This is a genomic window from Rhodococcus sp. JVH1 (assembly GCF_000280725.2).
GTDB classification, from domain to species: domain Bacteria; phylum Actinomycetota; class Actinomycetes; order Mycobacteriales; family Mycobacteriaceae; genus Rhodococcus_F; species Rhodococcus_F jostii_A.
In genome coordinates this window covers 2,693,711-2,808,332 of the sequence record NZ_CP166289.1, presented here as the reverse complement: position 1 = coordinate 2,808,332, position 114,622 = coordinate 2,693,711, and the positions used below count along the sequence as shown (strand labels likewise).

Sequence of the window (114,622 nt, the reverse complement as noted above, 5' to 3'; positions counted from 1 at the left end):
CGAGACACTGGTCCCGATCTCGATCGGCGTGATCGTCGACCGGGCCGTCGCGACCGGAGACGTGTTCGCTCTCGCGGTGTGGCTGTGCGCCCTGGCGCTGCTGTTCCTGGTGCTCACCGCGGCGTGGCGTTTCGGTGCGCGGTTCATCGTCGTGGCGATGCAGAACGAGGCGCACCAGCTGCGGATGGAGGTCGCGCACCGCATCCTCGACCCGCGGGGAGTGCGCACCGACCTGCGTGCCGGTGAACTGCTGTCCGTGTCGACGTCGGACGCCGACCGCGCGGCGTGGATCGCGGACATCACACCCCGGGCCGCGGCGGCCCTCACCGCGGCAATCGGATCCGCCGTCGCCCTGCTGCTGATCGACGTTCCCCTCGGACTCGCCGTTCTGATCGGCACCCCCGTCATCCTCGGTCTCCTCCAGCTCGCGGCGCCGCTGATCACCCGCCGGGCCACCGATCAGCAGGCCGCCGTCGCGCGGGCGTCCGCCATGGCCACCGACCTCGTGAGCGGGCTCCGGCCCCTGCGCGGGATCGGCGCCGAGGTGTCGGCGTCGCGGCGCTACCGGACGTCCAGCCGCGAGGCGCTCGGCGCCACCCTGCACACGGCGAAGAGTTCCGCCGTGTTCGCCGGGGTGTCGATGACCGTCAGCGCCCTCCTCGCCGTCGGTGTCGCGGGTGTCGCCGGCTGGTTCGCCCTCGAGGGACGCATCACCATCGGCGAACTGATCACCGTCGTCGGACTGTCCCAGTTCTTCATCGAGCCGCTCGGCGTCCTGGCCGGTCTGCCCGGGTTCCTCGCCCTCGCCCGCGCGTCGGCGGACCGTCTCGCGCTGGTCCTGGACGCGGAACCCCTGCTGCCCGCCGGGTCCGGCCGAACACTCGACGGCAGCGAGCTCAGCCTGACCGGCGTGTCCTACCGGTCCCTGAGCGCGCTGGATCTCCGGGTCACCCCCGGCGAACTGCTCGGCGTCGTCGCGTACCGCCCGCAGGACGCGGAGGCGCTGGCCGCGCTGCTGTCCGGGCAGGTTCCGCCCGACCGGTACGACGGCGAACTGACGGTGGGCGGAGTGCGGCTGTCGGACGCGGATCTCGCGCAGGCCCGCCGGGCGCTGCTCGTCGAACCGCACAACGGCGACCTGTTCTCCGGAACCGTCGCGTCGAACGTGACCGCGGGCAGGCCCGGCGCCACGGCGTCCGAGGTGCAGGCGGCGCTCTCCGCGTCCGCGGCGGTGGACGTCGTCGAGGCACACCCCGAGGGCCTCGACCACGACGTCGCCGACCGCGGGTCCTCGCTGTCCGGCGGTCAGCGGCAGCGGGTCGCCCTCGCACGTGCACTGGTGGCGCAGTCGCCGGTGATGGTGCTGCACGATCCGACGACCGCCGTGGACGCGGTCACCGAACACACGATCGCGGGCGGCATCGCGGACCTGCGGCATCGCGGCTCCGCGGACCGCCAGACGACGATCCTCATCACGAGCAGCCCCGCGCTGCTGTCCGTGACCGACCGCGTCGTCGTCCTCGACGACGGAACGGTGGTCGGCGAGGGCACGCACTCGCAGTTGGCGACCGAAAACGCGAACTACCGTCAGGCGGTCCTGCGATGAGTGAACTGCTGCCCATCGCGAACGCACGCGACACGTGGGCGTGGCTGAGATCCGAACTGGGACGCCGCCGCGGCCGGAGCGTCTTCACCCTGCTGGTCGCCGCCGTCGCGGCCGGTATGGCGCTGGTTCCCGTCTACGTCTTCGGTGTCCTCGTCGACCGGGTGCAGGACGGTGCGCCGCCGTCCACCATCGGGTGGGTGGTCGCGGTGATCGCGTCCGCCGCGGTGATCGGCGGCGTGTGCGCCGGGTTTGCGTCGTTCCTGATCCGCAGCCTCGGCGAGGGAATCCTGGCGGATCTGCGCGAACGCACCGTCGACCGGGCGCTCCGGCTGCCGATCCAGACGGTCGAACGCGTCGGCAAGGGCGACCTGCTGTCGCGGGTCGGCGACGACGTCGCGGTGATCGGCAAGGCCGTCACCGACGTGGTCCCCAACCTCGTGACGGCTGTCCTGCTGGTGGTGCTCAGCATGGTCACGATGCTCGGCATCGACTGGCGGCTCGGGCTCGCAGGCATGGTCGCGCTGCCGATGTACGCGCTGGCGATGCGCTGGTACCTACCGCGGTCCGCACCGGTGTACGCCGCCGAACGCGTGGCGATGGGAGAGCGTTCGCAGGCCCTGATCAGCAGCATGCAGGGCGCCCGGACGGTGCGTGCCTACGGTCTGGAAGACAGCCATCTGGCGCAGATCAACGATGCGTCGGAAAAAGCCCGCGACCTGTCCGTCGGTGTCTTCGCACTGTTCACCCGGTTCGCTGGGCGCGGCAACCGGGCCGAGTTCGTGGGGCTCGCCACCATCCTCGCCGCCGGATTCGCCCTGGTGAACGCGGACATCGTCACCGTCGGCCAAACCACAACCGCGGCACTGCTCTTCCACCGGTTGTTCAATCCGATCGGCATGCTCATGTACACGTTCGACGAGGTGCAGTCGGCGGGTGCGAGCCTGGCCCGGCTCGTCGGCGTCGTCGACCTCGATGACGAGTCGAGCACCGGGACCGCCACCGTCCGGGAGGCCGCCGATTTGACGCTCGAACTCGCCGACGTCCGGCATACCTACGACGGCAGCCACGAAGTGGTGCACGGAATCAGCCTGCACGTGAAGTCCGGTGAACGTGTCGCCCTCGTCGGCTCGACCGGAGCGGGCAAGACGACGGTCGCGGCGATCGCGGCCGGCTCGATCGTCCCGACGTCCGGGTCGGTGCGCATCGGCGGCACCGCGCTGCCCGATCTGGAGCCGGGCGGTCTCCGCCGCCGGGTCGCCATCGTCAGCCAGGAAGTCCACGTGTTCGCCGGACCGCTGATCGACGACCTTCGGCTCGCCGCGCCCGACGCCTCCGAGGAGGACGCGGCGATGGCACTGAAGGCCGTCGGCGCCGACGACTGGGTGAACGCACTGGACGACGGCGTCCAGACCGTGGTCGGGGAGGGCGGCCACGAACTGACCGCCGCCCGGGCGCAGCAATTGGCCTTGGCGCGGCTCGTCCTCGCCAACCCGTCGGTCGCGATCCTGGACGAGGCGACGGCCGAAGCAGGCAGTGCGGGTGCGCGGGAACTCGAGGCGTCGGCCGAGGCGGCGACCCGTGGTCGCACGACGCTGGTGGTGGCCCACCGGTTGACGCAGGCGGCCGCCGCCGATCGGGTCGTCGTCCTCGAACACGGCCGGATCGTCGAGCAGGGTCCACATGCAGATCTCGTCGCCGCCGGTGGGCGCTACGCCGAACTCTGGTCGGCATGGGAGGGTCGCTGACCCCCGCAAACACGTCGGGTGAATGTGCCGTTCGGCGCTTCTGAGGCGTTGAAAGGCACATTCCCCCGGAGATGGTGTCGGCGCGGGACCGTCAGCTGAGGTAGCCGCCGCCGTGGGGGAAGAATTCGGTGCCGGCGAGTTCGGTGCCGTCGTCGAGCCGGACGCGCTGGATCTTGAGACCCTTGTTCCTGCCCATGCGGGCGTCGGGTCCGGCGACGATGACCATTCCGTCGCCTTCGTGGATGAAGACACGCCCGGGCGTTCCACCGTAATTTCCCTCGGATACGGCGGCCTTCAGAACCCGGACACGCTGTCCCTTGTAATGGGTGAAGGCGTTCGGATACGGGTCGGACTGCGCGCGGACGAGCCGTTCGATCGCGTCGGCGGGCCACGTCCAGTCGATGAGGCTGTCTTCGGGGGCACGCTTGTGGAAGAACGTGGCCTGCGAGCGGTCCTGCGGCGTCCAGTCCGTGCGACCGGACGCGATCAGCTCGAGTGCGTCGAGGGTGATCGGGCCGATCATGTCGACGGTGCGGTGGAACAGATCGGTGACGGTGTCCGTCGGCCCGACGGGCGTCGACCTCTGCAAAACGATGTCGCCGGCGTCGAGTTCCTCGTCCATCAGGTGCGCGGTGAGGCCTACTTCTTCTTCACCGTTGATGAGCGCCCAGATGAGCGGGGAGAATCCTGTGTACTTGGGCAGGAGCGAGTCGTGAATATTGAGGGTGCCGTAACGGGGAGAGTCGAAGACGTCCCGTGGCAGCCAGGTGCGCCAGTTGTTGGCGACGACGATGTCGGGGTCGGCCTGCTTCAGCGCAGCCTTGAAGTTTTCGTCCGGCTTGGTGGCGATGTGCACGGGCACCCCGTGCTCGGTGGCCAGGTCGGCGACGGAGTCCGCCCACATCTGTTCGTAGACGTGGTCGCTCTTGGGGTGGGTGATCGCGAGGACGACCTCATGGTCGGACTGGAGCAGGGCCTGCAGGGTACGGTGACCCCAGGTTTGATATCCGAGTGTGGCGACTCTCAACGCGGTCCTCCTGGACGAGCTTGTCGGTCAGCGCCGCATGCAAGCGGCAGTCAAGCCAGCTTAGGCTATCCAATCTAAACGGTGAGACCGCCCATGGAAGGAAGGCAACATGACGATCGCCACGATCAACGGGATCCCCCTGAATTACCAGGTCAAGGGATCCGGCGATTTAGTGGTGCTCATCATGGGAACCGGGAGTCCGGGACGGGTGTGGGATCTGCATCAGACCCCTGCGCTCGTCGACGCCGGCTACCGCGTCTGCACGTTCGACAACCGTGGCATCGCGCCGTCCGGTGAGAGCGTCGACGGGATCACCATGGACGACCTCGTCGCCGACACCGCGGGACTGATCGAGCACCTCGGCGGCGGACCGGCCCGTGTCGTCGGCACCTCGATGGGTGCCCGCGTCGCGCAGGAACTGGCCCTGACCCGGCCCGACCTCGTGCACAAGGCGGCGTTCCTCGCCGGTCACGCCCGTATGGACTACTTCCAGCAGACCCTCACCGAGGGTGAGCGCGCCCTGCACGACAGTGGTGTCGAACTCCCGGCGAAGTACCGGGCCGCGGTGACGGCCGTGATGAATCTGTCGCCCGCGTCGCTCGTCGACCCGCACACGGCCCGCGACTGGCTCGACCTGTTCGAGTTCAGCGGCGGCCGGACGTCGGACGGCGTGCGCGCGCAGATGGAGATGGACCGCAGCTTCGACCGCAGGCAGGCCTACCGGGCGATCACGGCACCGTGCCTGTCCATCGGTTTCGCCGACGACAGGATGATCCCGCCGTATCTCTCGCGTGAGGTGGCCGAGGCGATCCCGTCGGCCCGGTACTACGAGATCTCCGACGTGGGGCACTACGGCTACCTCGAACAGCCCGAAGTGGTGAACAAGGTGCTGCTCGAGTTCCTCGCCAACTGACGCGCCGGCACCCGCCGAGTTGTGAGTAGGGTGGAATTTCGAGCGGCTGGGGGCAATCACGGTGACGGCGAGGTTCTGATGGCGTTGGGTATTCCGCGCCTCGGGGTGGGCATCGTCCGGTACGACGTCGTGAACGGGGCCTTGTGGTGGGATGAGAAGGCCGCCGCCATCTTCGGGGACGACGGTTCCCGGCCACCGCTCGAATTGTGGCGGGAGCGGGTCCATTCCGATGACATCGGCGCGGTGCGCCGCATGTTCGGTGACACCGCCGGGTCCGTCGGCGCGGAATGCGTGTTCCGGATCGTGCTGGCGGATCGGTCGACCCGGTACATCCTCACCCGCAGCATCGACGTCACCACCGATGCGTCGGGCGCCCCTGTCGAGCTGACGGGAGTGGTCATCGAACTCGGGCACGTTGCCGGCCGGGACGCGCAACTTGCGGCGTTGCTCGATCGGGTGGGCCTGGGGTTCATGGCGCTCGACGTGGACCTGCGGATCATCTACGTCAATTCCGGCTGCCTGCGGCACGTGCGGCGGTCGCGGGACGAACTGCTCGGGCGTGTCGTCACCGAGGTTCTTCCCGAAACGCAGGGCAGCTACTTCGACGCACTGTGCCGCAAGGTTCTCGCCACCGGCCGCGAGCAGCAGACCCGGGTGGACTCGCTGTATTCGCCGGGGATGACGATCGAGGTGACCGCCGCAGCCGATTCCGGCGCGCTGGTCGTGCATTTCCGGGACGTCACCGCGGAGGTCACCGCTCAGCAGCAGGCGGAGGAGGCGCACGCTCTTCTTCTTCACGCTGCCACGCACGACAGTCTCACCGGACTGCTCAATCGCGCCGCCATCACGGAGTATCTGCAGCGTCTGTTCGAGCCCGGCGCGGGACCTGCTGTCGCATTGTTCCTCGACGTCGACGGTTTCAAGGACGTCAACGACACCCGTGGGCATCGCGTCGGTGATCGCATCCTGCAGGGGGTGTCCGAGCATTTGCGCCACGCGATGCGCGCGCCGTCCGCGGTCGGCAGGCTCGGCGGCGACGAGTTCGTCGCCATCCTTCCCGACGTCGACGAATACGACGTCGACGACGTGGTGACCCGGATGCTCGCGTCGATCACGACGCCGATCGACGTCGGCGACGAACTCCTCGTCGTGACGATCAGCGTGGGGATGGCGCGCAGCACGACGGCACGCACGGTCGACGAACTGCTCCATCACGCGGACACCGCCCTCTACGCGGCCAAGCGTCGTGGCGGGAACACCGCGGTCTGGCACCACTAGGTTGCTGGGCGGCTGCCCCCGGCATTCGAGGCCGCCACTCGTGTGCCGAACCCGCGAACGCGCGGTATGTTCGACGCGGTCGAAGGCGACGTCGGGACCGCTTCGTCGGGGTGAATGCCGGCAGCGGTGCGGGGGACACGCGTTCGTGGTGATTGAACTCGAATTATCGCTGTGATATCCGGCACCTGCGAACTTGCTGGCAACCGGCTTGTTGCTGGTGGGTAGCCTAACCTAAACTCCTTCGGGTGCCCGTCGTTGGACGGGCGCTCTCGACGGACGATCGGATCACTATGTCTCCGGACCACTCGGCGGCTGCTCGCCCACAGCGCACTTCGGCTGAGGGCACTTCCTTCTCGGCTCGCGTCGGTTCGACGCCTGTCGCGTTGCCGGTGACGGCCGCGCAGTCCGAGGTGTGGGTCGGGCAGCAGTTGAACCCGGGCAGCCCGGTCTACAACCTCTCGCTCGTCGTCGAGGTCGCGGGCCGGATCGACCTGGACCGTGCCGCCGAGGCGATCCGGAAGACCGTCGAACGGGCCGAGGCCCTGCACGTGCGTTTCGAGCGCGGTGCAGGCAACGAACTGCTGCAGGTGCCGACAGCCCCCGACGGCTGGACGCTCGCGGTCGTGGACCTGCGCGGCGACGAGGATCCCGAAGCGTGTGCGCGTGTGTGGATGGACCGCGACATGGAGACCGTGGTCGCCATCGAGAGCGACGAACCGCTGTTCCGGCACGCTCTGCTGCGCACCGGGGACGAGTCGGTGATCTGGTACCAGCGTTACCACCACAGCCTCATCGACGGGTACGGCATCACCCTGCTCGTGGCCGACGTCGTCGATCGATACGAGCACCCGGAACTCGAGACGTCCACGGCGCCGTGGCCCCTCGACACGCTCGTGGCGTCCGAGCGCGACTACCGTGCGTCGACGCGCTTCGAGTCCGACCGCGACTTCTGGGTTCAGCAGGTGATCGACGCGCCGGAGCCGCCTCGGCTGCTCCCACAGGTCGTCGACCACACCGGGGCGCCGATCTCCGCCCTCGTCGAGATCGACGGGGACGACGCCGACGCGATCTACGCCTTCGCCTCCGACGCCGGGATCAGGCGCACCCGGCTGCCGCTCGCCGCGGTCGTGGCGTACATCCACCGCTTCACCGGCCGCCGCGACCTCACGTTGTCGCTGCCGATGACGGCGCGGGTCGGACGCGAACTGCGCCGCATCCCCGGAATGTGCTCGACGATCCTGCCGCTCCGGGTGCAGGTGGATCCCGAGATGACGGTGGGTGAGCTCGCCACCCGCATCGACACGACGCTGATCTCGGTGCTGCGGCACGGGCGCTACCGCGGCGAGGACCTCGCCCGCGACCTGCGGTCGATCGATCCGGACCGTCAGATCTTCGGTCCCGGAATCAATTCCATGATGTTCGAGCATTCGCTGACGTTCGGCGGGTTTCCGGCGTGGGTGCGGGGTTCGGCCACCGGACCGGTCCGCGACCTCGATTTCTCCATCCGCGGTGGGCAGGATTCGGAGCCCATCCAGATCGATCTCCGGGCCCCGGCCGGTCTCGGCGCCGAACTCGAGGAGCATCGCCGCAGGCTCGAGCACTTCGTCGGGCAGTTCGTCGCCGACCCGTCACAGCCCATCGCCTCGCTCGATCCGATGACCGAGGCCGAGCGCAGGCAGTTGCTGGTGGAGTTCAACGACACGGCGTCCCCGCAGGAATCGGTGACGGTTCCCGACCTGTTCCACGCTCAGGTCTCGCGGACGCCGGATGCCGAGGCCCTGATCGCCGGCGGCACCCGGCTCAGCTACCGCGAACTCGGGGAACGCGTGGCGCAGCTGTCCCATCACCTGCGCGCCCGCGGTGTCGGGGCGGAAACAGTTGTGGCGGTCGGTCTTCCGCGATCGGCGGAAATGGTCATCGGACTGCTCGCCGTCATGTGTTCGGGTGGGGCGTTCGTGCCCCTCGACCCGTCGTGGCCGGAGGACCGCCGGACGTCGGTCCTCGCCGACGCCGGGGCCGCGCTCGTGCTCACCGGACGCGGTGGAGTCACCGACGCGGGGGAGCGGGCCGTGCCGGTCGACCTCGCGGCGTGGGCGTACGCCGACCAGCCCACCGAGCCGCCCGCGGTGACCGTGCAGGGTTCGCGGCTGGCGTATGTCATCTTCACGTCGGGTTCGACGGGCAGGCCCAAGGGTGCCATGATCCGTCACGAGGCCGTCTGCGCGCGTCTGCTGTGGCAGCGCGACGAGATCCTGGGCTTCGGGCCCGCGGACGCGTCGCTGTTCAAGGCGCCGCTGTCGTTCGACATCTCCGTGAACGAGATTCTGCTGCCCCTGGTGGCGGGTGGCCGGCTGGTTGTTGCCGAGCCCGGCGGGGAACGGGACCCGCAGTATCTGCTGGACCTGATCGCCGGCGAATCGGTGACGTTCGTCTACCTCGTGTCGTCGATGCTGGACGTGCTGCTCGACCTGTCGCGGGGCACGGATCTGCTGGCATCGCTGAAGCATGTGTGGTGTGGCGGTGAGGTTCTCACGCCGCGCCTGTTCGAGAGGTTCCGGTCGCAGCTCGCCATCACGCTGTACCACGGCTACGGCCCGGCGGAGGCGACGATCGGGGTGTCGCACGTGATCTACCGGGAGAACGCGGCGCGGATCGCGACGTCGATCGGTCGCCCGAACCCCAACACCCAGCTGTACGTGCTGGACGAACACCTGAACCCGGTGCCGCTCGGCACCGGCGGCGAGCTGTACGCAGGCGGATTCCTCCTCGGCCGCGGTTACGTGGACGCTCCCGGGTTGACGGCGTCCCGCTTCGTCGCCAACCCGTTCGCGAACGACGGCTCCCGGTTGTATCGAACCGGTGACCTCGCGCGGTGGGCGCCGGACGGGTCCCTCGACTTCCTCGGCCGCGCCGACAATCAGGTGAAGATCCGGGGCATGCGACTCGAACTCGAGGACGTCGAGGCGGGCATCGTGTCGCATCCCGACGTCCGGCACAGTGCCGTCGTCGTTCGGGAGACGCCCTCGGGGGCAAAGTATCTCGCCGCCTACGTCGTGGCGAAGCAGGATTCGGTTCCGGACGTCGCCGAACTGCGGGTCTGGGCGTCGTCGAAGCTGCCGGAGTACATGGTGCCGTCGGCGTTCGTCGTCCTCGATCGGTTCCCGCTCACCCCCAACGGAAAACTGGACCGGCGGGCACTGCCCGAGCCGGACCTCGGCGCGGCCGGCGAGAACGTCGCGCCCCGCACCGCTGCCGAGGAAACCCTGTGTGCGCTGATGGCGGGTGTCCTCGGGGTGGAGTCGGTGGGCGTCACCGACGACTTCTTCGCGTTGGGTGGCGACAGCATCGTCGCGATCCAATTGGTCAACCACGCTCGGCGGGAAGGTCTTTCGATCAGCCCGCGGGAGATCTTCCAGCTCCGCACCGCCGAGGCGCTCGCCCGGATCCAGGAGGGCCGGACCGCGGCCGCCGTGGACTCCGACGACGTCGCCGTCGGTGACGTCCGCAGCACCCCGATCGTCGCCCGCATTGCGGAACGGGGTGGCGAGATCGCCGCGTTCCACCAGTCGGTGCTCGTGCAGACTCCGGCCGCCCTCGACGAGCATGCCGCGAAGGCGGCCCTCGCCGCGGTGCTCGAGCGGCACGATGCCCTGCGCGCGACGCTCGTCCGTGGTGGTGGAAGCGTCCTCCGCCGCGGGGGCGACCGCTGGGCACTGTCCGTGCCGGAACCGTCCCCGGCGACGGTCGACGGAATCCTGCGGGTCGTCGAATTCGACGGCAGCGCCGAGCAACTCGACATCGAGACCCGGGCGGCCGTCGGAAGGCTCGACCCGGATGCGGGCGCGATGGTGCAGGCCGTCCTCTTCTCCGCGGCCGAGGGTCCCGGCCGGTTGCTGCTGATCGGACACCATCTGGTGGTCGACGGGGTGTCCTGGCGCGTCATCCTCGAAGACCTCGCCCGCGCGGGAACGGCCGTGGCGGCCGGGGGCGTCCCCGAACTCGCTCCGGTCGGGACGTCGCTGCGCCGCTGGTCCGAGCTGCTCGACGAGCAGACGCGGTCGGGTGCCTTCGACCACGAACTGTCCTTCTGGTCAGAGGCGGCGACCACAGAAGACCCGCTCCTCGGTTCGCGTGCGCTCGATCCGGCCCTCGACCTCGCCGGCGACGCCGAAACCCTCACGGTGACATTGCCTCCGGAGTTCACCCGGCCGCTGCTCTCCACCGTGCCCGCAGCGTTCCACGGCCACGTCAACGACGCGCTTCTCACCGGTGCCGCGGTGGCGCTGCAGAGGTGGCGAGCCGGGGAGCCCGGCCCCGTGCTTCTCGACCTCGAGGGGCACGGACGCGAGGAAGACCTCGTGCGCCGCAGCGACGGACCCGCCCTCGACCTCTCCCGGACCGTCGGCTGGTTCACCACCGTCTACCCGGTGGTGCTCGAACCCGGTGCGGCAGCGGACGAGACGGGAATCGCCGACGCGCTGAAGGCGGTGAAGGACCAGTTGCGCCGCATCCCGGGTTCCGGGTTCGGCTACGGCGCGTTGCGCTACCTCGGTGTCCCGAAGCCGGAACTCGCGCACGCGCCGACCCCGCAGGTGCTGTTCAACTACCTCGGACGGGTGACGTCCGCGGAGGGCGTCGACTGGCTGCCCCGCGCCATGGGCGGCGCCGACGACCCGCGGATGCCGCTCGGACATGCCCTGGCGTTCGACGTGATCGCCGAGGACGGCGCCGACGGCCCCGTCCTGCGCACGACATTGACGTGGGCGCCCGGTGTGCTCGATCGCGACGCCGTCGTGGCGCTCACCGACGAGTGGACCGCGGTGCTGCGGGTGCTGGCCGGAATCGACCGTCTCGGCGGTCACACGCCGTCGGACTTCCCGCTGGTGTCGCTGACGCAGCCGGATGTGGACATGCTGGCGGGGGCGGCCGACGTGCTTCCGCTGACACCGCTGCAGGAGGGCATCTACTTCCAGTCGGCGTTCGAGGACACCGGCACCGACCCGTACGTGGTGCAGCAGGTGATCGAACTGACCGGGCCCGTCGACGCGGCGGCGTTGCACCGCGGGCTGCAGGCGGTCGTCGACCGGCACGCGGCCCTCCGCGTCGGCGTGCGGGCGGTATCGGACGGCCGGGTCGTGCAGGTGGTCGGCGAAAACGTCCAGGTGCCGATGGAAGTGCTCGATCTCACCGCAGTCGCGGATCCGGAGCAGCGCGTGGAACAGGTGCTGGCGGCGGACCGGGCCCGGGGTTTCGACTTCGGCCGCGGCCCCCTGCTGCGCTACACGCTCGTTCGGGTGGAGCCCGGGGCGAGGGAAGCGACGGGGGATCTGCAACAGAAGTTCCTTCTGCTGCAGTCGATTCATCACATCGTCGCCGACGGGTGGTCGGTGCCGGTGATGTTGCGGGAACTGATGGCCCTGTACAGCGTCGAGGGGAAGCCGCTGGCACTGCCGACGCCCACGCCGTACCGGAGCTACCTCGAATGGCTGGGGGCGCGGGACCGTCAGGCGTCGCTCGCCGTGTGGCGGGAGGCGCTCGCCGACGCCCCCGAGCCGGTGGACCTGCCGACGCCGTCGTCGAAGGGGGAGTCCGGGATCCGCAGTGTCCGGGTGACACTGCCGGCTGACGACACCGCCGCGCTCTCCGCGGTGGGCCGGGCCCGGGGGTTGACGCTCAGCACCCTCGTGCACGGCACGTGGGGTCTGGTCCTCGGCCGCCTCACCGGCCGGGAGGACGTGGTGTTCGGTTCGACGGTGTCGGGCCGCGGCGGGGACCTGCCCGGTATCGAGGCCATGGTCGGCCTGTTCATCAACACCGTGCCCACCCGGCTGCGGTACCGGCCCACCGACACGGTGGCCGAGACCCTCGCGCGGTGGCAGCACGAGCAGTCGACGCTGCTCGATCACCAGTACCTCGGCCTGCCCGAGCTGCGCCGGGAAGCGGGACTGCAGAACCTGTTCGAGACGCTCGTCGTGTTCGAGAACTATCCGCTCGGCGACGGCGCGGTGGCGGATCCCACCGGTGCGGTGCAGTTGACCGGCATCCGGTTCGACGAGCACCCGCCGTACCCGATGACGCTGATCGTCGTGCCCGGCGACGCGCTGGCACTCGAGCTGAAGTACGACGCCGCCCGCATCGATGCGGCGACCGCGACCCGGTTCGCGGCGTCGACGGTGGGGTATCTCGCGGAGCTGACCCGGGACGTCGACCAGAACGTGTCTTCCGTCCCGCTGGCGTCGCGTGAACCGATCGACGCGGCACTGCGTGACGTCGCGGTGGAGTTCCCCGACACGACGGTGACGGCGCTGCTCGAGGAGCAGGCCGAGCGGACACCCGACGCGGTGGCCGTCGTGTTCGAGGACGAACACCTCACCTACGCCGAACTGCACGCGCGCGCCAACCGCCTCGCCCGGCTGCTCGTCGACCGCGGGGTGGCACCCGAGTCGAAGGTGGCGGTGGCACTGCCCCGTTCGCTGGACCTGATGGTGGCGCTCCTCGCGGTCGGGAAGGCGGGCGGTGCCTACGTTCCGCTCGACACCGGTTACCCCGCAGACCGGCTGGCGTACATGCTGGAGGACGCGGAGCCGGTGTGCGTTCTCACCGACGGCACCGTGCCGTTCGCCGGGTCCGGCGTTCCGCAGGTCCGGGTGTCCGACGCCGCCGCGTTCTCGCCCGAGCCGCTGACCGGTGTCGCGCTCGCGCCGCAGCACCCCGCGTACGTGATCTACACGTCGGGCTCGACGGGACGGCCCAAGGGGGTTGTCGTGCCGCACGCCGGCATCGTCAACCGACTGCTGTGGGTTCAGCGGTTCCGGCCGATCACCCCCTCGGACACCGTGTTCCAGAAGACGCCGTCCAGCTTCGACGTCTCGGTGCTCGAGTTCTTCGGACCGCTCCTCGCCGGGGCGACCCTCGTGCTGGCGCGGCCGGACGGCCACAAGGACCCGGCGTACCTCGCCGACGTCATCATCCGGCGGTCGATCACGCGTGTGCATTTCGTGCCCTCGATGCTCGAGGTGTTCCTCGCCGAACCCGCCGCGGCCCGGTGCACCGGGCTCCGGATCATCTCCTGCAGCGGTGAGGCGCTTCCCGTGGCCTCCGCCCGGCGCGTCGCCGAACTCCTGCCGGGAGTGGAACTCGACAACCTCTACGGTCCGACCGAGGCGTCGGTCGACGTCAGCTACGCCGCGTCCGTGCAGGGAATCGACGCATCCGCGCCGTCCGTGCCGATCGGCCTGCCGACGTCCAACACCGGCCTCTACGTGCTCGATCGGTACCTGCAGCCGGTGCCCGTGGGCGCCGCCGGAGAGCTGTACCTGTCGGGACCGCAGCTGGCCCGCGGCTACCTGGGCAGGCCCGGGTTGAGCGCAGAGCGCTTCGTCGCCGACCCGTTCTCCCGCACCGGGTCCCGCATGTACCGTACCGGTGACGTCGCTCGGGTCAATGCCGACGGCGCGGTCGAGTACGTCGGCCGGGTCGACGATCAGGTGAAGTTGCGCGGCTTCCGCATCGAACTGGGCGAGATCGAAGCGCAGATGGCCGCGTGCCCCGGAGTGCGGCAGGCCGCTGCCGTCGTGCGCACGGACCGGCCCGGTCAGCAACAACTGGTCGGGTACGTCGTCGGGGACGCCGACGTCGACGACGTCCGTGCGCGCCTGACTGCGGCGCTGCCGGAGTTCATGGTGCCCGTCGCGTTCGTGACCGTGCCCGAGTTCCCGGTCGGACCCAGCGGGAAGCTGGACCGCACAGCGCTTCCCGCGCCGGACTTCTCCGCGCACACGAGTTCGGGGCAGACGACGTCGCTGCCGGTCCTCGAAAGCGGACCGGCAGCGGTGCTGGCCGCCCACTACGCCGAGGTTCTCGGCCTCGGGACCGTCGGCGTGGACGACGACTTCTTCGCGCTCGGCGGCGACAGCATCCTCGCCATCCGCCTCGTGAATCTCGCTCGCCGGGAGGGAATCACCGTCACCCCGCGGCAGATCTTCGAACAGCGGACGCCTGCCGCGCTCGCGCGGCTCGTCGCGGCCACCGTCGTCGCGCCGGCCCCGCGCGTGGAGGAGTCGGGCACGGGCGTCCTGTCGCCTCTGCCGGTGGTCCATCGGCTGTCCGAGTGGAGTGGCGGAAAGAACCGCTTCAACCAGGCCGTTCTGCTCCACACACCGGCGGGCACCAGCGCCACGGTCCTGACGGCCGCCCTGCACTCGGTGATCGGTCACCACGACGGCCTGCGGCAGAAGCTCACCCGGCACGCGCCGGGTGTGTGGTCGCTCGAGATCACCGAATCCGCAGACCTGGAACTGCGTCGTGTCGACGTCACCGGACTCGACGCCGCCGCGCTGCGCGAAACCGTGGCAGCAGAATCCGACGCCGCGACCGACCGGCTCGCCCCCGACGACGGCGCCATGCTGTCGGCGGTGTGGTTCGACGCCGGCCCGCAGGAGCTGGGCAGGCTCCTTCTCGTCGCCCACCATCTGGTGATCGACGGGGTGTCGTGGCGGACGCTGATCGAAGATCTCGCCATGGCGTGGGTGGCGGCCGACAGCGGCCAGGACGCGGCGCTCGACCCGGTGCCCACGTCGCTGCGCGGATTCGCCCACATCGTCACCGAGCAGGCGCAGGCCCCCGCCCGGCTCGCCGAACTCGACCACTGGCTGCGCGTCACCGAACCCGGTGCCGATCTGGTGCGGGGCACCGACGGGCACGCGGTGGTGAGCAGTGGCGCACGACGGACGGTGCTGCTGGATCCGCAACTCACGACGGCGCTGCTGACCACCGTTCCCGCCGTGGTCGGCGCCGACGTCACCGATGTGCTGCTGGCGGCCCTGCGGCTGTCGGTCGATCGGTGGCTCGCCGGCCGTGGGCGCGAGAACGACCTGCTGGTGGACCTCGAGCGGCACGGCCGCGAAGAACTCGCCGAGGGCGTGGATCTGTCCCGGACCGTCGGCTGGATCACCAACGTCACCCCCGTCCGGTTGCGCAGCCGGACGGGCGCACTCGAGACGCTCAAGGACGTCAAGGAGCAGTTGCGCGGCGCCCCCGACGGCGGCATCGGCTACGGCATGCTGCGGTACGTCAATGGGCGCACCGCGGGCCTTCTGGCGGCACGGGCGGAATCGCAGGTGCTGTTCAACTACCTCGGCCGCATGCCGCACGCGGTGCCCGGACCTTGGACGCCCGCGGTCGAATCCGATTCGCTGGCAACCGATCCCGATGCAGATCTCGGTGGACCGTACCGGCTGGTGATCAACGCCCTGTGTGAGGAGTCCGAGCGGGGCACCGAACTGCGGGCCGTCTTCGCCTGGTCGGACGCCGACCTGGGCGAGGCCGACGTCCTCGCGTTGAGCGACGGCTGGGTGGCCGCACTGCGTGAACTGACCGACGCCGCAGGAGAGCACAACGGACCGGCGATGCTCACCCCGTCCGACCTTCCCCTCGTGACGCTGACGCAGGAGGAGATCGACCGGATCGTCGAGGCGAGCCCGAGTGGGGTCGACACGGTGCTGCCGCTGTCGCCGCTGCAGGAGGGTCTCTACTTCCAGGCCGGGTTCGACTCCGGCGCCGACCTCTACACGGCACAGTTCTCACTCGACTTCGAGCACCGCCTCGACACCGACAGGCTCGCCGCCGCGCTGCGCACCCTGCAGCGTCGCAACCCCACGCTGCGAGCGGGATTCGTCAGTGCGGGCCTGCCTGCGCCGGTGCAGTTCTTCGGCGCGGGTCTGGACGTGGCCATCGCCGAGTTCGACCTCCGGGAACTCGACGAGCCCGAACGCGCGGCCTACGCCGAACAGCTGACCGCGCAGGACCGGCTGACACCGTTCGACCTCACCTCCCCGCCACTGTGGCGGGCAATGGTGTTGCGGCTCGGCGACTCCCACGACCGACTGGTGATCAACCGGCAGTTCCTGCTGTGGGACGGATGGTCCAACGGCCTCGTCGTCAGCCAGCTGCTCGCGCTCTACGAATCGGGTGGCGACGACTCCGGATTCGCCGCCCCGGAAGGATCTTTCGAGGACTACCTCCAGTGGCTGGCCACCCGGGACGCGGACGCCGCGCAGGCGGCGTGGACCGACGCGCTCGGCGGGCTCGACGAACCGACGCTGCTGGCCGCGACGGTCGCGGGGGAGCTGCAGCCGCCGCAGCGCCGGGACGCCGTGCTGTCCGAGGAACTGAGCGAACGGCTCCGTGCCGGTGCCCGCGGTGCCGGTGTCACGTTCAACGTGGTGCTGAACGCCGCGCTGGCCGTCGTCCTCGGAATCGAGACCGGGCGACGGGACCTCGTGTTCGGCACCACCGTGGCCGGACGCCCACCGGAAGTCCCGGGCATCGACGCGGTGGCCGGAATGTTCCTCAACACCGTCCCCGTCCGGACGACGCTGCGCGCCGACGAGACCGTCACCGACCTGCTTCGGCGAATCCAGTCGGAGCGGCTGGCGCTGACCCCGTACGACTACCTCGGGCTCGCCTCCATCCAGCGGGTGTCCGAGCACCGGCAGCTGTTCGACGTGCTGTACGTGCTGCAGAACTTCGTCGACGAGAAGCAGGTGTCGGCGCTCAATGCGGCGCACGACATCAGCGGCGGCGACAGCATCGATCACACGCACTACCCGGTCACGGTCGTCGTGACGCCGGGCGCGAGCGTGAAGGTGAAGTTCGAGTTCCACCCCGAGAAGATCTCGGAGTCGCGGGTCGAACGCATGCTGTCGCGGTACTTCACCGTGCTCGAGGAATGGTCCACCGACCTGTCGGGTGTGGTCGGCGGAATCGCTGGTGCCGCAACACCCGTGCCGGTCGAGCGGAAGGCCCTACCCGACAGAACCATCGCCGATCTGTTCGCCGACGCGGCCCGCGGCCGACCCGAAGACACGGCTCTGGTGTTCGGCGACCGCCGCGTGAGCTACGCCGAACTCGACGCCGACGTGAATCGGATGGCCCGGGTCCTGCTCGGCCACGGCGCGGGCCCGGAGCGGATCGTCGCGCTCGCACTGCCGCGGTCGGTGGAGATGGTGGTCGCGCTGTTTGCCGTACTGCGCACCGGATCCGCGTACCTGCCGCTCGAACTGGACCACCCCGCCGAGCGACTCGTCGCGATGCTCGACGACGCGCGTCCGACGGTCCTGGTCACCACGTCGGAGGTCGCCGGAACGCTCGCCGCTGCGTCGGTCGACACGCTGTCCGTCGACACCGTGGACTTCGGCGCGGTCGCGTCCGCACCGCTGTCGGAGGCCGAACTCGGCGGTTTCGCGCCCGGAACCCCCGGGCGCCTGGACCATCCGGCGTACGTCATCTACACGTCCGGGTCCACGGGCAAGCCGAAGGGCGTCGTCACCCCGTACCGCGGTCTGACCAACATGCAGTTCAACCATCGTGAGGCAATCTTCGAACCCGTCGTGACCGCCGCGGGCGGTCGGCGGCTGCGCATCGCGCACACCGTGTCGTTCGCGTTCGACATGTCGTGGGAGGAACTGCTGTGGCTGGTGGAAGGCCACGAGGTCCACATCTGCGACGAGAACCTGCGGCGTGACGCCGAGGCGCTCGTGGCCTACTGCGACACCCATGCGATCGACGTCGTCAACGTGACGCCGACGTACGCGCAGCACCTCGTCGAGGAGGGTCTGCTCGACGACGGTCCGGGACGGCACCGGCCGCCGCTCGTACTCCTCGGCGGCGAGGCAGTGTCGGATTCGGTGTGGAACCGGTTGCGCAACACGGACGGAACGGTCGGGTACAACCTCTACGGACCCACCGAGTACACGATCAACACCCTCGGTGCCGGTACCGCCGACAGCGCGACACCCACCGTCGGCACCCCGATCTGGAACACCTCCGCCTACGTGCTGGACGCGTGGTTGCGTCCGGTTCCGGACGGCGTTCCCGGCGAGCTGTACATCTCCGGGGTCGGGTTGGCGCGCGGCTACCTCGACCGGTTCGCGCTGACGGCGGAGCGTTTCGTCGCCGACCCGTTCGAGGAATCCGTACGTATGTATCGGACGGGCGATCTCGTGCGCCGCCGTGAGGACGGGAACCTCGACTTCCTCGGCCGGACCGACGATCAGGTGAAGATCCGCGGTCATCGGGTGGAACTCGGCGAAATCGCGTCCGCGCTCGAAGCTCTGGACGACGTGCGCCAGGCCGCCGTCGTCGTCGATTCGGGCCCAGGTGGTTTCAAGCGGCTCGTCGGCTACGCCGTACCCGTGAGTACTTGTCAACCGCGGGACGTCAACAAGTACTCACAGGCGCTGCGCGCAACGTTGCCGGACTACATGGTGCCCGCCGCGGTCATCGAGGTCGACAGTCTGCCGATGACGGTCAACGGCAAACTCGACGTCAAGGCGCTGCCGTCGGCGGACGACGTGCTCGGCCGCAGCGGCGGCGCGCGCACGGAACCCCGCACCGACACCGAACGGGTGCTGTCCGGCTTGTTCGGGGAGATCCTCGGCGTCCCCGCCCCCGGGGTCGACGACGACTTCTTCGACCTCGGCGGTCACTCGCTGCTGGCCACCAGGCTGATCAGCCGGGCACGGGCCGCGCTCGACACCGACCTCACCCTGCGCGACCTGTTCGAGGCACCGACGGTCGCCGAACTCGCCACCCGGATCGGCGACGACACCGGTTCGACGGGTCCGGTGCTGGTCGCCCGGCCGCGGCCCGAGCATCTGCCGCTCTCCGCTGCGCAGCAACGCCTGTGGCTCCTGCAGCAGATGGAAGGCACCTCGGCCGCGTACAATTTCCCGATCGTCCTGCGACTGCAGGGTCCACTGGACCCCGGGGTGTTCGAGCAGGCGCTGACCGACGTCGTGTTCCGGCACGAGTCGCTGCGAACGGTGTTCGGGGAGCACGACGGCGAACCGGTGCAGGTGATCCTGGACGACGCCCGGCCCGGCGTCGCGGTGGTGGACGGCACCGAGGCCGATCTGGTGCGGCTCGTCACCGAGACCGTCGGCCGCCCGTTCGACCTGGCGACGGAGATCCCGGTGCGCGCGAGTCTCATCCGGGTCGCGGACCAACAGGTGCTGGCCATCGTGCTGCACCACATCGCCACCGACGAATGGTCGGACCGCCCGTTCCTGCGGGACCTGATGTCGGCGTACGCCGCTCGCGCGCAGGGCTCGGCACCGGCGTGGGAACCGCTCGACGTGCAGTACGCCGACTACACGCTGTGGCAGCGCGACATCCTGGGTGATCCGCAGGACCCGTTCAGTCTCGTCAGCCGTCAACTCGACTACTGGGCGAAGACTCTCGACGGGGCGCCGGAGGAGTTGGTGCTCCCCGCCGACCGCACCCGCCCGGCGCGGCCCAGCTTCGCGGGCGGCGCGATCGAGGCGACGCTCGACGCCGCGACGACGCGGGCCCTGCGTGCGCTCGCCCGGACGTCGGGAACCAGCATGTTCATGGTGCTGCACGCGGCGTCGGCGGCGTTGCTGCACCGTCTCGGTGCGGGCGACGACCTGCCGATCGGCGCGCCGGTCGCCGGCCGCAGCGAACAGGGTCTCGACGACCTGATCGGATTCTTCGTCAACACCGTGGTGCTGCGGACGGACGTGTCGGGCAACCCCACGTTCGACCAGTTGCTGGCACGGGTCCGCGACACCGACCTGGCGGCCTTCTCGCATGCGGACGTTCCGTTCGAAACCGTTGTGGAGAAGGTGAATCCGGCGCGGACCCTGGCCCGGAACCCGCTGTTCCAGGTGATGGTCGGCTACCACAGCCGGACGTCCGATTCGGCGCTCGCACCCGGCTTGGCCCTCACCCCGGTGGCATTCGAGGAACGCACCGCCAAGTTCGACCTGGTGTTCAACTTCACCGAGTACCTCGACGACGACCGGGTCGACCTGCGCCTCGAATACGGCTCCGACCTGTTCGACCGGGCCACCGCGGAGAAGATCGCGCGCAGGCAGGTCGTGGTGCTGGACGTCCTCGCATCCGACTCGGGTCGCGCGGTCGGCGACCTCGACGTGTTCCTCGGCGACGAACGCGAACTCGTGGTGCGCGGGTTCAACGACACGTCACAGCCGGTGGCGGAGGAGACGTTCTACGAGGCGTTCGCGCGCCACGTGGCGGCGACCCCCGACGCCGTGGCCGTCGTCGACGCCGGCGGTGAGGTGACGTACGCGGAACTGAGTGTTCGCGCCGACCGTATTGCCGCACTGCTGCATCGTCGCGGCGTCTCCGTCGAAGACGTTGTGGGACTGGCGGTACCGAGATCGGCGCAGATGGTCGCGGTCGTGCTCGGGGTGCTGAAACTCGGGGCGGCGTACCTCCCGCTCGACCTGAACCACCCGTCCGACCGCATCTCCTACATGCTCGCCGACTCCGCCGCGCGGGTGCTGGTGACCACGGTGGGGGAGAGCCCGCGCATCGCGGACATCGACGGCCTCACTCGCGTTCTCCTCGACGACGAGTCCGTCGTCACGGAACTCGAGACCGGGCCCGCCGTGCAGGTGCCGCGGCCCCCGCAGGGCCTGGACCACGCCGCATACGTCATCTACACCTCGGGCTCCACCGGTAAACCCAAGGGCGCGATCCTCACTCACGACGGGATTCCCAGCCTCGTCGCGACCGCCGAACGGCGGATGAAGCTGGTCCCGGGTTCGGTGGTGATGCAGTTCGCGTCGATCGGATTCGACGTCGCGGTCTTCGAGTTGTCGATGGCGCTGTGCACGGGGTCACGCCTGGTCATTGTCCCCGACGAGTCCCGTGTCGCCGGACCGGAACTCACCGATTTCATGGCCGCACACGCCGTGACGCACGCGATCATTCCGCCGTCCCTGCTGGCTGCTCTGCCGTCGGGTTGCGACGTCCCGGAAGGCTGCACCGTGCTGGTGGGCACCGAGACCGTGCCGCCGGAACTGATCGGACGCTGGGCGGAACGGCTCAACCTGCTGGCCGCGTACGGTCTCACCGAGGCCACCGTCAACAACACGCTGTGGCAGGCGCAGCCCGGATGGGACTCGGCTGTGCCGATCGGCATCCCCGATCCCAACGAGCAGGCGTACGTCCTCGACGACCGCCTGCAGCCGGTGCCGCCGGGGGTGGCGGGCGAGTTGTACATCGCCGGTCGCGGACTGGCCCGCGGATACCTCGGCCGGCCCGACCTCACGTCGGTCCGGTTCGTGCCCAGCCCCTTCGGCGACGCGGGCACCCGGATGTACCGGACCGGTGACCGGGCGCGCTGGCGGGCCGACGGCAACATCGACTTCCTCGGACGCGTTGACGACCAGGTGAAGATCCGTGGATTCCGCGTCGAACTCGGCGAGATCATCGCGGCCCTCGGAAGCCATCCTGAGGTGAAGCAGTCGGCTGTCGTCGCGGACCGGTCCGGCGACATCGTCCGGCTCGTGGGCTATGTGACATCGGCCGATGGTCACGCAGCCGGGCAGATCGATCCGCGGGCCGTGCGGGAACACGCCGCCGCGCGGCTGCCCGACTACATGGTGCCGACTCTCGTGGTCGTGCTGGACGAGGATCTCCCGTTGACACCCAACGGCAAACTCGACCGCAAGGCGCTCCCGCTGCCGGACTGGTCGGCCCTGACGGGGGACGGCACGCCGCAGACGCCGGAGCAGAAGGAGATCGCCGCAGCGTTCGCCGACATCCTGCATCTGCCGTCGGTGGGCATCCACGACGACTTCTTCGACCTCGGCGGCAACTCCATGGCATCGATGCGGTTGGTGGGGCGGATCCGCGGGCGGTTCGCCGTCGACATCGGTATCCGGGACGTGTTCGACAGTTCCACGGTGGCCGAACTCGCCGCGATCGTCGCGGGCGCCTCGTCCACCGGCAGGCCGGTGCTGACGGCGGCGCACCCGCGACCGGAGGCGCTCCCGCTGTCCGGGCCGCAACGCCGGTTCTGGAAGCAGTTCCGGGCGGCAGGCGCCGAGGCGCGGGCCAGTCACGCACTGTCGCTGCAGCTTCGCGACACCGTCGACCCCGAGATCCTGGCGCAGGCTCTCGACGACGTCACGTCCCGGCACGAACCGCTGCGGACCGTGTACGTGGAGGCCGGGGACACCGTCGTCGCGCAGGAAGCGGTGCGGCCCGCGCTCGAACTCGTCGACGTCGGGGACGGAGACGTCCACCGCACGGTCTTCGAATTGGCGCAGGAGCCCCTCGATCTCACCGAGCACGCACCGCTCCGGGTGCATTTCGTGACCGGCGCCGACGGCACCCAGGCACTGCTTCTCGCGATGCACTACATCGCCGTCGACGAGTGGTCCGTGGTGCCGTTGCTCGGTGATCTGATGCGCGCATACGCCGCGCGCTCGCGCGGCGAGGAACCCGCATGGGAACCGCTGCCCGTCGGATACGCCGACTACGTCGTGTGGTCGCAGGCGCTCGTCGGCGAGCCCGAGGACCCGGACAGCCGTCGGTCGCGTCAGCTCGACTACTGGCGGGAGACGCTGGACGGCATGCCGTCCCGGCTCGAACTGCCCGCCCCGGCCGTGCGCGGACCGAGGACGGCGGAGATCGTGCCGGTCGAGATCGACGCGGAACTCCACAGCGCAGCCCGGAAGTTCGCGAGCGACACGGGCACCAGCCTGTTCATGGTGTTGCAGGCCGCACTCGCCACCGTGTTGACACGGCACGGCGCCGGCACGGACATTCCGCTGGGGTCACTCGTCGCGGGACGTACGGAGGAGGCGCTGGACGCCCTGGTCGGCTGCTTCTTCAATATCGTTCTGTTGCGAACGGATACGAGCGGTGCTCCCGATCCCGTGGAGTTGCTCCGGCGTATCCGGACCGCGAATCTCGACGCGCTGGACAACCAGGACGTGGCGTTCGCCGACGTCGTGGAGGCGGTCGGCGAGACGCCGGTGGTCCGTCCGCAGGTCATGCTCGTTCATCACGAGCAGGCCAGGCTCGGTCATCTCGACGCGCTGGGCGGCTTGATGCCGGTGCCGGTGGGTGTTCCGGATTCGGACCTGACGCTGAGCTTCTACGAGCCGATCGGTGACGGACCCGTCCACGCGTATTTCTCGTTCTCCTCGGATGTGCTGGACGCCGGGGAGGTCCGTGGCTGGGCGTCGGAGTTGTCGTCGCTGGTCACCGCATGGGCGGAAGGAGCCCGATGATCAAGAGTGATCCAGATCGCAGTTCCGGGGCGGAGTTCGCCGCCGCGAGGGCCGGAAGTACTTGGTACTGTGCTGGAAATAAGGATAGGCTTCACTATCTTTTCAGAAGGCAGACGGCGGCTGGGTCGGGTGCGGCGCGGCGTCGAGGACGGACAACGAGCTATGAGTGAATCGCCGGAAACGGTCGGTACAGATCTCCCAGTGCGAGATGTCGTGGGTGTCGGGTTCGGTCCCGCTAACCTCGCCCTGGCCATTGCCATCGAGGAACACAATGCGGAGTGCCCCCCGCGCGAGCGGATCAGCGCGCAGTTCGTCGAGAAGCAGGATCGATTCGGGTGGCATCCCGGGATGCTTCTCGACGGCGCGACGATGCAGATCGCGTTTCCGAAGGACCTGGTGACGTTCCGGAATCCGCGTAGCGCATTCACCTTCTTCAACTACCTCTTCGATCAGGGTCGCCTCGTCGACTTCGTCAATCACCAGACCTTCTTTCCGACACGTCACGAGTTTCACGACTACCTGCAGTGGGCGGCGCGCCGAGTCGACGCCGACGTGCGATACGGCACCGCTGTGGAGACCGTACGCGGAATCCGCGGTGACGACGGGGTGATCGACCGTTTCGAGGTCCGCACCGCCGACGGCAGCACGGTGATCGCGCGCAACGTCGTGATGGGCGCCGGTCTGCGGGAACGAATCCCCGAGTGGGCCAACCCCTCTGCGCGGTGCTTCCACAACCACCAGTTCCTGTTCCGGCTCGGCGAGATGCCGGCCCCGGTCCACCATCGGTTCGTCGTCCTCGGGGCAGGCCAGAGCGCCGCCGAGATCGTGCAGTACCTGCACGGAAACTACCCCGAAGCCGAAGTCCACAGCGTCTTCTCGCGGTACGGGTACAGCCCGGCCGACGACAGCCCGTACGCCAACCGCATCTTCGATCCCGAGGCGGTCGACGACCTGCACGGCGCCCCGGAGGCGGAGCGACTGCGATTGCTGGATGTCCATAGGAGTACTAACTATTCGGTGGTCGACATCGAGCTCATCAACGAGCTCTACGCGACCGAATACCAGGAACGCGTGCGTGGGCGTCGCCGCCTCTTCATGCGACGCGCGTCGGAGATCATTGCCGTCGACGAGACTTCGGACGGAATCGAGGTGGCTGTCCGCAGCGGTGTGGACGGCCTCACCGACACTCTCGCTTGCGACGCACTGATTCTGGCCACCGGTTTCACTCCCGCACCCCTCGAGCCTCTTCTCGGAGATCTCGCGCCGAAAATCCACCCGCCGCGTGAAGTGGGCCGAGATTACAGATTGGCGGTTTCACCGGACGTCACAGCGGGAATCTATCTGCAGGGCGGCACGGAGAAAACGCACGGAATCACGTCGTCGCTCCTGTCGAATGTTGCCGTGCGGGCGGGAGAGATCGTTACATCTGTCGTAACAAGGCGTGGCCGCAACGGCACGCTTGCTAGTGTGAACGCACAGGACACGTATGCGACAAGCGAGGCGAGATGAGCACCAATCCATTCGATGACGAAGAAGGCCGCTTCTACGTGCTGGTGAACGATGAGGACCAGCACTCACTGTGGCCCACGTTCTCTGAGGTGCCGGCAGGCTGGCGCGTAGTTTTCGGCGAGGAAAGCCGGGCCGCGTGCCTCGAGTACGTGGAGAAGAACTGGACCGACATGCGGCCGAAGAGCCTGCGTGAGGCCATGGAGGCCGACGAGAAGTCGGGCGGACGGCACAGCGTCGACAAGAGCTGACCTCCCCGGCGCCGCGTTTCGGCGACGATGTGCCGGGACGACCGTCCGGTGAGACACCGGCGGTCGTACCCGGCAGACGGCCCACAGGCCGTCACCTGAAACTGCCTCAGGCCGCCTTCTGTGCGTGTGTTTCGACCGCCTTCCGCCGCCTCGTCTTGAAGACGGGGCGGCGGATGTCGTCTGTGCGACGCAGGATGCGCGGCCTCCGCATGGTCCGGGCAATCCATTCGCCTAGCGTGACGCCCGCCGCGAGCGCGCAACCGATACCGAACGCCGCCAGCAGCGAGCTCAGTCCGATCACCACTTCGTTGTTGAGCAGGGCGTACAGACCTCGGTACAGAGACAGACCCGGCAGCAGTGGTGTGATACCCGCCACCACGACGACCAGCGGCGGCGTGAGCGCGCGGCGGGCCATCAGACCACCGGCGAACCCGACCACTGTGGCCGCGAGTGCCGAACCGATGATGGGGCCGATGCCGAACTGGTGCGCCACCATGTAGACCAGGGCGCCGGCCGCACCGCCGAACCACGCGGCCGTGAGCGCGCGCTGCTCGGCGTAACAGGCCAGCGCATAGAACATCGACGCGAACGCGCCCGACATCACCAGCACGGGTAGTTGCACGAGTTCCGTGATCTCGACGTTGACGGGTGGCAGCGTCGAACCCAGCACGCCGGTCAGACGCAACGAGATGGCCACACCGGCGATGATGCCACCGGTCATCATGACCACTTCGAAGAATCGCGCCGCCGCCGTGATCGGTGCCCCCGTGATGGCGTCCTGCACCGAACCGACCAGCGACAGCCCGGACAACAGCACCACCACACCGGCCGAAATGATCTGCGAGGGTCTGATGTCGACACCCAGCTGATCCTGGAACGTATAGAGCGTCGCCGCCGGGGTCGCGGCCACCAGACCGCCCGCCACCTGCTGGAAGAAGAACGGCAGGCCGATGCGGTTGAGGACGCGGTTGACCCGGTAGATCACCATCGTCGTCAGGAAGGCGACCGATGCGACCAGCACCCCACCGCCCATCAACACGGAGACCGACGCGGCCATGGACGCCCAGGCGAGCGTCGCGATCCAGCGGTTGTACGGGTGCGGCGCCGTGGTGACCGCGGTCAGGGCCTCGTGTGCCTCGCTGGGGGTGACGGCCTCACGGCGGATCCGCCGCGTGAGCCGGTCCACCGCCGCGAGACGGGTGAAGTCCATCGAGCGGTAGTGCACTATCCGCATCGTGCTCGCCGGCGGGAGGGTTGGCCCCCGGTATGCGGACAGCACGATGGAGTTGTACGTGACATCCACATCGCACTGGGCGAGGCCGTACGTGGCGGCGATGAACTGCACCTGCTCGGCGGTGTCCATCGCACCGGTGCCCGACGCGAGGAGCACTTCACCGACACGCACGGCGAGGTCGAGTACTTCGGCGACCACAGCGTCGTCGGTGAGGTCGATCGGCTGCAGCGGTGTGGGTGCAGCGGTGACCGCATCGACCGTTGCGCGACGGTCGCCTGTGAGACGTTGGAGGGTTTCTGTGAGCTTGGCCATACTACGTGTCGGAGACAAGGTCTTTCTCGGTCAAATCGGTAGCGGAGAGTGCAGACTCGAGTGTCTCGTGGCGGAACGTGGAGATGACCTGATCGTGGACGACACGGAATGCAGAGGCCAGGATACGCGTCTCCTCGGGGTCCGCCCACGTGGCCTGCTGTTCGACCACCAGCACCCCGTCGTAGTAATACATTCGCTGCGGAATCAGCGTGATGCCCGCGGTAGACGCCCATTCCCGCAACGCCGCCAGGCCCTGGGTGGCGCCTTTCGGCCCACCCATCTCGATGTCGTCGCTCGACAGCGACAGCAGAGTGTCGATGTCACCGGAGTTGAGGGCGTCGTGCCAAGCGAGGACAGTGGCGATCTCCGAGGTACTCATGGCTCCAACGCTATCCAATGTGGGCGGAAGTGGCCGACGTTCCTGCAATGGATATGATGGGCGCGCGTGTCCGCCTCCTTAGCTCAGTGGTAGAGCACTCGCCTTGTAAGCGAGCGGTCGTCAGTTCAATCCTGACAGGAGGCTCCACCGCGGAATTGCCTCCGCACACAGAGGGCCACCTTCCCCCGGGAAGGTGGCCCTCCGTCTTCCCCGCACGCTCACCCCTGGGTGGGCAGTTCGTCACCCTGGGGTCCCTGTCTCCGACCCCGCCGGTCATTGACGATGAGTACATGCAAGTGAATTCGTGCAGGTCGGCGGTACTGGATGCAATGGAAGCGCTGCCCGCCCTCGAAAGGGAGGCACTGGCCCTCGTGTACTACCGGGGAATGTCCTGCGACGAGGTGGCGGACACGATGCAGATCAGCGTCGCCACCGTCCGGGACCGCCTCCACGAGGGGGCGCGCAGACTGCTCGCCGGGGTCGGCGCCGTCTGATCGGACCGCGCCCTCACATGCCGATCGGCTGACCGAGCAGGCTCGCGATCGTGTCGCCGACGATCGACGACCACACCGGCCACGTCGCCTGGTCGAGGGCCATCGATCCCACGTCGTGGGTGCTGCATCCGGTCTCGGCCGGGACCCCGGCGAACCGGTCCCGCAGCCACATCAGGGCGCGCGCCGCCGCGACCGGTTCGAGGGACAGGTGCTCGCTGGCGTGGTCGCGGGTGTACGTCACCCGGGCGTCCGGGTCCTGGCAGTAGGTGTCGACGAGTGTGTCGACGGGCCCGACCGGCACCAGCCAGTCCGGGTTCGCCTGGTACATGAACATCGGAACGTCCGGGACCCGGTGACCCATCTTCGTCCGGTCGAGTACCGACTCGACCACCGGATCGCGCAGCGGGTCGCCGCTCGGGCTGTCGAACAGGCCCCGCAGGTTCGCGAACGGCAGGAGCGCCGATTGGTAGCTCACGCAGAGGTTGCTCTTGGCGGCCAGGAGCTGTTTGCCGAGTGGATTCAGGTGGGTGTCGAGATACTCCGCGAGCTCGGGATAATCACGGCTCACGCCGAACACGCCGCCCAGCACGATTCCCGCGCTCAGGTTGTTGTCGGCGAGATCGACGAGGGCGCCGAGATCGGCCGGGATGCCGCCTTCGGCCGCACCGACGATGTTCAGGTCCGGTGCGTAGCTCGCGTGGAGTTCGGCGGCGTGACCCGTCGCGATCGCGCCTCCGGAATAGCCCATCAACCCGACCGGAGTCTGCCTGCCTGTCAGGCCCAGTGGGCCGAAGTTCTCCGCCGCCCGGATCCCGTCCAGGGTGATGCGGCCCGCGAGGGGCCCGGCCGCATACGCGGCGTTCGGGCCCTGGTGATCCGGCAGCACGACGGCCCATCCCTGGGCGAGGGCGGCCTGCGCCTCGAGGAACTGCAGCGGCGCGACGATCTGACCGGTCAGCGGCGCGGGCACGGACCACTGCTGCAGTGCGTACGAAGCGGCGCAGTACTTGCCGAGGGAGTCTTCCGCCGGCTGGAGCGAGAGCAGATTGCGGACGCCGTCGATCGTGCCCCGGGGCTTGACGACCGTCGCGACCGCCGGGATCGGCTCGTCCCGCGAGTTGGTGGAGCGATACGACAGCTGCCACGCGTCGACGTTTACCGGAAACACCGACAGGTTCGCCAGGTCCACTTCGCGGGCGGCGATGATTTCGCCCGGCTCGGCCGCCGCGACCACGTCCGCCGGTGGTTCGTAGAACCCCCGGTCGGCCTCGGGCCAGGCGGGGACGGTGGTAGCCGGCTGCACGTCCACCGGAGTTCCGTCGTCGGCGGGAGCCCCGACCGACGGCGCGGCGACGGCGAGCTGTGCGCCCACCACCATCGCTCCCACCAGCAGCATTCGACGTCGTCGTGCTCTCGATCCGATCATGTGGTCCTCCCCGGGCCGAAGTGAGACGTCTATGTCTCACTTTGAGCAGACCTTAGATGAGGTGTGACGGGTATCGCAATACTCGCGAGTAAGTTCGGTTCAGGTCTGGTCGGTGACCAGCGCGATGAGCATCGTGCTCAGAACGTCCACCAGCACCGACGGGGACGGCCTGGGGGAGGCGGTGCTCCAGTGGTGGGCGAGATCGTTGACCGCCCCGATGAAGGCGATCGACACCATCGCGAACCGCTCGGGCGGGTCGACGATGCCGCCGTCGATCGTGCGGGTGACGGTTTCGAAGAGTTGCGCCCACTGCGTGCGGCGCTCGAGGCGGTACTGCTCGACCCGCGGGCCCGCCCCGACCACCTCCACGAAGATGATCCTGGCCCGCCGCTCGTCCGTGCCGACCGATTCGATGTAGGCCGTCATGACGGTGCCGGCGACGGTCCGGGGATCCCGCGAGGGCGCCCGGTCGTTCGCGGCGAGCACCGCGTCCCGGGCCTCGTCCTGAATCGTGTCGTAGAGCGCGAGGAGGATGTCCTCGCGGCTGCCGAACTCCTCGTAGAACTGGCGACGCGACAGGCCGGCGTGGGCACAGATGTCGCTGATCGAACTGTGGGCGTACGTCTTCTCCGCGAAGACCGACAGGGCGGAGTCGAGGAACCGCGCCCGGCGGGCTACGCGACGTTCCGCAACCGGTTGGCCGCTGTACGTCCGATTCGACTCTGCTCGGGACACGATCTCAGCCTACGGTGACGGGACGTGGGGGCCCGCCTGGGCTCACATCAGTTCCCGCATCCGCTCGTGCAGGATGATGCGCCCCGCGGCCTCGATCAGCGCGAGGTGGGAGAACGCCTGCGGGAAATTGCCGAGATGACGGCCGGTGCTCGTGTCGAACTCTTCGGCGTACAGCCCCAGGGGCGAGGACACGCTGAGCAACCGCTCCATCAAATCGGTTGCCTCCTGTACCTGTTCGACCACGGTCAGTGCCGACACCAGCCAGAACGAGCAGATCAGGAAGCTGCCCTCCTTCCCCGACAGTCCGTCGTCGGTTTCGCCGGTGCGGTAGCGCAGGACGAATCCGTCTTCGGTGAGATCGGTTGCGATGGCGTCGACCGTGGCACGCAGGAGCTGGTCCCCGCGGGGAAGGAATCCGAACACCGCGGCGAGCAGGGTCGACGCGTCCAGCGCCTCGGTGTCGTAGTGCTGGCGCAGCACCCCGTTCCTCACCCCGTGCTCGAGGATGTCGGCACGGATCTCTTCGGCTGTGGCACAACAGGTTTCCTCGGCCGAGCGATCGCCGCGGATGCCCGCGATCTTCGACGCCCGGTCGAGTGCCACCCAGCACATCAGCTTCGACGACACGTAGTGCTGCGGTGCGCCGCGAGCCTCCCAGATCCCCTGATCGGGGTTGCGCCACACCGCCGCCGCGCACGTCGCCTGCTGCTGTACGAGCGGCCACAGCCGGCGGGGGAGGCGCTTGCTGCGGACCGTGTGCAACAGGATCGAGTCGAGGACGGCGCCGAACACGTCGTTCTGCCGCTGGTCGAACGCGCCGTTGCCGATGCGCACCGGTCGCGCGCCCGCGTAGCCGGACAGGTCGTCGCGGGTCGACTCCGTCAGGTCGCGGGTGCCGTCGATTCCGTACATGATCTGCAGTGCGCCATCGCCGTTCGACTCGAGATCGGCGATGAACTGCATGAACTCGTCGGCCTCCCAGTCCAGGTTCAGATAGTGCAGGGCCTGCAGAGTGAACGTGGAGTCACGCATCCACGTGTATCGGTAGTCCCAATTGCGTTCGCCGCCGGGAGTTTCCGGCAGGGATGTGGTGAGTGCCGCGACGGTGGCGCCGGTCGGCATGTACGTGAGTCCCTTGATGGTCAGAGCGGATCGCTGGATCGCCTCCCGCCACCGGTGGTCGGGGAACTGCAGTAGAGGGTTTCACCCTTCTCCAGCACGTGGCGGGCGCGGACCCGCCCACCCTCGATGCCGAGCGCCATGTCCGTCCGCAGGCGCAGGGTCCGACCCGCGCCGCTCGCGTCGGCGGTGTACCGATCGCCGTCCACCAGAACCCACTCCGCCGGTGTGCGCCCGTAGTCGAACACGGGCTCGCACACCAACTCCACCTCCACACTGCCGTCGAGGCAGGTGACCGTGCGGACCAGCATGTGAGCGGCATCTTCGTCTGCGGGTGGCCGTGTGTGGGGAGTGACGGTGTCCTCGCCGCGGCTCGGACCCATCGTCAACGCACTGCGCACGGTCACCCAGCCGGTCGGCGTGTTCCACACCGCCGAGATGGTGTTGCTTCCCGGCTCGTACTGCCGGGACGCCGGAACGTTGAGCCCGAACGGGCCGATCCGGAACATCCCCGCCCCGCGGTCGAGGAGGGACCCGAACACGCTGGGTGAGTCGAACCGGGGCACGCACAGCCAGTCGACGGAACCGTCCGGCGCGATCAGCGCCCCGGTGTGGCAGTTCGAGAGGAAGGCGTAGTCGGCGATCGGCGGGAACGGGGACGGCGCGGCCGCGCTCTGGGGTGGGGCATCGTCGTCCGAGGCAGTAGTCACGTTCGCGCCCCTCTCCCGGCAGTGTCGACCACCTCCATGCTGCGGGTCGGGGCGCGCAGGGTCATCACCCTGTACGGGTGACCGGCGTCCCGTCAGTCATCGAGCACCGCGAGATCGAGTCGCCGGACGCGATCGGGTTCTGCGATGACGTCGATCTCGGTGATCCTGCCGTCCGCGATTGTGAACGCCAGCACCAGGTGCAGCCGACCGTGGAGAGCCATCACGAGCCCGGCCGCCCCGTTCACCAGGGCGACCTGCGTGGACCGGGCCCGTTCCGAAGAGGCGAGCGCGCCCCTGGCCACGACCCGGGCACCCCGGATAAGGAGAGGTGCCGGGGTGGGTCCGACCGCCGGATCCGCCCGAAGCACCACGTCCGGATCGAGCAGGGCGACCAGAGCGTCGAAGTCGCCGCCGCGGGTCGCGGCCAGATAGGCGTCGACGACACGGCGCTGGCGGTCCAGATCCGCCGTGTCCGGCGCCGGGGAGGCCCCTTTCACCCGTCGACGGGCGCGGCTGGCGAGTTGCCGCACCGCCGGGGAGGAGCGGCCCACGACGGGGGCGACGTCGTCGAAGGGCACGTCGAACATGTCGTGCAGGACGAACGCGAGCCGCTCGGCCGGGGTCAGCGTGTCGAGCACCACGAGCAGGGCCAGGCCGACCGAGTCCGCCAGCATCGCTTCGTGTTCGGGGTCGCCACCGTCCCCGTGACCGACGACCGGATCGTGTGCCTGCACGTCGAGAGGTTCCTCGCGCCGCTGCTCGCGTGAGCGGAGCACGTTCAGGCACACCCGCGACACCACCGTGATCAGCCACGCCTCGAGATTGTCCACGTCATCGGTGTCGGCGCGGCTCGTGCGCAGCCACGCCTCCTGGACGGCGTCGTCGGCCTCGCTCACCGAGCCCAGCATCCGGTACGCGACGGCCCGCAGCCGGGGCCGGTGTTCCTCGAAACGCTCCGTCAGCCGATCGCGGTCGTCCACCGTGTCACATTCCTTCCTCGCCGCGTGTCTTAGCAGTAGATCCACCGAACACCAGCTGTCGGGACCGGGAAACCGAGTCCCACACCCAACGAATCTGGAGAGATCATGTCATCACCCATTCTGATCACCGGCGGCACGGGCACGCTCGGACGTCAGGTCGTCCCACTGCTGCGGGCGGCGGGACGGGACGTGCGCGTTCTCAGCCGGCACGGCCGCGAGCCGGGCGACGGCGTCGAGTATCTGGCCGGTGACCTGTTCGAGGGCAAGGGAATAGAGCCCGCACTGGAGGGCGTCGAGACCGTTCTGCACCTGGCGGGCGGACCCAAGGGCGACGAGGTGGCGACGCGGAACCTGGTGGACGCCGCCTCGCGCGCCGGGGTGCAGCACCTGGTGTACATCTCGGTGATCGGTGCCGACGGCGTTCCGCTCGGCTGGTTCGGATCCAAGCTGGCCGCGGAACGAGCGGTGGCCGACTCGGGTGTGCCGTGGACGACGCTGCGCGCGGCCCAGTTCCACGACCTGGTGCTGACCATGCTGCAGAAGATGGTGAAACTGCCGGTGATTCCGGTCCCGGGCGGACTGCGGTTCCAGCCGGTCGACTCGGGGGAGGTCGCGGCGCGTCTGGTGGAACTGACCCTTGGGGCACCGGCGGGCCTGGTTCCCGACCTGCCCGGGCCGGCCGTGTACGGGATGGCCGAGCTGGTGCGCGGATACCTGCAGGCGACCGGACGGCGTCGGCTGATGATGCCGGTGCGGATGCCGGGGAAGGCCGGCCGCGCGTACCGGGAGGGCGCGAACCTGTCACTCGACGTCGCAGCGACGGGCAAGCGGACGTGGGAGGACTTCCTGGCCGCCTACGAGAGCATCTGACCGCCCACCTCGGCGAGTTTCCCGCGCAGGTCCGCCAGCGTCTTGGTCAGGAGCCGGGACACCTGCATCTGCGACACACCTACCCGCGCCGCGATCTGCGACTGGGTCATGTTGCCGAAGAAGCGCAGGACCAGCACGGTGCGTTCGAGGTCGGGAAGTGATTCCAGCAGAGGTGCGAGGACCACGTGGTCCTCGACGTGTGCGAGGGCCGGGTCGACGTCGCCGATCGTCTCCGACAGCGGGCGTTCGTTCTCGCCGAGTGGGAAATCGGTGGAGAGGGTGCTGTACGCGTCGGCGACCCGGAGCCCCTGCACCACTTCGTCCTTGTCGATCCCGACGGCCTCGGCCAGTTCGCTCGCCGTCGGGGCGCGTCCGAGTGTGGTGGTCAGTTCGGTCGTCGCGTTGGTGAGGGAGAGGTGCAGTTCCTGCATGCTGCGCGGGACGCGCATGGCCCACCCCGTGTCGCGGAAGTGCCTGCGAACTTCGCCGGTGATGGTCGGGACGGCGTAGGACACGAAGTTCGCTCCGCAGCGGGCGTCGAAGCGGTCGACGGCCTTGACGAGACCGAGGCGGGCGACCTGGATCAGGTCGTCGAGCGGTTCTCCGCGACCGTGGAAACGCCGGGCGATGTGTTCGGCGAGCGGCAGGCAACGTTCGATCAGCCGCTGGCGCAACACTTCGCGGCGGGGGTCGGAGGCTGCGAGCCGGCCGATGGCCTCGCACTGCGCGGGCACGTCGCGGTATTGGTCGCGCTCGCGGCGCGCGGGCTCGAGCCGTCGGTCGGCTGCTGCGACATCTGCCGCAGGCTTCGAGCGATGCGTCGGCGTCGTCCTCGTGGGGATGCGACGGATTTCGCACGATGGTGCGACGAGCTGGGTGGACACGTTCATGGCTCTGCCCTTCTCTGACCTGCCGGCATCGGCAATGGCGTCGCTATTCGACGAGTGCGGGGGAGGTGTCGGTGACCTCGTCGGCGAACATCGCCTCGATCCGGGCCTTGATTTCCTCGGTGCTCATCGTTGCTCCGCCTCGCGTGGCAGTAGTGGTGGCGGAAGCGTGGGATGTGGAGCTGGCGGGCATGAGCGCTGTGTCCTGTCGGGTGTGAAGGGTCGGTGTGGAAAAGGTGGCCGGGCAGGCCGTCAGATCGGCAGCGACGAGAGGAGAGTGAGCGCGCTGAGGGCCAGCGTGGCGATCAGGCCGCCGGCGATCGCTCCGCCGCTGCCTGCGCCGAGAACGAGGACTTCTCCGTCGTGGGGAGCGTTCTGCGGGTCGTGTGTGGTCATCGGTTCTCCTTGGTGCCCACCTCGTGGTGAGAACTTATCTGCGTTCAAGAATATAGATTTGTTCTACAGCCATCGCGCAGGAAGTTCAAGCGGAATGAGCAAGATTGCTGCTCGAGAGGGCGAGCGCCGGACGGAGAACCGGACGGGTAAGGAATCAGATGAGGCAGGGTGACACTCAGGCCACCCGGGGAACTGCGGTGCAGGAGCGCGGAAGCGCGGTCCGCGTAGGGCAGAGCGAACCTGCACCCCCTGCGGCACATTGTGTCTTCCGGGCCTTGATAGGATTGATGCGCCCTGAGAAGAAGGGAGATCCGGTGACGTCCTCTCATGTGCCGCTTCGATCGCAGCGGGGTGTGTACGGGATCTCGGTAACGTCGGAGCTGACGGGTATCGGGCCGCAGACGCTGCGCTTGTACGAGCGGCGAGGGTTGATCACACCGACTCGCACGGGCGGTGGAACACGCCGGTACAGCGAGGACGATGTCGCGCGCCTCCAGAAGATCACCGAACTCGTCGCGGCCGGTGTCAATCTGATCGGAATCGGTCAGATTCTTCAGCTCGAAGCCGAGAACGCGATCCTCGCGGCCCGCAACGCCGAGCTGGAGCAGCTCGTGAAGTCCGAGGTCCCTGGTCGGGCCTGAGTCGCGCCTACCGGCTCAGCTGGTGGACTGGTCGTCGGTGGAGTTGAACGCGTCGAACGAGGCGTCGGCCGACTGCCATTTGCCCTCGGCCCGGATATCGGCGAACGCGAGGTCGAACGCGTCGACGAGCCATGCGTGCTCGGCGGCTGCCAGCAGTTCGTCCGAAGTTCCGTCGGTGACTCCCTGGTAGAGGCTCACCCGCCATTCGGATGTGTCGTCGGCGGCATCGGTCAGTCCGTCGGCAGCGTTGGATGCGAGAAGGTAGCGGTTGTACTCGAAATCGACCCGGATCGCATAGCCCGCACCGGTGTTGACCACATTTGCCGGTCGCTGGGTAGCCGCGGTGAGCGCAGTGAGGGCGTCGCGGTAACGATCTGCGTGTTCCTGAGTGCGGGGCACCGTCTTCTCGTCTCTGGCGCAGCGGCCGTGGCACTCGCGGCCACGACACCTCCACGAACCCTGCCCGGGTGGCGTCGGTTCGCGTTCGGTTCGGCTCCGAGATTACGTCACCCTGCCCTGGCCCTCGCCGCAGCCGAGGGTGCATGCTGAGTGGAATATGCAAAATCTATATCCGGTGTTGCAGATTCATTTCGTTCGTTTGTTAACATCGGGTGTTCCTTAAGCAGAAGGGAGCCTGTTGTGACCATCGACGCCTTACCCCGCTCCTGTCGCGGGGTCTACGGAATTGCGGTGACGTCGGAGTTGACGGGCATCGGCCCGCAGACCCTGCGCCTGTACGAGCGTCGCGGATTGCTGACCCCTGCCCGGACCAGCGGCGGCACCCGTAGATACAGCGACGACGATCTGGTCAGGTTGGAGCGCATAGCGCAGCTCATGGAGGACGGAGTGAACGTCCCGGGCATTCAGAGGATCCTCGCGCTCGAATCCGAGAACGCAGATCTGGCGTCCCGGTTGGAGGGGTCGGAAAGCGGCGCATCCGGAGAGTGATCAAGTTGCCGGGTTCGACCGATCGTCGGGTCGATGTCGGTGCCCGCCCCCGGTCTTCTCGAGCACTGGGATCCGCTGTATGTGTCATTCTCGCTGGTCCCGGCGGTTTCGGTGTCGCCGTCCCCACATCGACCGATTCTCTTGCTTGGATGGGTTGAACTTTACTGCTGAGTAGATAAGATGAAATCTATATCAGCCAGAGCAGATAAGTTGACGATCCGAACGCGCCGCACGCAGACGAGCATGTGACGTTGCGGCAGGGAGAGAACACGCAATGGCCGAACCCGACACTGCCCGTGCAGTCGATGTCGTCAGCGAACTGACGCTGTAAATCGCGAAACCCGGGATCTGCACGAAGGCGCCGACAGCGTCGTCCGGCGAACATTCCCTCGTGTAGTCCCGACTCTGGTCCGCATTCGACTCCAGACGGGAAATCGAACAATGACCCTTGCCCACAATGCAGCCCGCACGAGCACTCCCCGGCACGCGAAGAACCAGCAGGACGAGCCCGACGGTCGTTTCTCGCTCGGGACCGCTCTCGTCGCTGCGCTCGTTGCCGCCGTGCCCGCGATGTCCGTGACCGGATCGGCGGTCCTCGCGGCCGTCACCGCCGCGGCCGTTCTCGCCGGCGTCCTACTCGCGGCGTATCTCATCTCCAGCCTGATCTGACCGCACGCCCGATCCGACCGCACCCCACGAACTGGAAAGGACACATCATGACCGTTACCACCGTCCCCACTCTGATCACCCAGCTGCACGCCGTACTCGATCTGACCAACACCGAGATCCAGGTCGCCGAAACCCGCGTCGCGCAAGCGCGCACCGAGGCCGTGCGCCGAGAACTCACCGAGAACGCCGAGAACGGGCGCCTCCGCGCAGAGGCGATCGAACGCGCCATCCGCGATCTCGGGGGAGTGCCGGAGATCGTCGGTCCGCTGTTCGGCCGGCTGGCGGCGTCGCTGAAGGCGATGGCGGAGCAGGCGCAGCCGTTCGACGAGGCCCTGCTCGGCGACCTCGCCCTCGAACACCAGTTGCTCGACCGGGCGCGGTACGTGAAGGCCCTCGCGACCGCGGCCGGGAAGCAGGACGTCGTCCGGTTGGCCGATCGATTGGTCACCGCGCACGCCGCGACCGTCGACTGGTTGACCACGGTGCTCGCGGAGGAGGCGCTCGGTGGGCCGGCGGCCCTGCGACGCACCCCGTTCCAGGCGGCGACCGGCGCCACGATCCGGCTGATCAACGTCCCCGTCTCGTGGTCCGCGCGTGGCATCGACCGTGCCCTCGACACGGCCCGCACCACCCCGCCGATGCTGAGCGCGTTGCTCGGTCGAGGCGCCCACGCGGGCGACGTCGCCGTGAAGACGCTTGCCGCCTCGCGTGATGCCGCCCTCGAAACGGCGGAGCAGGTCACTCGCAACGAAGGCGCCGACGGAATCGCCGACGCGATCCATTCCGCACGCGCCGCCGGTGGCGTCCTGGAGGCGGACGAACTCCCGATCGCCGACTACGACGACCTCAACGTGTCCCAGGCGGTAGCCGCGGTCAAGGAACTGACCGATCCCTCCGACGTACGCATCGTCGTCGCCTACGAGGAGGCCCACAAGAATCGCCAGGGCGTGGTCTCCGCGGCCCAGACGCGACTGGCCGGAATCGCACAGGAGGTTGCCGGTATCGGCAACTGACGCAACACCGTCGACGAACTCGCCGGCCCCGCCGCCCGGGGCCGGCGGTTTCGTCGTGTCGCGCTCAGCGGAGTCCGGCGAAGAACTCCCGGATGTCCGCGGTCAGGGTCTCGGGCTCTTCGAGTGCGGCGAAGTGACCGCCACGGTCCTCGACGTCGGTCCACCGCGTGATCGCGTGTTCCTGTTCGGCGTAGCGGCGGATGCCGACGTCGTGGGCGAACACGATGACCGCGGTCGGAACCCCGGACGCGGATTTGTCGGCCCCACGATGATTCCTGCATGTAGCCGACGTACGCGGACGACGACGCGGTGTCGGTGAGCCAGTACAGCATGACGTTGGTGAGAAGTCGGTCGATGCCGACGACGTCGTGGGGGAGCGCCCCGCGGGGATGCGTCCACTCGCGAAACTTGGCGACGATCCACGCGAGCTGACCCACCGGCGAATCGGCAAGGGCGGCTCCGAGAGTCGCGGGTCTGGTGGACTGGATGGCGATGTAGCCGAACTCCTCGGTCGCGGCGGTCCTGTTCCAGCGGTGACCGGCTCGCCTGCTCCGCCTCGTCCAGCTCGTGGAACGGGACCCCGACGTTGCCGTTGAGATGCACCCCGACCACCGCGTCCGGGGCGATGCGGGCGACCTCGGGTGAGACGTCCGCACCGATGTCCCCGCCCTGGACCCCGTAGCGCTGGTAGCCGAGCCGGCTCATCAGCTCTGCCCACGCGGTAGCGATACGGGGAGTGTCCCAGCCCGATTCGCGGACCGGTCCGGAGAATCCGAATCCGGGCAGCGACGGCACGACCACATCGAACGCGTCGGCGGGGTCGCCTCCGTGCGCTGCGGGGTCGGTGAGCGGGCCGATCACGTCGAGGAACTCGACGAACGAACCCGGCCAGCCATGGGTGAGGACGAGGGGCAGTGCGTCCGGTTCGGGGGAGCGCACGTGGAGGAAGTGGATGTTCTGCCCGTCGATCTCGGTCACGAACTGCGGGATGGTGTTGAGCGATTTCTCCTGCGCCCGCCAGTCGAACTCGTCGCGCCAGTACGTGACGAGTTCGACCAAGTAGGACGTGGGCACGCCGGTCGCCCAGTCGTCATCCGGAAGGGGTGTGCCGAACCGGGTGCGCGCACGCTACGAAGAATTGAGGACAGTTCCGGTCCTTGATTCCGAAGCTGGTCAGCAGGCCCCGGTCTTGGCGGCGTCGTAGGCCTGGCTCATCTGATCCTTGCGCTCCTGCGGAGCGTCCTTCCACTCCGGCGTCTCCGCCGACTGGGTGAAGAGGTCGTCGAGGGCCTTCGTGCGGTCGAACGTCTCGCCGCTCTGCTGCGCGCGAGCCTCCGCGCCGTTCGCGTACTGGAGCAGGCCCTTGCACAGATCCGCGACAGCGGGCAGGTCTGCGGAGGATGCCTCGGTGGCCTCGGTCGTTGCGCTCGCGGGGGACTCGGCCTCGGTGGTGGTCGATTCGGAACTGCACGCCCCGAGCAGGAGGGCGGCAGGGATCAACAGCGCAACGATGGTTCGTGTCATGCGAAATACATACCAGAGGCACGGGTCGGGGGCTGTCGGCCGGTCGGTCCTATGCGCGAAGTGGTAACAGTCCGGCGAGCTGCCGGGCCACCTCGCCCGGCCGCTCACCCAGTTCGCTCACGACGACATGATCGGCGCCGGCCGCGAGGTGGCTGTGTACCCGCGCGACGATCGCGTCCGCGTCACCCCAGGCGACCAGGTCGTCGACAAGCCGGTCGCTCAGCCCCGAGATGTCGTCGGCGCCGAAACCCATCCGTTCGAAATTCGTGGCATAGCCGCCCACCCCGGACAGGAATCGGAGCGGAACGCGGGCGGTGTCGCGGGCCTGCGCGGCGTCGGTGCCGAGCACCGTCATCAGCGAGACGACCAGCGTGGCGTCCGGGCCGAGGCTGCGCCGCGCCTCGGCTGTGTAGTCGGGGGTGACGAGGAGCGCGACGGCCCCCGCGGCTCTGTCCCGCGCGAGTTCCAGCTTGCGTGGGCCCAGCGCGGCCAGAATCCGTCGCTCCGCCGGCACCGGCGGATCGGACCGGTCGAGCCGGTCGAGATACTCGTTCAACGCCCGGAGCGGCCGGGGGACCTGCGGGCCGCCCAGCCCGACGACGAACCGGTCCGGCGCCGTGGTCTGCAGATCCGCAAAAAGCTGTGCGACAGCGTCCGAGTCGTACACGCCGACCGGGATGATGCCGGTCGCGACGGGGATCGAGTCGGTCGCCCGGACGACGGCCGGGATCCGGTCCAGGCTGTCGATCTGACCGCCCCGCAGCCAGATCGCCGAGTAGCCGAGGGATTCCAGCCGGGCCGCCTCGTCGAGGTACGTCTCGTCCGGTGAGATGTTCAGGGTGATGCCGACGGGTCCGAGGCCTTCGATGCGAGTCATGACCCGACCGTAAAACCTCGAGTTGCGTTCAGGTCAAGGCGTCAGGCGGGCCCGAGCGTGTAGTCGACGCCCGGGCGGTCGCCCTTGCCCTTGAGCCAGCGTCCCGGCAACTTGCCGGCGAGGTCGCCGAGCGGCCCGACCGCGGCGCTGAGAATCCCCACCGTTTCCTGCAGCAGGTCGATGCTGGCGCTCATCCGCTCGAGGTTGGGCGCCAGGGCCGTCAACGTCTCGGACAGCGCCACGATCTGGTCGAGCGGGCCACCCTCGGCGATCAGCCGTTCGAACGCACCGCCCTCCGACAGCAGGGCCTCGAGGATGCCGTTCTCGGCGAGCGCCCGGTCCACGATTCCGCCCGGCGCCGTGAGCCGCTCGACCGCACCGTCCCGCGCGGTCAGCCGTTCGAGAGGTCCCTGCTCGGCGGTGAGACGGTCGAGCAGACCGTCCTTTGCGAGAAGCCGTTCCAGGGTGCCGTCCTCGGCGAGCACCCGGTCGAGCGGGCCGTCCTTGGCGAGCACCCGCTCGAGCGGGCCGCCCGGCTCGAGCAGGCGTTCGAGGGTGCCGCCCTCCGACGTGAGACGGTCGACGGGACCGCCCGGAGCGAGGAGGCGGTCGAGCGGACCACCCGGCTGGAGGGCCTGCCCGAGCGGGCGGTCGTTGGCCGCGAGCGACGACAGCTGGCTGATCACCTGCAACGGGCTGCCCTGGGTTCCCATCCCCGTGACCACACCGGTTCCGGCGACCGCCGTCCGGACGGTCACCAGGCTGGCTTCGGCGATTCCGAGACCGACATCGGCCGCAGCGAGACCGACGCGCACCGGGAGGGTCATCAACGACACCAGGTTCATGGAATTACTGTAACCCGCGACACACAAGCATCGAGTGTCACTGATCCGGTCAGTGCAGGACCTTCAGCCCGACGACGCATCCCACGATGCCCAGGATCAGGAGGATCTTCACCAGCGAGGAGCTCTCGGCGCCGGTCACCATCGCGAACCCGACCGTGAGGGCTGCGCCGATGCCGACCCAGACCGCGTACGACGTTCCGATGGGGAGACTGCGCATCGCGAACGCCAGACCCGCCATGCTGAGAATCAACGCGACACCGAATACGACACTGGGTCCGAGTTTGGTGAACCCTTCCGATCGGCCGAGCGCGGTGGCCCAGACGGCCTCCAGGATTCCCGACAGCACAAGCACGATCCACGCCATGACAAACCTCCGGGCACCGTCTTGTCGCTGGCCGGGTACGGTGCGCTCGTCCGGATGTCGTGTCGACGATTTCCACGGTACCCAACGGGGCGCTCCGCGCCTGTGAGTGGTGAGCGAGTACACGCACTCCTCGAACGCGCACGGGTCGCGAATGCGCCGATTATCTCGCAGATCGGGGTCGTCTCATTTATTGTCGAGCGAAACAGTGAATTCTGTGCATATACCACGGAAGATAACGAGGCACATCATGATGCTCGGACTGCTCGCCGCAATCAACAGCGCTTTCACCCTCGGGCTCGCCAACACGATCGGGACGTTCGGTGGAGTGGTATTCAACCTGAATGTCGTAGCCTGAACTTCCTGCCTGTCAAGACAACTCCGCTCCCGCAACCCCGCTGTCGGATCGACGGCGGGGTTGTCCCGTGTGCGACGACCGGAGGCGCCGGCGCGCGGAGCGCAACTTTCCCATCCTTGCTCATGAACCGAGAATTTCCCCCTTTTTTCGGTAAAGAGGAATGGGTGATTTTATTTCGAATTTGCTCGCGTGTGTCGCCGCGAATTCTTCCGAGTTGACCTAGTGTTCTCCGCAACGCGCACGGACAGCGCGCAACCACCCCTTCCCCGGGGCGACGATGGAGGTCATGATGCTCGGACTGCTCGGGGCACTCAACAGCGGTGTCACACTCGGATTGGCCAACACGATCCTGACGTTCGGCGGAGTAGTACTCAACCTCAACATCGTGGTGAACTGACGACCGGAATCCCACCCGCACAAGCAGGCGGTACCGGCTCACAGCAATCTCCAAGGAAACCTACAGCGACGATCCAGCGTCACAAGTGATGATGGGTTGCGTGAATGAGAAGCCTGTCGAAGCCCGCGTCCTCGTCGTCGACGACGAACCGAACATCCTCGAGTTGCTCTCCGTGAGCCTGCGTTTTCAGGGATTCGAGGTGGCGACGGCGTCGACCGGGGCCGAGGGACTCGACACGGCGCGCACGTTCCGCCCCGACGCCGTGATCCTCGACGTCATGATGCCGGGAATGGACGGGTTCGGCCTGCTCAAGCGGCTGCGCGCCGACGGAGTGGACGCTCCGGTGCTGTTCCTCACCGCGAAGGACGCGGTGGAGGACAAGATCAGCGGCCTCACCCTCGGCGCGGACGACTATGTCACCAAGCCGTTCAGTCTCGAGGAAGTGGTGACCCGGCTCCGCGTCATCCTGCGGCGGGCCGGCAAGGTGTCGGTGGAGGAGCAGTCCGCCCGCATCAAGTTCGCCGACATCGAACTCGACGACGACACGCGGGAGGTCTGGAAGGCGGGCGACCTGGTGTCGCTGTCGCCGACGGAGTTCACGCTGCTGCGGTACTTCATGGTCAACGCCGGCACCGTGCTGAGCAAGCCGCGGATCCTCGACCACGTCTGGAACTACGACTTCGGCGGTGAGGTCGGGGTGGTCGAGTCGTACGTGTCCTACCTCCGACGGAAGGTCGACACCGGCGAGACGCCGCTGATCCACACCCTCCGCGGAGTCGGCTACGTGATGCGAGAACCGCGGCGATGACCGCGCCCGCGGCTCCGCGGGAGTCGGCCGAGGCGGTCGCCACTGTGCCGAACGGGCCTGCGCGACGGTGGATTCGTGCGATGCCGCTGCGCATCACCCTCGTCGGCGCCGTGCTCCTGCTCTCTGCGCTCGGGCTCCTCGCGTCCGGTGTCGCGGTGACGTCGGCGCTCGAGAATTCGCTGACCAACCGCGTCGACCACCAGCTGCACGACGCGGCTCAGGGGTGGGCGAAGCCCGGCAAGTCGCGCCAGCTGCCGCCGCCGGACGAACCGAACCCCGGCCGCCCACCGAGCCCGTTCTACGTCCGCACGACGCTCGCGAACGGAACGGTCCTGCGCGAGATCAACGACGAATCCGTCTCCCCCGCACTACCCGAGAACCCCGCGTCCGGGCCCGAGACGGTCGGCTCGACCGACAACTCCGACGTGCGGTGGCGGGTGCTGACGACGACCGCGCCGGACGGAACCGAGACCACCGTCGCGATGACACTCACCGAGAACGACGAAACGGTGAACCGGCTGATCGTGCTGCAACTCATCATCGGTGTGGTCGTGCTGATCGCGCTCGGAGTGGTCGCGTACTTCGTGGTCCGGCGTAGTCTGCGTCCCCTCGTCGAAGTGGAGGAGACCGCCGCGGCGATCGCCTCGGGCGACTTGCACCGGCGTGTTCCGGAACGGGACGATCGTACCGAGATCGGTCGACTGTCCGTGGCGCTCAACGGAATGCTCGCCCAGATCCAGCACGCGTTCGCCGCCACCGAGGCGTCGGAGGAATCGGCGCGCCGCTCCGAGGAGAAGATGCGGCGATTCGTCGCCGACGCGAGTCACGAGCTGCGCACCCCGCTCACCACGATCCGCGGCTTCGCCGAGTTGTATCGACAAGGCGCGATGACCGACACGGAAACCCTGATGAGTCGCATCGAAGGGGAGGCGTCGCGGATGGGGCTCCTCGTGGAGGATCTCCTCATGCTCGCCCGGCTCGATGCCCAGCGTCCCCTCGAGACCCGGCCCGTCGACCTGCTGTCGGTGGCGTCGGACGCCGTGCACGGGGCGCGCGCCGTCGCCCCCGATCGGTCCATCGTGCTCGACGTCCGCCCCGGACCCGGGACACCCGAGGTGATCGGTGACGAGGCGCGGCTGCGGCAGGTCCTCGGCAACCTGCTCGCCAACGCCGTCAAACACACCCCCGCCACCGCGGACGTGACGGTGCGGCTGAGCACCACCGAACACAGCGTCGTGCTCGAGGTGGCCGACACCGGACCGGGACTCAGCGAGGAGGACGCGGCCCGGGTGTTCGAGAGGTTCTACCGCACCGACGCGTCGCGGACCCGGGAGAGCGGTGGCAGTGGCCTCGGGTTGTCGATCGTGGCCGCCCTCGTCGCCGCCCACCGGGGGTCGGTGACCGTCGACAGCCGGCCCGGCGAGGGTGCCACGTTCCGGGTGGAACTGCCCCGGTCGAACTGACCGTCAGTCGGGGACGTTCTCCCCGTGACCGAGTTCGCGCAGCGCAGCCTTGAGCTTCGCCTGCGCCTCGACGAGCGATTCCTGGGACGGATTCTGCTCGGCGTTGCTGATGTTGAAATCGCCGAGGTCGTAGGCCGGGAAGACGTGCACGTGCAGGTGCGGCACCTCGAGACCCGCGATCAGCAGGCCTGCCCGCGGTGCGTCGAACGCGGGGCGGACGGCCTGCCCGATCGTGCGGGCGACGTCCATGACCTTCGTCCAGATCTCACCGTCGACGTCCTGCCACTGGTCCACCTCCTTGCGGGGTACGACGAGGGCATGGCCCTGCGTGACGGGGGCGATGGTGAGGAACGCGACGACGTCCTCGTCCTCCCACACGAAACGTCCGGGCAGATCTCCGTTGATGATGGCGCTGAATACAGATCCCATGGCCGCCATTATGCGGCTTCGCCCCCCGTGAGTACTTATTAACCTCCCGCGGTTAACAAGTACTCACGGGCGCGAAGCGCACAGGAAACTCCCAGCCTCCGTCCAGAGTCATCGGAGCGTACGGGACGAATCTTGGACGCATGACGACGAATTCCCTCTCCCGCGCACCGGGCGCCATGGGACGACTCGAGATCCCCGAAACCTCCGAGACCGCGCCCGTGCTCGACGTTGTCGTGCCGGTCTACAACGAGGAAGCCGGACTCGAACGTTGCGTGCGGCGGCTGCGGCGGCACCTCGACGAGAACGTTCCCTACTCCGCCCGCATCACCATCGCCGACAACGCCAGCGTCGACGCCACCCTCGCCGTGGCGCACCGGCTGGCCGCCGAGATCGACGGCATCCACGTCGTGCACCTCGACGAGAAGGGGCGAGGCCGCGCTCTGCGCGCGGTGTGGAGTGCCTCCGACGCCGAGGTGGTGGCGTACATGGACGTCGACCTGTCGACGGACCTCAACGCCCTGATGCCGCTCATCGCGCCCTTGCTGTCGGGGCATTCGGACCTCGCGATCGGTTCCCGCCTCGCCCGCTCGTCGCGGGTGGTCCGGGGACCGAAGCGCGAGTTCATCTCCCGCAGCTACAACCTCATCCTCCGCAGCGCACTGCACGCGCGGTTCTCCGACGCGCAGTGCGGGTTCAAGGCGATGCGGGCGGACGTCGCGCAGCGCCTGCTGCCGCTGGTCGAGGACACTGGGTGGTTCTTCGACACCGAGTTGCTGGTGCTCGCGGAACGTGCCGGCCTCCGCATCCACGAGGTCCCCGTCGACTGGGTCGACGACCCGGACAGTCGCGTCGACATCGTCGCGACCGCCGTCGCCGACCTCAAGGGCGTGTGGCGGGTGGGCCGGGCACTGTCCACCGGATCGCTGCCCATCGGCAGCCTGCGCGACAGTTTCGGGCGCGAGCCGCTGGTGCCCGGAGTTCCCCGCGGCATGGTCGGGCAGCTGGCCCGGTTCGCCGTGATCGGCGTCGCGTCCACCGTCGCGTACGCGCTGCTCTACTTGATCCTGCATCCGATCATGGGTGCGCAGTGGGCCAACGCCGTCTCACTGCTCGTCACCGCCGTGCTCAACACGGCGGCGAACCGCGCGTTCACCTTCGGTGTCCGCGGATCCGAGGGTGCCGCCCGGCATCAGATGCAGGGTCTGCTCGTGTTCGCCTTCGGACTGCTGCTCACCAGCGGTTCGCTGTACGTCCTCCACTCGGCGGCCCCGGACGTGTCCAAGCACGTCGAACTCGCCGTCCTCGTCCTCGCCAATCTCGTTGCCACCATCAGCCGTTTCATAGCCCTTCGCTGGGTCTTCAGGAACGCACGCCCCGAAGGAGCTCACGCATGACGACGACCCTCGAACAACCGAAGGTCGACGCGGCCGAACCACCTCCCGCCCGCAGGCGGTGGGAGACCTGGGCGCTCGCCGCACTGCTGGTCGGGACCGCGATCGCGTACATCTGGGGGCTCGGCGCGTCCGGCTGGGCCAACTCGTTCTACGCGGCCGCGGTGCAGGCGGGGTCGGGGTCGTGGAAGGCGTTCTTCTTCGGATCCTCCGACGCCGCCAACTCCATCACCGTCGACAAGCCCCCGATGTCGCTGTGGCTGATGTCGCTGTCGGTGCGGGTCTTCGGGCTCAGCTCGTGGGCGATGCTGGTACCGCAGGCGCTGCTCGGTGTCGGTTCCGTCGCCCTGCTGTACGCCACGGTGAAGCGGTGGTTCGGCGCCCCGGCCGGTCTGCTCGCGGGTCTGGTGCTGGCGCTGACGCCGATCGCGGTGCTGATGTTCCGGTTCAACAACCCCGACGCCCTGCTGGTGTTGCTGATGATCGCCTCCGTGTGGGCGATGCTGCGGGCCGTGGAGGACGGACGCACCCGGTGGATGGTGCTGACCGGCGTGTTCGTCGGTCTGGGGTTCCTGACCAAGCAGCTTCAGGTGATGCTCGTCGTCCCGCCGCTCGCCCTGACCTATCTCGTCGCGGGACCGCCGAAGTTCGGCAAACGCCTCGCTCAGTGCTTCGCCGCGCTCGGCGCGATGATCGTCTCCGCGGGCTGGTGGCTGCTGATCGTCGAACTGTGGCCGGCGTCGTCGCGGCCCTGGATCGGTGGTTCGCAGAACAACTCGATCCTCGAACTCACGCTGGGCTACAACGGTCTCGGCCGGTTGAACGGTGAGGAGACCGGCAGCGTCACGCCCGGCGGCGGTCGCGGTGACGCCACTGCGGCGTTGGGAGGTGCCGGCGAGGCCATGGCGGGTGGCGGCTTCCCCGCAGGTGGCCCCGGCGGCGGTGGCGGTATGTGGGGCAGCACCGGCATCACGCGCATGTTCGAGTCGGCTCAGGGCGGTCAGATCGCCTGGCTGATCCCGGCCGCGCTGATCCTGCTGGTCGCCGGTCTCGCGCTGCGCGGCAGGGCGCCTCGCGTCGACACCCAGCGTGCGTCGTTCCTCGTGTGGGGGTTGTGGCTGCTCGTCACCGGGCTGACGTTCAGCTTCATGGCGGGCATCTTCCACGCGTACTACACCGTCGCGCTCGCACCGGCGGTGGCAGCGCTGGTGGCGATCGGTTCGGTGACGCTGTGGCGTCGACGGGACGCGCTGTGGGTGCGGGCGGTTCTCGCGGCGACACTGCTGGCCACCGCTGCCATGTCCTGGGTTCTGCTCGGACGCAGCGCGTCGTTCGTGCCGTGGCTGAAGTGGGCGGTGGTCGTCGTCGGCGTCGTCGCCGCGGTTGCCGTGCTGGTTCCGGCGCTGACCCGAGGCCGGATCGCGGCCGTCGTCGCGCTGGCCGCACTGTTCACCGGGCTCGCGGGACCGACGGCCTACGCCGTCGACACCATCGCGACGCCGCATACCGGTTCGATCGTCTCGGCCGGACCCAACGTCGCAGGCGCCCGCGGAGGGCCCGGTGGAATGGGTGGCCCCGGCGGCATGGACGGCGCCGGACGCATGGGCGGCCGCACCGACGGTGCCGCGGTTCCCGCCGCACCGGGCGGTGCCGTCGCCGGCGCTACGGACGGCGCGCCGGCAGGAGCCCCCGACGGAATGGGCGGTATGGGTGCCATGGGCGGCGGCGCCGCCGGGGGACTGCTCTCCGGTAGCGAGCCGGGCGCGGAACTGGTGGCGTTGCTCGAACAGGATTCCGGCAACTACACCTGGGTGGCAGCGGCCATCGGATCCAACAGTGCGTCCGGCTATCAGCTGGCCACCGAGGACCCGGTCATGCCGATCGGCGGATTCAACGGCAGCGATCCGTCACCCACGCTGGAGCAGTTCCAGCAGTACGTGGCGGACGGAAAGATCCACTACTTCATCGCCGGCGGTCGAGGCGGCGGAATGGGTGGAGACGGAACGGCATCGGAGATCTCCACCTGGGTGCAGGAGAACTTCACCGCCGTCACCGTCGACGGCGTGACCCTGTACGACCTCACGTCCTGACCGAAACCCCCTGTGAGTACTTGTTAACCGCCCGCGGTTAACAAGTACTCACAGCTGTGTCAGACGTCGAACGAGATCTCGGGCGTGCGGCAGATCAGCAACCTCCGCACGAGGCCCGAATCGTCGAGTTGCGCCGACGTGTTGAACGAGGCCTCGAATTCGCCGTTCCGGGTGGTGCGTCCCAGCGCCAGTTCGACGTCTCCCACACGAGCACCCGCGAGGACCTCGTGGACGAGCACACTCTTCTCGCGTTGCTGCAGGTACTCGACGAGTCCGGCGCGATCCCCGATGAATTCGGCGGCATTCCCTCCGCCGGTGGAGAATTGAACCGACATCCGGAAATCGTCGGTGATCATGTTCAGGACGCGGTCGGGATCGTCCGAATCCATGATCGCGAACCACGCGACCAGCACGGGAGTCGCAGAAGTCGTCTCGTTCAGTTCAGTCGCGCTTCCCATGGGCCAACTCCTTTGTGAGAATGCTGAATTCCGTGTCGAAGGACACCTCGTACGCGTCGACGGCGCCATCGCTGTCGAGGTGCATCGCGGCGAGGAAGTAGCCGGTTGTCTTCACGTCGTTCTCGACGACGGAACCGTAGGCGAACTGGACGTCGCCGGCGCTGCTCGTTCGGAGCAGCACGTGTCGTCGATCGACCGGGGGCCGTCCCCTCAGGTAGTCGAGCATGTCGGCGCGGCTGTACCCCCGGCGGACGGTACCCGGGAGGACTATGGCGAACTCGATCGATTCGTCGAGCAGGGCAACTGCGTCGTCGATCCGGCCGCTGTCGAGGATCGCGTAGTACCGCTCGATCACGAGTGCATCGGTCATGAAATGAACTTAGTTCAACCCAACGCCGCTTGTCGAGACTCCTTGCCGCGACGGCTGCGGCAAAACTAAACTGAACTCACGTCAATTTGAGGAGAGTTCCATGCCGTTGCCCCATTCCCATCCCTGGCCCGAGACCGAACCCCCGGCGATGACGCCTGTCGCCGAGCACGACGATATCCGGGCGGTGGTCCGCCAATTGCTGGATCGGCATTCGACGCTCGAGGCCGGCAGACTCGCCGCCGAGTCGGAAATCGGCTATTCACCCGAGTTGTGGTCGCTTCTCGTCGAGGAGATGAACGTCGCCGCCCTGACGGTGCCGGAGGATCGCGGCGGTCTGGGTTACGGCGTGGTCGAACTCGGGATCGTTCTCGAAGAATGCGGGCGCGCGCTGGTCTGCGAACCCGTACTCACGTCCGCGACACTGGGAGTGCAGGCCCTGCTCGCCGCCGACAGGTGCCCGCAGGTCGACGAACTGCTGGGGCGAGTCGTCCAGGGCGAACTCGTCGCAACCGTGACAGCCCTGAGCGCGGAGACCGATTTCGTCGACGCCACCCGAACCGGAGGTCGCTGGTCGGTGTCCGGCCGCGCGACCAACGTCGTGCAGGGCGGCGCGGCCGATATCGTCGTGTTACTCGGGCGCGGTGACGAGGGACCCGGCCTCTACGCGGTCGATCTGCCGACCGCCCCGGTGCGGCGCACGGAGCTTCCGGTCATCGATCCCAGTCGGCGGCAGGCGAATCTGCTCTTCGACGATGCGGCCGCGGTGCGTCTCGTCGGATCCGGCGACGCACTGCGGGCGGCCGCATCGCTGCGGAGCCTGGGAGTGATCGGGCTGGCGTGCGAACATGTGGGAATAGTCGATCGTTTACTCGAAAGCACAACGGAATACACGATGCAGCGCCACCAGTTCGGGCGAGCGATCGGCTCCTTCCAGGCCGTCAAGCATCGACTGGCCAACACTTTGGTCGAGTTGGAGAAGGCACGATCGGCGGCGCGATATGCGGCCGCCGTGTTCTCGGAAGACCCGGACTCCGCGGCGCTCCCGGCCGCGGTCGCGGGAGCGATCTGCACCGAGGCCGCGATTGCCACCGCCCTCGAGGCCGTGCAATTGCATGGCGGTGTCGGCTTCACCTGGGAACATGCGGCGCATTCCTACGTTCGCCGCGCGCTCGGCGACGAACCGCTTCTCGGTGATTCGCGGGCACACCGCAGTCGCGTCGCGGATCTCGTCGGGCTTTGAATCGGGGGCGCCTGCCCTCGGCTGAATCGAAACCTCTTGCCCCGCCCTATTGACGGACCATCTCCCACCCAGTAGAACTGAAGTGAATCCAGTTCAGTTTATCCCCTCGAAAGGACACCGACATGGTGGACACCGACCACATCGTGCTCGAGAAGGACGGCGACGTCGCCCGCGTGTGGCTCAACCGCCCGCACAAGAAGAACGCGGTCACCGTCGAGCTGCTGCATCGCCTCGACGAGATCATCGTGGAGGTCGACAACGACCCCAGCCTCAAGGTGCTCGTCCTGCGTGGACGTGACGGCACCTTCTGCTCGGGCTTCGATCTCGACGAACTGCGGGAGAAGTACGTCGGCTCCACCACCGCGATGGACGTCGCCGTGCTGTCCGCCAGGGTCTGCGACCGCCTGTACTCGATGAATACACCGTCCGTCGCGGTCCTCGAAGGCTTCGTCACCGCAGGCGGTTTCGAGCTCATGATCTCCTGCGACTTCGCCATCGCCGCCGAGGACGCCCGGATCGGCGACTTCCACATCCGTCGCGCGCTGTTCGGTGGGGCAGGCCCGATCTACCGGCTCCCGCGGATGATCGGAATTCGAAAGACCAAGGAGCTCATGCTGACCGGCAAACTCCTGACCGGCAAGGAGGCGGAGGCCTTCGACCTGATCAACGCGTCGGCGCCGGCCGAGGACCTCGAAAAGCTTCTCGCCGAGTTCATCGCCCCGATCGTCGACAAGAGCCCGTTCATGATGAAGCTCACGAAGATGTGCATCGACCGCGGTCTCGACGCGGACATCCAGTCGCTGATGGTGATGGAGCACCTCGCCGTCGGCAACGCGCTGCAGTCCGAGGACGCACGAGAAGGCGTGAACGCCTTCCTCGAAAAGCGTGACCCGGTCTGGGTCGGTCGCTGATCCGAACGCCGTCGACGAATCCCGAGGAGAGAATGAGGATGGGCGAGACACATACCGCGCCTGCGCTCGGCGCGAGCCGGTGCTCCCACTGCTCGACTGTCGCGTTCCCGGCCACCGGCCTGTGCTCGCAGTGCTCACGACCGGCGATGTCGCCGTTCACGCTCAGCACACGCGGAACGGTCTGGGCGTACACGGTTCAGCGGTTCGCCCCGAAATCCCCGCCGTACGTCCCGCCGCCGAACGGTTTCGCGCCGTTCGCCGTCGGATACGTCGAACTCCCCGAGGGAATCAAGATCGAAGCCGTGCTCGAATGCCACGACTTCGACGAGTTGGACGACGGGGCGCCGGTGACCTTGATCGCCACGGCGCCGGTGCCCCGGTTCGCCACCGACGCCTATCTGAAGGAGACCCGCTGATGTCCACCGTGTCGATCATCGGGGCCGGACTCTCGAAGTTCGGCCGTCAGCCGAGCAAGAGCGGTCGCGAGCTGGCCCTGGACGCAATCGCGTCCGCCTTGGCCGACGCCTGCATCGCGTGGACCGATGTTCAGGTCGCATTCGGTGGCAGCGACGGTTCCGGGCTCGCCGACACCTTGGTCGCCGAACTCGGGCTCACCGGCATACCCTTCACCAACGTCAAGAACGGTTGCGCGACCGGCGGTAGCGCGCTGGTGTCGGCCGTCAACGCGATTCGCGCGGGTGCCGCCGACATCGCGCTCGCCGTCGGCTTCGACAAACATCCGCGCGGCGCCTTCGACCCGGCACCGGAGGATTGGGGCCTGCCCCTCGGCTACGGCGAGGCGGGCCTGATGGTCACCACCCAGTTCTTCGGCATCAAGATCGCGCGGTACATGCGCGAACACGCGATCAGCGCACCGACTCTGGCCGCCGTGGCGGAGAAGGCGTACCGCAACGGCTCGCTGAACCCGAATGCCTGGCGCCGCGAACCGATGTCCGCTGAGGCGATCGCCGCAGCGGACATGGTCAACGACCCGCTCACTCGATACATGTTCTGTTCTCCCGGCGAGGGCGGTGCCGCCGTCATCGTGGCGAGTGAGGCTGCAGTCCGGCGCCTCGGCGGCAGACCCGTTCAACTACGGGGCATTTCGGCGGGCACCCGCCGCTTCGGCTCCTTCGAGGTGTTCGGTCCGTCGATACAGGGCGAGGGAACCCCTTCGAGCGTAAGTGCGTCCACCGCTGCCGCCGCGTTCGAGCAGGCCGGACTCGGTCCGTCCGATGTGGACGTCGCGCAACTCCAGGACACGGAGAGCGGCGCCGAGATCATGCACATGGCCGAGTGCGGATTCTGCGAGCACGGCGAACAGGAGAAACTGATCGCGTCCGGCGAGACGGAGATCGGTGGCCGGATCCCCATCAACACCGACGGCGGATGCATCGCCAACGGGGAACCGATCGGCGCCTCCGGACTCCGGCAGCTACACGAGATCGTCACGCAGTTGCGCGGGGAGGCCGGTGCCCGACAGGTTCCCGGACACCCGCGCATCGGATTCACCCATGTCTACGGTGCGCCCGGAATCAGCGCCTGCACCGTCCTGTCCGTCTGAGGAAGAGCTATGAATCAAGCAACGATTCCCGACCTGGACCAGTTCGTGGACGAAGCGCGGGCGTGGCTGAGAACCGTCGCCGAACCGCGCACCCAGATCAAGTGGGGGGTGGGATCCGACTCCGTCGCCGTCTTCGAGAATTGGACCGCGGAGCAGGAGCGCGACGAGACCGACCATATCCGGGCGTACGAGCAGACGAAGTTCGACGCCGGCTGGGGCTCGATGAATTGGCCGGACGAGTACGGTGGCCGTGGCCTGCCGATGTCCTACGTCCTTGCGTTCCGTCGGGAGGAGAACGCGTTCGACGTGCCGCGCCGGACCGAAATGTTCTCGGTGACGCAGCAACTGGTGGCCCCGGCAATCGCCCAGTGGGGAACACCGGAACAGTGCGAGCGGTATGTGCGCGCGATGCTCCGGACCGATATCATTGCCTGTCAGCTGTTTTCGGAGACCGAAGCCGGATCCGACCTTGCCGCCGTCCGGACGAGGGCAGTCGAACGGAATGGCCGCTGGACGATCACCGGGCACAAGGTGTGGACGTCCGGCGCCCGCGTCGCCGATGTGGGGGTGGCGGTGTGCCGCACCGACCCCGACGCGCCCAAACACGCAGGACTCACGGTGTTCCTGGTTCCGATGGATGCTCCCGGGGTCACCGTCCGGCCGATCCGCCAGATGACCGGGGGCAGTTCCTTCAACGAGGTCTATCTCGACGGTGTCGAACTGTCGGACGACCACCGGTTGGGTCCGGTGGGGGAGGGGTGGCCGGTCGCCTTGACGGTGCTGGCGGCCGAACGACTCGATGCCGGGAACCTGGGTCTGGCCAACGCCGATCACGCCGTCGAACTCGCCCGTCACCTCGACCGTCAGCTCACCGAAATCGAGCGTGACAAGGTCGCGGATCTCGTGACCCGCAGCTATGTCCAGCGCGTCACCGGTATGCGGGTGGCCGCGGCAGTGGTCGCCGACAAGGACCCCGGACCCGAGGCATCGGTGGGCAAATTGCTCGCCACGGACACCATGGCGCGTACGTCGGAGGTTGTCCGGCTGTTGCTGGGGCGCGATCTGATTGCCGACTCGGGCGAGTGGGGAACGTTCGCATGGACGGAGCATGTGCTCGGCGCACCCGGGTACCGGATCGCGGGCGGGACCGACGAGATCCAGCGCAACATCCTCGCCGAGCGTGTTCTCGGTCTGCCGAGGGAGCCGCGCCGATGACCACGAACAGTACTCTCGGCGACCGGGTGGCCCACCGCCTGCGTGAGCAGAGCCCGGGCCTGGACGTCGGCACACTCGAGCCGCTGCTCGGCGGGCATTCCGGTTTGACATACAAAGTGCAGACCAGCGATGGCGACCTCGTAGTCAAGGCGGTCCCCGAGGGACAACGCCCCATCGGACGGCACGACATGGTGCGCCAGGCGAGGATCATGGAAACACTCGGTGCGACAGAGGTTCCCGTGCCACGGATCGTCGCCGTCGACGAGGACGGGCCGGCGTGGTTCGCGATGGAGTGCGTGGCCGGGGAATCACTCGAGCCGGTGCTCGATTCCCCGCCGGTCGAACCCGCTGTCGCGGCAGCGCGGATGCGCCGGGCCGCCGCGGTGCTGCCGCTGCTGCACGCGGTGCCGGTCGACACGATCCCGGCGGCCGGGGACCCGTTGTCACCCGGTGCGGAGCTGGCGCGGTGGAAACGCACCCTCGACGCCGTTCCTCCCGACCTCGTCAGCGGCGGCGACGAACTACTACGCCTCCTCGTCGCCGATCTCCCCGACGCGCTGGCACCGACGTTGGTGCACGGCGATTACCGGCTCGGCAACATCATTGCGCGTGACACCGAGCCCGCGGCTTTGATCGACTGGGAGATCTGGAGCCTGGGCGATCCGCGGGTCGAATTGGGCTGGTTCCTCGTCTTCGCCGACGGTGCGAATTTTCCCGGGGTGGGACGCGCGGTGCCGGACCTGCCGTCCGCGGACGAACTGATCGACCTCTACACCGGGGATCACCCGGCGCTGCCGGATATGAACTGGTTCAACGCGCTCGGCCGTCTGAAGATGGCGGCGATCATGGGCCACAACTTGCGCCGGCACCGTGAGGGCCGTCACCACGACCCCGACCAGGAACGGCTGCCCGACACCATCTCGCAGCTCATCCGCAGCGGAACCGCGCTACTTGCCTGATCAACCTCCGATCATCGCGTGACGCGATGACGGAACAGAGAGGACCTCACGTGGACTTCGAATACTCCGCGCGCACCGAGCAACTGCTCGAGCAGCTGCGGAACTTCATGGAAGAGCACGTCTATCCGGCCGAGGCCGTGTACGACGAGCAGATCAAGTCGAACGACAACCCACACGAGCAGCCCAAGGTCATGCTGGACCTGCAGGCGAAGGCGCGCGAGCTCGGGTTGTGGAATCTCTTCATGACGCACGGCGAGTGGGGCGCCGGTCTCACCAACCTCGAGTACGCCCCGCTCGCCGAGGTGGTCGGACGCTCGGTGATCGGCAACGAAGCCATCAACTGTTCGGCGCCCGACACCGGCAACATGGAGATCCTCGCCATGTACGGCACCGAGCAACAGCAGTCCCGGTGGCTCGCGCCGCTCCTCGACTGCACGATCCGGTCGGCGTTCGCCATGACGGAACCGGATGTGGCGAGCTCGGACGCCACCAATATCACGTCGACCATCCGCCGGGACGGCGACGAATACGTCCTGAACGGCCGGAAGTGGTACACCTCGGGCATTCTCGACCCCGACTGCAAGCTCGTCATCTTCATGGGCAAGTCCGATCCCGACGCTCCGACCTACCGGCAGCAGAGCATGATCCTGGTGCCCGCGGATTCTCCCGGTATCGAGGTGCTCCGCGATCTGCCCATGTTCGGGTATCGCGACCGGCTCGGTCACGGCGAGGTCCAGTTCACGGACGTCCGGGTGCCTGCCGATCACATGCTCGGCGCCGAGGGCGACGGTTTCGCGATCGCGCAGGGCCGGCTGGGGCCGGGCCGCATGCACTACGCGATGCGGGCGATAGGCATGGCCGAGCGCGCCCTCGAGCTGATGTGCCGACGAGCTCTGCAGCGCAATGCCTTCGGTGCGCCGCTCGCCGACCGCGGTGTGGTACGGGAGTGGATCGCACGCAGCCGGATGGAGATCGACCAGATCCGGCTGCTGGTTCTCCAGTCGTCGTGGCTGATGGACACCCGGGGCAACGCCGCGGCCCGGTCGGAAGTCGCCGCGATCAAGGTCGCGGCCATGGAGGTCGCTCATCGAGTGGTCGACCATGCCGTCCAGACCTACGGCGCGGCAGGGGTGAGTGACGACACGATCCTGGCCCGGCTGTATGCGATCACCCGGGCGCTGCAGATCGCCGACGGTCCGAACGAAGTCCATCTGCGCACCATCGCGCGCCTCGAGCTGAAGAAGTACGCATGAATGCACCGCGAGAACTGACAGGCAAGGTCGCACTCGTCACGGGGGCCACCCGTGGGCTCGGATACGCCATCGCCAGCGGGCTGGCCGCCGCGGGGGCCACGGTGATCGTGTCGAGTCGCAAGGAGGACGCGTGCATCTCCGCGGCCCTCGCGATCACGAGGGACACCGGTGGCATCGCCGAACCGCTCGCACTGCACGTCGGGAAGTGGGACGCGATCGAACTCGCCGTCGACCACATTCTCGCGCAGTTCGGGAGCCTCGACATCGTCGTCAACAACGCCGGCATCGCACCTCTCTCGCCGAACCTCGAGTCGGTCTCCGAGTCGCTCTTCGACAAGACGATCGAGGTCAACCTCAAGGGCCCGTTCCGGCTCATGGCGGTGGCCGGTGCCAGGATGAGCGCGGCCGGGGGCGGTTCGATCATCAACATCTCGAGCATCGGGGCATTGCGGCCCAGCCCGCCGGAGGCGATGTACGCGGCATCGAAGAACGGTCTCAACGCGCTGACGATGGCCTTCGCTCAGGAATACGCGCCCCGGGTACGGGTGAACTGCATCATGCCGGGCGGATTCGCGACCGACATGGCGGCGGATTGGGACGATGAGTTCGTCGGCAAGATCATCGACCGACTCCCTGCCGGCCGCCTGGGGCACCCGGACGAAATCGCCGGTCTCGTTGTGCATCTGGCGGGCGACCGTGCCGGTTACACCACGGGTGCCGTCATCCCGGTAGACGGCGGGCGCACCGCCGTCTACTGACGCGCGCGTGCCACGAACACGAGTAGGAGCCAACCACATGCAGGTACCCGAGCTGTTCCAGCTGAGCGGTCGCGTCGCCGTCGTCACGGGTGCGTCGTCCGGACTGGGAACGGGATTCGCGCGGACACTGGCGTCGGCGGGCGCGACGGTCTTCGCGGCCGCCCGCCGTGTCGAGCGCCTCACGGCGCTGGCCGACGAGGTCGAGGGGGTCGTCCCCGTCGAGTGCGACATCACCGTGGACGCGGATCGGCGCTCGCTGGTCGATCGGGTACTCGCGGAGGCCGGACGAATCGACGTCCTCGTCAACAACGCAGGCAGACCCGGCAGGCCGAACGCCGAGGACGAGAGCCCGGAGGAATTCTCCTCGATTCTCGACGTCAATCTGGCCGCGGGATTTCATCTCGCCACGTCCGTCGCCTCGATCACACCGGCAGGCGAGGCCGCGTCGATCATCAATATCTCCTCGGTCGTCGGGCTGGTGTCGACGGCACCCATCGGCGGGGCGAGCTATGCGGCATCGAAAGCCGGCGTGCTCGGGCTGACCCGCGAACTCGCCGGGCAGTGGGGCAGGCGTGGGATCCGCGTGAACGCCATCGTGCCGGGCTGGTTCGACACGGAAATGACCGATGGATTGTTCAGTAACCAGCGTTCGGCGGACTGGGTGCGCCGCAACACGATGCTCGCCCGCGGTGGACGCCCCGGCGAGGTGGACGGCGCGGTGCTCTTTCTGGCGTCGGACGCGTCGTCGTACGTCACAGGCCAGACTCTGGTGGTCGATGGCGGCTGGACCGCCCGGTAGGCAAAGGTGACACTCATGGCAGTTCCGATGATGCGCGCAGTACGCCTGACCGGCTGGGGTGACGGTGCACGGGTTGTGCGCATCCCGGTTCCCGAACCGCGGGGGCATCAGCTGCTTCTCCGGGTCGAGGCCGCCGGGCTGTGCAGATCCGATCTGCACGTGATGGACGCACCCGCGGGAGTATTCGACTATCCCCTTCCGTTCACGCTCGGGCACGAGGTGGCGGGAACCGTCGTCGGTGCGGGCCCGTCGGCGGACAAGTCCTGGATCGGCGAGTCCGTCGTCGTCCATGGTGTCTGGTCGTGCGGGCAATGCCGCAACTGCCGCCGAAGTCGGGAGAACTATTGCTTCGAACTGAGCCCACGCGAGGACGGTCGTCTCACCGCGATCGGCAACGGCATCGGGTATGACGGCGGTCTGGCCGACACCATGATCGTTCCATCGGAGCGGTGCCTGGTCCGTACCCATGGGCTCGCTCCCGAGAGCGCCGCCCCACTCGCCGATGCCGCCCTGACGGCCTATCACGCAATCCGTACCAACCGGGACGTCGTCGACGCCGACTCCGTGTCCGTGGTGGTCGGTGTCGGGGGACTGGGCCACCTCGCGATCCAGGTTCTTCGCGCATTGGGCGTCGGAACGATCGTCGCGGTCGATCCGCGGGCAAGTTCGCGCGACCTCGCGCGTCGATTGGGGGCGGACGTGGCGGTGTCGGACATCGCGGAGGTTGCGACCTTGCGGTCCGGCGTGGCCCGGCGTCACTGCGCTGATGTGGTCTTCGATTTCGTCGGAGCGCCGGACACGATGGAATCGGCGGCACAGTTGCTCGCCCCCGGGGGCCGACTGGTCACCGTCGGCAGCGCCGGCGGTCGGCTCACGGTGGGAAAAGACGTGGGACTCGCGGCGGGGTGGCAGGTGACTGCGCCGTTCTGGGGAACTCGAGCGGACCTCGAGGCCGTGGTCGACCTCGCGAACCGGGGCCTGCTGGCCGTCGAGGCGACCGCGTACCCGTTGGACGACGTTCTCGACGTGTATTCGAAGTTGCGGCGCGGCGAGATCACCGGGAGGGCCGTCGTGATCCCGTGACGGACGAAAAGCTGGGCGCGGTGCGCGTCGTAGTCAATAATGAAACTAGTTCACTTCAATGAAAGGGTCGGCGGAATGTGGGAGCTGGCACGCGAATTCGTTGCTCGCGCAGCGAATTCTCCGGATGACATCGCAGTCGTCGATGCGACGGGGGAGCACACGGTGGCGGAGGTGGTCGCGGCGGCAACCGGGCTCGCCGCCCAACTGAACGCCGCGACGGGTGGCTCACCGACGGTGTTGGTGCAGGCCGACAACACGTGGCGCACACTCGCCGCGGCCATCGCCGTCGGACTGCGCGGCGGCCTGATCGCGGTGTTCAGCCGACATGCCACCCCGTCGGAGTTCGCCGTGGCCCTGAACGACATCGCACCCGACGTGGTGATCGCCGACCGGCAGTCGCTCTCGCACTGGGGTGTACCGGAGGACCGCTTCTGCGAGGAGGCGGCCGCGCCGGCCGGCTGGGTGATTCGCTGGTCGCGATCACCGGTCAGCGACGTCGAGCGATGGAACGGCGGGATCGCGATCGCGATGACGTCCGGGTCGACCGGACATCCCAAGTGTGTGGTGCAGTCCGAATCCGCAATCCGGTACGCCTGCCGTTGCACGGTCGAGGCGGTCGGCCTCGAACCTGGAGATCCTGTCGCGGCGTTCGTGCCACTGTCGTCGGTAGCCGCTTTCTGCTTCGGGCTCTATCTCCCCGCCATGCTGGCCGCGCCGATGGTCTGCATGGACGGCTGGAAGCCTGCGACAGCCCTCCAGATCGTCCGGGAACACCGGGTCGCGTGGACGATGCTCGTCCCGACCATGGCGCTTCAGCTGGCCGTTGCGCCGGATGCTGCGGGAGCGCTGACGTCGCTGCGCGCAATGACCGTCGGCGGTGGTCCCATGGATGCCGGCGCGCTCGGTCGCGCCGAACAGACCCTCGGCACCACGTTCCTGCGTGTGTTCGGTATGTCCGAGTGTCTCGGGCACACGACCCCGCTGCCCGCGGACGAACCGGGCGTCCGCCTGGGGCGGGACGGTCGTCCCTTCCCCGGGACCGTCGTCCGGGCGGTCGACGCACACGGCACTCCTCTGCCACCGGGCCGCGTGGGCGATGCCCAGGTCAAGGGTCCCTCCCTCTTCGTCGGCTATGCACGGTCAGGGGTTCCCGCGCCCCCCGAACTCACCGCGGACGGATTCCTGCCCACCGGCGACCTCGTCGAAGTCGCGGAGGACGGCACCATCCGGGTCATGGGGCGCCAGAAGCAGATCATCATTCGCGGGGGCCGCAACATCGACATCAACGAGGTCGAGGCCGCGATCGCACGCATCCCGACCGTGTCCCAGGTGTGTGTGGTCCCGGTTCCGGACGAGCTACTCGGTGAGCGTGCTGCGGCCCTGGTCGTGAGTACCGGCGATCCGATCACCCTCGACGAGGTCGTCGCATATCTCGGAGACATCGAATTCCCGAAGTTCAAGTGGCCGGAGTTCGTCTTCGCGATCGACGATCTGCCGCAGAATCGGGTGGGGAAGCTGTCTCGGCCGGATGCGGTAGTTCTTGCAACACGCCTGCTCGCGGGTACCGACAGCCACTCATATTGACCCGACTTCACCTCAGTTCAGGTAGTCTCTGAGGTACCGACCCGAACAAACAGATGGATGGGGGACTCGTGTCCGTAGAAGCCATGACGCTCCGCGATGGTCCGCGTTCGAAGCGCGGGCTCATTCTGACGGCCGCGATCGAACGCTTCGGGGAGGTCGGCTTCGAGCACACGAAGTGGGCGTCGATTGCCGACGAGGTGGGCATCGGCCAGACGGCGCTCTATCACTATTTCGAGTCGAAGGGTCACTGCCTGCTGACCATCATGCGTCTCGAACTGGCGCAGTCGCTCGAGCGATTCACCGCCGCGATCGAGGGCGTCGACGACCCGGTCGAGGCGTTGAGTGCCGCCGTCACCAGCGCTCTGGAAGCGACCCCGCGGGACGCCCTTCAGCGGCGCATCCTTCAAAGCCACATGGATCTGCTCGCCACTCCCCGCCAATCGGAGAAGGAAGAGGCCGAGCGTCAGACCTCGCGCGCGCTGGTGAACTCGATCGAAGAAGAATGGTCTCTTCTCATTGCGCGGGGGATGGGTGCGGGCGTATTCGCCGACAGTGATCCACGATTGATGGCCCGGCTGATTCTCGGACTCGTCGTCAGTGTGTGGCGGTGGTATCGACCCGGCGGGGACATGACCCTCGACCAGCTCAACCAGCACGTTCGCGACGCCACCCTGCGCATCGTCCGCGCGTAGCGCGGGCGTGTGCGGAGGGGTGGTTTTTCTTACTCTCGATATTTGAACTAAATTCAGGTCAGTTATGGAGTGATGATGTACAACTTGATCGTCTTGGCCGCTCGTCCGCACGACTGGAGCCATGAGCAGTTCATCGAGTGGTGGCGCGGTGAACATGCGGACGTGACCTACCCGCTGCCGGGCCTGCGGCGCTGGCAGCACACCGAGGTGCTCGACGCCATGGACGACCGGTCCCGGGAATGGGACGGCGTCTCGATTCTGAGCTTCGACTCCCGCGAGGACCTCGATGCCGCACTCGCCAGCCCGGAATGGCAAGCCGCAGTGGACAACGTCGGCCAGATGCGTGGTAAGCGCATCCTCGTCATGGGGGACGAGAAAACGATGGTCGAAGTGGACAACGGTGAATCATGAGGGCGCACTGGATGGAACCGGGCTGCTACGAGGTGGCGCCCGGTGTGCATCGAGTGCCCCTCCAGATGCCGGGCGACGGCCTGGGAGCAGTGAACGTCTATGCCCTCGAGACCGAGGACGGGCTTGCCCTCATCGACGGCGGCTGGCGAGTCGGCACGACCTTCGACGAGATGGAGCGCGCACTGCTCCACATCGGTCACAGCACCGAGCAGATTCACGACATCTATGTCACCCACGTGCACCGCGATCACTACACGTTCGCGATCGAACTCCGCCGCCGTCACGGCTCTCGCGTCCACCTCGGCGTGGCCGAGGCTGACGGATTGGCGGCCGTCAGTGCACTCGGCAGTAACGTGCCGACGGACTCGCTGCACGAACTCCGCCGTGCCGGTGCCCCTCTCCTGGCAGACACGGTCGAGGTCATGACCGCCGCGGAACCGTTCCACCCCTCGGACTGGGAACAGCCCGACCACTGGCTCACCGCAGGTCCGCTTCGGATCGGACGGCGCACACTCGACGTGGTGCACACGCCCGGCCACACGAAGGGGCACATGGTTTTCCACGACGACGAGCAGGGGGTGCTCTTCAGTGGCGACCACGTCCTGCCCACGATCACGCCGTCGATCGGCTTCGAACTCGGCGACTGGGATCTGCCGTTGGGGCGCTACCTCGAGTCGCTGACCCGACTGCTCGAACGCCCCGACTCGCGACTGCTTCCGGCGCACGGAGATCCGGCACCGAGTGTGCACCTGCGCGTCGAAGAACTTCTCGCGCATCATGACCGGCGCTTCATGACCATGCACGACGCGCTGGTCTCGCTCGGGCCGGCGACCGCGATTGCCGTCGCGGACGCGGTTACGTGGACGCGTCGCGAGAGGCCGTTCTCCACCCTCGACCCGTTCAATCAAATGATCGCGACCTGTGAGACCCTCGCCCACCTCGACACGTTGGTCGATCGCGGCCGGCTCACAGTCCGAAGACGAGGCGACAGCGACGTGTTCTCCGTCGTCTGACTGCGGAAGGATTCCCATGCAGAGTCATGAGCTGAAACTGGCGCGCCATCCCCGGGGGAAGGTCCGGCCGTCGGACTTCCACCTCGACGTGGTGACGGTTCCCGAAGAACTCGCGCCCGGCGACATTCTCGTGCGCAACTCGTGGTCGTCGATCGACCCGTCGGTCAGGATGCGTCTCGGCCCGACCGGCCCCGCGGGCTACCTCCCACCGTTCCGCATCGGGGAGACGCTGAGCGGGTTGGCTGTCGGCGAGGTACTCGAGTCCCGTGACCCCGGCTTCGAGAAGGGCGACACGGTTCTGCACATCAAGGGTTTTCGCGAGTTCGCGGTGGTCCGGCAGGGGAGCGAAACCTTGGGCGGGGCCGGCGGCGTGACACGTCTCGAGACGAGCGTGCACCCGCCGCAATCCTATCTGGGAGCGCTGGGCAGTTCCGGGCTCACGGCGTACGTGGGATTGCAGTGCATCGGTGGACTCACGAGCGGAGACGTCGTGTGGATCTCCTCGGCCGCGGGTGCGGTCGGCAGCCTCGCCGCGCAGATCGCGAAGCTCCGAGGTCACTACGTGGTCGGCAGCACCGGTTCCGGCGAGAAGGTCAGGTTCCTGCTGGACGAACTGAAACTCGATGCCGCATTCGACTACCACAGCCCGGACCTGGCCGGAGCGCTCGCAAACGCGGCACCGGACGGCATCGACCTGTATTTCGACAACGTGGGTGGAACGCATCTCGAGGCCGCCCTGTATCACCTCCGGCCGGGCGGCCGGGTGGCCATGGCGGGAGCCGTCGCCTCCTATGACGCGGACACGGCGGCACCGACTCCGGGCAATCTCTTTCAGATCGTCGCGAAGAACCTGACGGTGCAGGGTTTCCGGGCCGGAGCGTACGACCATCTGCTCGGCGACATGCGGGACGAGGTCGGGAGCTACCTCCGTGACGGTCGCCTCGTTGTCGAGGAGACCGTGTTCGACGGCCTCGGGTCGGCGCCGGACGCCATCGTCGCGATGCTGCACGGCCGCACCGTGGGAAAGACGCTGTGCCGCTTACGCTGATGCTCCAGCGGCTACACCGAAGAATATGGCCCCCGCATCACGCGGGGGCCATATTCGTCTGTCTCGCTCAGGCCGCAGTCCACCCGCCGTCGGCGTAGATCTCCGAGCCGGTGACGAAGGTGGAGTCGTCGCCCGCCAGGAAGGCAACGACGGCCGCGATCTCCTCACCCCGCCCGAGTCGACCCATCGGGGTGCCGGCCAGCATCTCGCGGTGACGCTCGCTGCCCTCCCAGCGCTCGAGCAGTGGGGGCGTGCCGATGAATCCCGGATGCAGAGAGTTGACGCGCACTCCCGCTTTCGCCCAATGCAGGGCGGCGTTCTTGGTCATCGTGCGGACTGCGCCTTTGGCGGCTGCATAGGCAACGCTGTTGCCCAGACCGCCCACCGTTCCCAGTATCGAGCACATGTTCACGATCGAACCGCCGCCGCTCCGCTCGATCAGCGGGCCGGCATGTTTCATGCCCAGCCACGTGCCGGTCTGGCCGACCCCGATGACCCGGTCCCAGTGTGATCGGGTTTCCTCGTCGACGGTGGCGACGCTGCCGATGGCGGCGTTGTTGACCAAGGCGTGCAGCGCGCCGAACGTGCTCTCGGTTGCTGCCACGACGTCTTCCCACTGCCTCTCGGACGAGACGTCGAGCGCGAGCGCCGCATGTCGCTCGGGCTGGGTGAGCGTATCGAGCAAGTCCTGGCAGGCTGATTTCTCGAGATCGGTGACGACGACGTGAGCGCCCTCGTCGGCGAGCCTTCGGGCGATCTCGGCGCCGATACCGCCGGTCGCCCCCGTCAGCAGGACGACCTTGTCGCGCAGTCGGTCAGGGCCGACAGTCATCTGGACTCCTTGTCACTCGTTCGGCTCGGGCAGGTAGATCGACATCAGAGGTTGCTCAATACGTTTCGGCCACCGACGAGCATCGCGACCACGACACCGATGCTGGTCACCGCGGTCATGAGAAGAGCCATCGCGGCCACCAGCGGGTAGGAACCGTTCTCCCACAGGTCGAACAGCAGCGTACCCATCACCTGTGTCGTGGCGGCACGGACGAGCAGTGAGGCGGCGAACTCGTGGGTCAGCAGGATGAACATCAAGGCGACGGAACTGAGCACGGTCGGCCTCATCAGCGGCAGGATCACCCGGATGTTGGTGACGAACGGGCTCGCGCCGCTCGTTGCCGACGCCTCGGCGTAGGTCTCTCCGAGCGACAGCATCGCCGTCATTTGCATCCGGGTGGAGAAGGGCACCATCAGCACGATGTAGACGAGGATGATGACAGCCTTGGTCCCGTAGAGGATCAGCGGAGGCTGGGTGTACGTGAGCAGGAACCCGACGCCGAAGATCACCGCTGGAATACCCAGGGGGAGAGCGGTGATGACGTCACCGATGGTTCCCAGCACTCTGTGTTTGCGCCCTCGTACGAGCAGCGTGGCGGTGAGGTAACCGATCGGCACGCAGACGGCGACGGCCACCACCGAGGTGAGGAGACTCGTGTACACGGAGTCGACGATGCTCGCCGTCCGGAACAGCGCCCGGAAGTTGTCGAGTGTGAGGAGATTCCAGGACAGTGTCTCCGACCAATAGGGAGACACGGCGACGATGGCGAGTCCGATCAACGGAACGACGAGTGCGAGCATGGCGTATGTCGAGATGCACACGGCGGCCCAGGCCGAGCGGCCGGTGTTCGGCGCGAACGCCTTTCCCCCGTGCGTGACGAAGCGTGACTGATTGCCGAGAAGCATCTTCTGCGCCAGCACGACGACGACACCGAAGATGACGAGCGGCGAACCGGCCGCGGCTGCAGCGGCGAAGTCCGCAGGCGACTCGGATACCCGTCGATACATTTCGGTGGTGAGGACCTTCACGCCGGTGTTCTGTCCCAGCAGGAGCGGCCCGGTGAACTGGCCCAAACCGAGAAGCAGCGCAATTCCACCGCCGTACACCAGGGACGGGCGAAGCAGCGGGAGCACTACCCGAAAGAACACCCCGAACGTCGACGAACCGCTGATCTGTGCTGCCTCGAGGTGCTCGGAACTGATGTTCTGCATTCCCGCGCTGACGAAGAGGTAGACGAAGGACGTGAGTCCGAAGCCCGTGAGAATGATGATCCACGGTGTGCTGTAGACATCGATCGGTCCGGAGTCGACGTTGCTCCACCAGGGAAGCTTGCGGAGGAGTGCGTTCAGGTACCCGGGTCCGGGGGAGAGGAGAAAGGCCCAGCCGACCACATTGGCCACCGCGGGCATCACGATGGGCAGGATGGGGACGATCCTGAGAAAGCTCAGCCGGCGTGGCAGCCTGGTCGCCGCGAACGCGAGAATCGTTCCCAGGACCATGGCGATGGCGAGTGACGAGACTGCGAGGGCGACCGTGGTCCGGATGGTCTGACCGATGTCGTATCGTCCGTACTGGGCTTGATATCCGCGACCGCCGTCCTCGAACGCCAGCGACTGCAATCGGAAGAGCGGGAGCACGACGAGATACGCCAGAACCGCCAGCAGTGCGCCGTACCCGAGTCGGGTACGCCACACCGTACTGACGACGAACGGACGTGCGCTGCGACTCACCGCAACCGTAGCCATCACGCCTCCGATCGGGCGGCCTGGGCGAGCACGGGAACCTGGAGATCCACGTGACCGTCCGGATGCGGAAACACTCGCAGCTTGGTGGGCGAGAAGCTGACCACCAGAGGAGATCCGACGGTGGCGCCACGCAACCAGCGTCCGTGCAGCTCCGCATCTGCGCGGACGTACAACTGCTCGCCCCCGGCATCGACCGTTACGTCGAAATAGCGGCCTCCGTACTCCGAGGTGACGAGTTCGCCGACGAAGCCGACGTCACCCGCGCGGACCTCGTCGAGTGAATGATGAAGGGCGAGGTCCTCGGGCCGGAGTCGTCCCACAGCCGTATCGCCGGTGATGTAGTCGCCCTGGACGACGGCCGCGTCGAGGTCGACGGGGGCCCCCGCTCGCGTGGTCCACCCCTCGTGCCTGCGGACGAGTTCGAGCCGGTTCGCCATCCCGATGAACGCGGCGACATAGTCGGAGGAAGGGGTCTGGTAGACCCGCTCCGGGGTGTCGTACTGTTCGATCTTGCCCGCCTTCATGATGGCGAGTCGGTCACCGAGCGCAAATGCCTCGGCCTGATCGTGGGTGACGAATACGGCAGTGAAGCCCAGTCGTTGGTGTAGTTGATGAATCTGGGACCGCACCTGATCGCGCAGCCGTGCGTCGAGATTGCTCAGGGGCTCGTCGAACAGCACCAGGTCGGGTTGGGCGACCAGGCCGCGGGCCACGGCGACTCGCTGTTGCTGTCCACCACTGAGCTGGGACGGATACCGGTCGAGCAGGGCACCGCAGTCCACCATGCCGGCCGCGGTCTCGACCTGTCCTGCGGCGATGGCGCTCTTCATCCGTCGAACCTTCAACGGGTACCGGATGTTTTCTCGCACTGTCATGTTGGGCCACAGCGCGTAGGACTGGAAGACCATGCCGATGTTGCGCTTGTAGGCCGGAACGTTGATGCGGGTCGACGCATCGAAGACGGTGTGGTCCTTGAACGTGATCGACCCGTGCTCGGGTGTTTCGAGGCCGGCGATGCATCGTAGGGTGGTCGTCTTCCCGCAACCGCTGGGGCCGAGTAGGACGAGAAATTCACCGTCCTGAATGTCGAGGTCGAGTTGATCGACGATGGTGTTGGACCCGAAGGTCTTGGTCAGGTTGGAAACGCTGAATTGCGATGTCACCTTGGCACCTGCTTGGTTGCGAGTGGTTTGTCGGAAAAAAGTGAATTCAGTTCATCTCATGATTGCGTCGGGCGCTTCGGAGTCCTGGCGCCCGCGGAGGTTCCGCCGTCGATCATGAGATCGGAGCCCGTGATGTAACTGCTGTCCTCGCACGCGAGGAACAGGATGGCTTTCGCCACCTCGAGCGGTAGACCTCGGCGTTGCAGCGGAATGCTTTTCACATACGCGTCCATGTCGTCGTCGCCGAAGTCGGCGCCGGCGGTGATTGCCGTCTCGATGCTGCCCGGGCACACGGCGTTGACCCGGATATTCGATTCCGCGAACTCCAACGCCGCGACTCGGGTCAGGGCGCGAACGCCGAACTTCGACGCGCCGTATGCGCCGAGCTCGGCCGTCGCGAGGACGCCACGCAGTGAGGACAGGTTGACGACGGACCCGCCCGTGGTCATGGCGGCGCCTGCGGCTTGCAAGCCGAGGAAAGTCCCCACGAGGTTGAGGTCGATCATGCGTCGTAGGTCGGCGAGCGACGTCTGCATGATGGGCGCTTTGGATGCGGCGCCCGCGGAGTTGACGAGAACACGCATCGGATGCCCGCGATCCGCCATCTCGGTGGTGACGCGCGTCCACTGAGATTCGTCGGTGACGTCGAGGTGCCGGTAGTGCGCGCGCGCACCGATTTTCGCCGCGACACTTTCTCCCAGTTCGTCGTCGACGTCGCCGAGGTAGACCGTGGCGCCGTGGGCGTGGAAGAGTTCTGCGGTCGCGGCACCTATCCCTCGTGCGGCACCGGTGACGAGAGCGCAGGTGTCGCGCAGTCGCGCGTCGTCGGTCGTCACTGGATGAATCTCTTTTCCCAATCGGACTGGTATTCGGTGAGCGATTCGGGTGTCAGGTCGGACGGGTTGGGCAGCGCGATGTCCTGGGCCTGTGCGACGCTTCCTTCGATGCCGGGGAGTGCGCTCGCGTAACCGAGTGACAACGCCTTCTGGCCGGCGGGGGTGACCATGAAGTTCGCCAGCACCTGTGCGGCATTCGGGTGCGGCGCCGCGGACAGTGCGTGCGTGAACCACGGGGTTCCCCACGGGGGCGAGGGCAGTGCCCAGTCCACCGGTGCTCCCGATTCCTTTTCTCGCACCAGCGGTTGCACCACAGGGGTTGCGACGATCTCGCCCGAGGTCAAGGCCTGCGCGATCCCCAGTGAACTCGGGTAGATTCGCGGCTTCAGCTCCGCGAGCTTCTGGAGATAGTCGGCGCCGAAGTTTTTCTCGAAGAATCGGTAGAAGTCGACGTACGAGGCGATGCCGGACGGGTTGACGATTCCGATCTTGCCCTTCAACGCCGGGTCGAGGAGGTCTGCCGGCTTCTGCAGACCTCCCGGAAGTGCTGTCGTGTTCCAGCCGAGAGCGAACACCGCCGCGCTGGTCAGGAAGAACTTGTCGGAAATGATGCTCTTCTGCGGTTGGTACTCTGGCGCATCGAATGCCGGGCCGACGAGATCGGTCGAGTAGGTGCCCGACGCGGCGGCAGTCTCGATCCAGGCGGCGTCGGTCATCATGTGCACATCAGCCGTACCCCGCTTCGTCTGATTCTCGACCTCGACCTTCGGGTTGATGTCGGCGTCGGTGCCCCGGACGTATTCGAGGGAGATCTCGGGATACTCCTGCTCGAACGCCACTTTGAGAGCTTCGAGATTGGCGGGGTTCTGGCTCGAGTACAGCAGGACACTGCCTTCGCCCTTGGCTGCGGCGACGACGTCGTCCCACGTGCCGGACACGGGACCGGTGGAACCGGAACCGCCGGATCCACAAGCGGCGGAGGCGAAAGCGGTGACCACTGCGACGGCCATCAGCTTTATCGGCATACTTCTCATGGCATGAAAGCCCTTCCGGTATCGGTTCGACGAATGCGAACCCGTGTGTTCGGTGACGGATGGAGGAGTCGGATGAGGCCTACGGCGCGACACCGTTGAGCAGCGCGGCAACGCGATCGGGAATCGTGACCATGGCCATGTGGCCGGATTCGAGGAATGCGGTGTCGCCGCCGACGAGGGCAGCCGATCTTTCCTGGAGTTCGGGTGGATAGCAGGTGTCCTTGGTCAAACGTACGTATGTACGCGGTATATCGGCGCGGAGACCGGACAGGTCGACGCGCTCTGTGAGTAGCGCGCCGCAATCGTCGACCAACCGGTCGATCATCCAGTCGGTCTGTTCCGCGTCCATGTCGTTGCAGAGCATCGCGGCGGCGCCCATCGGATCCTGGCGGTACACACCACCTTCTATCGAGGCTTCCACCGCGGCGCGGACGCCCGGGTCGATCTGGTCGATCACTCGCGTCCCGTCGGGCGGGACGACGGCGGACAGGAAGACGACGTGCCGTAGTCGGTGTGCGAGTGCCTGCATGACCCGAGGGGCCGTCACTCCCGCGAAAGAGTGTGCGACGAGGACTATGTCCTCGAGGTTCGCCGCCTCCACATCGTCGATGACGGCGGCGGCACAGTCGTCGAGGGTGACGGACCGCGGGTCGACTGAGCGCCGTTGTCCCCGTCCCGGGAGATCGACTGCGAGAGTGTCACCTTCGAGTAAGGGGAGGAGGGGCGCCCAGCACGAGGCGCCCATTCCTGCGCCATGGACGAGAACGAACGACATGTTGCTCCTCGCTAATTGAACTGATATCAGTTTGAATCTAAGGAAATCGTCCTGTGATGTCAATCACCTGATAATGTGAAGTGAATCCAGTTCACTTAGGAGGTCCGTGTGACGACTCCACGTGCAGCGCGGCCGCTGCAGCTCGGTTCGCTTCGGTTGGCAAACCGGCTCGTCGGTACGCCGCACGCGTCAGGCGCCGTCGCCGGCGGCATCCCCTCGCGCGGCGACGACGACTACTGGCGGCGCTGCGCGGCCGGCGGTGCCGCGATGCTCATCGTCGGCGGCACGGTGGTGTCGCCCGGTTCGACCAATCGCAACGGCAACATCACCGAGGCCTGGCGTCCCGAAGCCCTCGCGGGACTGGAGGCTCGGGCGCGGGCGATCACCGAGGAAGGAGCCATCGCGGCCTGCCAGCTGGTGCACCTCGGACGCGAAACTCTGGGCGCCGAGATGTGGAGTCACCCCGTCGCGCCGTCCGCTGTCCGCTCGCCCCGCGAACCGACGCGACCGCGCGCCCTCTCGGGCGCCGACGTCGACGCGATCGTCGACGCATTCCGCACATCCGCGGTCCACGCGTGGTCGGCCGGCTTCCCGGTCGTCGAACTGCATGCAGCCCACGGATATCTACTTGCGCAATTCCTCTCCCCGAACACGAACCTCGGACGAGACGCTGCGACGGGTGCGCAGCGTGTGCGGATCCTCGACCGCATCGCCTCAACGGTCCGCGACGCCTGCCCCGGCGTCGTACTCGGAGTCCGCGTCTCTTCCGACGGCGGCGACGAGGCCGGCCTGAGCATGGACGGTCTCTGCGACGTACTACCGCACCTCTCCGATTTCGACTACGTCAACGTCACGGTCGGCGTACGCACCACCTACGTCCGGGACATGGCCGTAACCGACCCGCCGCTGCTCGAGTCGGTCGGACAATTACGCGCCGCCGCAGTGACCCCGCTGCTCGTGTCACAGTCGTTCCGGACCGGTGCGTCCATCGAAAGTGCACTGCAATCGGGAGCCGACCTCGTCGGTGTGGCACGACCGCTGATCGCCGACCCGAACTTCCCGCGGAAGATACTGACCGGCCGCGAGGCGTCGATCCGCCCGTGCGTGTCCTGCAACGAGGACTGCCGGGCGTTCGACCCCGTCCTACTGTGCTCGGTCAATCCCGACCTCGCGCCGCCGGGTCATTCCGCACGTCCCGCGTACCCGCTGACGCTGGGGCCCACGCGCGGGTCGCGAGTGCGGAGACGGATCGCCGTCGTCGGTGCAGGCCCCGCCGGGCTCGAGTGCGCGATGCGGCTCGGGCCCGACCACGACGTCACACTCTTCGAACAACGAGAGCGAATCGGAGGCCAGCTTGCGACAGCGGCAGACGCGCCGCATCGCAGCGGCTGGCGTCGCCTCCTCGACTACTACGCCGACAACATGCCGAAGGTGGCAATCCGTCTGGCGCACAACGTCAATGCCGACGACCTGGCGGACTTCGACGACGTAGTCCTGGCCGTCGGTGCCGTGGAAGAACTTCCCCAGGGATTGGCGGGAACGTCGTCCGTGCTCACCTCTCAGGCGCTGCTCGGTGCGGGAGGCGCTCTTCGCGGCGCCGGCCACGTCGTGGTGGTCGACGACGGATTCGGGCTCTGGCCCGCAGCGAGCACGGTCGAAGCGGCGCTTGCCGCGGGTGCCGACCGCGTCACGGTTCTGACGCCCGCCGCGGCCTTCGCGTCGGGTCTTCCCGCGGAGGGCCGGGTGCAGTACCTGCGTCGGCTGTCGGGCGAACCGGTCGACGTGCGCGTGCTGTCGTCGCTCGTCGCGGTCACCGACGGCTCGGTCGAGTTCGAGAACACGCTGTCGGGAGAAAGGACGCGCCTCGACGTCGATCGGGTGGTCGTGGCCGGTGAGCGGCGCCCGCGCGACTGGTCGCAGCTCGCACCGGAAAGCGCACGCGTGCACGTCATCGGCGACGCTCTCGTACCGCGAAAGGTCGCACACGCCATCTCCGAAGGCCGTGCTGTCGCCTGTGAGTACTTATTAACCGCGGGCGGTTAATAAGTACTCACAGGGGGTGCTCCCCGACATCCGCGGCGGCGAGGGTGATGACCAGCAATGGCACCACTTTCGCTGCCGCGATGCGGTAGTGGTTCCTCGACTCCTGTTCGACGATGCGTGCCCCGCCGAGGGCGCGCAGGTGGTGGTAGAGCTGACCGGGCGAGGACAGCCCGACCGCGGTCTGCAGCTCGGCCGCGCCGGCGGGACCGCGCAGCAGGGTGCGGACGATCTCGAGGCGGGTCGGATGTCCCAGGGCGGCGAGCACGTTCGACACGGCGGTGGGTGACAGGTCGAGGGTGGCGCCGGCGTCGTAGCGGATCGTCCATTGGATCTCGCCGCCCAGGTCGACGGTGCCCTGATACCCGATCTGCCCGATGCTCTCGCCGACGTCGGGTGTCGGGGTTTCGGCGGGCCGGGCCGATTCGAGGGCGTGGACGCGTGCCTCGAGGTCGGCGAGCCGGGCGTCGTACTCGTCGTTCACACGGCACAACTTAGCTGCGACGTCGTGTCGGGATCGGTCATCGCCTCGGTGACCACTCCGGGAAGGTTGCCGCCCTTGAAACCCAGCCCGTCCAGCCCGGGCGGGGCGGGCTGCCATTCGAGTGTTCGGCGTGCGACGTGGGAGCCGGGTCCGAATTCGCCGCTCGCGATCGCGCGGTGCAGTGAGGCGAGGCCCGCGGCCCTGCCCTTCACCCCGGACTCCTGCACCCCGGCCGTGACCGCCGGGAAGTCGTCGCCGGGCGACATCCGCATCACCAGTTCACGGTAGGCGCCGTCGTGTGCGTAGCGCTGGGCGGCGTCCCACCGGGCATCCCGCGACATCGCCGGATCGAGGAGGGCGATGGTCGAGCCCAGCAGGGTCGGGACCTCGAGGTCGTCCCAGCCGCCCTGCGCGGCGGCGTCGGCGAGGGCGGCGTCGCCGAGTCGGTCGCGCAGATAGTCGGGGACGGCGTTGTCGCTCTCCTGGATCATCGCGGTCACCATCTGCTCGAGCGTGACGGTGGCGTCGGGTTCGGTGACGCCGAGCCGCTGCAGGGCCTTCGGGTGGGCGCCGCCGTCGGTGTTCGCTGCTGTGAGGGCGCTCAGCTTCCTGGTCATCGAGAAGATCCCTCCACCTGTGGAAATTCGATAATTCGGAATTGCGGAATTATAGAAGTACGGTAACGCGAACCGGTAGGACTGTCGAGACCGCACGCTCCGAACGTCCCGTTCGGCGCGGCCCGTAGGCTGACACCCGTGCGCGTACTCGTTATCGGCTCCGGAGCCCGTGAACATGCCCTCCTTCTCGCCCTCGCTCGCGATCCGGGTGTCAGTGCCCTGATGTGCGCGCCCGGCAACGCCGGGATCGGCAAGATCGCCGAGCAGCACCCCGTCGACATCGCATCCGGGGAGGCGGTGGCCGCCCTCGCGAAGAAGCTCGACGCCGACCTCGTCGTGGTGGGGCCCGAGGTCCCGCTGGTGCTGGGTGTCGCAGACGCCGTCCGCGCGGCAGGCATCGCCTGCTTCGGCCCGTCGGCCGACGCCGCGCGCATCGAGGGTTCCAAGGCGTTCGCCAAGGACGTCATGGCCGCCGCCGGTGTGAAGACCGCGCACAGCGAGATCGTCGACTCGCCCGCCAAGCTGGACGAGGCGCTCGACCGCTTCGGGCCCAACTGGGTGGTCAAGGACGACGGCCTCGCGGCAGGCAAGGGTGTCGTGGTCACCACCGATCGGGACGCCGCCCGCGATCACGCGGCCGAACTGCTCGAGAACGGTCACCCCGTTCTCCTCGAATCCTTCCTCGACGGTCCCGAGGTGTCGCTGTTCTGCGTCGTCGACGGCGAGACCGTCGTGCCGCTGCTGCCTGCCCAGGACCATAAGCGCGTCGGCGACGGCGACACCGGACCCAACACCGGCGGCATGGGCGCCTACACGCCGCTGCCGTGGCTGCCCGAGCAGACCGTGACCCAGATCGTCGACGACGTCGTGAAGCCGGTCGCGGCCGAGCTCGTCGCCCGGGGCAGCGCCTTCAGCGGCCTGCTGTATGCCGGTCTGGCGATCGGCAAGGACGGCCCCGCCGTGGTCGAGTTCAACTGCCGCTTCGGCGACCCCGAGACGCAGGCGGTCCTCGCGCTGCTGAAGAGCCCGCTCGGCGAACTGCTGAACGCCGCGGCCACCGGAACGCTCGATCAGGTCGCGCCGCTCGAATGGCAGGACGGCTCGGCGGTGACCGTCGTGGTCGCGGCCGAGCACTACCCGGCCACCCCGCGCACCGGTGACGTGATCACCGGCGCCGACGGTGACGGCGTCCTCCACGCAGGCACGAAGCTCGTCGACGATCAGGTGGTCTCCGCCGGCGGACGCGTGCTCAGCGTGGTCGGAGTCGGAGCCGACCTCGACGCGGCGCGCGCGGATGCGTACTCCAAGATCTCCGCGATCAAGCTGCCGGGAAGCCACTTCCGCAAGGACATCGGACTGGCCGCTGTCGAGGGACGCATCGCCATTCCCTGAGGTCGAGGCACTCCGACGACTGACAGGCGTGCACCCCCGGAAGATCCGGGGGTGCACGCCTTTCTTGTCACGTCAGCGGGCGGTCCATCCTCCGTCGATCGTGTAGGAGGCGCCGGTGACCATGCCTGCGTCGGCGGATGCGAGCCACGCGACGAGGGACGCCACCTCCGACGGTTCCACCAGTCGCTTGATCGCGCTCTCGGTGAGCATCACCTTTTCGATCACGTCGGCCTCGCTGATGCCGTGCACCTGTGCCTGATCCGCGATCTGCTTCTGCACCAACGGTGTCAGCACGTAGCCGGGATTGACGCAGTTGCTGGTGACGCCGTGCGGACCGCCCTCGAGCGCCGTCACCTTCGACAGTCCCTCGAGTCCGTGCTTGGCGGTGACGTATGCGGCTTTGAACGCCGATGCGCGGAGCCCGTGCACGGACGAGACGTTGATAATGCGCCCGAATCCCGTGGAATACATGTGCGGCAGCGCGGCACGGATCAGCAGGAACGGTGCCTCGACCATCAGGGTCTGGATGCGCCGGAAGTCCTCGGGGCGGAATTCCTCGATGGGACTGATGGTTTGGATCCCGGCGTTGTTGACGAGGATGTCGGTCTCGAGCCGCAGTTCGGTGAGCGGATCGGTGTCGAGGAGATCGACGTGCCACGCGGTTCCGTCGATCTCGTCGGCGAGACTCTTGGCGGCCACGTCGTCGAGGTCGGCGACCGTGACGTGGGCTCCGCATGCGGCGAGCGTCCGGGCGCAGGCCGCGCCGATCCCGCTGGCGCCGCCGGTGACGAGCGCGGTGCGTCCGGTCAGGTTCTGCTCGGTCATGCGGGGACCCCGTCCTTCGCGCCGGCAGCCTTCTCGTCCGCCAGGATCTGGGCGTCCGCCTCGTCGATCGATTCGAGCGAGATGCCCTTGGTCTCCCGGGCGACGATCACGGCGACGACGGTGACGAGGCACGCGATCGCCAGGTAGATCGCAATCGGAACGGACGAGTCGTACTTGCTGAGCAGGCTGGCGGCGATGATCGGCGCCAGCGAACCGGCCACGATCGACGTCACCTGGTAGCCGAGGGAGACACCCGAGTACCGCATGCGGGTCGGGAACATCTCGGCCATGATCGCGGGCTGACCGGCGTACATGAAGGCGTGGAACACCAGGCCGATGATGATCGCTCCGAGGATGACGGCGTTGTGCCCGCTGTTCATCATCGGGAAGGCGAAGAAGCCCCACGTGCCCGCGGTCACCGCGCCGATCATGTAGACGGGGCGTCGGCCGATGGTGTCGGAGAGTCGCCCGACGAGCGGGATCACCGCGAAGTGCACGGCGTGCGCGATCAGCATCCACCAGAGGATCTGCGCGGTGTCCGTGTGGACGACCACCTTGAGGTAGGTGATCGAGAACGTGACCACCAGGTAGTACATGACGTTCTCACCGAAACGCAGGCCCATCGCCGTCAGCACGCCGCGGGGGTAGCGCTTGAGCACCTCGAAGACGCTGAACGACGTCTCCTTGATGTGTTCCGCTTCCTTCTGCGCCTGGATGAAGATCGGGGCGTCGGTGACCTTCGTGCGGATGTAGTAGCCGACGAGGACGATCACGGCCGACAGCCAGAACGCCACGCGCCAGCCCCAGCTGAGGAACGCCGCATCGGACAGCGTCGTCGTCAGGATCAGCAGGACGACGGTCGCGACGAGGTTGCCCGCAGGCACGCCGGCCTGCGGCCACGACGACCAGAAGCCGCGGGAGCGGTTCGGGCTGTGCTCGGCGACCAGCAGCACGGCGCCACCCCACTCGCCGCCGACGGCGAATCCCTGGATGAAGCGGAGAGTGACGAGCAGGGCAGGGGCCCAGTACCCGATCTGGTTGTACGTGGGTAGGCAGCCCATCAGGAACGTGGCCGCGCCGACGAGGAGCAGGCTGAACTGGAGCAGTTGCTTGCGGCCGAACTTGTCGCCGAAGTGACCGAAGACGATGCCGCCGAGAGGCCGGGCAACGAAGCCGACGGCGTAGGTCACGAACGCCGCGATGATCGCGTCGAGTTCGTTGCCGCCGGCGGCGAAGAACACCTTGCTGAACACCAGCGTCGCCGCGGTCCCGTATAGGAAGAACTCGTACCACTCGACGACGGTGCCGGCCATCGATGCGCCGACAACCTTCTTCAGCCCGGACGGCGGGGCTTCCTTCACGTGCGATGTTTCGTCGACGTTCATCTGTCGCTCCTCGTTACACTCCGCACCCCGTTGTGACTGGGGACACAGTTCGTTGGTCCTGCCGAGTATTGATGCATATTTGTGCGCACACAATGACGCAACCTGCAGTCGGTATGTGCAAATATGCAGAAGTGACCTCCGGAACAGCCCTGCCCAGCGCCGACGACCTGCTCGTACTGCTGGCAGTGGGGCGCACCGGCCGCTTCAACACCGCCGCCGACGACCTGGGTGTCAACCACACGACCATCTCGCGTCGGATCGCGAGTCTGGAGAAAAGCCTCGGCGGCCGGGTGCTGGTGAAGGCCGCGGGCGGGTGGGAACTCACCGACCTCGGGCGGCAGGCCTTGACCGCGGCCGAGCGTGTGGAGGCCGCCGTCCACGGACTCGTCGCCGAACCCGGTCGCGCCGACCACCTGAAGGGCGTGGTCCGGGTGTCGGCGACCGACGGGTTCAGCGCCTACATCGCGGCACCCGCCGGCGCACTGATCCGCAGCAGGCACCCCGAGGTGTCCGTGGAGATCGTCGCGATCACCCGCCGGGCCTCGCAACATCGCTCGGGCCTCGACATCGAGATCGTCGTGGGCAAGCCGCAGGTACACAGGGCGGAGGCGCTGTGGCTGGCCGACTACACCCTCGGCCTGTACGGCGCGAAGTCGTACCTGTCCGCGCACGGCACCCCCAGACAGGTGGGTGATCTGGCCGATCATTCACTCGTCTACTTCATCGACTCGATGCTGCAGGTCGACGAACTCGACCTCGCGCGCCGCCTCACCGTCTCGATGCGCGAATCGGTGACGTCGACCAACGTGTTCGTGCACGTCGAGGCCACCCGGGCGTCGGCGGGTATCGGATTGCTGCCGTGCTTCATGGCCGACCGCCACGACGACCTCGTGCGGGTGCTGCCCGGGCAGGTCGAGGCCACGCTGGCGTACTGGCTCGTGGCGCGCCCCGAGTCGTTGCGCCGACCGGAGGTCGCGGCGGTGGTGGGGGCGATCCGGGAGACGGTGGAGTCGCAGCGGGACGCGTTGGCGGGGCAGTGAGCGCGTCACGCTAGCGTCAAGGGGTGCGTCCCGAATCCCAGCGGTCCAACATCCAGACCTTCCACGTGATGGACGTGTGGAAGGCGGCCACCGAACGTCAGCGCACTCACGGTGACGTGCTGACGCTCGCGGCGGGGCAGCCGTCCACTCCCGCTCCGCAGCCGGTTCTCCGCGCGACGCGGGAAGTGCTCGACGGACACCTTCTCGGCTACACGGAGACGTTCGGCATTCTGCCGTTGCGGGAGGCGATCGCCGGATACCACTCCGCCAAGTCCGGCATCGACGTCGACGCCGAGGACGTCGTCGTGACCACCGGATCCTCGGGTGCGTTCACGCTGCTGTTCCTCGCCGCGTTCGACGTCGGCGACACCGTCTTGGTGGCCCGCCCCGGCTACCCGGCCTACCGGAACACGCTCGCCGCGCTCGGCTGTACCGTCATCGAGATCGACTGCGGAGCGGACACCCGGTTCCAACCGACGGTCGCGATGCTCGAGGCTCTGCCCGAGCCGCCGGCCGGACTGATCGTCGCGAGCCCCGCCAACCCCACGGGCACCGTCATCGACCCCGACGAACTGGCCGCGCTCGCCCGCTGGTGCGACGACCACGGGACGCTGCTGATCTCCGACGAGATCTATCACGGCATCGGATACGGCGAGCAGGCGATGACCAGCTCGTGGGAGACGTCGCGCGAATCCGTCGTCGTCGGGTCGGTGTCCAAGTACTTCTCGATGACGGGCTGGCGGCTGGGCTGGATGCTGGTCCCCGAGGGGCTGCGTCGCCCGTTGCAACGGCTCGCGTCGAACATGACGGTGTGCCCGCCCGCAATCTCCCAGTATGCGGCGATCGCCGCGTTCACCGAGGAGTCGAGGGTCGAGCTCGACGGCCACGTCCAGCGCTACGCCGTCAACCGGGAGCTGTTGCTCACCGGACTCCCGGAACTGGGTATCACCGACCTGGCGCCCGCCGACGGCGCGTTCTACGTGTACGCCGACATCGGGCACCTGCTCGGCGGATCCCACGGCGCGACGTCGACGGAATGGTGTTCGCGACTGCTGCAGGACACCGGTCTGGCGCTGGCCCCGGGCATCGATTTCGACACCGTCCACGGCGACCGGACGGTCCGGCTGTCGTTCGCCGGGTCCACCGCCGAGGTCCGGGAATCGCTGGTGCGACTGGGTCGCTGGCTGTAGGCGGAGTTTCCCGGCCACGGCTCTTGCGGCGCCGCCGCAGCAGTTGTTCGATGGACTTGGGCGCACTGCGTGTTCGGGCGTGCCAGGCAAGGAGAACGGCGATGCTGTACGTCGCGTTGTTCGCATTCGTGTTGTGGGTCCTGTGCTTCGCCGACGCCATCACCACCGACGACGACCAGTTCCGGAACCTCTCGAAGGAGGGCTGGCTGGTGATCGTGCTGCTGCTTCCGCTCATCGGGTCGGTGTTGTGGCTCGTCGTCGGACGGCCGCAGAAGGACCCGGGTGATCAGCTGCCCGCCGACCCGGAGGAAGCCGAGTTCGTGCGGCGATGCCGGGAACGTGCCGAGGAGCAGCGCCGGGAAGGTTTCCACGGGCGCGACCAGGAGTAGAAGGCCTACACTGTGGCTAGGATTACAGTGTTACACACCGGCCCTGAGGCGACGACATGAGCGACATCAGTCATCCACAGCCACCCGTTCCCGGCGGAGTCCGCATCGGGACCGTGGAACGGGAGCAAGCCGCGGCGGCACTCGCCGAACATTTCGCAGCCGGACGGCTCGAGACCGACGAGTTCGACGCGAGGGTCCGCCAGGCGTACCTCGCCAAGACTGCCGCCGACCTCACGCCGCTGTTCGCGGACCTTCCGGACAAGCAGCGCTTCGTGCCCGAGCCCGATCGTGTGCGACGTGATCCGGGACGGGAGGCGGCCGCGCTGCGGACGCTCGTGTTCGTGGTGGCCGTGCTCGCCGCGATCCTGTGGGTCGCCCTGGTCCGCGTCCCCCCGCTCGTCTTCCTGCCCATCGTCTGGCTCGTGCTGGCCCGGCGGGGCCTCGGCAGGCGGTCGTGCCGGGCGTGGTGACGGGCTGACACAGCTCTGTGCTCCGAAGTGAAAACTACCGCGAGGTCGGTTGTCGCTCCCGTACTCTGACAGGCAGGTCCACGCCGTCGAGCGATCGAGGAGCCACGATGACCACCAGAATTGTGCGATGTGCGAGCCTGATCCCGGTTGTCGCGGCCTCCGCGCTGCTGCTGGGCGGGTGCGGTTCCGACAGCAGCGACACCTCGTCGACATCTGCCAGTGCCACGGCGTCGGCCACGGCCACGACTGCAGCGCCGACGACTACGGGCACCGCGGTGGCGTCGGCGGTCACCAAGCAGCAGGCGGAGCAGATCGCTGTCGCGACGGTCCCGGGTGGCACGGTCGCGAACTCCGAGGAACAACAGCGAGACGGTAAGACGGTGTGGCACGTCCACATCCGCGACACACGGGGCTACGACTACGACGTGAATGTCGACGCGGCGACTGGCGCGGTGGTGCCCGACAGTCAGAACAGGGAGACCACCGCGACACCCGCACCCGCGCCCCCCGCCGGCGGGGCGGTCACCCAGCAGCAGGCGGAACAGATCGCTGTCGCGACCGTCCCGGGTGGCACGGTCGCGAACGCCGAGCAACAGGAGCGGGACGGTATGACGGTGTGGCACATTCACATCCGCGACACCAAGGGCTGGGATTACGACGTGAACGTGGACGCGTCGACCGGAGCCGTCCTTCCCGACAACTGACCGCAGTGGGTAGAACGACCCATGTTCCGCCCGGGCGGGATGGGTGAATCTGCCGATGCCCGGGTGGTGACCTGGCTTTAGCGTCGAAGGCATGGTCACCACGTCAGTTCTCGTGCCGCGCTCCGACTTCCAGCGGTGGGCCGCCCGTGCGGGCGCAGCGGGACCGCTGCTGTTCACCGCGGGGTTCGTCGCCCAGGAGACATTCCTCCGGGACGACTACAGCCCGATCGCCGACCCGATCAGCGCTCTCGAGGCGGACCCGAGTGGGTGGATCCAGCAGCTGAACTTCCTGGCTTTCGCTGCGCTACTGCTGATCTTCGTGGCCGGACTGCACCGCGGCATCGCGGCGACGTGCTTCGGCTGGGCGGGACCGGCCCTGCTCGGCACGGCAGCGGTCGGGCTGACCCTCGCCGCCGTGTTCCCGTTGCGTGAGGATCAGGCCGGGGTGGCCTACGACCCGGGCCATCATGTGATCTCGGGGGTGACGTTCTTCTCCTGCAGTGCCCTGGCCCTGGTGGTGCTGTCGCGCCGGTTCGCCGCCGATCCGCGGTGGCGTGACCTGGCGCGGTACACCGCGGTCGCCGGGGTGCTCGGATTGGGATGCTTTGTGATGCTGGGCCGGTTCGCGATGCCGGAGGGTGCCCCACTGCACGCCGTCGCCGGACTTCTCCAGCGATTCACGCTTCTCGCCGTGACGTTCCCGGCGCTGGTGACGATCGCCCTGCGGCTCCGTCGCCTCGCCGGTCGGCCCCTGAATCTCATCCGGTCGTGAAGGCCGGCATCTGTACTCGCGCGAGGCTCTCGTGTCGTAGCTGCCGGCCGGCTTCTCGAGAAAGCCGACCGTCACGGCCAGTTCGATCCGTCGTCCGCCCGGACGCTATCGGTCCTCCGGCACGGTCAGGGTTCCGCAGCTGAAGTCGGGTCCGAGGTCCAGTCGCGGCACCCCGGGGACGTTCGGGACGGGCACGCCGCGGCGGTGTACGCGGCCGCGGACGACGTCTCCGGATCCGGTGCGGAGCCGCACGCCGACACGAGGGCCATCGGCGCCGTCGCCGCACATCCCAGGGCCGGCATCCGCACCGACACCCGCATGGTTCCGACGCTACGCGGGCGGGCTCCACCGCCCACATACTTCACGGTCTGTCGTCCAATTTGCCCTGGTGCGGCACCCGCGGCTGGCAGGATGAATTGGTGTCATCTGCGGCAACTCCGAAGGGCGAACGGCGCCGACAGGCGCTGGTCGAGGCTGCCGCCGATCTGTTGCTCGAGGGCGGATTCGACGCGGTCCGGCACCGCTCGGTGGCCACCCGCGCCGACCTTCCGCTCGCGTCGACCACCTACTATTTCGAGTCGCTGGACGACCTGATCGCGAAGGCCGTCGAATGCAACGGCAACCGCGATCTCGCGGTCATGCGCAGCCGCGTCGACGACGTCACGCACCGGCGGCGCGGCCGCGAATCCACCGTCGACCTCCTCCTCGACCTACTCGTCGGACCGGCCCTGATCAGTGAGGACTGCCGCGAGAGGCTGATCTCCCGGTACGAGCGGTTCACGGCCTGCGCGCGTCGCCCCGAACTGCGCGAGGTGCAGTTGCGGTTGCGCGCGCAACTCGACGACATACTCACCGAGGCCCTGCGACGCTCCGACCGCGACGTCCGGCAGGAGCAACTACGGCGGCTCGTCGCCGTCGTCGACGGAGCCCTGGTGACCGCGCTCGGCGAACACGACCCCGACCTGCGGGCCCTCGCCCGGGCCATGCTGCTCGACGTCGTCGACGTCGTCGCGCCCGCCCTGGACCGGCCGGACCACGTCGAGCTGTAGCACCGCCGTAAACTGAGGACTCGTGAGCCGCATCCCGAACGTCCTTGCCAACCGTTACGCCAGCCCCGAACTCGTCGAGTTGTGGTCGCCCGAGCACAAGATCGTCCTCGAGCGTCAGCTGTGGCTCGCCGTGCTGCGTGCCCAGGCGGAACTCGGGATCGACGTGCCTGCCGAGGCGCTCGCCGACTACGAGCGGGTGCTCGAGCAGGTGGACCTCGACTCCATCGCCGACCGTGAGCGCGTCACGCGCCACGACGTGAAGGCCCGCATCGAGGAGTTCAACGCGCTCGCCGGGCACGAGCAGGTTCACAAGGGTCTGACCAGCCGCGACCTCACCGAGAACGTCGAGCAGTTGCAGATCCTGCGGTCGCTCGAGCACGTCCACGCGCACGGTGTCGCGGTCGCGGCCCGGCTGGCCGAGCGGGCCGCCGAGTACGGCAGCCTCGTCATGGCAGGCCGGTCGCACAACGTCGCGGCGCAGGCCACCACGCTGGGCAAGCGGTTCGCGTCGGCCGCCGACGAACTGCTCGTCGCGCTCACCCGGCTGCGCGAGCTGATCGACCGCTACCCGCTGCGCGGCATCAAGGGACCCATGGGCACCGCGCAGGACATGCTCGACCTCCTCGACGGTGACGCGTCCAAGCTGGAGGCGCTGGAGCAGAAGGTCGCCGAGCACCTCGGCTTCTCCCACGTGTTCACGAGCGTCGGCCAGGTGTACCCGCGGTCGCTGGACCACGACGTGCTGTCCGCGCTGGTGCAGGTAGCGGCCGGGCCGTCGTCGTTCGCGCACACCATCCGCCTGATGGCCGGCCACGAACTGGTCACCGAGGGGTTCCAGCCCGGCCAGGTCGGGTCGTCCGCGATGCCGCACAAGATGAACACCCGTTCCTGCGAGCGCGTCAACGGACTGCAGGTCGTGCTGCGCGGATACGCGTCCATGGCCGCCGAGCTCGCGGGCGCGCAGTGGAACGAGGGCGACGTGTTCTGCTCGGTGGTGCGCCGCGTCGCGCTGCCGGACGCATTCTTCGCGATCGACGGACTGATCGAGACGTTCCTGACGGTGCTCGCCGAATTCGGCGCCTACCCCGCCGTCATCGAGAAGGAACTCACCCGGTACCTGCCGTTCCTCGCCACGACCAAGGTCCTGATGGCTCTGGTGCGGGCAGGAGTTGGCCGGGAGACGGCGCACGAGGTCATCAAGGAACACGCCGTCGCCGTCGCGCTGGCGATGCGCGAGGAGGGCAGGGAACCCGACCTCCTCGACCGCCTGGCCGCCGACGACCGCCTGCCCCTCGACCGGGCCGCCCTCGACGAGGCCCTTGCCGACAAGAAGGCGTTCATCGGTGCCGCCGAGGCGCAGGTCGCCACGGTCGTCGCGCAGGTGCAGAAGCTCGTCGACGCCGACCCCGAGGCGGCCGCGTACCAGCCGTCCCCGATCCTGTAGGCGGCTTCGCCGCCCGTGCGTGGTTAACGAGTGCAGGCACTCGTCAACCACGCACAAGCACCGGAGGTGCCTACCCCGTGAACTGCATTTTCTGCGAGATCGTGTCGGGCCGATCCGACGCCAGCGTCGTGCACGAGGACGACGACGTGATGGCGTTCATGGACATCCGGCCGTGGACGTCCGGACACCTGCTGGTGGTCCCGAAGCGGCACGCGAGCGGGCTCGCCGACCTCGACCCGGGCGACGGCGCGGCGGTGTTCGCGGTGGGACAGCGCATCGCGACCGCACTGCGTCACGGGCCGATGCGGGCCCAGGGCGTCAACCTGTTCCTGGCCGACGGGATCGCCGCCGGCCAGGAGGTCTTCCACGTCCACCTGCACGTCGTTCCCCGGACGGCCGGTGACGGGTTCGGGCTGCGCGGAATGCCGAAGTCGCCGAGCCGGATCGCGCTCGATCAGACGGCGGGCGTCATCCGTTCCTCCCTCGCCTGACGTGAGTGGCAAAGCGTGCGGGAGCACACTTTGTCACTCACGTGCGGGGAAGCGGACCTCGCCGGTGGGGCCGTTCTCGTTGAACCGTCGTTCGGTGATGTCGAAGGTGCCGTCCGGCCGGACCCGCAGCAGTGTCGACGCCCGCGTCCCGTAGTCGCCGTAGTGAATGAACCGGGACGACAGGGCGCGTTCGAGTTCGGGTTCGATGCCCGTGTCGGGCAGTGAGTCCCACGGTGCGGGGTCGCTGTCGGCGAGCACGTCGAAGTACGTCCCCGGGTCGGCATCGGGGCTGCCGTCATCGGCGTCTAGCGCGGCGGCGAACGCCTGCTTGCCGCCGGTCACCTTCGGCCACGGCGTGTCGAGTTCGGCGTTGGAGAGGCCGTGGACGCCGGGTTCCACCCGCTGCTGCCTGCCGTGGGGCCGGTTGGTGGCCCACCGCAGTTCCGTGGGGTCGCCGACGAGCAGGTTGAAACTGCCGTACTCGACGCCGGTCGCGGCCACCTGTTCGGCGTAGTCGGCGGGGGACAGTCGGCCGCGGAGGTAGTCGACGGGCAGGGCGCCGCGGGACCGTGCCCCGGTCGAGGGGGCGCCGCCCCGGACGTTGGTGACGGCCGCGAATCGCAGGGAGTCGGCAATTCCCATCCAGGTGCCGCCTGCGAGCAGGTCGCGGCCCGCGAGGAACCCGTCGTCCCACCTGCTCAGCGGTTCGGTGGGGCGGGCGTAGAACTCGTCGCGGTTGGCCGCGACGACGAGGGGGAGATCGGGGCGGGTATGCCAGGCGAACAGGACCAGGCACATGCAGACGTCTCCTCGTCACCTCGATCATCCGAATCGCTTTTGCATGCCCGAGCGTAGCCGCCCTCGTAATACCTCTGAAACAGAGCTATATTGTTTTCATGGCACAGAACGAGTCGCCTGCCGAACAGCTCTTCGCCGCAATCGGATTGCTGCGCCGGCACACGCGCCGTCGGGTCGGGCGGCCGTGGCCGGAGACCCCGTTGACGGGGTCACAGGTGGAGTTGGTCCGTCTGCTCCGCCGCAGGCCCGGCACGTCCGTAGCGGAGGCCGCGGCGGCTCTGGGACTCGCGGCGAACACGGTCTCCACCCTCGTGCGGCAACTGACCGACGCCGGGCTGGTCGAACGGGTGCGGGACGAGTCCGACCGCCGCGTCGCCCGCCTGGCGCTCACCGACGACGCTCGGGCACAGGTCGAGCGTTGGCGCGACCGCCGCAACATCGAGGTCGCCGCCGCATTCGACGGGCTGAGTGCCGAGGACAGGAAGGCCATCGAATCCGCCATACCCGCCATCACCCGCCTCGCCGGAGCACTCCACCCGGACCAGGCGGGGCCGAGCGATCAGGAGGTCGTCAGATGATGTTTCGGAGGGCGCAGACCGCCGCACGACTGCGGCCGACAGGCGGCGCGTTGGAACTGTCGCACGTGACCTACTCGTTCGGGGACTACGCCGCGGTGAAGGACCTGAGTCTCGTGATCGAGGCGGGGGAGTGCTTCGGCCTTCTCGGCCCCAACGGGGCGGGGAAGACCACCACGATCCGACTGCTCAACACGCTTCTCCCACTGCAGGGCGGCGACGTGAGCATCTTCGGGTACGACGTGCGCACCCAGGCCATGGCCGTTCGACGGCTGCTCGGGTATGTGCCGCAACAGTTGTCGATCGAAGGCGCGCTCACCGCCCGTGAGAACGTGTCCTGGTTCGCCCGCCTCTACGACGTACCCCGGTCCGAACGCAGGCGCCGGGTGGACGAGGTGCTGGAGATGGTCGACCTCGCCGATGTCGCCGATCGGGTGGCGTCGAGTTTCTCGGGCGGCATGGTCCGGCGTCTCGAACTCGCGCAGGCGTTGGTCAACCGGCCGTCGTTGCTGGTGCTCGACGAACCGACGGTCGGGCTCGATCCGGTCGCACGGGATTCGGTGTGGACCCGCGTCACCGAGATGCAGAAGCAGTACGGGATGACGGTCCTGCTCACCACCCACTACATGGAAGAGGCCGAGGCACTGTGTGATCGGGTCGCGTTGATGCACCGCGGCGAACTGCGGGCGGTCGGTTCCCCATCGGGACTCGTCGCCGAACTGGGGCCGGACGCGACGCTCGACGACGTCTTCCGCCACTTCACCGGTGACAGTCTCACCGCCGACGAGAAGGGAGGGCTCCGGGATGTCCGCAGCGCCCGCCGCACTGCCCGCCGTATGGGCTGAACCGCCGACCCGGGGTGTGCTCCGGTTGTTGTCGCGGATCGTCACGTTCTGTCTGGTCGAAGTGCAGAAGCTCCGCCACGACCGCACCGAGTTGGTGACCCGGGTGATCCAGCCGATCCTGTGGCTCGTCATCTTCGGGGAGACGTTCAGCCGCATTCGCGCGATCCCGACCGGCGACGTCCCCTACCTGGACTATCTGGCGCCGGGCATCATCGCCCAGTCGGCGCTCTTCGTCGCGATCTTCTACGGCATCCAGATCATCTGGGAACGCGACGCCGGGGTCCTGACCAAACTGCTCGTGACTCCCACTCCGCGAGCGGCTCTCGTGACGGGCAAGGCGTTCGCGGCCGGTGTTCGCGCAGTGGCCCAGGCCGTGGTCGTCGTGGTCGTGGCGGCGCTGCTCGGCGTCGGAATGACGTGGAATCCGGTGCGACTTCTAGGTGTCGTCGCGGTCGTGGTGCTGGGAGCGGCGTTCTTCTCGTGCCTGTCGGTGGCCATCGCCGGGGTGGTGCTCAAACGCGACCGGCTGATGGGGATCGGGCAGGCGATCACGATGCCGCTGTTCTTCGCGTCGAACGCGCTGTACCCGGTGGAATTGATGCCGGGGTGGGTCCAGGCGATCAGCCGCGTGAACCCCCTGAGTTACGAGGTGTCCGCACTCAGGGGGCTGCTGATCGGCCAGCCAACGAACTACTGGCTGGACTTCGGGGTGCTCGTGGCGGCCGCGGTGCTCGGGATCGCCGTCGCGTCCGCGCTGCTGGGGAGACTGTCCCGATAGCGGGGTCGGGTTACGAAGTCACGAACGTCTTCTCCAGTGCCCGGCGCAGGTCGGACTTGCTGATCTTGCCGACGCCGGTGACGGGGAACTCGTCGACGAACACCACCTTGTCCGGCACCTTGTACTCGGCGAGTCCGCGGCCGCGGACGAACTTCTTGAGTTCGACCGCCTTCGGCTGCTCGCCCTGGACCACGACGAACGCGCAACTGCGCTCGCCGAGATACGGATCGGGCATCGACACCACCGCGACGTCGGCGACGGCGGGGTGTGCGAGCAGATGGTTCTCGACCTCTTCCGCGGCCACCTTCTCGCCGCCGCGGTTGATCTGATCCTTCGCGCGGCCCTCGACGACGAGGTAGCCGTCGTCCGTGAGCCGGACGATGTCGCCGGTGCGGTAGAAGCCGTCCTCGGTGAACGCCGTCGAATTGTGTTCGGGAGCCTGGTAATACCCGCGGACGGTGTACGGGCCGCGGGTGAGCAGATGACCGGACGTGCCGTTCGGGACGGGCTCGCCCCGGTCATCGACGACCCGGACCTCGTCGTCGGGGCTGATCGGTCTGCCCTGGGTGGTGACGATCGTGTCTTCCGGGTCGTCGAGGCGGGTGTAGTTGACCAGGCCCTCCGCCATCCCGAAGACCTGCTGCAGCGTGCACCCGAGTTCGGGACGGACCCGCTTCGCGGCCTCGGCGCTGAACTTGGCACCGCCCACCTGTAGCACCTCGAGGCTCGAGAGGTCGCGTTCCGTGCGACCACTGGCGGCCAGCCACGCCAACGCGAGCGGCGGCACCAGCGACGTAATCGTGACGCCCTCCTTCTCGATGAGCGCGAACGCGGTGTCGGGACTCGGATCCGGCGCGAGCACCACGCGACCACCGGCGTGCAGCACGCCGAGGATGCCCGGTGAGCTCATCGGAAAATTGTGCGCCGCAGGCAGAACGACGAGCATGCGCGTGCTCTCGTCGACGCCGCAGATGCGGTCCGACTCGCGCACCGAGTACAGGTAGTCGGTGTGGGTGCGCGGGATCAGCTTCGACACCCCGGTGGTTCCGCCCGAGAGCTGCAGGAACGCCACCGATTCCGGACCCACCGCCGGCCAGTCCGACATCGGTTCCGCCGCCCGGAGTTCGTCGAGTGACGTGAACTCCTCTGCGTCCCCGGCCACGATGATCCGGGGCGGATTCTCGGCCGAGGACACCACGTCGCGGGCGAGGGTGCGGTAGTCGAATCCGGCGTGCGTATCGGTGACGACGTAGGCCGCGGCGTCGGTGAAGCTGCAGAAGTAGGAGATCTCCTGGGCGCGGTGCGCGGGGAGCGCGAACACCGGCAGTGCGCCGAGCCGGAAGACCGCGAAGATCACCTCGACGTACTCGACGATGTTCGGCAGTTGCACCACCACCCGGTCGCCGGGCTGCACCCCCGACGACTGCAGCCCGGCGGTGAGCCGGTCGGCGCGGTCGGACAGTTCCCGGTAGGTGAGGGCAATGTCGACCCCGGACGCGTCCGGCCCGGTCACGGCGATCGCGTCCCCGAATTGCTCGGCGCGGGCGCCCAGGAACTGCTGGAACGTCTCGTCCGTCCAGTACCCGGCGTCACGGTAGCGTGCGGCGAGGTCGGCGGGGTAACCGACGGTGATCTCCAGGGGAGCGCGAACGCTCGTGCTCATCGAAAGTCCTTTCACGGGCATGGCTGTTCGGGGCGTCAGGCTCGGAGGGTAGCGCCGCCGTCGACGTAGAGCGCCTGCATGGTGATGTGACGCGCCCGCTCCGACAGGAGGAACTCGACGGAGTCCGCGATGTCGGCGGCGTCGGCGATGCGGCCCAGCGGGATTCCGACCTTGAACGTGCCCAGGTCGCCGTCGATCGCCCCGCGCGCGCCGGTGTCGTCGGCGGGGTCCGCCCACAGCGACCGCTGCATCGCGGTGTCCGTCGAGCCGGGGGCGACGATGTTGGCGCGGATCCCGTATTCGGCCAGCTCGAGGCCGAGTACCCGGACGATCATCGACACGGCGGCCTTGGACGCGCCGTACGCGCCCATGCCGGTGCGGGGGACGCCCGCGGCGTTGGAGCCGACCACGACGATGGAACCGGCTGCACGCTCGCGCATTCCGGTGCCGACCGCCCGCAGCACGTTGACGAGGCCGGTGACGTTGACGTCGAACACGCGCTGCCAGCTCTCGGGGTCGGCGTCGAGCACCGATCCGGTCTCGAGCACACCCGCCACGTGTGCGAGTGCGGTGATGGGACCGTGCTCGTCCTCGATCCGGCGGACGGTGTCGGTGACGGCGTCGGTGTCGCGGATGTCGGTGACGGCGGTACCGAGCGGCGGGGTGTCGAGCAGTGCCGCGGTGGCGGCGAGGCCGTCGGCGTCACGATCGAGCAGTACCAGGCGGTGACCGGACCGCGACAGGGTGACGGCCGTTGCCCGCCCGATGCCCTGGGCCGCCCCGACGACCAGTGTGGTGCCGCTCATCGGGGGAGCCCCAGTGCGGCGAGGACGGTGCCCAGTTTGGTTGTGGTCTCGGCGAGTTCGTCGTCCGGTTCGGATGCGGCGACGATGCCGCCGCCGGCGTACGCCGTGACGGTGGTGCGGTCGGTGTCGATCTGCGCGCACCGGATGGTGACCATCCATTCGCCGTCTCCGTCGGCGTCGGCCCAGCCCACGGCGCCGGCGTAGAAGCCGCGGTCGCCCTCGAGTGCGCCGATCAGCGCACGCGCCGCGTCGGTGGGGGTGCCGCACACGGCCGGGGTCGGGTGCACGGCGAAGGCGAGGTCCAGTGCGGTCACCGAGCGGTCCCGCAGCCGTCCCGACACGGGCGTGCCGAGATGCCACAGTTGCGGTGTGCTGGTGAGGGTGGGCCTGTCCGGGATGTCGAGTTCGGTGCAGAACGGTTCGAGGCTCGCTCGCAGCGCCTCGACGACGAGGGCGTGTTCACGCAGGTTCTTCTCCGACGACGCAAGGTTTTCGGCGGTCAGCCGGTCGATCTCGGGATCGGTGTGCCGGGGAGCGGATCCGGCGAGAGGATGGCAGGTCACGGTGTTGCCGCGGCGGCGGATGAGCACCTCGGGACTCGAGCCGACGAGGTGCCGTCCCGACCAGCCGGTGCCTGCGGCACTCAGATCGACGCTGAAGCCGTTGCCGCCGAGGTCGTTCGCCACGAGCTGCGCGAGCAGTGCGTGCGGATGCAGCGGTTCGTCGGCGTGCAGGACGACCGATCGGGCGAGTACCACCTTGTGCAGTGTGGCATCGGGTTCCCGCAGCACGTGAATGGCGGCGGCGACCCGGGAAATGTGCTCGTCCTCCGGGGGAATCGACTCACCGGCGCGCACGCGCGGAAGGGCCTGCAGGCGAGGGGTCCAGCTTCCCGGGTGATGACGCAGCGCCTGTGGTGCGATCAGCGCGGCGGGATGTGACGGGTCGAAGGCGAGCGCGCCGACCACCGACGTCGAGGTGCCGTTCCGCAGGGCGGCGGCGGCGTCGCGGGCGGAGTCGTAACCGGTGCGGATGCCGTCGGCGATCACAGTGCCGTGCGGGCGGGAGAGAACGAACGGCGCGCCCGGCGGGAGGTCCGCCGAAGTCTCTGCGGACTCGGCAATGGCCGTCGACTGCATCTGCGATCCCCTTTCGTAGCGGATAACTGTGGTGCGCGGCGATGCGTGCCGCCCCGCCTCGACCATATACGGTTAGCCTAACCTTTGGTGATCGAGAGTGTTCGTCTGCGGTTCTGGCGTGTGGCGTGTTCTGTTGCAGACCAGCGGTTTCGAACACGATGCCCGGGCGCGATATCAGCTGCGAACAGGATCTGGATTCTCGCCACCATCGACTGGCCTAACATCGCATGCACACGTTGCATGGAGGGCAGGCGGCTGCAATGACCGAACGCAGGTTCTCGCTCGATCAGCGGATCGTCGCCGCCCTCCAGGTCGATGGGCGGTGCTCCTGGAGCCGCATCGCCCAGGCGCTCGGCGAACCCGAGCGGAACGTCACCCGGCACGGCATCGCGCTCCTCGAGTCCGGCCGGGTGGCCGTCACCGCCGTCGCGAACAGCGGCGGCACCGCGATCGTCCGCCTCCAGTGCTCGCCGGGAACGGTGCGAGTGGCGGCGAGCGCCCTCGCCCAGCGCAGCGACTGCATCTTCGTGTACATCCTCACCGGCACCGCCGATTGTGTGGCCGAGATCCACGTGTCCCGGGACCGCCTCCCGAAGCTCGTCATGGACGAACTGCCCGCGACGATGGGCGTGGTCCGAAGCTGGACCGACCCCGTGCTGCGGTACTTCCGCACGGTCCGCGAATGGGAGGCCGGGGTGCTGACCCCCGCCGAGAAGGAAGCGATCGGCGGGGTGTCGCCTCCGGCGACATTCCTCACGGACCTGGAACGCGGCACCCGGGATCCCGTCGACCGGACGATCATCCGCGAGCTGATGCAGAACGGGCGGGTGGGCACCACGGCGCTCGCCCGGACCGCGGGCGTGTCCGAGGCGACGGCCCGGCGACGCGTCCAGTCGCTGCTCGCCGAGGGTGCGATCAGCCTCCGGGTGGTGGTGGATCCGGTCTTGTTCGGGCTGCGTGCCGAGGCGATGCTGTTCATCAAGACTCAGCGCAACCGGATCGAACCGCTCGTGCGGGGGATGCTCGAGATGCCGTACGTGCGGTACGCCGCCGGCACGGCGGGCGAGTACCAGGTGGTCGCCAACATCGCCGCGCCCGACGAGTCGGTGCTCTACGACTACATCACCACCGCGCCGTGGGTGGCGGACGCGGCCGCCCTGGAAACCAACATGGTGGTGCAGGCGGTCAAACGCAGCGGGCGGGCGATGTGACGGATTTCGACATCGGGCGGCCCCTCCGGCGCACCTGATTGCGATCTCCGACAGGCTGGTGGCCGATTTCGCCGAACCTCGTCCAGCTGTTGAGTGCTGTGATCCGCACCACGCATGCTTCCTCTACTCCCCGGATGGAAGAAGGAACAGCATGCAACGAGACGCCATTCTCGGGGCGATCGAGGATTCGCCGCAGCGCCGCTGGCTGCTGCTCGTCCCGGTCGCCCCGGTGCTCGCACTCGTCACCGCCGTGTGGCTGCCGTTTGTGAACACCGCCGACCTGTGGCTGGGAATGCCCCGGCTGCTGGTCTGGTGCTCGGCCTGGGTGCTCCTGCTGCTGCCCGCGCTGGCGGCGGTGGAGTTCGGCCTCGTCCGGCCGCACGAGGAGCGGAGCGACGACCTCCAGCTCGAGGAGGCGACGCTATGACGAACTCAGCTCTGTGGATCACCCTGGCCGGCATGATCGGATTGGCCGTGATCGCGGTCGGTGGACGCCGGAAACGCGCTCAGAACTTGAGCGAGTGGACGGTCGGCACACGGAACTTCGGTGTGGTCACCAGTTTCTTCCTGCAAGCCGGTGAATCGTTCACCACGTTCACGTTCCTCGGTGTCGCCGGTATCGCGTTCACCGCGGGCATCGGCGCCACCTACGCCATCCCGTACATCCCGCTCGGCTACGTGGCCCTGTATTTCATCGGACCGCGGATCTGGAAGCTCAGCAAGGACCGCGGCTACATCACCCAGGCCGACTTCTTCGCGGACCGGTACCGCAGCCCGCTCCTCGGCCGGCTCGTCGCCCTGTGCGGCATCATCTTCCTGCTGCCGTACCTGCAGTTGCAGATCACCGGCCTCGGTCTGATCGTCCGTCTCGTCACGGGCAGCGCGAGTTCGGGCACGCTGAGCATGATCGTCGCGACCGTCCTCGTCGTCGGGTTCGTGCTGTGGGCCGGCATTCACGGCCTCGCGCGCACCGCATACGTCAAGGACGTCCTGATCCTGCTCGCCGTCGTGGTGCTGTCCATCGTGATCCCGCTGCACTTCGCCGGTGGCATCGGCGACGTGTTCGGCCAGATCGCCCAGACCCACAGCGAGATGCTGACCGTGAATCCCGGCGACTACGACAAGGTCTGGTGGACCACGAGCCTGCTGATCTCCGCGATCGGCTGCGGGTTCCTCACCACCCCGCACCTCTGGCCGCCGCTGCTGGCCGCGAAGAACGGTCGAGTGATCCGTTCCAACAACACTTTTCTGCCGATGTACCAGGTGGTCATGATTCTTCCGATCATGCTGGGTTTCGTCGGGATCCTCGCGCTGAATCCCAACACCAGCAGCAACGCCGTCCTGCTCACGCTGGCCGGGGGAGCCCTGCCGAACTGGGCGCTCGGACTGATCGCGATCGCCGCAGCCTCCGCCGCGATGCTGCCTGCCGGCGCCATCTGCATCGGCATCTCGACGCTGGCGTCGCACAACCTGGTGAAGATCGAAAGCGAGCGCACGAAGCTCCGGTTCAACCACCTGGTCGTGATCGCCGCTGCCACCATGGCTCTCGTGCTCGGCCTGACGCGCCCCGATCTGCTGGCCAACCTGTTGCTGCTCACGTTCGGCGGTCTCAGCCAACTCGCCCCCGGCCTGGCGCTGGCCCTGCCCGAGAAGCCTTTGCTCGCCAAGCAATCCGTGTTCGCGGGTCTCGTCGTCGGAATGCTCACCGTCATCGTGATGACCGTCTTCGAACTGAACCTCGCCAACATCGACGCCGGCATCTGCGGCCTGGTCCTCAACCTCGCGGTGATCGCCGTCGTGGAGGCCGTCGTCCGCGCCACCCGTCCCCGCACCCCGGCCCCCGCGTCGTCGGAAGACCTTCCGGCCGCCACCCCGATCCTGGAGACCACGTAATGACCATCGATCACTACTCGACCGCGCGAGAGATGCTGGCCGCACTCCGTAGCAAAGACATCTCGGCCCGCGAGCTGCTCGACCTGCACACGGACCGGATCGCGCAGGTGAATCCGACGGTCAACGCGATCGTCAGCCTCGACCTGGACCGGGCGCACGCCACCGCCGCCGCGGCCGACGCACAGACGGCCGCCGGGACCCCGGTGGGGCCGCTGCACGGACTGCCGTTCGCCTTCAAGGACACTCACGACGTCGCCGGTTTCCCCACGGTGGCGGGCTCGCCGCTCCTCGTCGACAACGTGCCCGAGACCAGTGAGCTGATCGCCGAACGCGTCATCGCGGCCGGGGCCGTCACGATCGGCAAGACCAACGTCCCCGAATTCGCCGCCGGCTCGCACACGTTCAACCCCGTCTTCGGGACCACCACCAACCCGTACGACCCCACCCAGAGCGCGGGTGGCTCGAGCGGCGGCGCCGCGTCGGCGCTCGGTGCGGGACTCGTCCCGCTCGCCGACGGCAGCGACATGGGCGGTTCGCTGCGCAACCCGGCGTCCTTCTGCAACGTCGTCGGATTGCGCCCCACTCCGGGCCGCGTCCCGTGCTGGCCGAACAGTGCGCCCTGGGACGCACTCGTGACACAGGGACCGATGGCCCGGAACGTCGACGACCTGGAACTGCTGCTGTCGGTGATCTCCGGACCCGACGCGCGGATCCGCAGTTCGCTCAGCGCCGACGCCCTCGCGCCGCGTCTCGGTGTCGCCGGCCTGCAGGGTCTGCGCGTCGCGGTGTCCGTGAATCTGAACGGCATCTTCCCCGTGGACGCGCCGGTCCGCGAGATCCACGACCGGCAGTCGTCGATCTTCGCCGCCGCGGGTGCCGTGGTGGCCGAAGACGCGCCGTCGATTCCCGACGCCGAGTGGGTGTTCCGCACACTGCGGGCGTGGCGGTTCAAGATCGACCTCGGTGACCGCGCCGACGCCACCCCCGACCTGCTGAAGCCGTCGCTGCTCGACAACATCCGGCAGGCAGACCGGCTCTCCGCCGACGATGTCGCGAAAGCCATGGTGGCGCAGGCGGAGATCCAGCAGCGCGCCGTCGAGTTCTTCGCCCACCACGACATCCTGGTGATGCCCGTGTCGCAGGTACTTCCGTTCGACGCAGAGCTCGAGTACCCGGCAGCGGTCGACGGCCGTCGCTGCGACGACTACCTCGACTGGATGACGTCCGCGCTGACCGTGACGGTGCTGGGTTGCCCCGCGATCTCCGTTCCCGCCGGATTCAGCGCCGACGGTCTGCCCGTCGGCGTGCAGATCGTCGCCGCCCCGGGCAACGACCTGTTCCTGCTCGACGTGGCACGAGCCTACGAGCAGCTCGACCCCGTCGGAGCCACGCGTCCGCACCTTCTCGAGAGGGCGGCAGCGTCTACTTCGTGAAGTCGTCTTCGCCGATTCGGTGGACGTGGATGAGGTTGGTGGATCCGACGGTGTGTGGGGGTGAGCCGGCGACGATGACGACGAGGTCGCCGCGCCGGTAGCGGCCCAGCCGGAGGAGGGCGGTGTCGACCTGGCGGATCATCTCGTCGGTCGATGCGACCGGGTCGACGAGGAAGGTTTCGGTGCCCCAGGTGAGGGCGAGTTCGTTGCGCACCTGGGGTACCGGGGTGAATGCGAGCAGTGGCAGTGGGGTGTGGAGCCGGGCGAGGCGTCGTGCTGTGTCGCCGGACTGGGTGAATGCCACCAGCGCTGTGGCGTTCAGGCGTTCGCCGATGTCGCGGGCGGCGAAGGAGAGGACGCCGCCGTGGGTGCGCGGGATGTGTGTGAGGTCCGGGACGGTGGTGGACTGGTGTTCGACGGCGGAGAGGATCCGCGCCATCGTCGCGACCGTCTCGATCGGGTAGGCGCCGACGGAGGTTTCCCCGGACAGCATTACCGCGTCGGCGCCGTCGAGGACGGCGTTGGCCACGTCCGATGCCTCGGCCCGGGTGGGGCGGGAGTTGTCGATCATCGATTCGAGCATCTGCGTCGCGACGATCACCGGCCGGGCGTTCTCCCGGGCGATCTGCACGATGCGTTTCTGTACCAGCGGTACGTGTTCGAGGGGGACCTCGACGCCGAGGTCGCCGCGCGCGACCATGACGGCGTCGAAGGCGCGCACGATCGCCTCGATGTCGTCGACGGCTTCGGGTTTTTCGATTTTCGCGATCACCGGGACCCGCCGGCCGATCCGGTCCATCACGTCGTGGACGCGGTCGATGTCGGTGGGGGCGCGGACGAAGGACAGGGCGATCAGGTCGACGCCGAGCCGCAGGGCGAATTCGAGGTCGTCGATGTCCTTGCCGGACAGGGCGGGGACGGAGACGTTCATTCCGGGCAGGGAGACGCCCTTGTTGTTGCTGATCGGGCCGCCCTCGGTGACCCGGCACACCACGTCGTTGCGGTCGACGTCGATGACGGTCAGTGCGATCTTGCCGTCGTCGACGAGGAGGCGGTCCCCGGGCCGGGCGTCCTGGGCGAGGTGGGTGTAGGTGGTCGAGACCCGGTCGTGGGTGCCCTGGCATTCCTCGACGGTGATCCGGACCTGTTCGCCGGCCGCCCACACCGCCGCGCCGTCGGCGAAGCGGCCGAGGCGGATCTTCGGTCCCTGCAAGTCCGCGAGGATTCCCACGGCTCGGCCGGTGTTGTCGGCTGCGGCGCGGACGCGCCGGTAGTTGGCCTCGTGGTCGGTGTGGTCGCCGTGGCTGAAATTCAGTCGGGCGATGTCCATCCCGGTTTCGACGAGTGTGCGGGTGCGCTCGTCGGTGGCGGTGGCAGGCCCGAGCGTGCAGACGATCTTCGCCCTGCGGGACAACAGGGCAGACGTGTCGACCACATCGGTGAGCGGCGATTCGATGTCGGTGAGAGTCATCGTGGTCCTTCGTTGTGGAGAAGTGAGCTGCGGCCGATGTCGCGCCCGATGTGGGTGAGGAGTTCGCCGGTCAGCTCCGGGTCGCTGGCCGTGTTCCGGTCGGTGTAGTCACCGAGAGCATGGATGTATTCGAAACCATGAGGTGCCCAACGGTTCCGGGAGAGCGTGTTGCGGCCCGCGACGGCGATCACCGGGACCGGGTGGGCGCGGCGGGCGAGGACGGTGAGGAGTTTGCCGTGTTCGGTCTGCTCGTCGATGCTGCCCTCGCCGGTGATCACCAAGTCCATCCCTGGGAGGCAGCCGTCGAAATCGAGCAGGTCGAGGAAGTACTCGGCACCCGAGACCATGCGTGCTCCGAGCATCATGGCGGCGAATCCGATGCCGCCCGCGCTACCGGCGCCGGGGGAGTTCGCGATCGCACGCGCCTGCGGGTGGCCGCTGCGGGTGAACGCCTCGACGAGGTTGTCGAGGCCGGCGTCGAGATAGCGCACGGTCGCGGGGTCGGCGCCCTTCTGCGGGCCGTACACGGCGGCGGCGCCGTGCGGTCCGGTCAGCGGGTTGGTGACGTCGCCGGCGATCACGATCTCGACGTCGGTCATGTTCACCGTTCGGGAGGAATCGACCGTGTGGACCTGGTGCAGGGTCCGGCCGCAGGCCCGCAGTTGCCGGCCGTCGGCGTCGGCGAACGTGAATCCCAGCGCGGCGAGCATGCCCGTCCCGCCGTCGGTGCCGGCGCTTCCGCCCAGGGCGAGGACCAGCCGGCGGGGTCGAAACCGCAACACCTGCGAGATCGCTTGCCCCATCCCGAGGCTGGAGGCGTCGAGTGGAGCGCGGCGGCCGCCCGGGAGGGTGGCCAGTCCGCAGGTATTGGCGACCTCGACCACCGCTGTGGTGCCGTTGACTGCGATACGTCCGCGCTGGGGTGTTCCCGTGGCGCCGGCGACGGTGACCGGGTGCGGAGTGAACCCGACTGCCACCGCCGCGTCGACGCTGCCGTCGCCGCCGTCGGCGAGGGGAAGCTGTCTGCTCTCGATTCCCGCCGAGGCGAGTCCGGCCGAGAGGTGTTCGGCGACATCGGCTGCGGAGAGCGAGCCCTTGAACTTGTCCGGGGCAACCAGAACCCTCATCGGCCTTCCTTTCTCGTGTGCAGTGCGGATGCGGTCATCGCTGTGTGGAGTGCGCGGGCGTCGTCGCCGCGGGGTCGATCCGTTCGTGGTCGATGTGTACCGCGTCCGGTTCCTTGATCATGTGGTGGTGCTTGTCCCGTGGCTCCTGTTCCAGGATCTCCATGTCGAAGTCGTTCTCGACGTCACCGTCGGGCGGGGGAAGTACCTCGCCGGAGAAGACGCGGCGGGCGCGGTCGACGTCGAGTTCGTGGTTCCATTTGGCGACGAACAGGGTGGCGACGGCGTTGCCGATGAAGTTCACCAGGGCGCGGCATTCGGACATGAACTTGTCGATACCGAAGATGAGCATGATGCCGGCTGCGGGGATGGTGCCGAGGGTACTCAATGTTGCTGTCAGCGCGATGAATCCGCCTCCGGCGACACCTGCGGCGCCCTTGGAGGTCAACAACATGACGCCGAGGAGGCCGAGCTGCTGCGGAATCGACAGGTCGGTGTTGGTGGCCTGCGCGATGTACAGCGCCGCGAGAGAGAGGTAGATGGCTGCCCCGTCGAGGTTGAAACTGTAGCCGGTGGGCACGACGAGTCCCACCGTGGGCTTCTTGACGCCGGCGTACTCCAGTTTGCGCATCAAGCCGGGCAGCGCGGGCTCGGCGGTGGAGGTTCCGAGAATGAGCAGGAGTTCTTCCTTGAAGAAGCCGAGCATCCGGAAGATGTTGAGCCGCAGGTACGCCATGACCGATCCGAGGACCACGAAGACGAAGAACGCGGACGTGACGTAGAACAGCAGGATCAGGCTACCGAGGCTGGTGAGGGTGGAGACACCGTACTTGCCGATGGCGAAGGCCATGGCACCGAACGCACCGAGGGGTGCGAGCTTCATGATGAAGCTCAGAACCTTGAATACCACCGCGGTGAGACGTTCGACGGCGTCCCGGATCGGTGCGGCGATCTGGCCTACCGCGTTGATGGCGACACCGAAGATGACGGCGAGGAAGATGACCTGCAGGATGTCGCCCTCGACGAACGGGCCGAACACACTGTCCGGAACCAGGTGGGTGATGAACTCCCACCACTGTTTCTCTTCACCGGTCTGAATCAGCTTGTTGGCGGAGTCGGTCGTTTCCAGCGAGGCGGCGTCGGCGTTCACCCCGTCCCCGAGGCGGAAGAGGTTGATCGCGACGAGGCCGGTGAGCAGCGCGAGGATCGTTCCGACCTGGAAGTAGGTCAGCGCCTTGATTCCGGTCAGCCCGACCTTCTTCAGGTCCGCGACACTCGCGATGCCGCCGACGATCGTCAGGAACACGATCGGGCAGATCAGCATCTTCATCGCGGTGATGAAGGTGGTGCCGATCGGCTCCATCGCCTCGCCGGTGTCCGGCCAGAGCCACCCGACCAGGATGCCGAGCACGATCGCGATGAGAACCCAGAAGTACAGTTGCCTGTACCACGGTTTCTTCACAGTCGCCGGTTGGTAAGTCGCTGCGCTGCTGGGTATTTCCATGACGTTCACCTCAGGTGAGAGTGTTCGGGTGTGAAGGCGGGGTGGCCGAGAGTTACCGACCGTTCGAGGGGTGAGGGCCCGACTCGGCAGATCCTGCCGAGTCGGGTCGGCTGTGCAGATGGAAGGCGGTCAGGCCGGGGTCAGCGCGGTCTGCAGAGCGTGCACGATCGCCTCGGTGACGGCGTCGGTGTCCGACGAGCCGCCGATGTCGCGGGTCAGTGCTCCGCTCGCGGTGGCGGCCTCGATGGCGGCTTCGACGCGGCGTGCCTCGTCGTGTAGCCCGAAGTGGTCGAGCATCAGGGCGGCACTGGCGATCGCGCCGATCGGGTTGCTGATGCCCTGGCCCGCGATGTCGGGTGCGGAACCGTGGACGGGTTCGAACATGCTCGGGAAGCGTCGTTCCGGGTTGAGGTTCGCGCTCGCCGCGACACCGAGGCTTCCCGCCAGCGCGGAGCCGAGGTCGGAGAGGATGTCGGCGTTGAGATTCGACGCCACCACCACCGACAGATCCTCCGGGTGCAGGATGAACTTCGCGCTCATCGCGTCGACGAGGACGCTTTCGGTCGCGACGTCCGGGTAGTCGAGGGCGACGCGGTTGAAGACCTCGTCCCACAGGACCATGCCGTACTGCTGGGCGTTGGACTTGGTGACGCTGGAAACCTTCTTCACCGTGCGGGTGCGGGCAAGGTCGAACGCGAACCGCATGATGCGCTCGCAGCCCTTCTCGGTGAACAGCGCGGTCTGCAGGGCGACCTCGTTGCCCGGACCGCGGCCACTGAGGTTACGTCCGCCGAGGCCGGCGTACTCGCCCTCGCTGTTCTCCCGGACGACGACCCAGTCGAGTTCGGTGTCGTCGGCCTTGCGCAGCGGCGACTGCACGCCGGGGAGGAACTTCACGGGCCGTACGTTGGCCCACTGGTCGAAGTTCTGGGTGATGTTGAGCCGCAGCCCCCAGAGGCTGATGTGGTCGGGGACGTTCTCCCATCCGACCGCACCGAAGTAGATGGCGTCGAAAGCCTTCAGCGTGTCGAGGCCGTCGTCGGCCATCATCTTCCCGGTCTGCTCGTAGTACCCGCATCCCCAGGGAAATTCTTCCCACTCGAAGGCGAAACGCCCACCGGACTGTTCTGCGAGGACGTCGAGCACGCGCCGCCCGGCAGCGACGACCTCCTTGCCGACGCCGTCGGCGGGGATCGATGCAATCTTGAACGTCTGCGGTGCCATGTCGTTGCCTCCATCGTGTTGTGCTCGTCACAGTGTGTGATGCATTCATTAACCCGTCACAATCACGCAGCGTCCATGACCAAGAGTCGATCCGGCTTATAGGTTTGACCTAATCGAAACGCATCTTCGCAGGTAGAGTGAGTGTCCACGCAGCGGACGCACTCCAGGGTTCGGCGCGGATCGACGGAGATGAGGGGTTCGGATGGACGCGCGTCAGTTGAGGTACTTCCTGGCCGTGGTCGATCAGGGAGGCATCAACCGCGCAGCGGAAACACTGCTGATCGCGCAGCCCTCGCTGTCCCAGTCGATATCCGCGCTCGAACGGGAACTCGGGGTACCGCTCTTTCACCGCGTCGGACGCCGGCTGGTGCTCAGTGACGCCGGCGAAACGCTCGTCGGTCCCGCCCGCGTGGTGCTGCGCGATCTCGAGGACGCGAAGGCCTCCGTCGATGCGCTGAAAGGGTTGCGCGCCGGTCGCGTGGACCTGATCACGATGCCGTCACCCGGGATCGAACCACTCACCACGATCCTCACCAGCTTCAGCCGCACCTATCCCTCGGTCACCGTCAATGCCGAGGCGGCGTTCACTCCCGAAGAGGTGCTGCACGCCGTGCGCACCGGCGTCTGTGAGATCGGCATCCTGGGTTCACCCGCCGCGGTGCGTGCCCCCGAACTCGACGTCGTGGCGCTCGAAAGCCAGCCGCTGATCCTCCTCTCCGGTCCGGGCGCCGAAACACCGGCCCGCCCGGAGATCCGGAGATCGGAACTGTCGGGCTTCCGCCTGATCGTCTCGCAGCGGGGGTCGTTGATGCGAACACTCGTCGACGAGGTCCTCGCCAGTGGCGTCGCCGCCACCATCGTCGCCGAGGTCGCCCACCGGACGTCGATCCTGCCGATGGTGCTCAGCGGATTCGGGCAGGCCGTCATGCCGTCGTCGTGGGCGCCGTCGGCCCGGCAGGCCGGCGCCACCGTGCACCGCATCGTCCCCGAGTCCTACCTGCACGTCGCCGCCGTCTGCCGGCGAACCCACCTCACGCCACCCGCGCGGGCGCTCATGGACGAGGCACGACAGTACGCAGGACGCACACCGGCTGCCTGGGAAGCGCCGGCAGCGGAGGGCCCGCAAAACTCCTGAACGACGGTGGTGCCCACGACCCGTGCGGTGTCGAGGTGTTGGGGATTCAGCCCAGGTCTGTCCCTTCGCCCGAGTTCTGTGGTGTCGTGTCCGGGATCCGCCTCATGCGGAACGAGTTGAACACCCCGATGAGGCCGGCGAGGATGGGGATGAGCAGGGCGACCTGAAGGGCGAGGGGTCGTGCGCCGGTGTTGATGCGGACGATCTCGTCCTGAATCGCCGGGGGTTGGTCGACGAGTAGTTGTTCGAGCTGGGTGTTGCTCATGACTTCGGCGTCGTCCTCGAGCACCTGCGCGACCTGTTGCTGCTCTGCCGGCGGGAGCACGGTGCTCGATTCCGTCATCGCCGTGAAGGTGAGGGACAGTGTTGCCAGCATGATGGCGCCGGCGAACGCCAGCCCGAACGAGAGCCCGAACGATCCCGCTGCGGAATTGACGCTGGCGGCCTCGCTGATCCGTTCCTCCTCGATCGGGGCGAGTGTGTAGTTGTTGAGCTGGGATACCAGCAATCCCAACCCGGATCCGGCGATCACCAACGGGATCACCAGGCCCCAGCCGAACTCGGCGCGTGGCACGATCGGGATCAGCGCCGCGATCCCGATCGTCAGAAGCACGAATCCCCACCGGATGATGCTGCTCGGGCGCCGGTCGCCGGCCTTCTTGCCCGCGAGCAACGCCACCGCGAACATGCTGAGGGAGAGGGGTGCGAGGGACAATCCCGCCTGCATCGCGTTGTACTCGAGCACCATCTGCAGGTAGATCGGCAGCGCGATCATCGTGCCGCCCAGGGCGATCTGCTGGAGCATCTGCCCCGAGATGCCCAGTCGGAAGATTTTGGAGCGGAACAGATCCGGGTCCAGCAAGGCCGGCTTCCCGCCACGTTTGCGCCGCACGAGCCAGTAGGCCAGCGCGGCCAGTGCGACCGCACCGATCACCAGGAGCGCCGCAACGGATTCGCCACCCTCCTGCCACACCAGGATTCCCAGCACGATGCCGCCCATCCCCAGAACGGAGAGGACCGCGCCCACCAGATCGATCACCCGGGGCCCGGTGTACGGCACATCCTGGACCAGTGTGATGCCGGACAGCACGACCGCGATGATGACGACCTCGAGCACGAACCCGACGCGCCACGAGAGGTAGGTGGTGATGAAACCGCCGAGCAGCGGTCCGACGGCGGCGGCGATCGCGGCCGCCGCCCCGACGAGGGCGTAGACCTTCTTCTGCGCGGCGCCTTCGAAGTTGCCGTGGATGAGGGACTGCATGGCGGGCAACAGGAGTGACGCGCCGATTCCACCGAGTATCGCCCAGAAGATGATGATCGCGGTCAGGCTCTGTGCGAGCGCCATCGCGGACGCACCGACTGCGTAGCCGAGCAGGCCCAGCACGTACGCCCGTTTGCGTCCGATGAGATCGCCGACCTTGCCGCCGATCAGGATGAACGCGGCAGAAACCAGCGCCTCGAGTGCGATCGCGGCCTGGACGCCGCTGACGGTGGTGTCGAGGTCGCGAACCACCGACGAGATCGACACGTTCATCAGCGACGTGTCGACGACGAGCACGAACATCGCCATTGCCAGCAGGATCGCGAGTGTCCGCCGAGGGCCCGTTGCCCGCTCGGAATCACCGTTGGTCGGTTCTTCGGTCATAGGAGGCCCACCGTCCGTCCATTCCGCTGCACCCGAGTGTCCCATGCGCGGGGACGGCGAAGCTACAGAGTCGGATTGTTATCCGTTCGATCCGGGCACCGGTCTCGCGACGGTTACGGTGATGAGACACTGCACCGAGGTGAGGAGTCGCCGTGCCCAAGCTGGAGATCAAGAGGAAGTCCGAACTCTCCCGGAAAGAGGTGTCCGACCGGCTCATCGCGCTCGGGCAGGCCCTCGCGAGCGGCTCCGAGGTGGAACTGGGCTCCGGTGGCGACTCGATTTCGGTCGTCGTCGGCGACCGTGTCCAGTGGGAGCTCGAGATCGAGGTCGACGGCGACGAGACCGAGATCGAGATCGAAATCAGTTGGCGCGACGATCCGTCCGAAGAATCCACCGCCGACGCGGAACCGGAACCGGAACCGGAATCGGAATCGGAGACTCCGCCGGTCAAGACTGCGCCTCCGGCCAAGACCACCGCGCGTCGTGGGCGGCCCCGCAAGAGCACCGCCAAGTGAGCTGGGCGAAGTCAGGCCGGTGAGATCGGTTCGAAGGGCCGGATTTCGTCGTCGCCCGGACGGACCACGGCGGCCGAGGATTCCGGCACTTCGTTCCACGCGCCTTCGAGGTCGCGGAGAGGCTCGGAGACCACGAAGCGGGTCTCCCCGCTCAATTCGCGCAGCACCTCGACCTCCGGGTGCAGTGCGCGCACCTTCGCGACCTCGGTGGAGAAGAACAGCGACCTCGACTGCCGCTCACTCGAATAACGAAAGACCCACAGCGATTCACCGTCGGTGGTCGCGACGGTCATCTGCACCGGATGCTCGACCCCGTACGTGCGGCCGACGTCTTCGACGAAGCCGACCGCCCGGGCGACGGCACCGAAGGGGTCGTCGGCGAGGCCGAACGTCAGTGCGAGGAAGAACAGGGCCTCGGAGTCCGTCGACCCCTCGATGTCGGAGAACAGCGTCGGGTCGACGGCCATCACCAGGTCGCGTCTGATCTCGTGAAAACCGCGCAGGGCGCCGTTGTGCACCCACAACCACCGGCCGTGCCGGAAGGGATGACAATTGCTGCGCTGCACCGGCGTCCCGGTCGAGGCCCGCACGTGCGCGAGCAGCATCGGTGTTCGCACCTGACCGGCGATCTCCCGCAGATTGCCGTCGTTCCAGGCCGGTTCGATGCTCTTGTACACCGCCGGCTCACTGCCTTCGCCGTACCAGCCGACTCCGAACCCGTCCCCGTTCGTGGTGGTCGCCCCGAGCCGCGAGTGCAGACTCTGGTCGATCAGCGAATGCACCGGTCGGAACAACAGGTCCTCCGCGAGGATCGGCTCGCCCGAGTACGCCATCCATCGGCACATACAACAATTCAAGCAGAACGGAACCGGCGAGCCCACCCCCCTTTGTCGATGAACCTGCTGGTATTTGCCGCCAACGCCGTCCGCGCGGAGGAGAATGGGCAACCGACAAGCCATATCGCGTCGCTCGAGGAAGGCAGACAGCCATGTCCGAGGAATCTACGGCGGCCCGATGACGAACTCCGCGGAACACGACGAACGGGTGGCCCATCCGAGCCGGGCCGAGCGCGCACAACGAGGGACGGCCGCCCGTCGAGACACTCCACCGTCCGCGCTGGCGGAGCACGGTGTGGCCGATCGGCGCGACCCGGTGGGCCTCCTCGAGAAGCAGGCGACGGAGAGAGTCGCGGAACTCGTTCCGATCCGGTACGGGCGCATGGCGGCGACGGCCTTCGCCTTCTACCGCGGCGGTGCCGCGATCATGGCCGACGACCTGTCCCACTCGCCCACCACGGGCCTGCGCACGCAGCTCTGCGGCGACGCGCACCTGAGTAACTTCGGAATCTTCGCCACCCCGGAACGCCTGCTGGCATTCGACGTCAACGACTTCGACGAGACACATCCCGGACCCTTCGAATGGGATGTCAAACGCCTGGTCTCGAGCCTCGCGATCGCGGCGCGGGAGAACGGATTCAGCGGCAGGAAGAGCAGGAAGATCGCCCGCGCCTGCGCCGCCGAATACCGCGAAACCATCGCCAGACAGGCACAACTGGGAAATCTGGCCGTCTGGTACTCCCACATCGAGCCCACAGCGGAACTCGTGGAGCTTCGAGACGAGCTGGACAAGTCGCAGAAGAAGCGCGCCCGCACAGCTCTGGAGAAGGCGCGGCGCCGGGACAGCGTCCAAGCGCTTTCCAAACTGACCGCCGTCGTGGACGGTGAGAGGCGGATCATCAGCAACCCGCCACTGTTGGTCCCGGCCGAGGAGCTGTACGCGGGCGACGACCTCGACTCGGTGTACCGAGACCTGCGACACCGTCTGGGCGTGTACGCGCAGTCTCTGCGGTGGGACCACCGCGTCCTCTACGACCAGTTCCGGATGGTGCAGATCGCCCGCAAGGTCGTGGGGGTCGGCAGTGTGGGCACCCGCACCTGGATCATCCTGATGCTCGGAGCGGACGACGACGATCCGCTGTTCCTCCAGGTCAAGGAGGCGGGTCCGTCGGTGCTGTCGCGTTACGTCGACGGGCCGTCGTTCGCGACCGAGGGCGAGCGGGTAGTCAGCGGACAGCGGCTGATGCAGGCCGCGAGCGACATCTTCCTGGGCTGGGAACGGGGTGCCGGTCCCGACGGCGTCGAGCGGGACTTCTACGTACGCCAACTGCGGGACGGGAAGGGTTCGGCGGTGGTCGAATCCCAGACCCCCACCGTGATGATGCTGTACGGGCGATTGTGCGCCCGGGCCCTCGCCTACGCGCACGCGCGGGCAGGCGACCGGATCGCGATCGCCGCCTACCTGGGGGACGACACCGAATTCGACCACGCGATGGAGGAATTCGCCGAAACGTACGCCGACCAGAACACCCGAGATCATGCGGCGCTGCTCGAGGCCGTCGCCGGGGGCCGCATCGTCGCAGCCACCGGTCTCTGAAGCAGCGACGCGGTCGACTGGCTTCGACAGTCGGCGCGGCTCAGAAGATCTGCATGAACCGGTACCAGTCGGATTCGATGTGCTGATATCCGATCTCACCGTCACGCTGGGGTCGCCCGATCTTGTCGGTCCCGTCCGGCAGACGAGCGACTCCGACAAGGTTGACCAGGCCGCCTTCGAGGAAGAAGTGGCAGCCGGTGTCCAGCGGCTCGACGCGCCAGGTGTCGTACAGTCCTATCCGCTGGTCGTCGGACGACGGTGTGCACGTCTGCGCGTACGCGGTCAGTTCGCCTACCGACAGCCGCCACCCGAGGTCGGACGGCACACCGAAGAATACGAGGGTCGCCGTCAGCGCCACGATGGCCGGTGCCAGGCAGATGCGTCGATCCCACCGGAACCGCCAGAGCTGAACGCCGGCGAGGATCAGCCACACGGCACCCAGAATCAGCAGGGCGAAACCAGCGAGCACGACGTACGGGAAGACCGGGTCGAGCGGAATCGTGATCACCAGCGTCGCAGCGCAGGCGAACGCGACGAGGGCGGTGAGGACGATCCCGGTCGCCAACCGCCACCACCGCGGCGTGTCGGTCCGGTGGCGGGGCCCGTGCTGGGCTGACTGTTCGTCGCGGCCGTCCATCAGGGGTCTCCGTTCGCAGGCGCTCTCCGAGAGGTGGTCAGGTCGATGACCTCCGGTCAGGCTCGCATGGGCGGTGGGCACGCCGAAGCCGCGGAGGTCGCGGGCGGTGGCACCGGGTTCGAAGGTGCTGCCGCCGGGGCCGAATCGTCCGATCACGGTGTGCCGGCTGTCCCAGAGCACGCCGCGAGTGGGAAGTGCCCAGCGGGTCGAGAAGGTGGACGCGGCGTCCTCGTCGTCCGCGGACGGGTCGTGCGCCGCGGCGATGTGCGCGGCGTAGGCGCGCAGCGCGACCGCGAAGGCGTTGGGTTCGCGGCCGGTGTCGAGGAAGTGCGCTCGGTCGCCGCACTGCGGGCAGTGCCACGACGCGCGGTCGCATCCGCCGGCCAGGCCCACGGCAGGTGGTTCGCCTCCGGGCGGACCGGCGGTGCGATACGCGTCGAACGGGTCCGGTTGCTCGAGCGGATCGGTCGCCTGCCGTGCCGCCGCAACCATGTCCCGCCAGGCGGCATGCACGTCGAATCCACCGGGCATCAGCACTTCTTCGGGCATCGGCCCGATGAACGCCGAGCCCGCGCACAGCACAATGCTGTGATCGCGGGCGTAGCTGTACGCCGGGTCGAGTGCCCGGGCGTGCCGCATCTGCTGCATGCGTTCGGTGATCGGGAGCCCGTGCCATTCGCGTCCGCAGTGCGGGCACAGGTCCTGGTTCACGGTCGAGTCGTGCCCGGATCGGTTGTCGTGGTTCGCGAGTTGGTCGTAAACGAGCCGGTCGATCCGGTCGACGAGGTCACGGTCGGTCATGGTGGGTACCCACGGTAGCGGGGGCGGTCGTTCGGCGCAGTCAGTATCCCGCGTCGAAGTCGAACTCGTTGAGCAGCGCCGCGTCACCCGACAGGTAGCGTCCGAGATTCTCGACGAACAAATCCACGATCTTTCCGTTCTCGGACGGCACATTGGCGGCACTGTGCGGGCTGAGAATGACATTGTCGGCCGTCCACAACGGCGAGTCCTCGCGGAGCGGTTCGGTGGAGGTGACGTCCAGGACCGCCCCGCCCAGCCTGCCCGTCGACAGTGCTTCTGCGAGAGCATCTTCGTCGATGATCGGTCCCCGGCCGAGATTGACGACCAGCGCGCCGTCGGGGAGCGCGGCGAGTTCGCGGCGTCCGATCAGTCCGCGAGTGTCGTCGGTGAGGGCGCAGGAGATCACGAGAATGTCCGCGGTGGGCAGGTGCTCGGCGATCCGGTCGGTGGTGGTCATGCTCTCGAAGGGGGCGCCGGCAGGTCGTGGGTTGCGGGCGACCCCGTCGGCGGTGACGGAGAAGCACCGGAGGAGTTCCGCTGTGCGCGAGCCGATCTTGCCTGCGCCCACGACGAGCGCGTGGCGTCCGGCGAGCTCGGTCGTTTCCTGCTTGCGCCAGGTCCGGGTCTGCCGGTCGGCGATCAGCCGGGGGAGTCCGCGCGTGAAATGCAGAATGCCGGCGAGCGCGAACTCGGCCAGCGGATCGGCGTGGACTCCCGCGGCGGTCGTCACCGTGAGCGGCGCACCCGACAGCCCGAATTTCTCGATCAGTTGCCCGGCGCCTGCGGACGTCGCCTGGATCCATGTCAGATTCGGCGACTGTTCCAGTGTGTGTTCGGGGTGGCGCCAGTCGAAATCGAACATGACGTCGGCGGTCCGCAACATCGACGTCCATCGGTCGTGCTCGCCGGCCGTCAGCTCACGCGGCACCCCCACGTGGTCGCTGTGCCATCGAGGCCGGGGGAGCAGTTCGGGTGCGTACGACACCCGGATCCGAGGGTCGCAGGCTGCGATCCTGTCGACCAGGTCCTGCTCGAGATACGACGCGATCAGCACGTCGAGGCGCGGGTCGGGCACGGTCACTCCTTCAGCGCCGGCGGTCGGGCGTCGGTGCGCCCGACTCGATCTCCGGTGCGGAGGCGGACTTCGGCATCGCGGCCGCGGCGACGACGAGTACGACGGCCGCGCCGAGGGCGGCCACGAACACCAGATGCAGGGCGCCGGCCAGGTCGCCGGGGGCGGGGTTGTCGGCGCCACCCAGTCGCGCGTTGACGAGGGCGCCGAACAGGGCGACCCCCACGGCGCTGCCGATGGACCGGGCGAACATGTTGGTCGACGTGACGACGCCGCGCTCCGACCAGTCGACGCTCGACTGCGCCGCGATGAGGGTCGGGCTCGCGACGAGTCCCATGCCCCCGCCGATGACGAAGCAGCAGATCGCCACCTGCCACACCGCCGATTCGACGGACAGGCTCAACGTGAGAGCGGTGCCCGCCACGACCAGCAGACTCCCCGCGGTGGCCGTGACACGGAAGCCGAAACGCAGGTACACGCGCCCGGACTGTGACGCGGCGATCGGCCAGCCGATGGTCAGGGTGGCCAGCGCGAACCCGGCGACCAGCGCGCCCGTCCCGAGGACGCCCTGGGTGAAGGTCGGCACGTAGGTGGTCAGGCCCAGGACGATCGCCCCGACCAGCAGTGACACGAGGCTGCTCGCCGCGAGAACCCGCCGGGTGAACACCCCCAGCGGCAGCACCGGTTCGGCGGCGCAGCGTTCCACGAGGACGAAGACGATCAGGAACACGAATCCTGCCGCGAAGATGCCGAGACTGATCGGTGAACTCCACGCCCAGGCCTGCCCGCCCTCGAGGAGTCCGAGGATGAGCAGCGTCGCCCCGACTGCCAGGACTCCGGCGCCGGCGTAGTCGATGGACCGCTGTGTGCGCACCTGCTTCTCGTCGAAGTTGCGGATCAGCATCACGGCCGCGAGCAGGCAGAGAGGAATGTTGACGAAGAAGATCCACCGCCACGACAGGTACTCGGAGAACACCCCGCCGAGGGTCGGGCCGACCACCGCCGACATGCCCCACACGCTGGCCAGATAACCCTGGGCCTTGGCGCGTTCGGCGAGGGTGTAGATGTCTCCGGCGATGGTCATGCTCATCGGCTGGACGGCGCCGGCGCCGAGACCCTGCACAGCACGGAACGCGATCAGCGCGGGCATGCTCCACGCGATCCCGCACAGCACCGAGCCGACGCCGAACAGGGCGATGCCCAGGAGCATCACCGGCCTGCGGCCGAAGATGTCGGCCAGCTTGCCGTAGATCGGCACCGACACGGCCTGGGTGAGCAGGTAGATCGAGAACAGCCACGGGAACTGCGAGAAGCCGCCGAGGTCCCCGACGATGGTGAAGACGGCGGTGGAGATGATGGTCGCATCGAGCGCGACCAGTGACGTCGTGAGCATCAGTGACACGAGAATCGGTCCGCGTTCCGAACGGAACCCGACGTCGACCGGGGTCGTGTCCGTCGCCATTACCCACCTTCTCCGGTTACCGCGCTCACAAGAGTTCCTGACCAACGGTAACGACAACGGGAGACGAAGTGTTCCGCGGCTGTGCCCCGTGACGCCGTCACGCGGTCGCCGAGGATCCGCGGAACGCCGCGCGGTACGAGTGGGGGCTGGTGCCCACGACGCGCTTGAACCGGTCGCGGAACGCGGTCGGCGACCCGAAGCCCACCTGCGCGGCGATGCGGTCGACGGAGTGAGTGGTGGTCTCCAGGAGGTACTGCGCCTGATGAATCCGGACGCGGTGAAGCCACTGCAACGGTGTGGTGCCGGTCTGCTCGCGGAATCTCCGATTGAGGGTGCGGGGGCTCGTCCCGGCTCGCCGGGCGAGGTCGTCGAGCGTCAGGTCTTCGCGGCTGTTCTCGTGCATCCACCGGAGCAGCGGTTCGAGGCTCGTCAGCTCCGCGGACGGTGGTCGTTCGTGAACGATGAACTGCGCCTGTCCGCCTTCGCGTTCCAACGGCATGACCGACAACCGTGCAGCGTCGGCGGCGACCGCCGACCCGTGATCCGAACGGATCATGTGCAGACACAGATCGAGGCCTGCCGCGGCACCGGCCGAGGTCAGGAACTGGCCGTTGTCGACGTAGAGCACGGCCGGATCCACGTCGACCAGCGGGTGACGCGCGGCGAGGAGTTCGGCAGCCGCCCAGTGCGTCGTCGCCCGTCTGCCGTCGAGTAGTCCGGTGGCGGCCAGGATGAACGCTCCCACGCAGATCGACGCGATGCGGGTGCCACTGTCGGCTGCCCGGCGCAGCGCCTCGAGAACTTCGGGTGCAAGCGGAGCGGTGGGGTCGGCCAGACCCGGCAAAATGATCGTGTCGGCCGCGTCCAGAATGCTCAGATCCCACGGCGCGCGGAGTGTGAATGCGCCGGCATCCACGTCACCGCCGGGGGCGCACACCTTCACCCGGTAGGCCGCGCGTCCGTCCGGCAGCCTGGTGCGGCCGAAGACCTCGATCGGGGTGGCGAGATCGAACGCGATGACACCGTCGAGTGCCAGGACTGCCACGGTGTGCATGGCTACAACCTACGCAGTCGATCGATTTCCGCCAAGGGCGCATAACGGCGGTAAACGACGATGTGAAAGGAAGAGATCTGCGGGGATGGCGTGGCGATAATCCGTTGATCTGTGGCGAAAATGCCAGTTCTCAGGTCTCGATCGGCTGGCTGGCGTCACTGGCGGCCCGTGTACTCGGCACGCGGCACACAGGGAAAGGCACCACGGATGCATGTCCAGATCGCGCTGTTCGACGGATTCGATCCGCTCGACGTCATCGCTCCCTTCGAGGTACTGCACGCAGGCGGTCTGTACGCCGACGGCGCGCTGACCGTCGAACTGGCCTCCGCCGAGGGCGTGCGTGAGGTCCCGAGTGGAACGGCGCCGCTGAGTCTGCGGGCCGCCGCGACGCTCGACGTGGGGCGGGCCGATGTGATCGTCGTGCCGGGTGCGTCGGGGCGCGTGGAAGAGCGCGCCGAGGGCGAAGACACCATCCCGAGAATTCTCGGACGGACCCTGGAGACGCGGCTTCCCGACGTACTGCGGGAGGCCTGTGCCGACCCGGACCTGATCGTCGCCACCGTCTGCGGCGGGTCGCTCGTGCTCGCGATGGCCGGACTCGTCGAAGGCCGCCACGCCGTCACCCATCACCTGGGGATGGATCTGCTCGACGCCACCGGGGTGGTCGCCGTGGACGCCCGCGTCGTCGACGACGGTGACCTCGTCACCGCGGCCGGCGTCACCTCAGGTCTGGACCTCGGACTGTATTTACTCGAACGGGAACTGGGACCGCGCATCGCGCACGCGGTCGAGACATTGTTCGCCTACGAGCGCCGCGGCACCGTCTGGCGTGCCCGTGGGCTCGAACCCACCACCATCTGAGGAGCAGAGCCATGTCTGTCGACGGCACCTGGAACGTCTTGATCGCCACGCCCATCGGGAAGCAACGAGTCGAACTCACCTTCGTCACGCAGGACGGGGAACTTCGCGGCATCGCTCGCGGAGCCGCCGAGGAAGTGCCGCTCACCGACCCGACGCTCGACGGGAACCGGCTCACCTGGTCTCAGTCCATCACCAAGCCGCTGCGCCTCCACTTGCAGTTCGATGTCCTCGTCGAGGGCGACGAGATGACGGGGAAGTCGACGGCGGGACGTCTGCCCAGCTCGAAGGTCAGCGGCCGCCGGTCGGTGCCCGACCGATAGGCTGGGTCACCGTGCGCCCCTCACTCGATTCATACGCCCATCTGGCCGGTGGCAAGGTCCGCGACCTCTACACGATCGACGACGAGCACCTCCTGTTGGTCGCGAGCGACCGGATCTCCGCCTACGACCACGTCCTCAGCACCCCGATCCCGGACAAGGGGCGGGTGCTCACCGCGATGAGCGTCTTCTTCTTCGGCGTCCTCGGTGGCAACAACCATCTGGCCGGTGAACCCGACGACAGCCGGATCCCCGAAGAGGTCCTCGGCCGCGCGCTGGTGGTCCGGAAGCTGGACATGGTCCCCGTCGAGTGCGTGGCCCGCGGCTACCTCACGGGGTCGGGGCTGCTCGACTACAACGAGACCGGCGCGGTGTGCGGCGTCGCACTGCCCGAGGGGTTGGTGGAGGCGAGCCAGCTTCCCGACCCGATCTTCACGCCCGCCAGCAAGGCCGAACTGGGCGAGCACGACGAGAACATCAGTTTCGAGGCCGTGGTCGAGAAGGTGGGTCAGGACCTGGCCGTGAAGCTGCGCGACGACACCCTCGACATCTACGGCCGGGCGTCCAACTTCGCCGCGGACCGGGGCATCATCCTCGCGGACACCAAGCTCGAGTTCGGACTGGACCCGCAGGGCAACCTGGTTCTCGCCGACGAGGTCCTCACCCCCGACTCGTCCCGGTACTGGCCGGCCGACGGGTACGAGGCCGGGAAGGTGCAGCCGAGCTTCGACAAGCAGTTCGTCCGCAACTGGCTCACCGGACCCGAATCCGGCTGGGACCGCGCGTCCGACACTCCGCCGCCGCCGCTGCCCGCCGAGATCGTGGAGGCGACCCGCGAGCGGTACATCGAAGCGTACGAGCGGATCTCGGGTCTGTCGTTCGCGGACTGGGTGGGCTGAGACATGACCTCCGAAGGCGCGAAACTGACCCCGCCGGTCGCGAAGAAGGTGCCTACCGAACGCGTCCACCACGGTCACACGTTCGTCGACGAGTACGAGTGGCTGCGCGACAAGGAAGACGCCGAAGTCGTCGCGTATCTCGAGGCCGAGAACGCGTACACCGAGCAGCAGACCGCGCATCTCGCGCCGCTGCGGGACCAGATCTTCCAGGAGATCAAGTCGCGCACGCAGGAGACCGACATGTCGGTTCCCACCCGGATGGGCGACTGGTGGTACTACGCCCGCACCATCGAGGGCAAGCAGTACGGCGTCCAGTGCCGGGCACCGATCGCCGGCCCCGACGACTGGACCCCGCCGGAACTGGCTCCGGGTGTCGAACTGCCCGGTGAGCAGGTGCTGCTCGACGGCAACGCCGAGGCCGAGGGGCACGACTTCTTCTCGATCGGCGCTTTCTCCCTCAGCCACGACGGCACGCTCCTCGCGTACTCGGTCGACGTGGTCGGCGACGAGCGCTACACGCTGCGTTTCAAGAACC

102 protein-coding genes, 1 tRNA gene and 1 riboswitch (2 of these 104 cut by a window edge) are annotated in these 114,622 nt (G+C 67.9%); of the genes, 58 read left to right on the top strand and 45 right to left on the bottom strand.

The genetic code is table 11. The annotated features are described in order from the left end of the window. Together JVH1_RS12690 and JVH1_RS12685 are read left to right on the top strand one after the other, a co-directional pair. A protein-coding gene (locus JVH1_RS12690; RefSeq protein WP_043780914.1) for an ABC transporter ATP-binding protein crosses the window boundary here: on the top strand, positions 1-1,606 show its 3' portion. Its footprint begins 98 nt before the window's first position; 1,606 of the gene's 1,704 nt are visible here — the last part of the coding sequence; its start codon lies off the left edge, out of view; its stop codon occupies positions 1,604-1,606. Next, entirely contained in the window at positions 1,603-3,351 is a 1,749-nt protein-coding gene (locus JVH1_RS12685; protein WP_009477778.1) for an ABC transporter ATP-binding protein, read from the top strand. Before JVH1_RS12690 ends, JVH1_RS12685 begins: the two co-directional genes overlap by 4 nt. Before the next feature lie 91 nt (positions 3,352-3,442). Here the strand turns inward: JVH1_RS12685 and JVH1_RS12680 are convergent, their stop codons facing one another. Then, positions 3,443-4,378: a methionyl-tRNA formyltransferase gene (locus tag JVH1_RS12680; RefSeq protein WP_009477779.1), complete on the bottom strand. Its 936-nt coding sequence runs from the start codon at positions 4,376-4,378 to the stop codon at positions 3,443-3,445. Positions 4,379-4,487: 109 nt separating this feature from the next. On the opposite strand from JVH1_RS12680, the gene JVH1_RS12675 reads away from it, so the two are divergent. The 5 genes from JVH1_RS12675 to JVH1_RS12655 all read left to right on the top strand — a co-directional run bounded on the left by JVH1_RS12675 (position 4,488) and on the right by JVH1_RS12655 (position 25,398). After that, on the top strand, positions 4,488-5,291 hold the full coding sequence (locus tag JVH1_RS12675) for an alpha/beta fold hydrolase (RefSeq protein ID WP_009477780.1): 804 nt from the start codon (positions 4,488-4,490) through the stop codon (positions 5,289-5,291). A 78-nt stretch (positions 5,292-5,369) separates the two neighbouring features. Then, positions 5,370-6,569, top strand: a complete 1,200-nt coding sequence (locus tag JVH1_RS12670; protein WP_009477781.1) for a sensor domain-containing diguanylate cyclase — start codon at positions 5,370-5,372, stop codon at positions 6,567-6,569. A gap of 290 nt (positions 6,570-6,859) precedes the next feature. Beyond that, positions 6,860-23,641, top strand: coding sequence for a non-ribosomal peptide synthetase (locus tag JVH1_RS12665; RefSeq protein WP_009477783.1), 16,782 nt, complete (start codon positions 6,860-6,862; stop codon positions 23,639-23,641). A 162-nt stretch (positions 23,642-23,803) separates the two neighbouring features. Next, on the top strand, positions 23,804-25,150 hold the full coding sequence (locus tag JVH1_RS12660) for a lysine N(6)-hydroxylase/L-ornithine N(5)-oxygenase family protein (RefSeq protein WP_043780916.1): 1,347 nt from the start codon (positions 23,804-23,806) through the stop codon (positions 25,148-25,150). Continuing rightward, the gene (locus tag JVH1_RS12655; RefSeq protein WP_005244517.1) at positions 25,147-25,398 is read left to right on the top strand and encodes an MbtH family protein; all 252 of its coding nucleotides are present in this window, start codon (positions 25,147-25,149) and stop codon (positions 25,396-25,398) included. The genes JVH1_RS12660 and JVH1_RS12655 overlap by 4 nt, the downstream gene beginning before the upstream one ends. Positions 25,399-25,504: 106 nt before the next feature. On the opposite strand, the gene JVH1_RS12650 is transcribed toward JVH1_RS12655, so the two are convergent. Next, positions 25,505-26,944, bottom strand: coding sequence for a threonine/serine exporter ThrE family protein (locus JVH1_RS12650; RefSeq protein ID WP_009477785.1), 1,440 nt, complete (start codon positions 26,942-26,944; stop codon positions 25,505-25,507). Between the two features lies 1 nt (position 26,945). Then, positions 26,946-27,323, bottom strand: a complete 378-nt coding sequence (locus JVH1_RS12645; RefSeq protein ID WP_009477786.1) for a nuclear transport factor 2 family protein — start codon at positions 27,321-27,323, stop codon at positions 26,946-26,948. A 72-nt stretch (positions 27,324-27,395) separates the two neighbouring features. Between JVH1_RS12645 and JVH1_RS12640 the strand changes: the two genes are divergently transcribed. Further along, positions 27,396-27,470 (top strand) — tRNA-Thr (locus JVH1_RS12640). 143 nt (positions 27,471-27,613) lie between these two features. Continuing rightward, positions 27,614-27,817, top strand: a complete 204-nt coding sequence (locus JVH1_RS12635; RefSeq protein WP_011597055.1) for an RNA polymerase sigma factor — start codon at positions 27,614-27,616, stop codon at positions 27,815-27,817. A gap of 13 nt (positions 27,818-27,830) precedes the next feature. Here the strand turns inward: JVH1_RS12635 and JVH1_RS12630 are convergent, their stop codons facing one another. From JVH1_RS12630 to JVH1_RS12610, 5 genes are all read right to left on the bottom strand, one after another. Continuing rightward, on the bottom strand, positions 27,831-29,243 hold the full coding sequence (locus JVH1_RS12630; protein ID WP_009477788.1) for a lipase family protein: 1,413 nt from the start codon (positions 29,241-29,243) through the stop codon (positions 27,831-27,833). A gap of 99 nt (positions 29,244-29,342) precedes the next feature. Further along, positions 29,343-29,978 (bottom strand): TetR/AcrR family transcriptional regulator, encoded by a 636-nt coding sequence (locus JVH1_RS12625; protein WP_009477789.1) that lies wholly within the window; start codon positions 29,976-29,978, stop codon positions 29,343-29,345. Between the two features lie 42 nt (positions 29,979-30,020). Then, positions 30,021-31,100, bottom strand: a complete 1,080-nt coding sequence (locus JVH1_RS12620; RefSeq protein WP_009477790.1) for a glycoside hydrolase family 15 protein — start codon at positions 31,098-31,100, stop codon at positions 30,021-30,023. A gap of 20 nt (positions 31,101-31,120) precedes the next feature. Continuing rightward, a complete protein-coding gene (locus tag JVH1_RS12615) occupies positions 31,121-31,807 on the bottom strand; it encodes a trehalase-like domain-containing protein (protein WP_009477791.1) in 687 nt (228 codons plus the stop codon). A 92-nt stretch (positions 31,808-31,899) separates the two neighbouring features. After that, complete coding sequence (locus JVH1_RS12610; protein WP_009477792.1) at positions 31,900-32,787, bottom strand: sigma-70 family RNA polymerase sigma factor; 888 nt, start codon at positions 32,785-32,787, stop codon at positions 31,900-31,902. Positions 32,788-32,892: 105 nt separating this feature from the next. Here JVH1_RS12610 and JVH1_RS12605 point away from each other — a divergent pair, with 105 nt between their 5' ends. Further along, positions 32,893-33,657 (top strand): SDR family oxidoreductase, encoded by a 765-nt coding sequence (locus JVH1_RS12605; protein WP_009477793.1) that lies wholly within the window; start codon positions 32,893-32,895, stop codon positions 33,655-33,657. On the opposite strand, the gene JVH1_RS12600 is transcribed toward JVH1_RS12605, so the two are convergent. The 3 genes from JVH1_RS12600 to JVH1_RS12590 are packed head-to-tail and all read right to left on the bottom strand — an operon-like array spanning position 33,642 to position 34,940. Next, positions 33,642-34,547, bottom strand: a complete 906-nt coding sequence (locus tag JVH1_RS12600; RefSeq protein WP_009477794.1) for a SigB/SigF/SigG family RNA polymerase sigma factor — start codon at positions 34,545-34,547, stop codon at positions 33,642-33,644. The two genes, JVH1_RS12605 and JVH1_RS12600, sit on opposite strands and share 16 nt — an antisense overlap. Positions 34,548-34,590: 43 nt before the next feature. Further along, a complete protein-coding gene (locus JVH1_RS12595) occupies positions 34,591-34,737 on the bottom strand; it encodes a hypothetical protein (RefSeq protein ID WP_009477795.1) in 147 nt (48 codons plus the stop codon). A gap of 59 nt (positions 34,738-34,796) precedes the next feature. Next, a complete protein-coding gene (locus tag JVH1_RS12590; protein WP_009477796.1) occupies positions 34,797-34,940 on the bottom strand; it encodes a hypothetical protein in 144 nt (47 codons plus the stop codon). Between the two features lie 287 nt (positions 34,941-35,227). Between JVH1_RS12590 and JVH1_RS12585 the strand changes: the two genes are divergently transcribed. Further along, positions 35,228-35,581 (top strand): helix-turn-helix transcriptional regulator, encoded by a 354-nt coding sequence (locus JVH1_RS12585; RefSeq protein WP_016883982.1) that lies wholly within the window; start codon positions 35,228-35,230, stop codon positions 35,579-35,581. Positions 35,582-35,596: 15 nt separating this feature from the next. On the opposite strand, the gene JVH1_RS12580 is transcribed toward JVH1_RS12585, so the two are convergent. Beyond that, entirely contained in the window at positions 35,597-35,980 is a 384-nt protein-coding gene (locus JVH1_RS12580; protein ID WP_009477798.1) for a hypothetical protein, read from the bottom strand. Between the two features lie 240 nt (positions 35,981-36,220). On the opposite strand from JVH1_RS12580, the gene JVH1_RS12575 reads away from it, so the two are divergent. From JVH1_RS12575 to JVH1_RS12565, 3 genes are all read left to right on the top strand, one after another. Then, positions 36,221-36,529 (top strand): MerR family transcriptional regulator, encoded by a 309-nt coding sequence (locus JVH1_RS12575; RefSeq protein ID WP_009477800.1) that lies wholly within the window; start codon positions 36,221-36,223, stop codon positions 36,527-36,529. Positions 36,530-36,970: 441 nt separating this feature from the next. After that, entirely contained in the window at positions 36,971-37,198 is a 228-nt protein-coding gene (locus JVH1_RS12570; RefSeq protein ID WP_009477803.1) for a hypothetical protein, read from the top strand. 47 nt (positions 37,199-37,245) lie between these two features. Continuing rightward, positions 37,246-38,211: a hypothetical protein gene (locus JVH1_RS12565; protein WP_009477804.1), complete on the top strand. Its 966-nt coding sequence runs from the start codon at positions 37,246-37,248 to the stop codon at positions 38,209-38,211. A gap of 102 nt (positions 38,212-38,313) precedes the next feature. On the opposite strand, the gene JVH1_RS12560 is transcribed toward JVH1_RS12565, so the two are convergent. From JVH1_RS12560 to JVH1_RS12540, 5 genes are all read right to left on the bottom strand, one after another. After that, on the bottom strand, positions 38,314-39,285 hold the full coding sequence (locus JVH1_RS12560) for an epoxide hydrolase family protein (protein WP_009477805.1): 972 nt from the start codon (positions 39,283-39,285) through the stop codon (positions 38,314-38,316). Between the two features lie 99 nt (positions 39,286-39,384). Further along, positions 39,385-39,735 carry a hypothetical protein gene (locus JVH1_RS12555; protein ID WP_009477806.1) on the bottom strand — a complete coding sequence of 117 codons (351 nt, stop codon included), beginning with the start codon at positions 39,733-39,735 and terminating at the stop codon, positions 39,385-39,387. Between the two features lie 49 nt (positions 39,736-39,784). Continuing rightward, complete coding sequence (locus JVH1_RS12550) at positions 39,785-40,612, bottom strand: LLM class F420-dependent oxidoreductase (RefSeq protein WP_009477807.1); 828 nt, start codon at positions 40,610-40,612, stop codon at positions 39,785-39,787. Positions 40,613-40,653: 41 nt separating this feature from the next. Beyond that, the gene (locus JVH1_RS12545; protein WP_009477808.1) at positions 40,654-41,457 is read right to left on the bottom strand and encodes a hypothetical protein; all 804 of its coding nucleotides are present in this window, start codon (positions 41,455-41,457) and stop codon (positions 40,654-40,656) included. Positions 41,458-41,506: 49 nt separating this feature from the next. Beyond that, positions 41,507-41,821: a multidrug efflux SMR transporter gene (locus JVH1_RS12540; RefSeq protein WP_009477809.1), complete on the bottom strand. Its 315-nt coding sequence runs from the start codon at positions 41,819-41,821 to the stop codon at positions 41,507-41,509. A 10-nt stretch (positions 41,822-41,831) separates the two neighbouring features. After that, positions 41,832-41,893: riboswitch (guanidine-III (ykkC-III) riboswitch) on the bottom strand. Between the two features lie 771 nt (positions 41,894-42,664). Here JVH1_RS12540 and JVH1_RS12535 point away from each other — a divergent pair. Next, entirely contained in the window at positions 42,665-43,381 is a 717-nt protein-coding gene (locus JVH1_RS12535) for a response regulator transcription factor (RefSeq protein ID WP_005561510.1), read from the top strand. An 80-nt stretch (positions 43,382-43,461) separates the two neighbouring features. Then, the gene (locus JVH1_RS12530) at positions 43,462-44,844 is read left to right on the top strand and encodes a cell wall metabolism sensor histidine kinase WalK (RefSeq protein WP_043781036.1); all 1,383 of its coding nucleotides are present in this window, start codon (positions 43,462-43,464) and stop codon (positions 44,842-44,844) included. Positions 44,845-44,847: 3 nt separating this feature from the next. On the opposite strand, the gene JVH1_RS12525 is transcribed toward JVH1_RS12530, so the two are convergent. Then, a complete protein-coding gene (locus tag JVH1_RS12525; RefSeq protein WP_192815092.1) occupies positions 44,848-45,273 on the bottom strand; it encodes an HIT family protein in 426 nt (141 codons plus the stop codon). 140 nt (positions 45,274-45,413) lie between these two features. On the opposite strand from JVH1_RS12525, the gene JVH1_RS12520 reads away from it, so the two are divergent. Together JVH1_RS12520 and JVH1_RS12515 are read left to right on the top strand one after the other, a co-directional pair. Beyond that, positions 45,414-46,667 carry a bifunctional glycosyltransferase family 2/GtrA family protein gene (locus JVH1_RS12520; protein ID WP_009477815.1) on the top strand — a complete coding sequence of 418 codons (1,254 nt, stop codon included), beginning with the start codon at positions 45,414-45,416 and terminating at the stop codon, positions 46,665-46,667. Further along, positions 46,664-48,754 (top strand): glycosyltransferase family 39 protein, encoded by a 2,091-nt coding sequence (locus tag JVH1_RS12515; protein ID WP_009477816.1) that lies wholly within the window; start codon positions 46,664-46,666, stop codon positions 48,752-48,754. Before JVH1_RS12520 ends, JVH1_RS12515 begins: the two co-directional genes overlap by 4 nt. A 59-nt stretch (positions 48,755-48,813) precedes the next feature. Here the strand turns inward: JVH1_RS12515 and JVH1_RS12510 are convergent, their stop codons facing one another. Both JVH1_RS12510 and JVH1_RS12505 read right to left on the bottom strand, forming a co-directional pair. Further along, on the bottom strand, positions 48,814-49,212 hold the full coding sequence (locus JVH1_RS12510) for a hypothetical protein (protein WP_009477817.1): 399 nt from the start codon (positions 49,210-49,212) through the stop codon (positions 48,814-48,816). Further along, complete coding sequence (locus JVH1_RS12505) at positions 49,196-49,582, bottom strand: hypothetical protein (RefSeq protein WP_009477818.1); 387 nt, start codon at positions 49,580-49,582, stop codon at positions 49,196-49,198. The genes JVH1_RS12510 and JVH1_RS12505 overlap by 17 nt, the downstream gene beginning before the upstream one ends. Before the next feature lie 100 nt (positions 49,583-49,682). On the opposite strand from JVH1_RS12505, the gene JVH1_RS12500 reads away from it, so the two are divergent. The 15 genes from JVH1_RS12500 to JVH1_RS12430 all read left to right on the top strand — a co-directional run bounded on the left by JVH1_RS12500 (position 49,683) and on the right by JVH1_RS12430 (position 64,112). Then, positions 49,683-50,822 carry an acyl-CoA dehydrogenase family protein gene (locus tag JVH1_RS12500; RefSeq protein WP_009477819.1) on the top strand — a complete coding sequence of 380 codons (1,140 nt, stop codon included), beginning with the start codon at positions 49,683-49,685 and terminating at the stop codon, positions 50,820-50,822. Positions 50,823-50,944: 122 nt separating this feature from the next. Next, positions 50,945-51,733, top strand: a complete 789-nt coding sequence (locus tag JVH1_RS12495) for an enoyl-CoA hydratase/isomerase family protein (RefSeq protein ID WP_009477820.1) — start codon at positions 50,945-50,947, stop codon at positions 51,731-51,733. Positions 51,734-51,771: 38 nt separating this feature from the next. Beyond that, positions 51,772-52,149 (top strand): Zn-ribbon domain-containing OB-fold protein, encoded by a 378-nt coding sequence (locus tag JVH1_RS12490; protein ID WP_009477821.1) that lies wholly within the window; start codon positions 51,772-51,774, stop codon positions 52,147-52,149. Next, positions 52,149-53,297, top strand: coding sequence for a thiolase family protein (locus tag JVH1_RS12485; RefSeq protein WP_009477822.1), 1,149 nt, complete (start codon positions 52,149-52,151; stop codon positions 53,295-53,297). The genes JVH1_RS12490 and JVH1_RS12485 overlap by 1 nt, the downstream gene beginning before the upstream one ends. Before the next feature lie 9 nt (positions 53,298-53,306). After that, positions 53,307-54,512, top strand: a complete 1,206-nt coding sequence (locus JVH1_RS12480; protein ID WP_009477823.1) for an acyl-CoA dehydrogenase family protein — start codon at positions 53,307-53,309, stop codon at positions 54,510-54,512. Next, complete coding sequence (locus JVH1_RS12475; protein ID WP_009477824.1) at positions 54,509-55,471, top strand: phosphotransferase family protein; 963 nt, start codon at positions 54,509-54,511, stop codon at positions 55,469-55,471. The genes JVH1_RS12480 and JVH1_RS12475 overlap by 4 nt, the downstream gene beginning before the upstream one ends. A gap of 50 nt (positions 55,472-55,521) precedes the next feature. Continuing rightward, the gene (locus JVH1_RS12470) at positions 55,522-56,724 is read left to right on the top strand and encodes an acyl-CoA dehydrogenase family protein (protein WP_009477825.1); all 1,203 of its coding nucleotides are present in this window, start codon (positions 55,522-55,524) and stop codon (positions 56,722-56,724) included. Then, a complete protein-coding gene (locus JVH1_RS12465; protein WP_009477826.1) occupies positions 56,721-57,482 on the top strand; it encodes an SDR family NAD(P)-dependent oxidoreductase in 762 nt (253 codons plus the stop codon). Before JVH1_RS12470 ends, JVH1_RS12465 begins: the two co-directional genes overlap by 4 nt. Before the next feature lie 37 nt (positions 57,483-57,519). Then, the gene (locus JVH1_RS12460; protein ID WP_009477827.1) at positions 57,520-58,281 is read left to right on the top strand and encodes an SDR family NAD(P)-dependent oxidoreductase; all 762 of its coding nucleotides are present in this window, start codon (positions 57,520-57,522) and stop codon (positions 58,279-58,281) included. A gap of 15 nt (positions 58,282-58,296) precedes the next feature. Then, complete coding sequence (locus JVH1_RS12455; protein WP_009477828.1) at positions 58,297-59,364, top strand: NAD(P)-dependent alcohol dehydrogenase; 1,068 nt, start codon at positions 58,297-58,299, stop codon at positions 59,362-59,364. A gap of 75 nt (positions 59,365-59,439) precedes the next feature. Further along, entirely contained in the window at positions 59,440-60,948 is a 1,509-nt protein-coding gene (locus tag JVH1_RS12450) for a class I adenylate-forming enzyme family protein (RefSeq protein ID WP_009477829.1), read from the top strand. 83 nt (positions 60,949-61,031) lie between these two features. Further along, the gene (locus JVH1_RS12445; RefSeq protein ID WP_081437460.1) at positions 61,032-61,640 is read left to right on the top strand and encodes a TetR/AcrR family transcriptional regulator; all 609 of its coding nucleotides are present in this window, start codon (positions 61,032-61,034) and stop codon (positions 61,638-61,640) included. Positions 61,641-61,715: 75 nt separating this feature from the next. Next, entirely contained in the window at positions 61,716-62,051 is a 336-nt protein-coding gene (locus JVH1_RS12440) for an EthD family reductase (protein WP_009477831.1), read from the top strand. Between the two features lie 11 nt (positions 62,052-62,062). Further along, a complete protein-coding gene (locus JVH1_RS12435) occupies positions 62,063-63,064 on the top strand; it encodes an MBL fold metallo-hydrolase (RefSeq protein WP_009477832.1) in 1,002 nt (333 codons plus the stop codon). Positions 63,065-63,080: 16 nt separating this feature from the next. Beyond that, positions 63,081-64,112, top strand: a complete 1,032-nt coding sequence (locus tag JVH1_RS12430) for an NADP-dependent oxidoreductase (protein ID WP_009477833.1) — start codon at positions 63,081-63,083, stop codon at positions 64,110-64,112. A gap of 67 nt (positions 64,113-64,179) precedes the next feature. Here the strand turns inward: JVH1_RS12430 and JVH1_RS12425 are convergent, their stop codons facing one another. From JVH1_RS12425 to JVH1_RS12400, 6 genes are all read right to left on the bottom strand, one after another. Continuing rightward, on the bottom strand, positions 64,180-64,944 hold the full coding sequence (locus JVH1_RS12425; RefSeq protein ID WP_009477834.1) for an SDR family NAD(P)-dependent oxidoreductase: 765 nt from the start codon (positions 64,942-64,944) through the stop codon (positions 64,180-64,182). Between the two features lie 44 nt (positions 64,945-64,988). Continuing rightward, positions 64,989-66,689 carry an iron ABC transporter permease gene (locus JVH1_RS12420; RefSeq protein WP_009477835.1) on the bottom strand — a complete coding sequence of 567 codons (1,701 nt, stop codon included), beginning with the start codon at positions 66,687-66,689 and terminating at the stop codon, positions 64,989-64,991. Continuing rightward, positions 66,689-67,852 (bottom strand): ABC transporter ATP-binding protein, encoded by a 1,164-nt coding sequence (locus JVH1_RS12415; RefSeq protein ID WP_009477836.1) that lies wholly within the window; start codon positions 67,850-67,852, stop codon positions 66,689-66,691. The genes JVH1_RS12420 and JVH1_RS12415 overlap by 1 nt, the downstream gene beginning before the upstream one ends. A 56-nt stretch (positions 67,853-67,908) precedes the next feature. Further along, positions 67,909-68,688, bottom strand: a complete 780-nt coding sequence (locus JVH1_RS12410) for an SDR family NAD(P)-dependent oxidoreductase (protein ID WP_009477837.1) — start codon at positions 68,686-68,688, stop codon at positions 67,909-67,911. Then, positions 68,685-69,722, bottom strand: coding sequence for an ABC transporter substrate-binding protein (locus JVH1_RS12405; RefSeq protein ID WP_011597092.1), 1,038 nt, complete (start codon positions 69,720-69,722; stop codon positions 68,685-68,687). Before JVH1_RS12405 ends, JVH1_RS12410 begins: the two co-directional genes overlap by 4 nt. Positions 69,723-69,801: 79 nt before the next feature. Beyond that, complete coding sequence (locus JVH1_RS12400; protein WP_009477839.1) at positions 69,802-70,497, bottom strand: alpha/beta fold hydrolase; 696 nt, start codon at positions 70,495-70,497, stop codon at positions 69,802-69,804. A gap of 108 nt (positions 70,498-70,605) precedes the next feature. Here JVH1_RS12400 and JVH1_RS12395 point away from each other — a divergent pair, with 108 nt between their 5' ends. Continuing rightward, on the top strand, positions 70,606-72,540 hold the full coding sequence (locus tag JVH1_RS12395; RefSeq protein ID WP_009477840.1) for an FAD-dependent oxidoreductase: 1,935 nt from the start codon (positions 70,606-70,608) through the stop codon (positions 72,538-72,540). A gap of 7 nt (positions 72,541-72,547) precedes the next feature. On the opposite strand, the gene JVH1_RS12390 is transcribed toward JVH1_RS12395, so the two are convergent. Together JVH1_RS12390 and JVH1_RS12385 are read right to left on the bottom strand one after the other, a co-directional pair. Further along, complete coding sequence (locus tag JVH1_RS12390; protein ID WP_009477841.1) at positions 72,548-73,021, bottom strand: helix-turn-helix transcriptional regulator; 474 nt, start codon at positions 73,019-73,021, stop codon at positions 72,548-72,550. Then, entirely contained in the window at positions 73,018-73,638 is a 621-nt protein-coding gene (locus tag JVH1_RS12385) for a serine hydrolase (RefSeq protein WP_009477842.1), read from the bottom strand. Before JVH1_RS12385 ends, JVH1_RS12390 begins: the two co-directional genes overlap by 4 nt. Before the next feature lie 138 nt (positions 73,639-73,776). On the opposite strand from JVH1_RS12385, the gene purD reads away from it, so the two are divergent. After that, positions 73,777-75,030: a phosphoribosylamine--glycine ligase gene (purD, locus tag JVH1_RS12380; RefSeq protein WP_009477843.1), complete on the top strand. Its 1,254-nt coding sequence runs from the start codon at positions 73,777-73,779 to the stop codon at positions 75,028-75,030. 72 nt (positions 75,031-75,102) lie between these two features. On the opposite strand, the gene JVH1_RS12375 is transcribed toward purD, so the two are convergent. Together JVH1_RS12375 and JVH1_RS12370 are read right to left on the bottom strand one after the other, a co-directional pair. After that, the gene (locus JVH1_RS12375; RefSeq protein WP_009477844.1) at positions 75,103-75,855 is read right to left on the bottom strand and encodes a 3-hydroxybutyrate dehydrogenase; all 753 of its coding nucleotides are present in this window, start codon (positions 75,853-75,855) and stop codon (positions 75,103-75,105) included. Then, positions 75,852-77,240, bottom strand: coding sequence for an MFS transporter (locus JVH1_RS12370; RefSeq protein ID WP_009477845.1), 1,389 nt, complete (start codon positions 77,238-77,240; stop codon positions 75,852-75,854). The genes JVH1_RS12375 and JVH1_RS12370 overlap by 4 nt, the downstream gene beginning before the upstream one ends. Before the next feature lie 113 nt (positions 77,241-77,353). Between JVH1_RS12370 and JVH1_RS12365 the strand changes: the two genes are divergently transcribed. The 6 genes from JVH1_RS12365 (at position 77,354) to JVH1_RS12340 (ending at position 81,805) form a co-directional block, all read left to right on the top strand. Then, complete coding sequence (locus tag JVH1_RS12365; protein WP_037197681.1) at positions 77,354-78,280, top strand: LysR family transcriptional regulator; 927 nt, start codon at positions 77,354-77,356, stop codon at positions 78,278-78,280. A gap of 23 nt (positions 78,281-78,303) precedes the next feature. Continuing rightward, complete coding sequence (locus JVH1_RS12360) at positions 78,304-79,470, top strand: pyridoxal phosphate-dependent aminotransferase (RefSeq protein WP_009477847.1); 1,167 nt, start codon at positions 78,304-78,306, stop codon at positions 79,468-79,470. A gap of 101 nt (positions 79,471-79,571) precedes the next feature. Beyond that, positions 79,572-79,859: a PLDc N-terminal domain-containing protein gene (locus JVH1_RS12355; protein WP_009477848.1), complete on the top strand. Its 288-nt coding sequence runs from the start codon at positions 79,572-79,574 to the stop codon at positions 79,857-79,859. A gap of 56 nt (positions 79,860-79,915) precedes the next feature. Continuing rightward, on the top strand, positions 79,916-80,329 hold the full coding sequence (locus JVH1_RS12350) for a DUF1707 domain-containing protein (protein ID WP_009477849.1): 414 nt from the start codon (positions 79,916-79,918) through the stop codon (positions 80,327-80,329). Positions 80,330-80,436: 107 nt separating this feature from the next. Next, the gene (locus JVH1_RS12345; RefSeq protein ID WP_009477850.1) at positions 80,437-81,033 is read left to right on the top strand and encodes a PepSY domain-containing protein; all 597 of its coding nucleotides are present in this window, start codon (positions 80,437-80,439) and stop codon (positions 81,031-81,033) included. 91 nt (positions 81,034-81,124) lie between these two features. Continuing rightward, positions 81,125-81,805: a DUF998 domain-containing protein gene (locus JVH1_RS12340; RefSeq protein WP_009477851.1), complete on the top strand. Its 681-nt coding sequence runs from the start codon at positions 81,125-81,127 to the stop codon at positions 81,803-81,805. 125 nt (positions 81,806-81,930) lie between these two features. On the opposite strand, the gene JVH1_RS12335 is transcribed toward JVH1_RS12340, so the two are convergent. Continuing rightward, complete coding sequence (locus JVH1_RS12335; RefSeq protein ID WP_157174050.1) at positions 81,931-82,125, bottom strand: hypothetical protein; 195 nt, start codon at positions 82,123-82,125, stop codon at positions 81,931-81,933. A gap of 99 nt (positions 82,126-82,224) precedes the next feature. On the opposite strand from JVH1_RS12335, the gene JVH1_RS12330 reads away from it, so the two are divergent. The 3 genes from JVH1_RS12330 (at position 82,225) to JVH1_RS12320 (ending at position 84,789) form a co-directional block, all read left to right on the top strand. Beyond that, positions 82,225-82,854 carry a TetR/AcrR family transcriptional regulator gene (locus tag JVH1_RS12330; RefSeq protein ID WP_009477853.1) on the top strand — a complete coding sequence of 210 codons (630 nt, stop codon included), beginning with the start codon at positions 82,225-82,227 and terminating at the stop codon, positions 82,852-82,854. A 22-nt stretch (positions 82,855-82,876) separates the two neighbouring features. Further along, complete coding sequence (gene purB / locus JVH1_RS12325) at positions 82,877-84,298, top strand: adenylosuccinate lyase (RefSeq protein WP_009477854.1); 1,422 nt, start codon at positions 82,877-82,879, stop codon at positions 84,296-84,298. A gap of 77 nt (positions 84,299-84,375) precedes the next feature. Next, positions 84,376-84,789: an HIT family protein gene (locus JVH1_RS12320; protein WP_009477855.1), complete on the top strand. Its 414-nt coding sequence runs from the start codon at positions 84,376-84,378 to the stop codon at positions 84,787-84,789. A gap of 33 nt (positions 84,790-84,822) precedes the next feature. On the opposite strand, the gene JVH1_RS12315 is transcribed toward JVH1_RS12320, so the two are convergent. Beyond that, positions 84,823-85,587, bottom strand: coding sequence for an NRDE family protein (locus JVH1_RS12315; protein ID WP_009477856.1), 765 nt, complete (start codon positions 85,585-85,587; stop codon positions 84,823-84,825). A gap of 98 nt (positions 85,588-85,685) precedes the next feature. Between JVH1_RS12315 and JVH1_RS12310 the strand changes: the two genes are divergently transcribed. Genes JVH1_RS12310 through JVH1_RS12300 form a run of 3 tightly spaced genes read left to right on the top strand, consistent with a single transcriptional unit; the run spans position 85,686 to position 87,785 of the window. Then, entirely contained in the window at positions 85,686-86,165 is a 480-nt protein-coding gene (locus JVH1_RS12310) for a MarR family winged helix-turn-helix transcriptional regulator (RefSeq protein WP_009477857.1), read from the top strand. Then, positions 86,162-87,007 (top strand): ABC transporter ATP-binding protein, encoded by an 846-nt coding sequence (locus JVH1_RS12305; RefSeq protein ID WP_009477858.1) that lies wholly within the window; start codon positions 86,162-86,164, stop codon positions 87,005-87,007. The genes JVH1_RS12310 and JVH1_RS12305 overlap by 4 nt, the downstream gene beginning before the upstream one ends. Next, entirely contained in the window at positions 86,967-87,785 is an 819-nt protein-coding gene (locus JVH1_RS12300; protein ID WP_009477859.1) for an ABC transporter permease, read from the top strand. The genes JVH1_RS12305 and JVH1_RS12300 overlap by 41 nt, the downstream gene beginning before the upstream one ends. 10 nt (positions 87,786-87,795) lie before the next feature. Here JVH1_RS12300 and JVH1_RS12295 read toward each other — a convergent pair whose 3' ends face one another. Genes JVH1_RS12295 through JVH1_RS12285 form a run of 3 tightly spaced genes read right to left on the bottom strand, consistent with a single transcriptional unit; the run spans position 87,796 to position 91,393 of the window. Continuing rightward, positions 87,796-89,448 (bottom strand): (2,3-dihydroxybenzoyl)adenylate synthase, encoded by a 1,653-nt coding sequence (locus JVH1_RS12295; protein WP_009477860.1) that lies wholly within the window; start codon positions 89,446-89,448, stop codon positions 87,796-87,798. Between the two features lie 35 nt (positions 89,449-89,483). After that, complete coding sequence (locus tag JVH1_RS12290; RefSeq protein ID WP_009477861.1) at positions 89,484-90,254, bottom strand: 2,3-dihydro-2,3-dihydroxybenzoate dehydrogenase; 771 nt, start codon at positions 90,252-90,254, stop codon at positions 89,484-89,486. Beyond that, the gene (locus JVH1_RS12285; protein WP_009477862.1) at positions 90,251-91,393 is read right to left on the bottom strand and encodes an isochorismate synthase MenF; all 1,143 of its coding nucleotides are present in this window, start codon (positions 91,391-91,393) and stop codon (positions 90,251-90,253) included. Before JVH1_RS12285 ends, JVH1_RS12290 begins: the two co-directional genes overlap by 4 nt. A gap of 260 nt (positions 91,394-91,653) precedes the next feature. On the opposite strand from JVH1_RS12285, the gene JVH1_RS12280 reads away from it, so the two are divergent. The 4 genes from JVH1_RS12280 to JVH1_RS12265 all read left to right on the top strand — a co-directional run bounded on the left by JVH1_RS12280 (position 91,654) and on the right by JVH1_RS12265 (position 95,930). Further along, positions 91,654-92,604, top strand: coding sequence for an Lrp/AsnC family transcriptional regulator (locus tag JVH1_RS12280; RefSeq protein WP_009477863.1), 951 nt, complete (start codon positions 91,654-91,656; stop codon positions 92,602-92,604). A 151-nt stretch (positions 92,605-92,755) separates the two neighbouring features. Beyond that, positions 92,756-93,031 (top strand): hypothetical protein, encoded by a 276-nt coding sequence (locus JVH1_RS12275; protein ID WP_005566410.1) that lies wholly within the window; start codon positions 92,756-92,758, stop codon positions 93,029-93,031. Beyond that, on the top strand, positions 93,028-94,497 hold the full coding sequence (locus JVH1_RS12270) for a sodium:solute symporter (RefSeq protein ID WP_009477865.1): 1,470 nt from the start codon (positions 93,028-93,030) through the stop codon (positions 94,495-94,497). Before JVH1_RS12275 ends, JVH1_RS12270 begins: the two co-directional genes overlap by 4 nt. Beyond that, positions 94,497-95,930, top strand: a complete 1,434-nt coding sequence (locus JVH1_RS12265; protein WP_009477866.1) for an amidase — start codon at positions 94,497-94,499, stop codon at positions 95,928-95,930. The genes JVH1_RS12270 and JVH1_RS12265 overlap by 1 nt, the downstream gene beginning before the upstream one ends. Here JVH1_RS12265 and pyk read toward each other — a convergent pair. From pyk to JVH1_RS12245, 4 genes are all read right to left on the bottom strand, one after another. Then, positions 95,920-97,401 (bottom strand): pyruvate kinase, encoded by a 1,482-nt coding sequence (gene pyk / locus JVH1_RS12260; protein WP_009477867.1) that lies wholly within the window; start codon positions 97,399-97,401, stop codon positions 95,920-95,922. The genes JVH1_RS12265 and pyk overlap by 11 nt on opposite strands. Next, entirely contained in the window at positions 97,398-98,528 is a 1,131-nt protein-coding gene (locus JVH1_RS12255) for a glycerate kinase (protein ID WP_009477868.1), read from the bottom strand. The genes pyk and JVH1_RS12255 overlap by 4 nt, the downstream gene beginning before the upstream one ends. Before the next feature lie 34 nt (positions 98,529-98,562). Continuing rightward, positions 98,563-100,029 (bottom strand): C4-dicarboxylate transporter DctA, encoded by a 1,467-nt coding sequence (gene dctA, locus JVH1_RS12250; protein ID WP_009477869.1) that lies wholly within the window; start codon positions 100,027-100,029, stop codon positions 98,563-98,565. A gap of 129 nt (positions 100,030-100,158) precedes the next feature. Then, positions 100,159-101,253: a tartrate dehydrogenase gene (locus JVH1_RS12245; RefSeq protein ID WP_009477870.1), complete on the bottom strand. Its 1,095-nt coding sequence runs from the start codon at positions 101,251-101,253 to the stop codon at positions 100,159-100,161. Positions 101,254-101,455: 202 nt separating this feature from the next. On the opposite strand from JVH1_RS12245, the gene JVH1_RS12240 reads away from it, so the two are divergent. Beyond that, positions 101,456-102,388 (top strand): LysR family transcriptional regulator, encoded by a 933-nt coding sequence (locus JVH1_RS12240; RefSeq protein ID WP_009477871.1) that lies wholly within the window; start codon positions 101,456-101,458, stop codon positions 102,386-102,388. Positions 102,389-102,434: 46 nt separating this feature from the next. Here JVH1_RS12240 and JVH1_RS12235 read toward each other — a convergent pair whose 3' ends face one another. Next, complete coding sequence (locus tag JVH1_RS12235) at positions 102,435-104,036, bottom strand: MFS transporter (RefSeq protein WP_009477872.1); 1,602 nt, start codon at positions 104,034-104,036, stop codon at positions 102,435-102,437. 152 nt (positions 104,037-104,188) lie between these two features. Between JVH1_RS12235 and JVH1_RS12230 the strand changes: the two genes are divergently transcribed. Continuing rightward, entirely contained in the window at positions 104,189-104,551 is a 363-nt protein-coding gene (locus tag JVH1_RS12230; protein ID WP_009477873.1) for an amphi-Trp domain-containing protein, read from the top strand. A gap of 11 nt (positions 104,552-104,562) precedes the next feature. On the opposite strand, the gene JVH1_RS12225 is transcribed toward JVH1_RS12230, so the two are convergent. Then, positions 104,563-105,384, bottom strand: a complete 822-nt coding sequence (locus tag JVH1_RS12225) for a class II glutamine amidotransferase (RefSeq protein ID WP_009477874.1) — start codon at positions 105,382-105,384, stop codon at positions 104,563-104,565. 181 nt (positions 105,385-105,565) lie between these two features. Here JVH1_RS12225 and JVH1_RS12220 point away from each other — a divergent pair, with 181 nt between their 5' ends. Next, entirely contained in the window at positions 105,566-106,984 is a 1,419-nt protein-coding gene (locus tag JVH1_RS12220) for a DUF2252 domain-containing protein (protein ID WP_009477875.1), read from the top strand. A gap of 40 nt (positions 106,985-107,024) precedes the next feature. On the opposite strand, the gene JVH1_RS12215 is transcribed toward JVH1_RS12220, so the two are convergent. The 4 genes from JVH1_RS12215 to JVH1_RS12200 all read right to left on the bottom strand — a co-directional run bounded on the left by JVH1_RS12215 (position 107,025) and on the right by JVH1_RS12200 (position 112,010). Next, complete coding sequence (locus JVH1_RS12215) at positions 107,025-108,422, bottom strand: putative membrane protein (protein ID WP_009477876.1); 1,398 nt, start codon at positions 108,420-108,422, stop codon at positions 107,025-107,027. 40 nt (positions 108,423-108,462) lie between these two features. Continuing rightward, a complete protein-coding gene (locus JVH1_RS12210) occupies positions 108,463-109,503 on the bottom strand; it encodes a D-2-hydroxyacid dehydrogenase (protein ID WP_043780935.1) in 1,041 nt (346 codons plus the stop codon). 4 nt (positions 109,504-109,507) lie between these two features. Next, on the bottom strand, positions 109,508-110,956 hold the full coding sequence (locus JVH1_RS12205) for an MDR family MFS transporter (protein WP_009477878.1): 1,449 nt from the start codon (positions 110,954-110,956) through the stop codon (positions 109,508-109,510). Positions 110,957-111,053: 97 nt separating this feature from the next. After that, positions 111,054-112,010, bottom strand: a complete 957-nt coding sequence (locus JVH1_RS12200; RefSeq protein WP_009477879.1) for a GlxA family transcriptional regulator — start codon at positions 112,008-112,010, stop codon at positions 111,054-111,056. A gap of 207 nt (positions 112,011-112,217) precedes the next feature. Here JVH1_RS12200 and JVH1_RS12195 point away from each other — a divergent pair, with 207 nt between their 5' ends. The 4 genes in view from JVH1_RS12195 to JVH1_RS12180 are tightly spaced (at most 11 nt apart) and all read left to right on the top strand, a layout consistent with a single transcriptional unit that may run on beyond the window. Continuing rightward, complete coding sequence (locus tag JVH1_RS12195; RefSeq protein ID WP_009477880.1) at positions 112,218-112,871, top strand: DJ-1/PfpI family protein; 654 nt, start codon at positions 112,218-112,220, stop codon at positions 112,869-112,871. Between the two features lie 11 nt (positions 112,872-112,882). Continuing rightward, positions 112,883-113,191: a hypothetical protein gene (locus JVH1_RS12190; RefSeq protein WP_009477881.1), complete on the top strand. Its 309-nt coding sequence runs from the start codon at positions 112,883-112,885 to the stop codon at positions 113,189-113,191. Between the two features lie 11 nt (positions 113,192-113,202). Beyond that, positions 113,203-114,087, top strand: a complete 885-nt coding sequence (locus tag JVH1_RS12185; RefSeq protein ID WP_009477882.1) for a phosphoribosylaminoimidazolesuccinocarboxamide synthase — start codon at positions 113,203-113,205, stop codon at positions 114,085-114,087. 3 nt (positions 114,088-114,090) lie between these two features. Continuing rightward, a protein-coding gene (locus JVH1_RS12180) for a S9 family peptidase (RefSeq protein ID WP_009477883.1) crosses the window boundary here: on the top strand, positions 114,091-114,622 show its 5' end (the start). Its footprint extends 1,598 nt past the window's final position; 532 of the gene's 2,130 nt are visible here — the first part of the coding sequence; the start codon lies at positions 114,091-114,093; its stop codon lies off the right edge, out of view.

Bases quoted from the DNA above. Each gene is read 5' to 3' on its own strand.
- JVH1_RS12685 (WP_009477778.1), top strand. From the start codon at position 1,603: ATGAGTGAACTGCTGCCCATCGCGAACGCACGCGACACGTGGGCGTGG.
- JVH1_RS12675 (WP_009477780.1), top strand. From the start codon at position 4,488: ATGACGATCGCCACGATCAACGGGATCCCCCTGAATTACCAGGTCAAG.
- JVH1_RS12670 (WP_009477781.1), top strand. From the start codon at position 5,370: ATGGCGTTGGGTATTCCGCGCCTCGGGGTGGGCATCGTCCGGTACGAC.
- JVH1_RS12665 (WP_009477783.1), top strand. From the start codon at position 6,860: ATGTCTCCGGACCACTCGGCGGCTGCTCGCCCACAGCGCACTTCGGCT.
- JVH1_RS12660 (WP_043780916.1), top strand. From the start codon at position 23,804: ATGAGTGAATCGCCGGAAACGGTCGGTACAGATCTCCCAGTGCGAGAT.
- JVH1_RS12655 (WP_005244517.1), top strand. From the start codon at position 25,147: ATGAGCACCAATCCATTCGATGACGAAGAAGGCCGCTTCTACGTGCTG.
- JVH1_RS12650 (WP_009477785.1), bottom strand. From the start codon at position 26,944: ATGGCCAAGCTCACAGAAACCCTCCAACGTCTCACAGGCGACCGTCGC.
- JVH1_RS12645 (WP_009477786.1), bottom strand. From the start codon at position 27,323: ATGAGTACCTCGGAGATCGCCACTGTCCTCGCTTGGCACGACGCCCTC.
- JVH1_RS12635 (WP_011597055.1), top strand. From the start codon at position 27,614: ATGCAAGTGAATTCGTGCAGGTCGGCGGTACTGGATGCAATGGAAGCG.
- JVH1_RS12630 (WP_009477788.1), bottom strand. From the start codon at position 29,243: ATGATCGGATCGAGAGCACGACGACGTCGAATGCTGCTGGTGGGAGCG.
- JVH1_RS12620 (WP_009477790.1), bottom strand. From the start codon at position 31,100: ATGCCGACCGGCGCCACCGTCGCGGCACTCACCACATCCCTGCCGGAA.
- JVH1_RS12605 (WP_009477793.1), top strand. From the start codon at position 32,893: ATGTCATCACCCATTCTGATCACCGGCGGCACGGGCACGCTCGGACGT.
- JVH1_RS12600 (WP_009477794.1), bottom strand. From the start codon at position 34,547: ATGAACGTGTCCACCCAGCTCGTCGCACCATCGTGCGAAATCCGTCGC.
- JVH1_RS12595 (WP_009477795.1), bottom strand. From the start codon at position 34,737: ATGCCCGCCAGCTCCACATCCCACGCTTCCGCCACCACTACTGCCACG.
- JVH1_RS12590 (WP_009477796.1), bottom strand. From the start codon at position 34,940: ATGACCACACACGACCCGCAGAACGCTCCCCACGACGGAGAAGTCCTC.
- JVH1_RS12585 (WP_016883982.1), top strand. From the start codon at position 35,228: ATGCGCCCTGAGAAGAAGGGAGATCCGGTGACGTCCTCTCATGTGCCG.
- JVH1_RS12570 (WP_009477803.1), top strand. From the start codon at position 36,971: ATGACCCTTGCCCACAATGCAGCCCGCACGAGCACTCCCCGGCACGCG.
- JVH1_RS12565 (WP_009477804.1), top strand. From the start codon at position 37,246: ATGACCGTTACCACCGTCCCCACTCTGATCACCCAGCTGCACGCCGTA.
- JVH1_RS12555 (WP_009477806.1), bottom strand. From the start codon at position 39,735: ATGACACGAACCATCGTTGCGCTGTTGATCCCTGCCGCCCTCCTGCTC.
- JVH1_RS12550 (WP_009477807.1), bottom strand. From the start codon at position 40,612: ATGACTCGCATCGAAGGCCTCGGACCCGTCGGCATCACCCTGAACATC.
- JVH1_RS12545 (WP_009477808.1), bottom strand. From the start codon at position 41,457: ATGAACCTGGTGTCGTTGATGACCCTCCCGGTGCGCGTCGGTCTCGCT.
- JVH1_RS12540 (WP_009477809.1), bottom strand. From the start codon at position 41,821: ATGGCGTGGATCGTGCTTGTGCTGTCGGGAATCCTGGAGGCCGTCTGG.
- JVH1_RS12535 (WP_005561510.1), top strand. From the start codon at position 42,665: ATGGGTTGCGTGAATGAGAAGCCTGTCGAAGCCCGCGTCCTCGTCGTC.
- JVH1_RS12530 (WP_043781036.1), top strand. From the start codon at position 43,462: ATGCCGCTGCGCATCACCCTCGTCGGCGCCGTGCTCCTGCTCTCTGCG.
- JVH1_RS12525 (WP_192815092.1), bottom strand. From the start codon at position 45,273: ATGGGATCTGTATTCAGCGCCATCATCAACGGAGATCTGCCCGGACGT.
- JVH1_RS12520 (WP_009477815.1), top strand. From the start codon at position 45,414: ATGACGACGAATTCCCTCTCCCGCGCACCGGGCGCCATGGGACGACTC.
- JVH1_RS12515 (WP_009477816.1), top strand. From the start codon at position 46,664: ATGACGACGACCCTCGAACAACCGAAGGTCGACGCGGCCGAACCACCT.
- JVH1_RS12510 (WP_009477817.1), bottom strand. From the start codon at position 49,212: ATGGGAAGCGCGACTGAACTGAACGAGACGACTTCTGCGACTCCCGTG.
- JVH1_RS12505 (WP_009477818.1), bottom strand. From the start codon at position 49,582: ATGACCGATGCACTCGTGATCGAGCGGTACTACGCGATCCTCGACAGC.
- JVH1_RS12500 (WP_009477819.1), top strand. From the start codon at position 49,683: ATGCCGTTGCCCCATTCCCATCCCTGGCCCGAGACCGAACCCCCGGCG.
- JVH1_RS12495 (WP_009477820.1), top strand. From the start codon at position 50,945: ATGGTGGACACCGACCACATCGTGCTCGAGAAGGACGGCGACGTCGCC.
- JVH1_RS12490 (WP_009477821.1), top strand. From the start codon at position 51,772: ATGGGCGAGACACATACCGCGCCTGCGCTCGGCGCGAGCCGGTGCTCC.
- JVH1_RS12485 (WP_009477822.1), top strand. From the start codon at position 52,149: ATGTCCACCGTGTCGATCATCGGGGCCGGACTCTCGAAGTTCGGCCGT.
- JVH1_RS12480 (WP_009477823.1), top strand. From the start codon at position 53,307: ATGAATCAAGCAACGATTCCCGACCTGGACCAGTTCGTGGACGAAGCG.
- JVH1_RS12475 (WP_009477824.1), top strand. From the start codon at position 54,509: ATGACCACGAACAGTACTCTCGGCGACCGGGTGGCCCACCGCCTGCGT.
- JVH1_RS12465 (WP_009477826.1), top strand. From the start codon at position 56,721: ATGAATGCACCGCGAGAACTGACAGGCAAGGTCGCACTCGTCACGGGG.
- JVH1_RS12460 (WP_009477827.1), top strand. From the start codon at position 57,520: ATGCAGGTACCCGAGCTGTTCCAGCTGAGCGGTCGCGTCGCCGTCGTC.
- JVH1_RS12455 (WP_009477828.1), top strand. From the start codon at position 58,297: ATGGCAGTTCCGATGATGCGCGCAGTACGCCTGACCGGCTGGGGTGAC.
- JVH1_RS12450 (WP_009477829.1), top strand. From the start codon at position 59,440: ATGTGGGAGCTGGCACGCGAATTCGTTGCTCGCGCAGCGAATTCTCCG.
- JVH1_RS12445 (WP_081437460.1), top strand. From the start codon at position 61,032: ATGACGCTCCGCGATGGTCCGCGTTCGAAGCGCGGGCTCATTCTGACG.
- JVH1_RS12440 (WP_009477831.1), top strand. From the start codon at position 61,716: ATGTACAACTTGATCGTCTTGGCCGCTCGTCCGCACGACTGGAGCCAT.
- JVH1_RS12435 (WP_009477832.1), top strand. From the start codon at position 62,063: ATGGAACCGGGCTGCTACGAGGTGGCGCCCGGTGTGCATCGAGTGCCC.
- JVH1_RS12430 (WP_009477833.1), top strand. From the start codon at position 63,081: ATGCAGAGTCATGAGCTGAAACTGGCGCGCCATCCCCGGGGGAAGGTC.
- JVH1_RS12425 (WP_009477834.1), bottom strand. From the start codon at position 64,944: ATGACTGTCGGCCCTGACCGACTGCGCGACAAGGTCGTCCTGCTGACG.
- JVH1_RS12420 (WP_009477835.1), bottom strand. From the start codon at position 66,689: ATGGCTACGGTTGCGGTGAGTCGCAGCGCACGTCCGTTCGTCGTCAGT.
- JVH1_RS12405 (WP_011597092.1), bottom strand. From the start codon at position 69,722: ATGAGAAGTATGCCGATAAAGCTGATGGCCGTCGCAGTGGTCACCGCT.
- JVH1_RS12400 (WP_009477839.1), bottom strand. From the start codon at position 70,497: ATGTCGTTCGTTCTCGTCCATGGCGCAGGAATGGGCGCCTCGTGCTGG.
- JVH1_RS12385 (WP_009477842.1), bottom strand. From the start codon at position 73,638: ATGACCAGGAAGCTGAGCGCCCTCACAGCAGCGAACACCGACGGCGGC.
- JVH1_RS12375 (WP_009477844.1), bottom strand. From the start codon at position 75,855: ATGACCGAGCAGAACCTGACCGGACGCACCGCGCTCGTCACCGGCGGC.
- JVH1_RS12370 (WP_009477845.1), bottom strand. From the start codon at position 77,240: ATGAACGTCGACGAAACATCGCACGTGAAGGAAGCCCCGCCGTCCGGG.
- JVH1_RS12365 (WP_037197681.1), top strand. From the start codon at position 77,354: ATGTGCAAATATGCAGAAGTGACCTCCGGAACAGCCCTGCCCAGCGCC.
- JVH1_RS12355 (WP_009477848.1), top strand. From the start codon at position 79,572: ATGCTGTACGTCGCGTTGTTCGCATTCGTGTTGTGGGTCCTGTGCTTC.
- JVH1_RS12350 (WP_009477849.1), top strand. From the start codon at position 79,916: ATGAGCGACATCAGTCATCCACAGCCACCCGTTCCCGGCGGAGTCCGC.
- JVH1_RS12345 (WP_009477850.1), top strand. From the start codon at position 80,437: ATGACCACCAGAATTGTGCGATGTGCGAGCCTGATCCCGGTTGTCGCG.
- JVH1_RS12340 (WP_009477851.1), top strand. From the start codon at position 81,125: ATGGTCACCACGTCAGTTCTCGTGCCGCGCTCCGACTTCCAGCGGTGG.
- JVH1_RS12335 (WP_157174050.1), bottom strand. From the start codon at position 82,125: ATGCGGGTGTCGGTGCGGATGCCGGCCCTGGGATGTGCGGCGACGGCG.
- JVH1_RS12315 (WP_009477856.1), bottom strand. From the start codon at position 85,587: ATGTGCCTGGTCCTGTTCGCCTGGCATACCCGCCCCGATCTCCCCCTC.
- JVH1_RS12310 (WP_009477857.1), top strand. From the start codon at position 85,686: ATGGCACAGAACGAGTCGCCTGCCGAACAGCTCTTCGCCGCAATCGGA.
- JVH1_RS12305 (WP_009477858.1), top strand. From the start codon at position 86,162: ATGATGTTTCGGAGGGCGCAGACCGCCGCACGACTGCGGCCGACAGGC.
- JVH1_RS12300 (WP_009477859.1), top strand. From the start codon at position 86,967: ATGTCCGCAGCGCCCGCCGCACTGCCCGCCGTATGGGCTGAACCGCCG.
- JVH1_RS12295 (WP_009477860.1), bottom strand. From the start codon at position 89,448: ATGAGCACGAGCGTTCGCGCTCCCCTGGAGATCACCGTCGGTTACCCC.
- JVH1_RS12290 (WP_009477861.1), bottom strand. From the start codon at position 90,254: ATGAGCGGCACCACACTGGTCGTCGGGGCGGCCCAGGGCATCGGGCGG.
- JVH1_RS12285 (WP_009477862.1), bottom strand. From the start codon at position 91,393: ATGCAGTCGACGGCCATTGCCGAGTCCGCAGAGACTTCGGCGGACCTC.
- JVH1_RS12280 (WP_009477863.1), top strand. From the start codon at position 91,654: ATGACCGAACGCAGGTTCTCGCTCGATCAGCGGATCGTCGCCGCCCTC.
- JVH1_RS12275 (WP_005566410.1), top strand. From the start codon at position 92,756: ATGCAACGAGACGCCATTCTCGGGGCGATCGAGGATTCGCCGCAGCGC.
- JVH1_RS12270 (WP_009477865.1), top strand. From the start codon at position 93,028: ATGACGAACTCAGCTCTGTGGATCACCCTGGCCGGCATGATCGGATTG.
- JVH1_RS12265 (WP_009477866.1), top strand. From the start codon at position 94,497: ATGACCATCGATCACTACTCGACCGCGCGAGAGATGCTGGCCGCACTC.
- pyk (WP_009477867.1), bottom strand. From the start codon at position 97,401: ATGACTCTCACCGACATCGAATCGCCGCTCACCGATGTGGTCGACACG.
- JVH1_RS12255 (WP_009477868.1), bottom strand. From the start codon at position 98,528: ATGAGGGTTCTGGTTGCCCCGGACAAGTTCAAGGGCTCGCTCTCCGCA.
- dctA (WP_009477869.1), bottom strand. From the start codon at position 100,029: ATGGAAATACCCAGCAGCGCAGCGACTTACCAACCGGCGACTGTGAAG.
- JVH1_RS12245 (WP_009477870.1), bottom strand. From the start codon at position 101,253: ATGGCACCGCAGACGTTCAAGATTGCATCGATCCCCGCCGACGGCGTC.
- JVH1_RS12240 (WP_009477871.1), top strand. From the start codon at position 101,456: ATGGACGCGCGTCAGTTGAGGTACTTCCTGGCCGTGGTCGATCAGGGA.
- JVH1_RS12235 (WP_009477872.1), bottom strand. From the start codon at position 104,036: ATGACCGAAGAACCGACCAACGGTGATTCCGAGCGGGCAACGGGCCCT.
- JVH1_RS12225 (WP_009477874.1), bottom strand. From the start codon at position 105,384: ATGGCGTACTCGGGCGAGCCGATCCTCGCGGAGGACCTGTTGTTCCGA.
- JVH1_RS12220 (WP_009477875.1), top strand. From the start codon at position 105,566: ATGACGAACTCCGCGGAACACGACGAACGGGTGGCCCATCCGAGCCGG.
- JVH1_RS12215 (WP_009477876.1), bottom strand. From the start codon at position 108,422: ATGACCGACCGTGACCTCGTCGACCGGATCGACCGGCTCGTTTACGAC.
- JVH1_RS12205 (WP_009477878.1), bottom strand. From the start codon at position 110,956: ATGGCGACGGACACGACCCCGGTCGACGTCGGGTTCCGTTCGGAACGC.
- JVH1_RS12200 (WP_009477879.1), bottom strand. From the start codon at position 112,010: ATGCACACCGTGGCAGTCCTGGCACTCGACGGTGTCATCGCGTTCGAT.
- JVH1_RS12195 (WP_009477880.1), top strand. From the start codon at position 112,218: ATGCATGTCCAGATCGCGCTGTTCGACGGATTCGATCCGCTCGACGTC.
- JVH1_RS12190 (WP_009477881.1), top strand. From the start codon at position 112,883: ATGTCTGTCGACGGCACCTGGAACGTCTTGATCGCCACGCCCATCGGG.